This is a genomic window from Bowmanella denitrificans (assembly GCF_002887595.1).
GTDB lineage: Bacteria > Pseudomonadota > Gammaproteobacteria > Enterobacterales > Alteromonadaceae > Bowmanella > Bowmanella denitrificans.
In genome coordinates this window covers 57672-173014 of sequence record NZ_PEBU01000011.1, presented here as the reverse complement: position 1 = coordinate 173014, position 115343 = coordinate 57672, and the positions used below count along the sequence as shown (strand labels likewise).

90 protein-coding genes (2 of these 90 cut by a window edge) are annotated in these 115343 nt (G+C 50.0%); 35 read left to right on the top strand and 55 right to left on the bottom strand.

The window, feature by feature from the left end:
- Together CSR04_RS18835 and CSR04_RS18830 are read left to right on the top strand one after the other, a co-directional pair.
- Nucleotides 1–335 carry the 3' portion of a tetratricopeptide repeat protein gene (locus CSR04_RS18835; RefSeq protein ID WP_102797871.1) on the top strand. Its footprint begins 334 nt before the window's first position, so 335 of the gene's 669 nt are visible here — the last part of the coding sequence; the start codon falls outside the window, past its left edge; it ends in the stop codon at nt 333–335.
- A gap of 112 nt (nt 336–447) precedes the next feature.
- Nucleotides 448–4500, top strand: coding sequence for an Ig-like domain-containing protein (locus tag CSR04_RS18830; RefSeq protein ID WP_102797870.1), 4053 nt, complete (start codon nt 448–450; stop codon nt 4498–4500).
- A gap of 43 nt (nt 4501–4543) precedes the next feature.
- Here CSR04_RS18830 and CSR04_RS18825 read toward each other — a convergent pair whose 3' ends face one another.
- The 3 genes from CSR04_RS18825 to CSR04_RS18815 are packed head-to-tail and all read right to left on the bottom strand — an operon-like array spanning nt 4544 to nt 7197.
- Nucleotides 4544–5650 carry a DegT/DnrJ/EryC1/StrS family aminotransferase gene (locus CSR04_RS18825; protein WP_102797869.1) on the bottom strand — a complete coding sequence of 369 codons (1107 nt, stop codon included), beginning with the start codon at nt 5648–5650 and terminating at the stop codon, nt 4544–4546.
- 2 nt (nt 5651–5652) lie between these two features.
- Nucleotides 5653–6240 (bottom strand): acyltransferase, encoded by a 588-nt coding sequence (locus tag CSR04_RS18820; RefSeq protein WP_102797868.1) that lies wholly within the window; start codon nt 6238–6240, stop codon nt 5653–5655.
- Between the two features lie 3 nt (nt 6241–6243).
- Nucleotides 6244–7197 (bottom strand): Gfo/Idh/MocA family protein, encoded by a 954-nt coding sequence (locus CSR04_RS18815; protein WP_102797867.1) that lies wholly within the window; start codon nt 7195–7197, stop codon nt 6244–6246.
- 227 nt (nt 7198–7424) lie between these two features.
- Between CSR04_RS18815 and CSR04_RS18810 the strand changes: the two genes are divergently transcribed.
- The 3 genes from CSR04_RS18810 to CSR04_RS18800 are packed head-to-tail and all read left to right on the top strand — an operon-like array spanning nt 7425 to nt 12116.
- On the top strand, nt 7425–9419 hold the full coding sequence (locus tag CSR04_RS18810) for an acyltransferase family protein (protein ID WP_102797866.1): 1995 nt from the start codon (nt 7425–7427) through the stop codon (nt 9417–9419).
- A gap of 32 nt (nt 9420–9451) precedes the next feature.
- Nucleotides 9452–10939, top strand: a complete 1488-nt coding sequence (locus CSR04_RS18805; protein ID WP_102797865.1) for a lipopolysaccharide biosynthesis protein — start codon at nt 9452–9454, stop codon at nt 10937–10939.
- Between the two features lie 10 nt (nt 10940–10949).
- Entirely contained in the window at nt 10950–12116 is a 1167-nt protein-coding gene (locus tag CSR04_RS18800) for a glycosyltransferase family protein (RefSeq protein WP_102797864.1), read from the top strand.
- A 5-nt stretch (nt 12117–12121) separates the two neighbouring features.
- On the opposite strand, the gene CSR04_RS18795 is transcribed toward CSR04_RS18800, so the two are convergent.
- From CSR04_RS18795 to CSR04_RS18745, 11 genes are all read right to left on the bottom strand, one after another.
- A complete protein-coding gene (locus CSR04_RS18795) occupies nt 12122–13435 on the bottom strand; it encodes a putative O-glycosylation ligase, exosortase A system-associated (RefSeq protein WP_102797863.1) in 1314 nt (437 codons plus the stop codon).
- Between the two features lie 79 nt (nt 13436–13514).
- On the bottom strand, nt 13515–14867 hold the full coding sequence (locus CSR04_RS18790) for a phenylacetate--CoA ligase family protein (RefSeq protein ID WP_102797862.1): 1353 nt from the start codon (nt 14865–14867) through the stop codon (nt 13515–13517).
- On the bottom strand, nt 14864–16060 hold the full coding sequence (locus CSR04_RS18785) for a glycosyltransferase (protein ID WP_245921740.1): 1197 nt from the start codon (nt 16058–16060) through the stop codon (nt 14864–14866). The genes CSR04_RS18790 and CSR04_RS18785 overlap by 4 nt, the downstream gene beginning before the upstream one ends.
- A 1-nt stretch (nt 16061) precedes the next feature.
- Nucleotides 16062–17267, bottom strand: a complete 1206-nt coding sequence (locus tag CSR04_RS18780; protein ID WP_102797861.1) for a TIGR04063 family PEP-CTERM/XrtA system glycosyltransferase — start codon at nt 17265–17267, stop codon at nt 16062–16064.
- On the bottom strand, nt 17264–19168 hold the full coding sequence (locus CSR04_RS18775) for an XrtA/PEP-CTERM system amidotransferase (RefSeq protein ID WP_102797860.1): 1905 nt from the start codon (nt 19166–19168) through the stop codon (nt 17264–17266). The genes CSR04_RS18780 and CSR04_RS18775 overlap by 4 nt, the downstream gene beginning before the upstream one ends.
- Nucleotides 19169–19180: 12 nt before the next feature.
- Nucleotides 19181–20323, bottom strand: coding sequence for a TIGR03088 family PEP-CTERM/XrtA system glycosyltransferase (locus CSR04_RS18770; RefSeq protein ID WP_102797859.1), 1143 nt, complete (start codon nt 20321–20323; stop codon nt 19181–19183).
- Nucleotides 20313–21752, bottom strand: coding sequence for an exosortase A (gene xrtA, locus CSR04_RS18765; RefSeq protein ID WP_102797858.1), 1440 nt, complete (start codon nt 21750–21752; stop codon nt 20313–20315). Before xrtA ends, CSR04_RS18770 begins: the two co-directional genes overlap by 11 nt.
- Entirely contained in the window at nt 21742–22947 is a 1206-nt protein-coding gene (locus CSR04_RS18760; protein ID WP_102797857.1) for a TIGR03087 family PEP-CTERM/XrtA system glycosyltransferase, read from the bottom strand. The genes xrtA and CSR04_RS18760 overlap by 11 nt, the downstream gene beginning before the upstream one ends.
- A gap of 5 nt (nt 22948–22952) precedes the next feature.
- Nucleotides 22953–23987, bottom strand: a complete 1035-nt coding sequence (locus tag CSR04_RS18755) for a FemAB family XrtA/PEP-CTERM system-associated protein (RefSeq protein WP_102797856.1) — start codon at nt 23985–23987, stop codon at nt 22953–22955.
- Nucleotides 23984–24829, bottom strand: a complete 846-nt coding sequence (locus tag CSR04_RS18750; protein ID WP_102797855.1) for an XrtA system polysaccharide deacetylase — start codon at nt 24827–24829, stop codon at nt 23984–23986. Before CSR04_RS18750 ends, CSR04_RS18755 begins: the two co-directional genes overlap by 4 nt.
- The gene (locus CSR04_RS18745; protein WP_102797854.1) at nt 24830–26242 is read right to left on the bottom strand and encodes a TIGR03013 family XrtA/PEP-CTERM system glycosyltransferase; all 1413 of its coding nucleotides are present in this window, start codon (nt 26240–26242) and stop codon (nt 24830–24832) included.
- Between the two features lie 174 nt (nt 26243–26416).
- Between CSR04_RS18745 and CSR04_RS18740 the strand changes: the two genes are divergently transcribed.
- The 4 genes from CSR04_RS18740 to CSR04_RS18725 are packed head-to-tail and all read left to right on the top strand — an operon-like array spanning nt 26417 to nt 31170.
- Nucleotides 26417–27046: an XrtA/PEP-CTERM system exopolysaccharide export protein gene (locus tag CSR04_RS18740; protein WP_102797853.1), complete on the top strand. Its 630-nt coding sequence runs from the start codon at nt 26417–26419 to the stop codon at nt 27044–27046.
- A 22-nt stretch (nt 27047–27068) separates the two neighbouring features.
- Entirely contained in the window at nt 27069–28679 is a 1611-nt protein-coding gene (locus CSR04_RS18735; RefSeq protein WP_102797852.1) for an XrtA system polysaccharide chain length determinant, read from the top strand.
- Entirely contained in the window at nt 28676–29590 is a 915-nt protein-coding gene (locus tag CSR04_RS18730; RefSeq protein WP_102797851.1) for an XrtA-associated tyrosine autokinase, read from the top strand. Before CSR04_RS18735 ends, CSR04_RS18730 begins: the two co-directional genes overlap by 4 nt.
- Nucleotides 29587–31170 carry a hypothetical protein gene (locus CSR04_RS18725; RefSeq protein ID WP_102797850.1) on the top strand — a complete coding sequence of 528 codons (1584 nt, stop codon included), beginning with the start codon at nt 29587–29589 and terminating at the stop codon, nt 31168–31170. Before CSR04_RS18730 ends, CSR04_RS18725 begins: the two co-directional genes overlap by 4 nt.
- Here the strand turns inward: CSR04_RS18725 and CSR04_RS25020 are convergent.
- From CSR04_RS25020 to hldE, 3 genes are all read right to left on the bottom strand, one after another.
- Nucleotides 31167–31304 (bottom strand): hypothetical protein, encoded by a 138-nt coding sequence (locus tag CSR04_RS25020; protein WP_172449424.1) that lies wholly within the window; start codon nt 31302–31304, stop codon nt 31167–31169. The genes CSR04_RS18725 and CSR04_RS25020 overlap by 4 nt on opposite strands.
- Nucleotides 31305–31457: 153 nt before the next feature.
- Nucleotides 31458–32498, bottom strand: a complete 1041-nt coding sequence (locus CSR04_RS18720) for an XrtA/PEP-CTERM system-associated ATPase (RefSeq protein WP_102797849.1) — start codon at nt 32496–32498, stop codon at nt 31458–31460.
- A gap of 229 nt (nt 32499–32727) precedes the next feature.
- Nucleotides 32728–34158: a bifunctional D-glycero-beta-D-manno-heptose-7-phosphate kinase/D-glycero-beta-D-manno-heptose 1-phosphate adenylyltransferase HldE gene (gene hldE, locus CSR04_RS18715; RefSeq protein ID WP_102797848.1), complete on the bottom strand. Its 1431-nt coding sequence runs from the start codon at nt 34156–34158 to the stop codon at nt 32728–32730.
- A gap of 89 nt (nt 34159–34247) precedes the next feature.
- On the opposite strand from hldE, the gene lpxL reads away from it, so the two are divergent.
- Both lpxL and CSR04_RS18705 read left to right on the top strand, forming a co-directional pair.
- Complete coding sequence (lpxL, locus tag CSR04_RS18710) at nt 34248–35198, top strand: LpxL/LpxP family Kdo(2)-lipid IV(A) lauroyl/palmitoleoyl acyltransferase (RefSeq protein WP_102797847.1); 951 nt, start codon at nt 34248–34250, stop codon at nt 35196–35198.
- A gap of 28 nt (nt 35199–35226) precedes the next feature.
- Complete coding sequence (locus CSR04_RS18705) at nt 35227–35883, top strand: TcpQ domain-containing protein (RefSeq protein ID WP_102797846.1); 657 nt, start codon at nt 35227–35229, stop codon at nt 35881–35883.
- Nucleotides 35884–35910: 27 nt separating this feature from the next.
- On the opposite strand, the gene glnE is transcribed toward CSR04_RS18705, so the two are convergent.
- A complete protein-coding gene (gene glnE / locus CSR04_RS18700) occupies nt 35911–38754 on the bottom strand; it encodes a bifunctional [glutamate--ammonia ligase]-adenylyl-L-tyrosine phosphorylase/[glutamate--ammonia-ligase] adenylyltransferase (protein WP_102797845.1) in 2844 nt (947 codons plus the stop codon).
- Between the two features lie 137 nt (nt 38755–38891).
- Here glnE and CSR04_RS18695 point away from each other — a divergent pair, with 137 nt between their 5' ends.
- Both CSR04_RS18695 and CSR04_RS18690 read left to right on the top strand, forming a co-directional pair.
- Nucleotides 38892–39794 (top strand): DUF350 domain-containing protein, encoded by a 903-nt coding sequence (locus CSR04_RS18695; RefSeq protein ID WP_102797844.1) that lies wholly within the window; start codon nt 38892–38894, stop codon nt 39792–39794.
- A complete protein-coding gene (locus tag CSR04_RS18690; protein WP_102797843.1) occupies nt 39794–40585 on the top strand; it encodes a potassium channel family protein in 792 nt (263 codons plus the stop codon). Before CSR04_RS18695 ends, CSR04_RS18690 begins: the two co-directional genes overlap by 1 nt.
- On the opposite strand, the gene CSR04_RS18685 is transcribed toward CSR04_RS18690, so the two are convergent.
- On the bottom strand, nt 40582–40950 hold the full coding sequence (locus CSR04_RS18685; protein WP_425427708.1) for a GIY-YIG nuclease family protein: 369 nt from the start codon (nt 40948–40950) through the stop codon (nt 40582–40584). The genes CSR04_RS18690 and CSR04_RS18685 overlap by 4 nt on opposite strands.
- A gap of 94 nt (nt 40951–41044) precedes the next feature.
- On the opposite strand from CSR04_RS18685, the gene trhA reads away from it, so the two are divergent.
- The gene (gene trhA / locus CSR04_RS18680) at nt 41045–41680 is read left to right on the top strand and encodes a PAQR family membrane homeostasis protein TrhA (RefSeq protein ID WP_245921738.1); all 636 of its coding nucleotides are present in this window, start codon (nt 41045–41047) and stop codon (nt 41678–41680) included.
- A gap of 12 nt (nt 41681–41692) precedes the next feature.
- Here trhA and CSR04_RS18675 read toward each other — a convergent pair whose 3' ends face one another.
- The gene (locus CSR04_RS18675) at nt 41693–41953 is read right to left on the bottom strand and encodes a DUF3081 domain-containing protein (protein WP_102797841.1); all 261 of its coding nucleotides are present in this window, start codon (nt 41951–41953) and stop codon (nt 41693–41695) included.
- Nucleotides 41954–42015: 62 nt separating this feature from the next.
- Between CSR04_RS18675 and CSR04_RS18670 the strand changes: the two genes are divergently transcribed.
- Entirely contained in the window at nt 42016–43545 is a 1530-nt protein-coding gene (locus CSR04_RS18670) for a cryptochrome/photolyase family protein (protein ID WP_102797840.1), read from the top strand.
- Here CSR04_RS18670 and CSR04_RS18665 read toward each other — a convergent pair.
- Nucleotides 43542–44147 carry an outer membrane beta-barrel protein gene (locus CSR04_RS18665; protein WP_102797839.1) on the bottom strand — a complete coding sequence of 202 codons (606 nt, stop codon included), beginning with the start codon at nt 44145–44147 and terminating at the stop codon, nt 43542–43544. The two genes, CSR04_RS18670 and CSR04_RS18665, sit on opposite strands and share 4 nt — an antisense overlap.
- 210 nt (nt 44148–44357) lie before the next feature.
- Here CSR04_RS18665 and CSR04_RS25015 point away from each other — a divergent pair, with 210 nt between their 5' ends.
- Nucleotides 44358–44534: a hypothetical protein gene (locus CSR04_RS25015; protein ID WP_172449423.1), complete on the top strand. Its 177-nt coding sequence runs from the start codon at nt 44358–44360 to the stop codon at nt 44532–44534.
- A gap of 3 nt (nt 44535–44537) precedes the next feature.
- Here CSR04_RS25015 and CSR04_RS18660 read toward each other — a convergent pair whose 3' ends face one another.
- Nucleotides 44538–46526 carry a tetratricopeptide repeat-containing sulfotransferase family protein gene (locus tag CSR04_RS18660; RefSeq protein WP_102797838.1) on the bottom strand — a complete coding sequence of 663 codons (1989 nt, stop codon included), beginning with the start codon at nt 46524–46526 and terminating at the stop codon, nt 44538–44540.
- A 61-nt stretch (nt 46527–46587) separates the two neighbouring features.
- Nucleotides 46588–49056 (bottom strand): TonB-dependent receptor, encoded by a 2469-nt coding sequence (locus CSR04_RS18655; protein WP_102797837.1) that lies wholly within the window; start codon nt 49054–49056, stop codon nt 46588–46590.
- Nucleotides 49057–49285: 229 nt separating this feature from the next.
- Between CSR04_RS18655 and CSR04_RS18650 the strand changes: the two genes are divergently transcribed.
- Both CSR04_RS18650 and CSR04_RS18645 read left to right on the top strand, forming a co-directional pair.
- The gene (locus CSR04_RS18650) at nt 49286–51259 is read left to right on the top strand and encodes a BCCT family transporter (RefSeq protein ID WP_102797836.1); all 1974 of its coding nucleotides are present in this window, start codon (nt 49286–49288) and stop codon (nt 51257–51259) included.
- A 44-nt stretch (nt 51260–51303) separates the two neighbouring features.
- A complete protein-coding gene (locus CSR04_RS18645; protein ID WP_102797917.1) occupies nt 51304–51783 on the top strand; it encodes a MarR family winged helix-turn-helix transcriptional regulator in 480 nt (159 codons plus the stop codon).
- A gap of 46 nt (nt 51784–51829) precedes the next feature.
- Here CSR04_RS18645 and acnA read toward each other — a convergent pair whose 3' ends face one another.
- The 4 genes from acnA to phoB all read right to left on the bottom strand — a co-directional run bounded on the left by acnA (nt 51830) and on the right by phoB (nt 57635).
- Complete coding sequence (gene acnA, locus CSR04_RS18640; protein WP_102797835.1) at nt 51830–54544, bottom strand: aconitate hydratase AcnA; 2715 nt, start codon at nt 54542–54544, stop codon at nt 51830–51832.
- A gap of 124 nt (nt 54545–54668) precedes the next feature.
- Nucleotides 54669–55622: a PstS family phosphate ABC transporter substrate-binding protein gene (locus CSR04_RS18635; protein WP_102797834.1), complete on the bottom strand. Its 954-nt coding sequence runs from the start codon at nt 55620–55622 to the stop codon at nt 54669–54671.
- Nucleotides 55603–56928, bottom strand: coding sequence for a phosphate regulon sensor histidine kinase PhoR (gene phoR / locus CSR04_RS18630; protein ID WP_102797833.1), 1326 nt, complete (start codon nt 56926–56928; stop codon nt 55603–55605). Before phoR ends, CSR04_RS18635 begins: the two co-directional genes overlap by 20 nt.
- A gap of 17 nt (nt 56929–56945) precedes the next feature.
- Nucleotides 56946–57635, bottom strand: a complete 690-nt coding sequence (phoB, locus tag CSR04_RS18625; RefSeq protein WP_102797916.1) for a phosphate regulon transcriptional regulator PhoB — start codon at nt 57633–57635, stop codon at nt 56946–56948.
- Nucleotides 57636–58019: 384 nt separating this feature from the next.
- Between phoB and CSR04_RS18620 the strand changes: the two genes are divergently transcribed.
- Nucleotides 58020–59750 (top strand): sensor histidine kinase, encoded by a 1731-nt coding sequence (locus CSR04_RS18620; protein ID WP_102797832.1) that lies wholly within the window; start codon nt 58020–58022, stop codon nt 59748–59750.
- Between the two features lie 75 nt (nt 59751–59825).
- A complete protein-coding gene (gene rdgC, locus CSR04_RS18615) occupies nt 59826–60728 on the top strand; it encodes a recombination-associated protein RdgC (RefSeq protein WP_102797831.1) in 903 nt (300 codons plus the stop codon).
- Nucleotides 60729–60767: 39 nt separating this feature from the next.
- Here the strand turns inward: rdgC and CSR04_RS18610 are convergent, their stop codons facing one another.
- Nucleotides 60768–61604, bottom strand: coding sequence for an HDOD domain-containing protein (locus CSR04_RS18610; protein ID WP_102797830.1), 837 nt, complete (start codon nt 61602–61604; stop codon nt 60768–60770).
- A gap of 234 nt (nt 61605–61838) precedes the next feature.
- Between CSR04_RS18610 and CSR04_RS18605 the strand changes: the two genes are divergently transcribed.
- A complete protein-coding gene (locus CSR04_RS18605) occupies nt 61839–63521 on the top strand; it encodes a dipeptidyl-peptidase 3 family protein (RefSeq protein WP_102797829.1) in 1683 nt (560 codons plus the stop codon).
- 35 nt (nt 63522–63556) lie between these two features.
- Here the strand turns inward: CSR04_RS18605 and CSR04_RS18600 are convergent, their stop codons facing one another.
- From CSR04_RS18600 to CSR04_RS18575, 6 genes are all read right to left on the bottom strand, one after another.
- Nucleotides 63557–64066 (bottom strand): arsinothricin resistance N-acetyltransferase ArsN1 family A, encoded by a 510-nt coding sequence (locus CSR04_RS18600; protein ID WP_102797828.1) that lies wholly within the window; start codon nt 64064–64066, stop codon nt 63557–63559.
- A gap of 4 nt (nt 64067–64070) precedes the next feature.
- Nucleotides 64071–65087 carry an ACR3 family arsenite efflux transporter gene (arsB, locus tag CSR04_RS18595; protein WP_102797827.1) on the bottom strand — a complete coding sequence of 339 codons (1017 nt, stop codon included), beginning with the start codon at nt 65085–65087 and terminating at the stop codon, nt 64071–64073.
- A 122-nt stretch (nt 65088–65209) separates the two neighbouring features.
- On the bottom strand, nt 65210–65929 hold the full coding sequence (arsH, locus tag CSR04_RS18590) for an arsenical resistance protein ArsH (RefSeq protein WP_102797826.1): 720 nt from the start codon (nt 65927–65929) through the stop codon (nt 65210–65212).
- A complete protein-coding gene (locus CSR04_RS18585) occupies nt 65929–66393 on the bottom strand; it encodes an arsenate reductase ArsC (protein WP_102797825.1) in 465 nt (154 codons plus the stop codon). Before CSR04_RS18585 ends, arsH begins: the two co-directional genes overlap by 1 nt.
- Before the next feature lies 1 nt (nt 66394).
- On the bottom strand, nt 66395–66724 hold the full coding sequence (locus CSR04_RS18580) for a metalloregulator ArsR/SmtB family transcription factor (RefSeq protein ID WP_102797824.1): 330 nt from the start codon (nt 66722–66724) through the stop codon (nt 66395–66397).
- 142 nt (nt 66725–66866) lie between these two features.
- Nucleotides 66867–67064: a hypothetical protein gene (locus CSR04_RS18575; protein ID WP_102797823.1), complete on the bottom strand. Its 198-nt coding sequence runs from the start codon at nt 67062–67064 to the stop codon at nt 66867–66869.
- Nucleotides 67065–67262: 198 nt separating this feature from the next.
- On the opposite strand from CSR04_RS18575, the gene CSR04_RS18570 reads away from it, so the two are divergent.
- Nucleotides 67263–67469 (top strand): helix-turn-helix domain-containing protein, encoded by a 207-nt coding sequence (locus tag CSR04_RS18570; protein ID WP_102797822.1) that lies wholly within the window; start codon nt 67263–67265, stop codon nt 67467–67469.
- A gap of 67 nt (nt 67470–67536) precedes the next feature.
- Here the strand turns inward: CSR04_RS18570 and CSR04_RS18565 are convergent, their stop codons facing one another.
- Together CSR04_RS18565 and nhaC are read right to left on the bottom strand one after the other, a co-directional pair.
- A complete protein-coding gene (locus CSR04_RS18565) occupies nt 67537–68070 on the bottom strand; it encodes a YaeQ family protein (protein WP_102797821.1) in 534 nt (177 codons plus the stop codon).
- Nucleotides 68071–68145: 75 nt separating this feature from the next.
- Entirely contained in the window at nt 68146–69633 is a 1488-nt protein-coding gene (nhaC, locus tag CSR04_RS18560; protein WP_102797915.1) for a Na+/H+ antiporter NhaC, read from the bottom strand.
- Between the two features lie 242 nt (nt 69634–69875).
- On the opposite strand from nhaC, the gene CSR04_RS18555 reads away from it, so the two are divergent.
- Complete coding sequence (locus CSR04_RS18555; protein WP_102797820.1) at nt 69876–71024, top strand: DUF3103 family protein; 1149 nt, start codon at nt 69876–69878, stop codon at nt 71022–71024.
- Between the two features lie 45 nt (nt 71025–71069).
- On the opposite strand, the gene CSR04_RS18550 is transcribed toward CSR04_RS18555, so the two are convergent.
- Complete coding sequence (locus CSR04_RS18550) at nt 71070–73799, bottom strand: TonB-dependent receptor (RefSeq protein ID WP_102797819.1); 2730 nt, start codon at nt 73797–73799, stop codon at nt 71070–71072.
- 234 nt (nt 73800–74033) lie between these two features.
- Between CSR04_RS18550 and CSR04_RS18545 the strand changes: the two genes are divergently transcribed.
- Nucleotides 74034–74564, top strand: coding sequence for a hypothetical protein (locus CSR04_RS18545; RefSeq protein ID WP_102797818.1), 531 nt, complete (start codon nt 74034–74036; stop codon nt 74562–74564).
- A 65-nt stretch (nt 74565–74629) separates the two neighbouring features.
- On the opposite strand, the gene CSR04_RS18540 is transcribed toward CSR04_RS18545, so the two are convergent.
- On the bottom strand, nt 74630–77350 hold the full coding sequence (locus CSR04_RS18540) for a TonB-dependent receptor (protein WP_102797817.1): 2721 nt from the start codon (nt 77348–77350) through the stop codon (nt 74630–74632).
- Nucleotides 77351–77505: 155 nt separating this feature from the next.
- Here CSR04_RS18540 and ygjK point away from each other — a divergent pair, with 155 nt between their 5' ends.
- Nucleotides 77506–80007 carry an alpha-glucosidase gene (gene ygjK, locus CSR04_RS18535; protein WP_102797816.1) on the top strand — a complete coding sequence of 834 codons (2502 nt, stop codon included), beginning with the start codon at nt 77506–77508 and terminating at the stop codon, nt 80005–80007.
- Here ygjK and galK read toward each other — a convergent pair whose 3' ends face one another.
- Together galK and CSR04_RS18525 are read right to left on the bottom strand one after the other, a co-directional pair.
- Nucleotides 80008–81159 (bottom strand): galactokinase, encoded by a 1152-nt coding sequence (galK, locus tag CSR04_RS18530; RefSeq protein WP_102797815.1) that lies wholly within the window; start codon nt 81157–81159, stop codon nt 80008–80010. It abuts the gene before it with no gap.
- A complete protein-coding gene (locus CSR04_RS18525; RefSeq protein WP_102797814.1) occupies nt 81152–82213 on the bottom strand; it encodes a UDP-glucose--hexose-1-phosphate uridylyltransferase in 1062 nt (353 codons plus the stop codon). The genes galK and CSR04_RS18525 overlap by 8 nt, the downstream gene beginning before the upstream one ends.
- Nucleotides 82214–82653: 440 nt before the next feature.
- Between CSR04_RS18525 and CSR04_RS18520 the strand changes: the two genes are divergently transcribed.
- The 3 genes from CSR04_RS18520 to CSR04_RS18510 all read left to right on the top strand — a co-directional run bounded on the left by CSR04_RS18520 (nt 82654) and on the right by CSR04_RS18510 (nt 88518).
- On the top strand, nt 82654–85446 hold the full coding sequence (locus tag CSR04_RS18520; RefSeq protein ID WP_102797813.1) for a TonB-dependent receptor: 2793 nt from the start codon (nt 82654–82656) through the stop codon (nt 85444–85446).
- 132 nt (nt 85447–85578) lie between these two features.
- Nucleotides 85579–86481 (top strand): helix-turn-helix domain-containing protein, encoded by a 903-nt coding sequence (locus CSR04_RS18515; protein ID WP_102797812.1) that lies wholly within the window; start codon nt 85579–85581, stop codon nt 86479–86481.
- Nucleotides 86482–86514: 33 nt separating this feature from the next.
- Complete coding sequence (locus CSR04_RS18510) at nt 86515–88518, top strand: hypothetical protein (RefSeq protein WP_102797811.1); 2004 nt, start codon at nt 86515–86517, stop codon at nt 88516–88518.
- A gap of 120 nt (nt 88519–88638) precedes the next feature.
- On the opposite strand, the gene CSR04_RS18505 is transcribed toward CSR04_RS18510, so the two are convergent.
- The 4 genes from CSR04_RS18505 to CSR04_RS18485 form a co-directional block, all read right to left on the bottom strand.
- Nucleotides 88639–90579: a glycoside hydrolase family 97 protein gene (locus CSR04_RS18505; RefSeq protein WP_172449421.1), complete on the bottom strand. Its 1941-nt coding sequence runs from the start codon at nt 90577–90579 to the stop codon at nt 88639–88641.
- Between the two features lie 112 nt (nt 90580–90691).
- Nucleotides 90692–91309: a 2-hydroxychromene-2-carboxylate isomerase gene (locus CSR04_RS18500; RefSeq protein ID WP_102797809.1), complete on the bottom strand. Its 618-nt coding sequence runs from the start codon at nt 91307–91309 to the stop codon at nt 90692–90694.
- Complete coding sequence (locus CSR04_RS18495) at nt 91284–91808, bottom strand: GNAT family N-acetyltransferase (RefSeq protein ID WP_102797808.1); 525 nt, start codon at nt 91806–91808, stop codon at nt 91284–91286. The genes CSR04_RS18500 and CSR04_RS18495 overlap by 26 nt, the downstream gene beginning before the upstream one ends.
- Nucleotides 91809–92300: 492 nt before the next feature.
- Nucleotides 92301–94790 carry a S8 family serine peptidase gene (locus CSR04_RS18485; protein WP_102797806.1) on the bottom strand — a complete coding sequence of 830 codons (2490 nt, stop codon included), beginning with the start codon at nt 94788–94790 and terminating at the stop codon, nt 92301–92303.
- A gap of 378 nt (nt 94791–95168) precedes the next feature.
- On the opposite strand from CSR04_RS18485, the gene CSR04_RS18480 reads away from it, so the two are divergent.
- The 6 genes from CSR04_RS18480 (at nt 95169) to CSR04_RS18460 (ending at nt 99557) form a co-directional block, all read left to right on the top strand.
- Nucleotides 95169–95639: a curlin subunit CsgB gene (locus tag CSR04_RS18480; protein ID WP_102797805.1), complete on the top strand. Its 471-nt coding sequence runs from the start codon at nt 95169–95171 to the stop codon at nt 95637–95639.
- 28 nt (nt 95640–95667) lie between these two features.
- On the top strand, nt 95668–97185 hold the full coding sequence (locus CSR04_RS18475) for a curlin (RefSeq protein WP_172449420.1): 1518 nt from the start codon (nt 95668–95670) through the stop codon (nt 97183–97185).
- Between the two features lie 46 nt (nt 97186–97231).
- Nucleotides 97232–97615 carry a CsgE family curli-type amyloid fiber assembly protein gene (locus CSR04_RS25010; RefSeq protein WP_172449419.1) on the top strand — a complete coding sequence of 128 codons (384 nt, stop codon included), beginning with the start codon at nt 97232–97234 and terminating at the stop codon, nt 97613–97615.
- A 3-nt stretch (nt 97616–97618) separates the two neighbouring features.
- On the top strand, nt 97619–98038 hold the full coding sequence (locus CSR04_RS25005; protein ID WP_172449418.1) for a curli assembly protein CsgF: 420 nt from the start codon (nt 97619–97621) through the stop codon (nt 98036–98038).
- Nucleotides 98039–98042: 4 nt separating this feature from the next.
- Complete coding sequence (locus CSR04_RS18465) at nt 98043–98819, top strand: CsgG/HfaB family protein (protein WP_102797803.1); 777 nt, start codon at nt 98043–98045, stop codon at nt 98817–98819.
- Between the two features lie 555 nt (nt 98820–99374).
- Entirely contained in the window at nt 99375–99557 is a 183-nt protein-coding gene (locus CSR04_RS18460; RefSeq protein ID WP_102797802.1) for a hypothetical protein, read from the top strand.
- A gap of 712 nt (nt 99558–100269) precedes the next feature.
- Here the strand turns inward: CSR04_RS18460 and CSR04_RS18450 are convergent.
- Together CSR04_RS18450 and CSR04_RS18445 are read right to left on the bottom strand one after the other, a co-directional pair.
- Complete coding sequence (locus tag CSR04_RS18450) at nt 100270–100962, bottom strand: hypothetical protein (protein WP_102797800.1); 693 nt, start codon at nt 100960–100962, stop codon at nt 100270–100272.
- A 117-nt stretch (nt 100963–101079) separates the two neighbouring features.
- On the bottom strand, nt 101080–101757 hold the full coding sequence (locus CSR04_RS18445) for a helix-turn-helix transcriptional regulator (protein WP_102797799.1): 678 nt from the start codon (nt 101755–101757) through the stop codon (nt 101080–101082).
- Nucleotides 101758–102045: 288 nt separating this feature from the next.
- Here CSR04_RS18445 and CSR04_RS18440 point away from each other — a divergent pair, with 288 nt between their 5' ends.
- The gene (locus CSR04_RS18440) at nt 102046–102468 is read left to right on the top strand and encodes a CBS domain-containing protein (RefSeq protein ID WP_102797798.1); all 423 of its coding nucleotides are present in this window, start codon (nt 102046–102048) and stop codon (nt 102466–102468) included.
- Here CSR04_RS18440 and CSR04_RS18435 read toward each other — a convergent pair whose 3' ends face one another.
- From CSR04_RS18435 to CSR04_RS18395, 9 genes are all read right to left on the bottom strand, one after another.
- Complete coding sequence (locus CSR04_RS18435) at nt 102469–103233, bottom strand: substrate-binding periplasmic protein (RefSeq protein WP_102797797.1); 765 nt, start codon at nt 103231–103233, stop codon at nt 102469–102471.
- 165 nt (nt 103234–103398) lie between these two features.
- Nucleotides 103399–104712: a tetratricopeptide repeat protein gene (locus CSR04_RS18430; RefSeq protein ID WP_172449417.1), complete on the bottom strand. Its 1314-nt coding sequence runs from the start codon at nt 104710–104712 to the stop codon at nt 103399–103401.
- 10 nt (nt 104713–104722) lie between these two features.
- Nucleotides 104723–105337, bottom strand: a complete 615-nt coding sequence (locus CSR04_RS18425) for an energy transducer TonB (RefSeq protein ID WP_172449428.1) — start codon at nt 105335–105337, stop codon at nt 104723–104725.
- Between the two features lie 91 nt (nt 105338–105428).
- On the bottom strand, nt 105429–105833 hold the full coding sequence (locus CSR04_RS18420) for an ExbD/TolR family protein (protein WP_102797796.1): 405 nt from the start codon (nt 105831–105833) through the stop codon (nt 105429–105431).
- Between the two features lie 126 nt (nt 105834–105959).
- The gene (locus tag CSR04_RS18415) at nt 105960–106478 is read right to left on the bottom strand and encodes a MotA/TolQ/ExbB proton channel family protein (RefSeq protein ID WP_102797795.1); all 519 of its coding nucleotides are present in this window, start codon (nt 106476–106478) and stop codon (nt 105960–105962) included.
- A gap of 5 nt (nt 106479–106483) precedes the next feature.
- Complete coding sequence (locus tag CSR04_RS18410) at nt 106484–107854, bottom strand: MotA/TolQ/ExbB proton channel family protein (protein WP_102797794.1); 1371 nt, start codon at nt 107852–107854, stop codon at nt 106484–106486.
- A gap of 13 nt (nt 107855–107867) precedes the next feature.
- Complete coding sequence (locus tag CSR04_RS18405; protein ID WP_102797793.1) at nt 107868–108638, bottom strand: DUF3450 domain-containing protein; 771 nt, start codon at nt 108636–108638, stop codon at nt 107868–107870.
- Nucleotides 108639–108877: 239 nt separating this feature from the next.
- The gene (locus CSR04_RS18400) at nt 108878–111577 is read right to left on the bottom strand and encodes a TonB-dependent receptor domain-containing protein (RefSeq protein ID WP_172449416.1); all 2700 of its coding nucleotides are present in this window, start codon (nt 111575–111577) and stop codon (nt 108878–108880) included.
- 104 nt (nt 111578–111681) lie between these two features.
- Nucleotides 111682–115343 carry the 3' portion of a hypothetical protein gene (locus CSR04_RS18395; protein WP_102797792.1) on the bottom strand. 412 nt of this gene lie beyond the right edge of the window, so 3662 of the gene's 4074 nt are visible here — the last part of the coding sequence; its start codon lies off the right edge, out of view — the gene reads right to left on this strand; its stop codon occupies nt 111682–111684.

Genomic DNA, 115343 nt, shown 5'->3' with positions numbered 1-115343 from the left:
AGGTCATGGATATCTACTACACTGCCGACTGCTACTTCAAGCGGGCGATTTATATGCAGCCAAGGGACGCTGTTAGCCTGATGCTTTATGCCAGCCATTTACAACTGACATCCCGCCTCGACGAAGCAGAAAAATACTATATACAAGCCCTTGAATTGCAACCAGATAACCCTGAAATCCATTACAACCTGGGGCTGCTTTACGTGAAGTCCGGGCAACTGGACAAAGCATCCGAACATGCCGACATTGCGTATAAAAATCACTACCCATTGCAGGGATTACGTAACCTGCTTGAACAAAAAGCAGGCAATAATAGTGGTGTAAAGGAGGACTAGGCGGACCCAGATAGCAGAATGAATCTTTTGTGAATATGCAGTTTTGCGGGGTCCATACTCGTAACCCTGTGTTCTAAACTTTTAAAGTTGAACAGTACCCCGAGAAATTATCATGTTTAAGCGAGTTCAATTTCCTGTTGCCGGATTATTATGTTGTTTACCCCTTGTTGTTCCCAGTGAGGTATATGCCGACTGGCAGAAATTGACAACGACCAATCAATTTAATGATGTGGCGTTTACCAAGCAGGCCCATGACAATATGGTGGCCACGACCAATAGTGCAAATTTCTGGGGCGTTGTCGGGCCCACGGCAGTATTTGACGCCTGGAACAGCAGTGTGTTCGATAAACACAGTAACACCATGTATTTCTTCGGCGGTGGTCACTCAGACTATGGTGGCAACGAAGTTTACCAATTGGATTTGAATGAAAATGTCTGGACCCGACTCACCGATCCAGCCCCACTGATAGTAGCGGAACCACATAGTGAACTGCCAGCGTACACCGTGCATATTCCTGCATCTACTCCGCTGTCTCCTCACACTTACGACGGTATTTTGTGGAACCCAGTCACCAATAGCATCTGGATGGCGAGCAGTGCCGGTTATGGTGGTGTGAATTTACCTTCTCATGCACCACATGAAAACACCGTTTGGGAATTTTCTCCACAATCCAGACAGTGGACTAAATATGTCAGTGAACATACGTTCCATTACCCTAAATCAGCCGTGCGTGCCAATGGCGATATGCTGTTTATTTCCGGCAGCGCTCACAATGCACTGCTAGTAAAACCTGACGGCACGCAGAAAAGCCTTGGACCGATAAGAGATTTAGGCGGAACATCCGTAGTTTCCACACTGTTTGTCAATCCGGAAACGAATGAATTTTATAGCTCAAATGATAAGGGCATCTACAAACTGGACGTACGGGCTAATTCGGTAGCGGCAGAGCAGTTAGTCGCTTATCCCTCGCTTGAAGAACTGAATTACTCCATGGATTTAAGACAGGCCGCCTTTAATTATCGTCCTGTCGATAAAAAATTCTATATCTGGAACGGTGGCCCCGAGCTTATTACCTGGGATCCCAGCACCAATCAGTTTGAAGTTATCTGGAATGAGAACCAGCCTCAAACCCCAAGCCACAGCGGAAAAGGAGCAGGTAAGGTATTCGATAAGTTTATCTATCAGGCGCAGCAGGACATTTTTCTGGGTTTGCAGAACGCCGGCAGCGGTTTAGGCAGTGATGGAGTTTGGGTTTGGACACCGACCCCTAACCCTGCAGATATCAACAAGCTGCAAGCTGGTGAGTTGGTGATGGACGGAGTGACGGCCACATCAGCATCTTTACTATTACCGGTGTTGGGTGGCGATAAAAACTTCAATGCTACTGCGTCACTATGGTTGAAGCAGGCAGACGCAGATCAATGGCAACGGAGCATTGATTTATTTCGTATTCGCCCTGAACTGGCCAGAAACACCAAAAACAGCACAGGCCTTTCACCTTCGTCTTTTGCTGGCATTGTGACTGGTTTACAACCTAGCACTGAATACGACTTTAAAGTGATTCTGCATGACCCGGATGGTTTGCAAGCGGAACAAAGCATCAGTGCCAGCACGGCGCTTTCCGCCGATATAGACCTGCCGCCAACCGGCAGAGTCATTACTGTATCCAACACCGCAACGTTGCTACAGGCCATCAGAAACGTGCAACCAGGCGATACCATTGAGCTGACGCCAGGCACCTATTCTACCACTCTGACAATAAGCGCCAGCGGCACGGCTAGCAAGCCAATCACCTTAAAAGGTAGCGTGGCGCAACTGGCCACCGTGATGTCCAACGGTTCCGGACCTTTGCTAACCATTACAGGTAACCATATCCGGGTGCGGGATCTGTCCTTAACCCATGGCGGTACCGGCGTGGTCATTAGCGGCAATACCGACGATGTGCAGATTAAAGGTTTGCATATCTCAGCGGTCTATTCTGGTATCAGTGCCAAAGGCGGCCATACTAACCTGGTGATTCACAACAATCTGCTTGAGGGACAAGCTGAGCCCGGCGATACCAGCAGCGATACCTGGAATTATGAAGGCATTGTGGTGACCGGGCAAAATATCGAAGTCTCTAATAATACCCTGTCAGGCTTTGGCGATGCCCTGGGCATGAGCTGGCAAACCAGTATTGCCAATAAGAGTATCAATATTCATCACAATCAGGTGCTGTGGACCGGTGACGATGGCGTTGAGTTCGATTTTTCCCTGCGCAATGTATCGGCGCACCATAACCTGCTGGCGAACCTGGCCAATGGCCTGAGCTTCCAACCTGTATGGGGGGGGCCGGTTTATGCTCATCACAACATGGTAGTTAACGCTGGCCGTGGCCCACTTAAAATCAAGCCAGAGCAGGATAGCCCCAATGGCATGCTGATCTATCACAATACCTTTATTCGTAGTGATTCAGATATCACCTATGGCGGCGATTACGCCTGGGTTAACGACAGTGGCTATATTCGCCAGTTAGATATCAGAAATAACCTGTTCGTCAACAGTGGTAATGGTGCAACCGTGTTGCGTAACAGCTCACGCCACTCGTTGACACAGATGGACTACAACGGTTGGACCACAGATGGAAAGTTCGAGTTTAATCTGGCGGCTTACGCCTGGGGGGTTAATGCCGCCAGCTTCAATGAGTGGAAAAGTTCACCGCTGGGCAATCACGACGTACTGATAGACAACGATACCTTATTTGCAAACTATGATGCCCAGTTGGACGAGCTTAGATTCTCAGATATCCGCAGTCTTGAGGGTATTAGCCTGACGTTACACGGCGATTCTGCTGCAAGTGGTGCGGGGGTTATCATTCCGGGTATTTCTGCTGGCACCACCACAACAAATATCGGTGCACTGGAACCAGGCCAAACGATGCCATTAACGGGTTCCAATCTTGCGCAAACCACCTTTTCCGGTTTATACGCCGCCCCCGACTATGTACAGATGGAAATCAATACATCACGAATCTTTTTCCCTTTAGGCAACGATGTCACACCTGAAGACCAGGACATCCAAACAAGGATTGTTGGCACAGCGTCGTCTGCTCTGGGCAGTTTACAGTTACTCAGTGATAACAGCATGAGATTTACGCCTGTTACTGATGCCATGGGGTCTGCGGAGTTTAAATACGAGTTGCGCAGTGGTGATGATATTTCTGCGGCCAGTATCTACGTGCAGGTCGTACCCAGCAATAATCCGCCTAAAGCCAATTCCGATCAGGTTGAGGCTCAGGAAGGCGAAACCACCGTTATCAGCGTCTACGAGCTGCTGGTTAACGATACTGACCCGGACAATGACGACCTGACAGTTGTCTCAATATCCTCGGCCACGGCTGGCAATGCCCTGCTGGCAGACAATGCTATACAATACACGCCACAAGACAGTTCAGCGCTTAGAGACAGCTTTACCTATATGATTGAAGACAGCAAAGGGGCGACATCCTCTGCCACGGTCACGGTGAATATCATTTCTGGTGGTACTTTGGTGGGTACCAGTCAGCGAGACTATTTCGATTTGGCAGGTCGCGATGAATCCTATGTGATTCTGGGTAAAGGCGGTCCGGATGTGATTATAGGCTCGTCGGGCAATGACATTATTGAAGGTGGCGACCACGAAGACCATATGTGGGGCGGCCCTGGTGACGATACTTTTATTTACCACGGGCAGGACAGCAGAAATGACTGGATCCACGGTGATGACGGATTCGATGTGGTGTTGGGTGATGAAGAGGACAATCTGATCCCTATCTATGAAATTACCGGTATTGAAAAGATAGATGGCGGCGATGGCTTTGATGAGATCCGCGGCACCAATTATCGTCAAATCTGGGATTTTTCCAATGTTGAGCTGGTAAGCATCGAGCTTATCAACGGTGACCGACACGGCGATGTGATTATCGGTAGTCGTGGTAATGACACGCTAAAAGGCGGCCACGGCGATGACAACCTTAATGGTGGCCCCGGCACTGACACAGCAGTGTATGATGGCAAAGCCCAAGACTACAGTATTGAAACCTATGGTGATACTGTTTACGTGACCGCACTGCAAAGTGACGAAGGCAAAGATACCTTATTGCATATCGAGAAGCTTAAATTCGCTGATGTGACGATTTCACTTTAAACACAAAAAGGGGCTATTCAGCCCCTTTTCTTATATCAGTCACTCAGGCCGAAATAGCTGCGGTTATCTGCTGCAATTCCTCGTTACTCATATAGCCATGCATTGGCAAACTGAATATCTGCCCGGCCAGTCTCTCTGCCACCGGAAAATGTTCATCTTCGCCAATTCCGGCCTTAAATACACTTTGTTGGTGCATACAGGTTTGATAATAAATGGCGGTGGGAATACCGGCTTGCTTTAGTCTTTCCATCACGGCTGTTCTGTCTTCGCTGAGCAAACAGTACTGAGCCCAGGAACTGGTGAACTGCGGTGCCACCAAGGGCAGACCAAACTTCCCTTCAGCAGCTCGATGATATGCATCAGCCACCTGATTGCGCCTGGTTAATTCTGCAGGAAACGCTGCCAGTTTTTCCAGCAAAATAGCGGCTTGCAAAGTATCCAGACGGCTGTTTAAACCGATACGTACATTATCATACTTGTGCTGCCCTTTACCGTGTAAACGCAGTGAGCGCAGCAATTCTGCCAAATCATCCCGGTCAGTAAATAGCGCCCCACCATCGCCATAACATCCCAAGGGTTTGGCCGGGAAAAAGCTGGTGGTCGCAACATGACCAAAACTACCGGCACGCTTGCCATCTAAACTACCGCCAAAGCCCTGTGCGCTGTCCTCGATTAACAGCAGTCCAAACTCTTCAGCAATCGCAGATAGCTGGGCGTAATCGGCAGGCTGGCCAAAAAGATCCACGGCAATAATGGCCTTGGGGGTTAACTTTCCGGTTTTGATAGTCGCTGCAATTCTGGCGCGTAAATCGGCAGGACAAATATTGTAAGATTGTGGGTCAACATCGACAAACACTGGCGATGCACCCACTAAAGGCACTACTTCAGCGGTGGCAAAAAATGTAAAAGTCGGACAAAAAACCGCGTCGCCAGGCCCTATACCCAGCGCCATTAAGGCCAGTTGCAACGCATCTGTGCCATTGGCGCAAGTGACACAGTGTTTCACACCAACGTATTCGGCCAACTGGTCCTCTAATTCCGCCACTTCCGGCCCAAGAATATAGTGTCCATGGGCCAACACCTTAGCAATCCGACCATCAATACGTGCCTGCAAATGGCGGTACTGCGCTTGCAAATCGATAAACTGCATCGTTATGCCTCTGTTACTTTAACGACCCGCCCCTGACTAAGACGGTATATGTCACCTGAGCGAGGACATTGCGTTTCAGCGTCGCCGGCCAGTGGCAGGTCCAGCTGTTCACCAAATTCACTCATCCAGCCAATATGCCGGGCCGGCACGCCGACCACCAGGGCATAATCGGGCACATCTTTATTGACCAAAGCGCCGGCACCAACAAAGGCGCATTCACCGATGGTCACGCCACAAACGATAGTACAGTTGGCTCCCAAAGTGGCACCGCGTCTGACCCGGGTGTCCCGGTATTCGGCTTTGCGCTCTATCTGCGATCTGGGGTTATAGACATTAGTGAATACCATGCTGGGACCACAAAACACATCGTCTTCCAGATATACATTGTCATATACCGAGACATTGTTCTGAATCTTGCAGTTATCGCCGATTTCCACCCGATTACCCACAAACACATTTTGCCCCAGGGATACGCCTTTGCCTATTTTGGCTTGGCTACACACATGCACAAAATGCCAAATACGCGACCCTTCACCTATTTGTGCGCCCGCATCAACAATAGCGCTTTCATGAACCTGATAATTTGCCATTATCTACTTCCTGAGGTTGTTTAAGAAGGGATGGTAATCCCCCACTAAACCAAGTGGCACGCTGTCACGAATAGCCGACACTGTTTCAATAGCAACACGATTTTCTTCCAGCCCGAAACCCTTGCCAGCCAGAATTTCCTGGTAGCTGACAGTATGCAAATCGGTAAAGCCATCGGAAAATTCGATTTCCTCGCCATCGGCTTTAATCGCCCGGTAAGTGCGTTGTCCTTTGGCGCGGATGGCTTCCGGGACATCGTTAATATCCACTGACAAAAACCAGCTAACCCTGGCTTTTTCATATTCAAGATAGCCTGAAGCACAGGTTTGGGAATGGTAATGCACCAGATTCTGCTGCAGCTTGCCGAACACAAAATGCAGCATGTCATAAAAATGTACACCGATATTGGTCGCTATACCGCCGGACTTGGCTTCTTCGCCTTTCCACGAATTCAGATACCAGTTGCCGCGCGACGTGATATAGGTTAGCTCAACATCATACTTGTGATCTGTTGCTGAGCGGGCCACTTTTTCTTTCAGGGCAATAATGGCCGGATGCAAGCGCAATTGCAGTATGGTATTAATTTTTTTGCCGGTATCCCGTTCTATTTCCTGCAGCCCGTCGATATTCCAGGGGTTCAGCACCAGGGGTTTTTCGCAAATGGCATCGGCACCACTGCGCAGTGCAAAACGCATATGGGAATCATGCAGGTAGTTTGGCGAGCAAATGCTGACATAATCCACTTTGTTCTGATGATTGCTACGACGCAGCTTATCCACATGGCGATCAAAGCGCTCAAACTCGGTAAAAAAGTTCGCTTCGGGAAAATAACTGTCGATAATGCCAACGGAATCATTCTTATCCAGCGCCGCCACCAGGGCATTTTCCGTGTCCCGAATGGCCTTCATATGTCGCGGAGCGATATAACCAGCAGCACCGATTAGTGCAAAATTTTTCATATTATTAAATCCCTAACTCATTAATACATAGCGTCATCAGTTGTTGGATATGATAGAGCCAAATAGGCCTCAGTGGCTACCGACTTAAGAAATAAGATACACCAGGTATCTAATCTCTGTACTTTGCGTTTATCATTGCTCTTTGCAATCAACACAGTGAACTGACTTTCAGATTACAAACACGATCAGCGACTGCGTTATGTTGTTGTAAAACAGAGGGATGAACATTGCTAAGTTACAGAAAAGAAATCGATGGGCTGCGCGCCGTTGCTGTTATGCCAGTACTGTTTTTTCATGCTGGATTCCCCGGTTTTAATGGCGGCTTTATCGGTGTGGATATTTTCTTTGTACTTAGTGGGTACCTGATTACCTCGATTATTCTTGATGATCTGGCTAAGAATCGTTTTTCCATTGTCAATTTCTATGAAAGACGCGCCAGGCGCATTTTACCAGCCCTGTTTTTTATGTTGGCGGTCACGACACTTCTGGCGTATTGCCTATTGAGCGCCAGCGAACTGGAGCATTTTGCCCGCAGCGCTCTGGCGGTTATCGCTTTTGTTTCCAATATTTTTTTCTATTTTGATGCAGGCTACTTTAATACGACAGCAGAAGAGTTTCCCCTGTTACATACCTGGAGCCTGGCAGTAGAAGAGCAATTCTATATTTTTTTCCCATTGTTAATCGCCAGCTTGTGGCAAACAAAAAAGCACTGGATGGGAGGCTGTATTCTGGCGTTAGCGGCACTTTCATTTGCCTGGGCGCTCTGGCTGGCCGCCAGCGAACAAAGTAATGCCAACTTTTACCTGATTTTCAGTCGTAGCTGGGAATTGATGGCGGGTGCGCTGGCCGCCTTGATTAATCGCGACAAACTAAGAGTATCGGTGATACAGCGCGAAGCTATCTGTCTAACGGCATTATTGGTATTACTGGTTTCATTTTATGTATTTAACAGCAGCTATTCCTGGCCAGGGCCGGCCACTCTGTTACCGGTTGCTGCTACTGTCGCACTGATATTGTATTGCACGCCTGCAACCATGGTTGCCAAGCTACTTATTCACCCGTGGATGGTGTTCTTGGGATTGATATCTTATTCACTCTACTTGTGGCACCAACCGATCTTTGCACTGGTCAGAGCAAAATCTCTTAGCCCTCCCACCCCAACCACCTTTGCCCTGTTGATTATGCTGAGTATTACTCTGGCTTATTTTAGCTGGCGTTTTGTCGAAGCCCCCTTTAGGAACAAAGAAAAAGTATCGCGAACGCGAATTTTTGTCCTGTCTGGGGCAGGCATGGCGTTTGTGGCTTTGGTTATGGCCGTGCTTAGCCTACAAAATGGCCTCCCCGAAAGGTTTGAGGTCACAGACTATACCGCTTCGGTTAAATCCAGCCCGTACCGGCAGCAATGTCATACCAGTACGACGCAATACCTAATGCCACAGGAGGCTTGCAGATACTTCACCCCAAATACAACCTGGGCAGTTTTTGGCGACAGCCATGGCGTAGAGCTTGCCTATTCTTTGGGTGAAGAGCTGGACGAGACTGGAGAGGGACTGCTGCACCTGACCTTCAGTTCTTGTCCACCAGCCCAGTACCTGGAGATCATCTCCGCTGGATGTAAGAACTGGTTGGCGGATTCCATAGACGCCCTGACAAGTAATCAACACATTACCAATGTCGTACTTAATTTCAGGTACAACGCTTATTTGAACGGCTTCTATCGCCATCAGCACTGGACCTCGGCAGAATATTTTCTTTCTGGTCCGTCGAAAGCCCTGAGCTTAGAAGAAGTCAGGGAAAAGTACTGGCAGGGATTTGAAGAGATAATCGACAGCCTATTGAAAGCCGGTAAGCATGTTTTTGTTATTTACCCAGTCCCTGAGCTTCGACATCACATACAAAAACTGGTTGTACCTAAAAATATTTTTTCCAACAGTTATCCGCTTAATTTGCAGCAACAGAGTTCTGTGACTGACTACCAGAACGATAATCAATTTATTTTAAAAAAGCTCAATGCATTACCCTTTTCAGACAAACTAACAGCCATACATACCGCAGATCTGTTTTGCCAGAATATGCAATGCGCCGCAGTGAAAAATGGTCATGCCCTTTACTTTGATGATAATCATCCCAGTTTGTATGGGGCAAAACTTATTGCCAGAAAAATAACTCAGCATTGGCAGCGGGCTCAGGTTGACAGCCATGGAATGGCTACCGTTAAATAGGCGGGCTTTTTACTCAACATATTCAAGGTTAAATGGAATCATCCCACGGAAGTAAAGTACTGTCGGGCGCCATGCTGATGGTAGCGTTAAGATTATCGGTTAAATCCCTGGGATTAGTGAGCACTATTGTGCTGGCAAGATTGCTGGCCCCGGAAGACTTTGGCCTGATAGCTCTGGTGATGTCGGCCTTTGCCCTGATTGAGTTAATTAATGCATTTGGTTTTGATCTGGTTCTGATTCAAAAACAACAAGCCGATGAGAGTCATTACAATACCTCCTGGACCATTAAAGCCTTGTTTGGCCTGTTAGCTTGCCTACTTATGTTGTTTGCGGCCGCACCGTTGGCCGATTTTTATCAGGATGGCCGGGTAAGCAGTCTGGTGTATTGTCTGTCAGTGATGTTTGTCATTAATGGCCTGACTAATATTGGCACGGTGAATTTTCGTAAGGAATTAAATTTCAAGCGTGAATTTGCCTTTGAATTTACCACCAAAGTGTTGTCAGTAGTGGTGACCCTGATACTGGCCTTTATCCTGCGAAACTATTGGGCACTAGCCATTGGCATGCTGTTCAATGCACTAATACGGCTGAGCCTTTCTTATATGATGAGCCACTATCGCCCGGCATTTTGTTTGTCTAAATGGAAAGAACTCTATGCCTTTAGCGGCTGGTTGCTGATTAACAATATACTGACCTATATGAACCTGAAGGCGAAAGACCTGATTATCGGCAAGCTGGCTGGTGTGCAATATGTGGGGCACTACAATGTTGGTGATGAATTCGCCAACCTGCCCAGCACGGAATTTGTTGCTTCAGTAAACCGGGCAACCTATCCAGGCTATGCCAAGGTAGCCCATAACAAGTCTGAACTGAAAGCCTTGTATACTAAGGTTTTGTCATCCATTGCCATGGTGGGGATTCCATCCAGTCTGGGACTGGCCCTGATAGCACCGACATTTGTCCCTGTTGTGTTGGGCGAGCAGTGGTTAGAAGTGATACCAATACTGCATATCCTGGCCTTTGCCAGTGCTTTTATCTGCCTTAACACTAATGTGGGTTATGTGTTTATGGCCATGGGAAAACCCAAATACACCACGGCATTGCTGGGCTTAAGGGTCAGCCTGATGTTAGGCCTGATGTTTTATCTTATCACCGCACAAGGATACATCGGTGCCGCTTATGCGGTATTGGCCACCAGCATTATGATGTTCCCCGTTTTCACCGGGGCTATTTGTATCAGTCTGAAGCTTAGTATCTGGCATTATCTTGGCTGTATCTTTCGCCCGCTAGTCAGTGCCGGGGTGATGTACCTGGGCTGTGCAAAGCTGTTTTACCACAGCATTTCGGTGCCTGTTACGCCGCCCGCATCTGCGTCAATAACAGAGCTGTTGCTGTTGCTGATATGCGGCGGTGTTATTTATGTTCTGACAAACCTGGGTTTATGGCTGGTGCAAGGCCGCCCTGACGGCCCGGAACGCCACATCCAAGATATGCTGATACAGAAAATCAGGCACCGGTAAGGAGATATCAATGCAGCACCAAAGTGATAGTTTAAACAAGCTGGCGGCCTTTAGCATGATAGCGTTAGCTCCCAACCCCTGGTTTTCACAATGGATGAACAGGCAGCAATTGCTGTCACGCATGGGGCAATTCGCCGAGGTGCTGTATTCCAATGGTTTACCTTACAGCTGGCAGCTACCTTCTCCTGCAGCCTTATTCAAACAGCCTACAGGTCGCACCCAACATACCGACAATGTGCAACTGTATTTACCGTCCAGTTTGCAGTTCAGAATGCCTAAGCTGCCGGTTGTGGATAGATGGGCAATGCGACATTTTGGTCAGCGTTTAAGCCGTTATACCAACAGACAAAAACAACGAGTACTATATATATTCCACCCTGCCTACAGCCCTTATATGGATGTTATCGACCATGATATTTTGGTCTATCACCCCTATGATAATTTTTCCAAACAAGGCGAGTTCAGTCAGGAATTAAGGCACAATGAAGCCCGTCTGATGAAAAGCGCTAACTTGGTGATTACGCCTTCGGTGGGGGTGAGCTCTGAGCTTGGTCAGACCTATGGCCGAGCCGAAGTGGAAACAGTGCATAATGGCGTCGACTTCGCTCACTTCTCTGCTTATGCGGCTACTGACAACAGGCCCAGAACCGGACAAAAAACCAATATTGCCTATATTGGCAGTATCAATCTTAAGCTGGATATGGATGCCTTGCTATGGATAGCCAAGCATATCAGCCATGCGACTCTTCACCTGGTTGGCCCGGTAGGCCAGATGGGGGCAAAACAAGCAGCATTTGACCAGTTAAAAGCCATGCCCAATGTGCAGTTGCACGGGCCAAAGTCACATATGGAACTGCCAGCTATTGCGGCAACGATGGATTGCTTGTTGATGTGTTATGACACCTCACCCAGCTTATGGGCACAACATGCCTATCCACTTAAGCTGAATGAGTACCTGGCAGTCAAAAAACCTGTGGTCAGTTGCCCTCTGCCGTCGGTGCCTGGTATTGAGCACTACGTGGATATTGCAGCCACGCCATCTGAGTGGCAACAACGAATAGACGGGATTATTGCCGGGAATTATCACAAAACCGAAGCGGGCTTTGAGTATGCGTCTCGGCAGGACTGGATGACAAGAGTCGCGCAAATTGCCGAGCTGCTTGATACCGTAAAATAACGATATCAGCCCAATCGTCTTTGTGCCGCTACCGCATCCGGCTTTCTGGCCAGTGCTGCATTGCTGGCCATCACTGCCACTAGGCCGACAATGGCATAAAGCAAATCAAAATAGGCCAGGCTGACATTCAACCCGGTAATTCCGTAGCCTACCAACGACAAGCTGATTGCCGATGCCAGGGTCATTTTGCTGTCGCCCTTGCTACCCCCCGCATTGTTCCTGAAACTTTGCCACAACACCGACAACAGCATACAGCCGAACAACATTAATCCGACAAAGCCAGCACTACCCAATACCTGAAAATAGATATTATGTGCCGCCTTGGGGGTCAGCTCGGGCGGAATAGGCGGGGTTTCTATCGGACCGAAATGCGGCGTATAAGGGGCATAAGTAGACCATAGAATAGGGTCGGTGGTGGCTTTAAATCCCCCCCCGGTCATGGGGTTGTCCAGGGCAATTAAGGTGGCAATTTTCCATGCCCATAATCTGCCAATAAAGGAGCCGTCTTCCGTCGCAGCAGACTCCACAGTTTGCTGTCGGTCCTTCCACTCAGCCGGGGCAAAGCTGTAGCCAACAGGCAATACAATAAGGGCTAACAACATCAGCACAATCTTTCGCTTGGATTTAAGCCAGAACGCAATGGCCAAAATACACAGACCAATAAAGCCCCCACGTGAATAAGTACCAACGATGGCAACCACATTAAGCAGCGCCAGCCCCAATAATCCCAGCTTCAGTATTTTATGTTGGGTCTGCGACCACAGATAAATAACAAAAGGCAAACACATATTGATGGCCACCGCCAAATCATTACGGTCAATGATGATGCCGGCCCGCCCGATAATACGGTGTCCCCCCCCGGACAGTACAAACTTCAGGGCTTCCATCCCAGCATAGGCGGATATCGATAGGACAATTGCCCATACCAGAGTGTCAATTTCGTGTTTTTTCCGTACCGTCATGGTGATAAATAAAAACAGTGCCACCACTTTGGTAAATTCGATCATTTTGTCCCAGGTGTAGGTATTGTCGAAGCGCAGGCTAAACACACTGGACACCAGCATCCAAAACCAAAAAGCAAACACCCAAAAGTGTAGAGAGGTAAATTGAAACTTGGGTTTTTCCTTGTGGAACATGTATGCCAGCAAGGTCACCAGCACTATGGTAAAGTTGAGCCGGAAGGTCTGGGAAAAGCCAAATGCCCACTCCGCTGGAGCGGTCAGGGCAATCCATATCCAGGCCGCCACTCCGATATAAGGGCGCTTAATAGTGAAATAGATGGCATAAAACAGAAAGGCTACGAAGAAGATATCCCTCATTCGCCTTCTCCTTGCTTGCTGGCCCAGTAAAACAGATAGCAAACCGCCAGAATATCCGCCAGCAAAAACAAACTATCAATCATGGCGCAACCTTACTAACCACATAACGGTATTTACCTGATTTTTCCGGTGCAATCTCATTTACCGGCTCCACCTCAATCTGCACATCATCACCTAGCCGGGCCTTAAAGCCCTGCTGAATCTGCAACACCATATCGTCGGTTAAATTGTCTTTGGCAATTACCTGTACCCGGGTCATGTGCAAGGTCTCCTGGGTAATTTTAAAGGCTTCAATGCCCGCCATATCCCGCAAGATATAGATAAGCGCCAAGCCATGCATAAGCGTACCGTCAGCCGCCACCACAAAATCCGTACTCCTACCCTCGATAGACTCCAACATCGGCAGTCCCCGTCCACAAGCACAGCGTTGGTCTGACAAGCTGGCAATATCGCCGGTACGGTAACGAACAAAAGGGAACTCGCTGGTGCCAAGATGGGTCACAACGATTTCACCACTTTGACCGGCAGGCAGCGGATTCCCTTGTGGGTCGACGATTTCCACCACAATATCCTCATAGGACAAATGCATACCACCAGAAGGACATTCGTGGGCAATAAATCCGGCATCACGACCACCATAACCATTAGCCACCGGGCAGGCAAAAACCCGCGAAATATTGTCACGTTGATAGGGATACAAACGCTCAGAGGTAACAAAGGCAACCTTGATACCCAGATTATCCAGCCGGATGCCCTGCTTTTCCGCGGTTTTGGCGATCAAATCAAATACCGAGGGGTAACCAAACAACATCTTAGGTCTGACCTGGCGAATTTTATTGATAAAGCCCAGCAGTTTATCTTCGGTCATATCAAAAGCAGGAATGAGCTGCGAGCGGAACAGTTTATCTCTGAACAAACGCACTTTGTCCTGAGCTCCCAGCTCAATGGGAGACCCCCATGCGACTATTTCGGGATCGCCAATATCCACATCCCACCAGCGGGTAGCACGCCACTTCTCTGCCACGTCATAAGACACTCGCTCGTTGCCCAGCAGAAAAATCAGCGGCTGGCCGCTGGAGCCACCGGTGTTAAAACGTTGCAAAGGTCCGGCGATATCTGATTTGAGCGCATCGAAATGTTCCCTAATCAGCGCCTTGGTTAAAAACGGCAGCTTCACCAAATCGGTGCAGGACTGAATATCTGCCGGTGTCAGTCCGCGTTCATTCATCACTTCCCGGTAGTAAGGCACATGCTGATATAAAGTCTGTATAAATTTAGCCAGGCGCTGCGACTGGGCTTGTTGCAGTTGCGCAGGCGTCCACCACTGACTGGCTTCCAGATTACGCCGGATTCTGACCGTATCGTGCTTTTTAAGCCTTTCATGCAAAGGAAAAAGACAGCTGGAAACCAGCTTGGTGTAAATCCCGGTCATCTGCGCTCCTGGGTTAGTTGTGCAAAGATAGCGATCAACTGCGTCACCCGTTTATCCCAGTGGTTATCTGCCGCATAGTCGACAATCATTTGTGTTTGCCAGGCATGCGCCAGTGCGCTGCCCAGAGCCCCCGATAACGCCTGATGGTCATCAAAAGGAACAATGGTGCCGGTATCCGGTTGGCGCACCACTTCTGCATTACCGCCTACGTCGGTGGCAACAACAGGGGTACCACAGGCCATCGCCTCCAGTATCACATTGGCCCAGCCTTCATTGGCGGTTGATAACACAAACACATCCGCCGCAGACAGCGGTAAACTGAGTTTGTCAGGTGGCAACGGCCCCATAAACCTGACCTGCTCTTCCAGATCGAGGTTTTGTACCTGTTTACGCAACTGTGGTTCATAATTGCCTTCCGCACTGGCCCCCCCTACCACCAGATAAATCAGTTTGGGGTGGGATTTCAGCAGTGTCGGTATGCAGTCTATTACCCGGTGAAACCCTTTGCGTGGTACTAAGCCGCCAACGGTAACCAACACCCTGGCGTCTTCATCAATACCCAGGCTGTGTCTCGCTTCAGCCTTGTTTAAGGCCTTGAACTTCTCGGTGTCTATGCCATTACCTACCACCACCAGTTTCTCCGCCGGGGCCCCCAGTGAAATGGCCAGTTGACGCAGAGAGTCAGACACACAGATGAGCTTGTCCGCTGCCTGCCAGGCTTTAAGTAACTGCTTACATCTTGACGGGTCGCGGCTATGTGACAGCTCGGTACCTCGCAAGGTAATAGTCACAGGGCAACCCAACATTTTTGCCAGTTGTGTCGCGGCCAGACCATCCGGATAAGTGAAGTGGCTGTCGATCAGGTCAATGGCCTTGTGCCGATGTAATTTTTTTATCAAACGCCGACAGCATCTGGCCATCATCCAGGCATCAAATCTTCGCCCCAGCATGGGCAACGACAAAAATCGGGGGAAATGTACCTTAATACCATTTTGCTCCTCCAGCGCCGCGGGCTGAGGGCGATAGCCGGGTTTAACCAGTCTGAGTAAACCCTGACCGGGAAACCAGGGGACCGGGCTTACGACTTCCAGGTCAGCATGTTTTGCCACCCGGAACATGCGTTCACGCACAAACAACCCGGCCTGGGGCCTGACACTGCTGGGAAACAATGAACTAAGTACAAGAATTCGCATGTCAGGCTTTCAGAATACGCTGGTAAATCGGGGTGTAAGCCTGTACTGAGTTCCCCCAGTTTCGCTGCCCTTCCACATAGGCCCGACCTTGCTGAATAACAGCCGGCCATTGCACCTGGCTGGAAAAAATATCCCGGACTTTATCCGCCAGGGCAGGAATATCGTTGCTGGCAAACAGCCAGCCGGTCTTACCGTTTTCAATCAGTTCGCGGTGTCCACCTACATCTGAAGCCAGCAGTAGTTTTCCCTGCGCCATAGCTTCCAAAGGTTTAAGGGGCGTCACCAGTTCGGTCAGGCGCATGGATTTACGTGGGTATACAAGCAAATCCACCAGACTGTAATAGCGCGATACATCCTGATGCGGCACCCTGCCAGGCATCAGCACATGGGCCTGTAATTTCAGCTCATTGACCAGCTGACGCAGTTGTTGCTCCTGCGGGCCGCCACCTACCAGCAGTAACATGGTGTGGGGATTGCCCGCCAGGATCTGTGGCATGGCTCTGACCAACAGATCCAAGCCTTCATAGGCATAAAAAGAACCAATGAAGCCTAAAACCTGCTGCCCTTGCAGGCCCAGCTCGGCTAGCAGACTGGGGTCTTTGTTTTGAATAAGATTAAATTGCTCGATATTTACAGCATTTGGGATCACAGTGATCTTGTCGCTGGGGATCTGACGTGCCAGCAGATCTTTACGCAACCCCTCGCAGATGGTCGTCACCGCATCGGCCTGACGAACCACGTGAGTCTCCAGTTTACGGGTCAGGCGGTAGCGTAAGTCCCCTTCTTTGCAGGTGCCATGATCTACTGCAGCATCTTCCCAGAATGCCCGTATTTCATACACCATAGGCAATCCGGCTTTACGTGCCGCTTGCAGCGCCGCCACGCCATTTAGCGCCGGTGAATGAGCATGGATAATATCCGGCTTTTCTTCCTCAATGGCCTGCAAAATACGCTTACGCATAGGGCTTATCAGTGCCATCTGATTTAATGCCGGGATTTTACTCAGCAAGCCGTTTGGCACCGGCGTCCGGTAAAACCGCAGCCCGTCGACTTCTTCTACGTCCTGCTCAAAGGCACCATGTTTCGGGCTGGTCACATGGCAGGTCTGCCACCCCAGCGCATGTTGTTGTTTTAAGATCGACCGGGTACGGAAGGTATAGCCGCTATGCAAAGGAATGGAATGATCAAGCACGTGCAGGATTTTCATACGCCAGGTCCTGTTTGTTGACGTAAGAATGACTCAAACATCATCATAGTCCAAAGTGAGGCGCTGTTGTCACGCAGTCCACTGACATGATCATTAATCAACTTTTGCACCTGCGCGGTATTAAAGTAGCCGGATTCACGCATTTGCCGTGATAACAGATTATCCTGCAAGCGTGCCTTCAATGGCCCCCGGAACCAGTCCGCCAGCGGCACCGAAAAACCCATTTTCTTGCGATATAGCACGTCTTGCGGCAAGTGAGGTTCCAGGGCTTTTTTAAAGGAGTACTTACCAATGCCATTATGCAGGTTGTGATCTGACGGAGTTTTAAATGCCCATTCAACAAATTTGTGATCCAGAATTGGCACCCGCACTTCCAATGAATGGGCCATGGAAGCCCGGTCCACCTTGGTCAGAATGTCGCCCACCAGATAGGTTTTCATATCCAGATACTGGGCAATTTTCATTGGGTCTAAGTGCTTGACCTTATCGGCATAACGCTCAAATACAGCCAGGGAACTATAACCGTTTAAACGTTGCTGGAACTCAGAGGAAAACAGTTTAGCCCGCTCGTCGGCGCGCAGGATGGACATGGAGTTGTGGTATCCCTGCACAGTATCCATGGCCATAGACTGAAAGGTGGTTTTAGCGCGCAAGAACTTTGGCGCCCAATCCAGTTTAGGGTAAAGACTGCCCAGCGGCTTAAATAAAGGCCGGCGCAAGCCCAGAGGCAACATGTTGCGCATCCGCTCTTCATGCAAATGCATCTTATAGCGGCGATAGCCGGCAAACAGCTCATCCCCACCGTCACCGGACAGCGCCACCGTTACATGTTTTCTTGCCAGCTCACAGACCCGGTAAGTGGGAATGGCAGAGCTGTCTGCATAGGGCTCATCATACAGGTCGGCCAGTTTATCAATCAGGTCGAAATCGTCCTGACTGACAGTTTCCACTCGGTGATTGGTTTGGTACCTGTCAGCCACCATCTGGGCAAATTCGGTTTCATTGAAGGCCTTAACATCAAAGCCGATGGCACAGGTGTTGACTGGATCGGATTGCAACTGTGACATCAGCGCCACTACGCCACTGGAGTCCACCCCACCGGATAAGAACGCGCCAAGGGGCACATCGGCCACCAGACGGATATCCACCGCTTCTTTTAACCGGTCGATAAGCTGTTCCTGCACTTCGTCTGCGCTTAGTGGTGCTTGCCAGTCGGTAGGTATGTCCCAGTACTGGCGTGGCTCAGGCAGTTCAGTCATACCGCGGCGCACCAGCATACAGTGCCCCGGAGAAAGTTTATAGCTGTGCTCATACACCGTATAAGGTTCTGGCACATAGCCAAAGGTAAAATAATCTTCCAGGGTGGTTTCGCGCAATCTGTTATCGAACAGCGGATGCTGCTTAAGCACTTTTAGTTCAGAGCCAAACACCAGCTCGCCATTGCTCAACAGGCTGTAGTACATGGGCTTGATGCCCAGGCGATCGCGGGCCATAAACAGACACTGCTGCTGCCTGTCCCAGATAGCAAAAGCAAACATACCGCGCAAATGATGCACACAGTCTTCGCCCCATTCCAGCCAGGCATTCAGAATGGTTTCGGTGTCACCATGGGTTTTAAACTGATAGCCCTTGGCTGACAATTCCTTGTGTAACTCACGAAAATTATAGATTTCACCGTTAAACACCACACAGGCGCGCTCGCAAGCACTCAACATGGGTTGCGGACTGCCTTCCAGATCAATGATGGACAAACGTCTGTGCGCCAGCCCCACGCCGGGATCAAAGAAATAATCACCTGCATCGGGGCCCCGATGTTGCTGCCTGTCGTTCATCACAGACAAGATTTGCGGGTCAGGTTGCCCCTGTTCACCAAGCTGAAAAATACCTGCTATTCCGCACATGCCAATCCGTCCTCAGCGCCCTGCTCGTTGATAAAGTTGTTGATATTTTTCCACCATATTAGCCAGACTGAACTGGCGATGGCAGTATTGTTTTGCCTGCAGGCCTTCCTGAGCAGCCAGTGCCGGATGCCGGGCATAGCGCATCATGGCGCTCACCAGAGCATCCACCTGATTGACCGGCACCAGATTAGTTTGCACATGTTCTGGTGGCATCAGGTCTGGATTGCCTCCCACATCAGTGGCGATAACCGGCAAGCCGCTGGCCATGGCCTCCAGAAACGTATTGGAAATACCTTCTGCCAGTGAAGGCAGTACAAATACCTGCATTCTTTGCATCATGGCTGGCACATCGGCCCGGTCGCCAGCAAACCATACTTGTTTGGCCAGTCCAGCCTCCTGAACCTGCCTCTCCAGCTTGGTGCGGGTGCCACCATCCCCCACCAGCATCAGACGCAGCGCATCAGCTTCTTTCCCCAGGTTTTCTACCAATTTGGCAAAGGCCTCAACCAGGTAACGCTGATTTTTCACATCAGCCAGTCTTCCCACTGTGCCAAACACCAGCCCGGTATGGGCAAAAAAGTCCATCGGCACTGCCCCCTGAGGCGTTTGCGCAACGGCAAAACGGTCAAAATCCACCCCATTGCAGATATGACTGACTTTCCCGGCCGGCACACCAATCTTATCAATAAGGTATTGATTGGCTTCACTGGACAGGGCAATAAAGTGGTGAATAAAAGGTTTGAGCAAACGTCTCAAGCGCTGATATTTAGGGTTGGTGCCACCAACATCCGCCATATCCCAGCCATGCTCACCATGAATGCGAAGAGGAATGCCCCGCCACCAGCCCACCAGTTGACTTTCAATGGTGGCCAGGTTGCGAGTATGCAAAAGCGCCGGTTTCAGATCTTTAAGGAGGTGGTTCAGGCGTCGATACAGCCCCCAATCCTGTCCATCCCGCTTGGCAAGATCGTAAAAACGTACATTATCGGTTTTGATTCGCGCCGCAAAATCCGGGTTCATGCCCTTATGGGTAATAATGCTATGCCGATATTTATTCTGGGGCAGTTGGTTAATCAAATTAACCACGCCATTTTCCAGGCCGCCGGTATCAAAGCGGTAAATCACATGGGCAATATGCACAGGTTCAGAGATCATGCAGTTTGTCCCGTGTACCCTGTTCAAACCAAGGTTGTACTGCTTCAGCAAACTCGGCCTGCGTGGGGTAAGCACTGACAGGTGCCGACACTATCAGCGCAATACCAGACTGCACCTGCCCCAAAAATGCCTGCAGTGCCTGGCCCAGCTTTATCTCCAATGTACTGGGTGATTGCTGCCAGGCTGTTATATAGGTATACGCCACCCAACGGCGTTGCCCAATCGAATTGGTAATCTGCAGCAACTGATAACCAGGTTGAGCAGAAGTTGAGACTCTGGACCAAATTCTGGGATAAAGCTGATTCAGACTATTGATTAACTCTACAGACTTGTCATTACGATTGTAAAAAATATAGAACGCTTGCATCTGGCCTTCGTGTTCGACACGAATACTGCTGGGATTATGAAAATCCGGATACCAGCCTTGTGCGTTCTCACTTTGCCAGCCCGGCAATGTCGTGAGGTAAACAGGCTCTTGCGCAGGTGCCAGGTTCTGCGCCGATTGATGATACAAAATAGCTGCCAAGCTCAACACCAGCAGTGCTGGCAAAGGATAAAGGCTATGTTTACCTGCCCCCTGCACAGGACGCTGCTCTGGCATATCTGGCTCGGGGTCTCGCCATAGGTTGCCAATGCTGAACATAATAAAAATAACCAGACCGAAAAATACCCAGCCATAAATAAGATGATCCACACCTGTGGCATATTTCATGTCAGACAAGTAGGCGATTAGCACAATCCCAAAAGCCCGTAACCCATTGGCAAAAATCGGCAATACCAATGAGAATGCGATAAAAATTCCCCTTTTATGCCATTTCTGATAGGTCAAATAGGCAAACAGCGTACCCAATGAAAAGGAGGCGATCAGGTAACGAATGCCAGAACAGGCTACTGCCACTTCAAACAAACCACCAGGAACGGCAATGTAAAGTCCGTCCCGGAACACCGGAATATCCACCAGTCTGAGCGTGGCCACCGTAATATCGGCCGTAATGTCCTGCAACCAGGGGATAAGAAACTCGCCTTCAGGCACGCTGAACATCCAGAACAGCAAGGCAAACAGCATCACACGACAGATTTGGTTGCCCAGCACTAACCAGTAAAAAAGCGGCAGCAAGGCAAACACGGCAAATTGTTCAACAGCCGCAATTTGCGCCAGGCTCCCCAACAACCAAAGCATCAGAAATGCCACAATGACCAACAACGCCCAGTAGTTGCCCTTGACCTGGTGTTCCATCATAGCCGGCCAGTTTCGCCGAATCAGGTAAATACAAATAGGCAGGATAAGAAAGCAGTGAGCAAAGGTCTCCGATCGCTCCCAAATTAACACGGTTTCTTTTATGGTAGGGAAAAAGAGTGCCAGCCACAGGCCAAACACCAACAACATCAACGCCAACAACTGATGGCCAGGTTTCAGACTACGCATCATTTAACTTCTCTATCAGCTTGTCCATCACAGCTTGCCATTGATAATGGGTTCGAATCCAATGCAGATTCTCCAGTGCCGTCTCCTGCGCCTTATCAGGACTATCCAACAGTTGCAGACAACAGTCTGTAAACGCATTAGCTTCGTCATGTATCAGCGGAAGTTGGCCCGATGGAAGCTGTATGCCTTCGGCGGCCATTTGTGTCATCACCACTGTTTTACTCAAGGCCATAGCTTCCAGCACTTTATTCTGAATCCCCCTGGCAATACGCAGCGGTGCCACAGCGAAAAGCGCATGCGTGATATAAGGGCGGATATCTTCGACTCTGCCGGTTACCACAACACCGGCTGTATTTGCCAGTTGTTTAACTTTGTCGGTAGGATTACCCCCGACTATGGCAAACTGCAGTTGCGGATGCTGCTTGTGAATAGCAGGCCATACTTTGCTGGCAAACCAGACAACCGCGTCTACATTAGCCCAGTAATCCATGGCGCCGGTAAACACTAAATAAGGCGAATTGAAGGGGGACGTGGAGACAAGACTTGGATTAAAAAACTCGGTATCCACCCCATTTGGGAATGCAAACACCTTGTTGGCAGACTCAGCGGGCAAGGTCCGGGCAAAAAAAACCGCTTCCTCGCCTGAGACAAAACTCACCGCATCAAACGCCCGGGTGATGCGCCGCTCATAGGCGGCCAGAGCTCTGGCTTCAAATCTATATACTGCTTTCATCAGGGGATTCGTGGCTTTTTCTGCATACTGGCGCCATTTATCGGAATCCACATCGACAAAATCCGCCACCCTGTGCAAGTCTGCCTGACTTTCCACATAGCCGCACATGGCCGAGCTATATAGAAATACTTTACGAATATCTCTGCCAGCAAGCTTGCGGCTTACCCAGGCTTGTAACTGCCTGTCGTGGAAGTAGGTCAATGAAATCGGCTTCCCCAGCAACATACCAAACAGGCCTTTAAGCTTTCCCCACAGAGGCGAGAGTGGCCGCAGAAAAACATCTTTGCAGTACTTGTTCAGAACATCCTGATATTGCCAGTCGTGCGGGTCGTCCACCAAACTCCCCAGGTGAATGTCGTAGTGTTGACTCAATTCTTTGAGAATATTAAAGGAACGAATCTTGTCCCCTTTGTTTGGCGGATAGGGAATACGGTGACACAAAAATAGCAGTGGCTCCTTGCTCATCGGCCTTACCCCAGATATTTAGACAGCATGGGCCCTAAGGCACGACTCAGCCAAAGTGGCAGTTTTTGCCAGGCTTTAATAAAAAATTGATACTTGGGATTGTTAGGGCTCAGATTGGGCAATTCGGCCGCTTTCACCAAATAGAATTGATAGTGCAAAGGCACAGGCTCCATGCCCCAATGCTTCTTATATTGATAAGCCCCTGAATCGTCCTTACTGCGACCAAAATCGTAATACCCATAGCCCCGCTGTTGTGCCGAGCACATCAGTTGGTAATACATAAAGTCGTTACTTTTCAAGTCCCGGGCCTGAGGAAGGCCACCACCGTAATATGGCAAGACCTGATCACGAAAATAAAAATTCAAAACCGAGGAAACCGCTTTGCCCTGATGCTCCACGGTCAATACATCACAGCGTTCAGTAAAGATTGCTTTCAGTGCCTGGAAATACTTGCTGGGGAAAACAGGTGTACCTAAATTTCGCACACTTTCGGAGTATATGTCGTAAGCAGTGCGTGTATCTCCGTCTACACGGAAACTCAAATTGGCATTCAGAGAGTGGCGAATCACAGCTCGTTGCTTTTTCTTTACTCCGGCCAGAATCGCTTCTGGCGTATCGGCTAACGGCCAGGCAAAGAAGGAATGCGCGCACTTTTCCACCAGCTTAGGATGGCTGCTGGCCACTTTGTTGCGGAGTTCCAAATAGCCCACACCAAGTTGCTCAGCTAATGCCATTGCAGCGTCTTCCAAAGCAACCTGAACTTCATTTGTATCGGCCGCCACACCGCCATAAACACAAAAAGGTGTGGAAACCAGTGCGTGGCCAAACAGACGACTTTTTTGTTCAACTAACGGCAGTACGCCAACAATGCGCTGACCATCACTGGCATATAAATAATGCCCTTTGTGGCCGTAAACCTGCTCATTAACCTTAAGCCAACCACTTAAATGGAAAAAGCTGGCAGACTCACAACCCTCAACGTAACTATCCCAGTCAGCAGCAACCCGAGGATCATCTGCAAAACGCTTAACTTCAATCACGCATTGACCCCGTATACGTCCTTCATAGTTGACCAGTTAAAATCCTGCAGCAGCCTTTCCAGCTTAGCTTCGGTATGCTGCAGATTGACATAATGACGAAATCTTGATTTAGCCGATGCCTGTGTCAGCCTCGGCTGCTCAGCATCAATTTCCCAGGGATGGAAATAAAAGGAATAGGGCTGCTTCTCTTTCTCCAGATATTTCCTCACCAAATGGCGCGTCATACCGTATGGATAAAGACGGAAATACCCTCCTCCCCCAATCGGCACCTGACGCCCGAACATCTTCAGCGTCGGGATGGGAATTTCAATAATGTTTTCAGGTCGGTTGTAGGCAAACCTCGGCCAGTCAGGGGTGCCATAGAGGTCATGCTTGACAGGATAAGTGCTTGAACTATAAACAAACCCCAGCTCAACAAGCACTTCAAATGCCCATTCGTTGCTATAACCAATAGAAAAGCTTGGCGCCCGGTAGCCGATCACCGCCTCGCCAAGTAAATCTTCCAAATGCTGTTTGGAACGCACAACATCTTGCTTGAATTCTTCACGGCTCTGTTCACTGGCCCGGCGGTGAGCGTATCCGTGACTGGCGATTTCGTGCCCCTGGGCATGAATCTCTTTAATGAGTTGTGGATAGCGCTCCGCCACCCAGCCCAGCACGAAAAAGGTAGACTTCACGCCATGCCGGGCAAAAATATCCAGCAATCGGCGCGTGTTGTTGTCCACTCTGGGGTTAAAGTTCTCCCAGTCTGCAGGTTTGATAATTTTGTCGAAGGCCGACACGTGGAAGAAGTCTTCCACATCGACGGTCATAGCGTTGAGGCAGGTATGCAGATCCTTCATCTATCGTCCCTTCCCAAACAGCACCACCTCGACCGTGCGTATCAGGATCAAAATGTCCAACAGCAGGCTCTGATGTTTAACGTAATAAAGGTCAAACTTCAGTTTTTCCATGGAGTCTTCGACACTGGCGCCATAGGGATAATTTAACTGCGCCCATCCGGCCAGCCCAGGCTTAACATTGTGACGCTGATTGTAATACGGAATTTGCTTTATCAGTTGCTCAACGAATTCCGGACGTTCAGGGCGAGGCCCAATAAAACTCATTTCACCTTTCAGCACATTCCATAGCTGCGGCAATTCGTCGATTCGATACTTGCGGATAATATTGCCTATCCGTGTGACCCTGCTGTCTCCCTGCGTGGCCCACTTTGCCCCATCCTTTTCGGCATCGGGCCGCATGCTACGGAACTTGATAATTTTGAACATTTTGCCGTTTAAACCAACCCGGTCCTGCTTATAAAACACCGAGGCACCGGTACGAAAGCCGTCTTCAATATAAATTAACAGGGCGGTAAGCAGCATAAAAGGCCAGGTGAACGCCAACACCAGCAAGGCAAAAAACGCATTCATACCGTAATCCAGCATATCGCGAAGATAATTCTGGCTGGAGAAACCGTTGGAATAAATGACCCAACTTGGATAAATCAGGTTAACCACTATCTGGCCTGTTTCCCTTTCCATAAAATCCAGAATGTCCACCACCTCAATACCCCGAATTCGGCAATCAAACAGGACTTCGATGGGGAGTGTTCCTCTGCGCTGGTCACAGGCAATCACCACTTCCTCTATGTCATTTTCCAGCAGAAAATCGCGAAAGTTCTCATCCACTTTGACATGAACCAGTTTTTCAGCCTGGATACCGCTACTGCGATCATCACCGGGAATAGGGATAAAGCCCACTAATTCGAAGCCTATTCTGTCAACTTCCCTGCGCATGCGCTTTTCTATGATGGATGCCCGCTCACCGGCCCCCAGCACAATTAAGCGAACTTTGCCCAACCCCAATAACCCCAATCGGTTTGAAAAATAGCGGAATAGCACCAGCGCAAGAATAACCAAACCAGATGCTGTTGGCAGGTAATAAGGGTGCAACGACAGCTCAATAAGAAAGGTACTGGTAATCAACTCCATGACGAAATAGCTAAGAGCAACACAAACGAAAATACGTCGAATAATGCCACGAAAGGTCTCACGTAGTTTTGGCTCATACAGTCCGACCGATAATGCAGACACCAGAACCAAGAAGGTAAACAACAAAATATTAAACGCCAGCTTATTAGCCGATGGGGCAGGTTGCTGAGAAACCTGCAAAATCAAGGTATTGGCTACATAGGCGAGATAAGCAATCAGCGCTCCTTCCAATAAAACCAGTATATTTGAGCGTTTAGATTGACGCCGGTTGGCTGCCTTCACAGATTGATTCCTTTACTTTTTAATAATATTGAAACAAGAAGTCAGGCTAAAAAAAGGTTTAGGGATAGACTAACTTTTTTTGTCATAGCATTATATGTCTACATGTTAATGCGAAAACAGATAGTTTTGCCAGACTTAAGTCTACGAAGTCCATAAGTAAGGAATATGACTGACATGAACGCAATCAAAGCCACACAGCTAGCGTTGACCTTTTCAATCGCCGCTTTTATTTCAGCCTGTAGCGTACAAAAGCTGCCACCAGCCACCGCACATGCATCCCTGACCACTGCTATTGATAATTACAATTATTTAATTGGCCCGGGAGACAATCTACAAATTTTTGTTTGGCGCAACCCGGAAATATCCGGGTCATTCGTCGTGCGCCCGGACGGTAAGATAACCACATCGTTAGTGGAAGACATTGAAGTATCGGGTAAAACGCCTTCAGTGCTGGCACGGGATATGGAAAAGGTGTTATCCAAATATATTCGTGACCCCATCGTCACTGTCAGCATGACAGGCTTTTCAGGTCCGTTTAGCGAACAGGTACGAGTAATTGGCGAAGCCGCTAATCCTCAAGCCATCAGCTACAAAGAAAATATGACTTTGCTGGATTTAATGATAGCCGTGGGTGGCTTAACTGAGTTTGCAGCCGGTGACAGCGCCAAACTTATTAGGGTGGAAAATGGAAAGCAGGTAGAATATTCGGTTTACTTAGACTCACTTATCAAGTCAGGTGAGATTTCTGAAAACGTAGACCTGCTACCGGGCGATATTCTGATAATCCCCGAAGCTTGGTTTTAGAACCACCTAAGCAGTAGATAATATGATTGGTTTTCAACAGGTTATTGACCAGATCCAGACCTATATCAAAGGTATCTGGATCAAAAAACGTTATGTCATAATTTCATCATGGCTGATTTGTCCGTTAGGCTGGCTGTATGTGGTGTCGCTTCCCGACACCTATGAATCCTCAGCGCGGGTGTATGTCGACACAAACAGTTTGCTGCGTCCTCTGTTGAGGGGCTTGGCTGTTTATAACAACCCGGAACAGCAGGTGACATTGGTCGCTCGGACCTTACTCAGCAGGCCGAATCTGGAAAAGATTGCCCGCGAAGCAGATTTGGATATTTCAGCGAAAACCAACGCAGACTTCGAGGAGATGATCGATAATCTGCGCAAGGATATCGGCCTGAGCAGTACCCGAGACGCAAACATATATACCATCAGCTATACGTCCAATACACCGGCGTTGGCTCAGCGTATTGTGCAGATTACCTTAAATGAATTTATTGAATCTAATCTGGGCAGTTCCAGACAAAGCAGTGATTCGGCCGAAGAATTTATTGACCGGCAAATAAAGGAATATGAACAAAGGCTGCTTGAATCCGAGCAACGACTAGCGGATTTCAAACGCTCCAGGCAACAAGTGCTGCCAGGTGGTAATAACGACTACTACGCGCAACTACAGAGTGAGCGGGCCTTATTAGAACAGGCAAAGTTACGATTAAAGGAACTGGAATCTCAACTGGTCTCGGCTCAGGCACAGTTACACGGTGAAGAACCGGTTTTTGGCCTGGTTACCCCGGAGCTGTCAGATAATCCCAGTCCAGGCATCAGCACCCAGTTTGACGGTAGAATAGCCAACTTAGAGGAAAATTTGGATGATCTGCTGATTCGCTATACCGATGAACATCCAGATGTTGTCAAAACAAAAGCCCTGATAGCCAGGTTGAAAAAAGAGCGCAGGGAGCAGTTGGAAAGCATGAGCGAAACTGCACAGACAACCGGGACCTATAATCAGTTTGGAAATCTGAATCAGAATCCGGTTTATCAGCAGATGAAGATCACTGTGGCTAATTTGGAAAGTGAGATTGCCTCTATTCAGGTCAGGGTGGAAAACTACCAAAACAACGTTAATACGTTAGAAGAGAAAATAAACTTGATTCCAGAGCTGGAAGCTGAGTTAACCGGCCTCAACCGCGACTACGGTATCACTAAAGCCAAATATGAAGAGCTGTTACAGCGTCGGGAGTCTGCGCAGTTATCAAGGAAAGCCGAAGCCACCTCTGATGATGTACAGTTTAGGGTCATAGATCCCCCTCTCCTGCCTACCAAGCCTTCAGGCCCAGCGCGCATTGCACTTTACTCTGCCGTATTGATTGTCGGATTTGGTACTGGCCTGGGTATCGCATTTTTGATCAGCCAGATTAACCCAGTGGTGGTCAATTACCGTCAGTTAGTTGAGCACTTCAAGACGCCGGTATTGGGCCTGGTGTCACATCGAAATGCCGATAAGTTAAATAAACAGAACAGACGGCGTATGTTAATTTTTGCCATGTCCTCATCCGTACTGATGTTTAGTTTTGTGGCATTGGTTTGGATAGAAGCCGTATATGGTGGCTTTCCCAAACAGTTGTTCGGGGGATTGCTATGAGTACCATTGAAAAGGCCTTGCAACGTAAAAAGGCCGAAGAGGCCAGACTAGCCGAATTGGCCAGGGAAAAAGAACAATCAACGCCGCCCCCTGACAGCCCAGTCACGCAGCCTGACACAACTGAGCAAAGCGCTGCGTCACAAGCATCGCAAAAGGTCAGTCAAGATGACGATAAGGTGATTTTTGAGCTGGCGCTGGATGAAAATAATTTTGTCTCGGCTACATCCGCCAGAACAAAGATTAACGAAGAATTTCGTACGATTAAACGTAAAGTGTTGAACAATGCCTTTGGTCCTTTGGCCAAAACGTTGACCAACCCGAATATTCTGATGGTCACGAGTTGCAATCCGCACGAAGGTAAGACATATAACGCGATCAACCTGGCGCTGAGTATTGCCTTGGAACAAGACAAAACGGTTTTGTTAGTGGATGCTGATGTACTGCGTCCCAATGTGATGCGTACCCTGAAGCAGAAAACCCCTAATGGTCTGATGGAGTATTTACTGGGTGAGGTAGAGGATGTGGCCGATGTGATTTACCACACCAACATCGAAACACTGCGCATTATCCCGGCCGGAAAAAGTCACCATTTATCCACTGAGTTACTCGCCAGTGAAAAAATGCAGGAAACCGTGCAAGAGTTTGCCACACGTTATCCAGACCGGGTGGTGATATTTGACACCCCTCCGATGCTCGGCGTTAACGAGACAGCCATACTGGCCAATCTAGCCGGGCAGGCTGTTATCGTGGTAGAAGAAGGGCGCACTAAACTGACCGATATTCAGTCGGCTGTAGAAGCGCTTAATCCGGATATGGCCAAAGGGTTTATCGTCAACAAGGCGCAGCGTTCAAAGCGGGACGATTACGGTTACGGCTATTACTACCATCAACGGCAGGAGGCTGATGAATGAAGCGCATAAGCCTGGCTTGCGCGCTGGCTTTGCACCCTTTAGCCAGTCAGGGCGGCGACCTGGAAGTTAAGCCCATCGTAGGTGCGTCTGTCATCACCTATAAAACTGAGTATCCTGCCAATGGCGAGGATACCAGCAACAATGCATTGATGCTGGAACCCTCCATTCGCACAAACTATACCAGCAAACTGTTAAAGGCTGCCCTGACACTAAAAAACACCAGCGTAATGCAGAGTAAGAACAGTAGCGAGCTGGATAAAAGCTTTACCGACGTCAATTTCAATTCCAACCTGGGATTATGGGATGAGCGAATTCAGTTCAATGCGCAAAGCAGTCGCTCCCATCGCGCTTCTTTCGCGGGTGATGCAGGACTGACAGACCCTATTCTGAATGCTGAAGAATTGAGCACGGTGCAAAGCAACAGTGCCTCGCTCGCTTTTACGCCAAAGCGGCCCGACTATGTGGGCGTCGATTTGTTTGCACAGGCCGGGGAGTCCCGTGCTGATAATAGTCCAAACAGTTTTGGCAGCGATGGAGAACTGAACAGCGATAACCTGAATTTTACCGCACGTATTTATCAGGGACATGAAGTTAAACAAGTCTATTGGAATCTTTCCGGCAGCCATCAGGATACCAAGCGCTCAAACCTGGAAGATTTCACCAGGCGAAGCCTACAAGGAAGAATTGGCGTAGCCATATACAACGACTGGCATCTGATAGCCGTGGGTTCTGATTTTGACAATGAGGGTGTTACCAGCGGCACTGGCTCAAATAACGTTAACTCACAAAGCTATGGTGCAGGATTGGAATGGCGCCGCAATAATGGCCGTTACATTGGTGTCACTTACAACAAATTTAAACAACGAGACAATGAAAGTAATTACATTGGCGTTGATCTGAGTTGGCCATTCAGTAGCAGAACTTCGGTGCAAGCCAGCTATGACAAACGCTTTTTTGGTGATAATTATAACCTTAGCCTCAACCACAACAATCGTACATGGCGAACCCGTTTAGGCTATAACAAGGGGCTCACCAGTTACTCACAACTTCAGTTGGTGCCGGGCGATCCTCTGGTATTGGTTTGCCCGCAGGGTAGCCTGGACGGCAGCGGTTGCTTCTTCCCAGACTCTCCAACTTATGAACCTAAACCAGATGAAGTACAAGTCAATATACCCACCGTTCGTCAGGAACTAACGGATGAGATTATTGTAAGGGAGAATGCTTATTTTAACCTTGGTTACAATCGCAGCAAACTTCTGGTCAATCTGAACTATAGCTATGGCTACATGGACTATCTGGAAAGCAACAGGTTGCAACGCAATCGAACGGTGCAGTTATCTGCCACTTATAAATTGGGGGCAAGAACTGACCTTAAGCTAGCCAGCAGTTATGCACGTACAGATAACATTGCCGGGAGCTATGGCCAGGAAGTACGTAACCACAGTGTGACCCTGGACAGAAAAGTCAGTAAAGAAGCCAATCTGGCTTTAACCTTGCGTTATCTGGAGAGAGAAGCAGAGAGCGCATCACGTAGTCTGGAAGACACGCGCCTGACCTTGCAATACATCTACAAGTTTTAAAGTAATACTGCTAAAGCAATCAATAACAGGCCTATCATCAGTAGTTCACGGTGATATTTACCATGGTAATAGGCCTGTCTTCTTGATGGCTTTCTCAGCTTGAAACCAGGTTCAAGCATATCTGACCCTTTCATGCACTTCCCCTTGAATAACCAGCTAGTTCACTTTTTATTGTTTTCGTGCCATTAATACCCAGCAATAAGCATTAATGTATAAACTTGGATTGTGCAAATTTAAAACAGTTCCATTTAGGGCCTGTTGCACTGATGGGAACAAGGCCGTATAAGTCATTCTTCATCTGACTTCAGGCGAATATAGGTCTTGTATTTCTTTTTTAGCAACTTATCGATATACCGGGTTAATTTAACTTTTTGGTTGATGGCATCATCCAATGCGTCGGTCAGTTCTTTGAGCATATCTTTATAGTATTTAATATCTTTGCTCGCATCACCGACAGCAACTGTGCCGTCTGTTTCCCGAATAGGGCTGTTGTCAGCCACGGGAGCCGGAGGCTGAATAAACATCTCATCCGCCACTTCATTAACTACGGCTTCTACCGCATTCTCATCCAGTTCTTGTAGCTCTTCCAGAAATCCATACAACAGAATACGGTCAGTTAAGGTATTGATTTTGCGCGGTACCCCTTGGGTGAACTCAAAGATCTTTTGATAAGCACCTTCAGTAAAAAGCGAGGCACCACGCCAGCCAGCATGCTGTAAGCGAAATTCAATATAACGGCGAACATCGCTATCAGTTAGCGGAGACAGGTGGCAAGACGCCACGATGCGCTGTCTGAATTGCTCCATATTTGGTGCACGCAAAATAGGTTGCAACTCTTCCTGACCAAGCAAAAAGCTTTGCAGCAAAGGTTTACCTTTGGCCTGGAAATTAGACAGCATACGCAGCTCTTCAATGGTTTCCAGTGGCAGGTTTTGCGCCTCATCCACTAACAATAAGGCACGTTTACCTTGTTGATGCAATTGAAATAAAAATTTCTCTAGGTCCTTAAGAATATCTGCTTTAGATTTACCCTCGACATTCAATTCAAACTTACTGGCCACCATTTTTACCAGTTCATCCGGAGACAATTTGGGCGTTACGATTTGCGCAGCAAAGATATCTCCCTGAATTTCTTCCAGCAGGCTATTGGCAATGGTGGTTTTACCCGTCCCTATGCCCCCCGTAATGACGATAAAGCCTTCCGCCTGGGCCAGACCGTATTCCAAATAGGAAAGGGCTCTTTTGTGCCACTTACTGGCAAAGAAAAAACTAGGATCGGGAGTCAGTTGAAAGGGTTTGGCGCTAAGTCCGTAGAAGCTTTCGTACATGAATAAATCCGCTCAAATAATTACCCATCACGTTCCCGTGACTTGATGCTCTAATGCTAAAGCCTGCTCCAAAAACAAGCAAATACTATACTTGTCACCGCATTGAATAAAAAAGCGGAGCAGATTAGAGCATTACAGAAAGTATTATCAGCTGTTAAAAAGCAGGCTATGCCTGCCACGATTTAGGTCGACTGCATAAGCAATGAACAAAGATAAACACTCCCTACTATTAACCGCCTTTCTGGCTGTCGGTGATTTGGCGAATGATGCCAGTCGTCGACACGCCGTCCTCAAAGTTTAACACCTTGACTTCGCCACCATTGGCAAGTACGTCTTCGGCACCGGCGATCTGTTCAATTGTGTAATCACCACCTTTTACCAACACATCCGGCAAAAGCTCGCTAATCACCCGTTGCGGAGTATCTTCACTGAATGAGAACACCCAATCCACCGCAGCCAGGCCAGCCAGCACTGACATGCGTCTGTCAACCCGGTTTACCGGCCTGCCCTCACCTTTTAAACGGCGCACCGAATCGTCGTCATTGACCGCCACAATTAATCTGTCGCCCAATTTGGCAGCATTTTCCAGATAAGAGACGTGACCGGCGTGCAAAATGTCGAAGCAGCCATTGGTCATTACCACTTTCTCACCCCGAGCTTTGGCTGCCTGCACAGCCAGCAGCATTTGCTGCTGTGTCATCACACCGCGCCCAACGTCCTGTTCCTCAGCCACCGCCATGGCAAGCTCTGAACGACTGACGGTGGATGTACCTAATTTGCCCACCACGATACCTGCCGCAGCATTGGCCAGCATACAAGCCTGGGCCCAGTTGCACCCTGTGGCTACCGAAGCCGCCAGGGTGGCAATCACAGTATCGCCGGCACCGGTAACGTCATACACTTCTTTGGCTTTAGCAGGCAAATGTAGCTCGCTCTTACCGGGGCAGATGAGTGTCATCCCCTGTTCAGAACGTGTCACCAGCAGCGCTTCCAGTTGTAATGTCTCCAGCAATTGCTGAGCTTTATCAACAAGCTGTGTTTCGGTCTGACTGTGCCCAACTATTTGCTGGAATTCATTCATATTGGGGGTCAGTAAGCTGGCGCCCTGATACTTGGCAAAATCACTTCCTTTGGGGTCCACCACAATAGGAATACCCGCTGTTTTGGCCAATGTGATGAGTTCAGCCACTTCACTCAGGCTACCTTTGTCATAATCGGACAACAGCAACAGATCGTGCTGTGGCAGCAGACGCTCAACCCGGGCTGACAATGCCGCTTTGCCTACCTCGGCAAAACTTTGCTCAAAATCCAGTCGAATCAACTGTTGATTGCGGCTCAGTACCCTCAGCTTAGTAATAGTGTCCAACCCGGGCACTGACTCAAACGCACAATCAATTCCCATAGAGGTAAGTTTTTGCGTCAACACGGCGGCGGCATCGTCGCCGCCGGTCATACCCACCAATGTCACAGTAGCGCCAAGTGCCGCCAGATTAAGGGCCACGTTAGCTGCACCACCTGGCCTATCTTCGCTTTGACCAATCCTGACCACAGGCACAGGTGCTTCAGGCGAGATGCGGGCCGTAGAACCAGACCAATATCTGTCCAGCATAATATCGCCTACCACCAACACCCGTGCTTTGGAAAAATCAGGAATATTCATTACTTACAGTCCACTAATATTTCTGCGCGGATTGTACCACAGGGTAAAGCCAGGCGGTCCGATGTCGGACTGGAAAAAATTAGGCTAGAATGCGGCAAACTTTTTCACTTGGTCTTGCAGTGCAGGTTAAAGCTCCCCGTTTCCAATTAAGTTTCTTTCATCCCAGATATTGGCTGACCTGGTTGAGTATTGGCATGCTTTACTTAATTTCCTGGTTGCCTTATCGGCTGCAGCTCACATTAGGTAAAACTATTGGTCGTTTGTTGCACAAAGCGGTGAAATCGCGCAGACGGGTAGCGGAGCGCAATCTTGAACTGGCCTTTCCGCAGATGGACAAACCCGCCAGAGATGCACTGGTTTTACAGAATTTTGAAGCCGCTGGCATGGCTATGTTCGAAGCCAGTATGGGCTGGTGGTGGCCCGACTGGCGGGTGCAAAAACTGGGTAAAGTGGTAGGTTATGAACACATTCAGGCCATTTTAGCCAAAGGTAAAGGCGTACTTGGACTGGCCATTCACAATATGAATCTCGAATTCAACTGCCGGGTAATGGGCAATGTTCACCCTTCGGTGGTGTTTTACCGCCGCCACAATAACCCCTTAATGGAATATATGCAGTACCATGGCCGCGCCCGCTCCAATAAATACATGATACATAAGCGTGGTGTCGGTGAAATGTTAAAAGCACTCAACAGCGGCGAGCTGTGCCTGTACCTGCCGGATCAGGATTACGGCCCAAAACGTTGTGAATATGTGCCTTTTTTTGCCGTGCCTGATGCCGCCACCACCACAGGTACATTGTTGTTTGCCAGCCAATCAAACTGTGAAACGGTGTTTCTGGTGCCCTTACGTACCGCTGAGGGTTATGAAATACGCGTGTTACCCGGCCTTGAGAATTTCCCCTCAGGTGACGATAAAGAAGATGTGGCAAGGGTAAATCGTAAAGTGGAAGAGTTAGTTATGATGGCGCCTGAGCAATATTTGTGGATGCACAAGCGTTACAAAACCCGTCCACCGGAAAATCCAACTTCTCTATACTGAGTAAACAAAGCGTGGCAATATCCAAAACATGAGTAAGAAATCTTTTTCCTCCAGTATGTTCTGGGCCAGGCAGTTAGGCCTGGCGGCCGTGCTTATTGTGATTGCTGTAGTGGTGATTCAACTGCAGAAAAATCAGAAAGATGCGCCTGTACCTCAGGGGCAGACAGTTAAAAAAGATCCAGCCCGTGGTTTGTCTGATTTCTACGCTGAATACCGTACTTCTGCTGGGGTTCCGAATCCAGAGGAAAAGAGTGACTTTGTTATGGAGTTGTCCAATAAAGACACGCCACTAAATGACAGACTGCAAGCCATGGAGAGCATCCAAAAGCCCGTATCGGGTCGATGGGTAGGTGAACATAAATACCGTACCTTTAAGGCCGGTGGCACCTTACGAGAAATCATCACTGACTATGCGCAAAGTGAAGGCATGCAGGTGATATGGGAACTGGACCAGGACTTTGTGGTAAAAAACAACTTTCAGGTGGACGACACCGTCGTCGGCACCCTGAATAAAATTGCCCGCGCGGTGGACAGCAATTTCAGTGGCACAGTGGAAGGCTTTTTCTGCCCTAAACAACGCTCACTGGTGATTACCGATCACCCCACAGATTATCTGCGACAATTTTGCAGCCCGACTGATCCCGCCATCAGCAGTGAAGTTGAAAAAGCCAATTCACTGAAGTAGCGATCGCCATGTCTCGCCGCAGATAAATTATCCCCCCAGGGTTTGTTGCCAGATCTGCCGCACCTGTTCACGCAATGTTTCAAACTGACCACTGTCATCCACGGCACTCCTACCGTCCAGAACATAGCGGTGACCAGCGTTGCGATAAGCCAGGTATGCTTCGGTCAGCGCCTTGGCCCATTCCGGCTTGATGATCTGATGCTGTTGCAGACTTTCAAGGATACGCACATTGTCAGACCAGAAGCACAAGGCCGGTTGCTGATGGCTTTCGCTCAACACCCAGTACTGGGTCAGAAACTCTATATCGGCGATGCCGCCACTGCCCTGTTTAAGATCAAAGCCTTGTCCGGCCTGCAAGTGTTCGCGCATTTTTTCTCGCATCTGCCGTACGTCCTGCGCCAGCTTTTGCTTATCTCTGGGCTGGCAGAGTATGTCCTGGCGAGTTTGTCTGAATGCTTTGGCCAGGGTCTCATCGCCAAACACAAAGCGACTGCGACACAACGCCTGGTGCTCCCAGGTCCAGGCCTCAGCACGCTGATATTCGGCAAAACCGTTAATATGGCAAACCAACAGCCCGGAATTCCCCGATGGACGCAATCGTAAATCGGTTTCGTACAGATCCCCCGAGGCTGTCTTGGTGTTAAACAGGTGCATAATCCGCTGGGCCAACTTCAGATAAAACTGGCGGGATTCAATGGCTTTAGGCCCATCGGTATCTTCACAGCTGTCACAATTGTGCACAAACACCAGATCCAGGTCTGAACCATATCCCAGTTCAATCCCCCCTAACTTGCCATAAGCGATGACACCAAAGCCCAAATCACTGCCTTCTAGCCCGGCCGGACGTCCATAACGTTCCGTCATCTGTTGCCAGGCGTCCAGCACCACCTGTTTAATCATCGCTTCGGCCAGAAAGGTCAGATGATCACTGACCTTCATCAGTGGCAGCACATGAGTGACATCAGCGGCGGCGATCTTCAGTTGTTGCCCCAATTTAAATTGCCGCATGGCTTCCATGCGGGCTTCTAAATCCTGTTCAGGGATACGCAGCATAAACTGGCGTAATTCGTTAAAGTAACCATCCAGCGGCGCCAATTGATACAAATGCTGAGGGTTAAGTAACTCATCCAGCAAGATAGGGAAACGACCAATCTGCTCGGCAATCCAGGGACTGGCGTTACACAGCCTGACCAGTTGCGCCAGGGCTCCAGGATTTTCCAGTAACAAATCCAGATAGGCCGTTCTTCGGCAAACCGCTTTTACCACTCCGGTCAGACGCTGTAATACCAACTGTGGTTGATTTGAGTCTTTGATACAGGCATTAAGCACCCAGGGCATCAGTTTATCCAACGATTCCCTGCCTCTTGGGCCTATGGCGCGCGCGCGCATGTCCTGGGCAAAATCCCTCAGCTCTGCCCAGAAGGCTTCGGCAACAGTCGTTTGCAACAGATTTTGCAGTAAAGTCAGCGCTTCGCCATCTGACAGCGGCAGGTTCCATAAATCCTGCAACTCACTGATCTGTTCATCGGCCCCTTGCTCGTTTTCGTCACCAATCAGTTCCTGAAACTGGCCATGGATAGTCTGCATATGTTGTTCAAGGGCCCGGCAAAAACTCGTATAGTCAGGGTATCCCATGGCCAGGCACAAACGCTGGCGGTCGATGTCGTTATCTGGCAGTGTCTGAGTTTGCGCATCGTTAAACTGTTGCAGGTGATGTTCCGCCTTGCGCAGAAAGCGGTAACTTTCACCCAGGCTGTCTGCATCGTCCTCTGCCAGCCATTGCCGTAATTTGAGTTCTTCAAGCACCTCAAACAAACCCGGTTGCTGCAATGCCGCCTCCCGGCCGCCACGAATTAGTTGAAAGGCCTGAACAATAAATTCCACTTCCCGAATGCCACCAGCCCCCAGCTTTATATTGTCGGTGAGTTGTCGACGGCGCACTTCCTGGCTAATCAGGCGCTTCATATTACGCAGAGCTTCGATGGCGGAGTAATCCATATAGCGACGAAACACAAATGGCCGCAAAATGGCTTTTAGATCATCGGTATGGGGGACGACAGGGTTAATCACCCTGGCTTTGACCATGGCATAACGTTCCCATTCACGCCCTTGCTCCTGATAATAATCCTCCAGTGCTGAAAAATGCATCACCAGCGGACCACTTTCACCAAATGGGCGTAGGCGCATGTCCACACGAAAAACCTGACCATCGGCCGTCACCTGATTCAAAGCACTGATCAGTTTCTGCCCCAGCTTGGTAAAGAACTGCTGATTTTCCAGGATTTTACGTCCCCCTAGGGTTTCGCCTTGCTCGGGGTAGCAAAATATCAGGTCAATATCAGAGGAAAAATTCAGCTCTTCTCCCCCCAGTTTTCCCATACCAATTACCAGCATGGGTTGTGCTGTCCGCTGATACATGGGGGTGCCATAACGCGCCTGCAAATGGCGATAGCACCAGTCACAGGCATTCTGAATAAGGGCGTTGGCAAGTTTGGAAACCTGCTTCAGCGACGTATCAATACTTTGCCTCGATGTCAGATCCAACCAAGCGATTCGTACCATCTGATGACGCCGGAAGCGACGCAGCACTTTATGCAGGCCCGCCTCATCATTAACATCAGCAGGCAACTGCGCCCTTAGTAAGTTGTCGTAGTCAGGAACGCCCTCTACTAATCCCTGGCCTTGCAGCAGATCCTGCAAAATATCAATGTCCTGCCAGCAGCTTCTGGCAATAAAGTCACTAAGGCCGAACAGTGGCAAGACCTGTGTTTTATATTCAACCAACCACGGATGCTGCGGGTATTTTTCCAGCAGCAGCGCCCAGTGCTTCTCACTAATGTCCAATAGAGCCGCCGGCATGGTTGATTGCATCAAAATTCCTTACTGATAAAAGTACAATGAAGTTATGGCTAATAATGCCAGTTCCACTCAATCCTACCAATAGACTTGCGATTGATAGCTAACCTACTGAATAATTGAGGTCTTGGTGAATAAAGAATAAAGGTCAAATGAATTCAGACCTGATAGCGTTAACTTTTTCTCCGCAGGCATTACTGTACCAGGGATTGGATATAGTGATTGCACTGTTGTTACTGGTATTGATGCGCTGGGTATTTGGTGTCTGGACAAGGGTGGACGGCAATGACCAGCTTTCCGGCAAAGACAATTTTGCCTTTGGTATCAGTATTGCCTCCAGTTTGCTGGCACTGTCCATCATCTTATGGAGCGCAGCGGAAAAAGCCTCTTCCGAAGACTATCTTGCCCAGTCCATTCAAATGTTGGTTTATGGCGTTGTCGGCATACTGCTGATTAAAATCGGGCGCTTTGTTCATGACAGACTGGTGTTGGACAGACTGGATAAGCGTGAGCAGATCCTTGGCCGCAATGTCAGTATCGCCCTGGTTGACGGCGCCAGCTCTATTGCCATCGCCATTATGATCAGAAGTGTCCTGCTGTGGACAGAAGGTTTTGATATACACAGCGGTATCGCGGTTCTCAGTGGTTTTATTGTCACCCTGGCCGTTATGTTGGTCACAACCCGTTTAATGGAAAGACGCTTTGCCGAGGACAATCAGAACGACTCTATGCAGGACGTGTTGGTACGTGGTCAGGTGGCCCTGGCCATTCAGCATGGCGGCTTATTATTGGGTACCGCCTTTGCGGTGAGTGCCGCCAGTCAGTTGCTCGAATATCATCCCGCTGCTTATGTGAGTAACCTGCTGAACTGGCTGTTCCTGGCCATGCTGTTTACCTTGCTGACGTTCGCACTGGCCTGGGCGGCCAAACGATTGGTTTTACCCGGTATTAATCTGGTACGGGAAGTGGATCATCAACATAATGTCGGACTGGCCAGCGTTGAAATGGCCCTGACTATAGGTATGGCGTTATTGTTACTTGGGTTGGTGTCCTGATGGCTCGCGGACATAAACTCGGTGCCTTTGATATCGGCATGATGGTGCTGTCGCTGGTGGCGGTCATCAATATTTGCGTGCTGGTACTGATGGATCTGCCCAGAGATGTACACAGTTATCTGGTGTTTATGGACACCCTGATTTGCATGCTGTTTTTGTTGAACTTCACCTACAACCTGTTGGTGGCCAAAAACAGAACCACGTATTTTAAGGAACACTGGATAGATTTTGTCGCCAGTATTCCCATGATAGAGCCCTTCCGCTTTGCCCGCTTCCTGCAGGTACTGCGGGTGATTCGCCTGCTTAAGCAAACCCGCCATCTGGCTTTACCTTCGCTGAAAGACCGCATTCAGACCACCCTGGCCACTATGATGGTTACCCTGGTACTGCTTATTGGCGCAGCCGGACTCTCTATTTATCTGATTGAGCACGATTTACCCGGAGCCAACATCACCACCGCAGAAGATGCTATCTGGTGGAGCCTGGTTACCATCTCCACCGTTGGGTATGGTGACTACTATCCGGTTTCCACCGCTGGCAGAATCGTCAGCGTGCTATTGATTATCAGTGGTGTCAGTTTGTTTGGGGTTATCTCTGGTTATATTGCATCGTTTTTTATTACCCCGGCAGAAAAAGATCAGCTCGCCGTACAAAACCGCCGTATTCATGAAATCCACGATCAGGTGGAAAATCTGCAAAGCCAGATAAGTGACATACAACGTATGCTGATGGACATGCATCAGCAAAACACTGCACAGAAAAGTGAACCGCCCCCAAAGGATATGCCTTAGGTTTCCAGCAGTTCAGCCAGGCTTAACAGCCCTTCGATCAGCCTGCGTTTTTGTACTTTTGGCAGTTGTTTGACCCGATATTCTGCTCGACTGGCCTGGCTGCGATCCCCTACTTGTTGACAGAATTTCAGTTTTAATGGCCCCTTGCCTCTGAGGGCTTTAGCGCCTTTACCCAAATCTGACTGATGCTCTTCAAAACGCCTTGCAGGCTCGGTACTGATCCCTGTGTACCAATGCCCCAGACGATTCTCCACAATATACAGATACCAGCAAACTGCATCTGGTTGCTGTACTTCACCGTTGCACGGTGGTTTATCACCAGCAACCGGCTCCGATAACCTTGGGTCTAATTCCTCACTCCTCACTCCTCACTCCTCACTCCTCACACAATATTTTCAGTGTACAGTTGTTCGCTGAAATTCTATACTTACCGCCATTATCAGCTTTCAGGAAACCGTTTTGTCCACGCAACGCCCTTATTCCATTGCAGAAGAGTGGCTCAATGCCCTGAGCCATGGTATCGGCTTTATTGTCGCCATCATTGGATTGGTATTACTGTTGTTGCGTAGCGAATCCGGCCTGGCGATAACTGCTTCCAGTATATATGGCAGTTCATTATTGCTGATGTTTCTCAGCTCTACCATATATCACGCCGTCACTCATCAAAAACTCAAAGGCTGGCTGAAGTTGTTCGACCACAGTGCTATTTATTTATTGATAGCAGGGACTTACACACCATTTATGCTGGTCAGTGTGGGGGGATGGGTTGGCACCTTGGGCACTGTACTTATTTGGAGTATTGCCCTGGCCGGTGTTGCCTTCAAATGGCTGGCCAGACACCGCTTTCCCCGTTTGTCCCTGACCTTGTATTTGTTTATGGGTTGGCTGTCCCTGGCTTTTATCTATCCTTTGTACCAGGCCCTGCCCGGTGCCGGCATGTGGTTGCTGGTTGCCGGCGGACTCTGTTTCAGTATCGGCGTGTTATTTTACGTGGCCAAACGTTACCAGTTTACCCACGCCGTCTGGCATCTGTTTGTGGTCGCTGGCTGCACTTGTCATTATCTGTCTATTTATTATTTCGTTATGCCAGCTTAGGGTGATACACCACTATGCATAGCTGGCATCAATATACCGCAATTTTTTCTCAAACTGTTCCATTTGCTCGACTTTTTCATAATCAAAGTGGTATTGGTTATGAAAGCCGAAACTCAGCTTTACCGACGCATCTTCAATAAACAGGGTGTACCCGTCAAAATCCGTATAGGCCTTAACCCCTTCCAATGTATACGCATCATCCTGATGTTTGCCATGACTGCGAATCTTCTCGAACACCGCAAGCACGAAATGACTGTCGAATTCATTTTTCATAAGTGATCCCTTTCTCCGTTTGCTACGAATTAACTCAAAACCTACACAACCGTCGTCTGTTAATGAAATTACTGCTATTGCTGGGGGACCAACTGTGTTTAAAGCACCCCGTACTGCAACATCTTAACCCTGCCACCGACCATATTCTGATGGCAGAACTGCCGGACGAAGCCAGTTATGTGCCGCACAACAAGTTAAAGATTGCACTGGTCTTTTCTGCCATGCGTCATTTTGCCGCGGCCTTAATGCAACAGGGCTTCAGCGTGCATTACTACCAATACACTGACACAAAAGACCGTTGGCAAAGCTTTGATGCCTTACTTCAGTATCAGCTTAGTTGTTTCGCCTATCAAGCCCTTTACCTGGTTGAACCGGGTGAGCACAGGCTACAAAGCCAGTTTAACCAATGGGCGGATAGCCTGCCTGTGCCGGTCAGACAGTTCGACAGTCACCACTTTATCTTCTCTCGCCAGCAGATGCTTGACTGGTTTGCTGGTAAACAGCAGCCCAGAATGGAACACTTTTATCAGTGGGCAAGACGGCAGACCGGTCTGCTGATGTCAGGCTCGAATCCAGAGGGCGGAAAATTTAATTTTGATAAACACAATCGTCGGGCCTGGCCGGCCAACCTTACCCCCCCAAAAGCACAGCGATTTGATACAGATGATATAACCACCAAGGTGCTGGCTCTGGTGGAAAAGGAATTTGCACAAAACCCTGGCAGATTGGAACACTTTCACTTTGCCGTCACAGCTTGTCAGGCAGAGCAAGCGCTTGACGACTTTATCCAGACCCGTCTGGCCAATTTCGGCGACTATCAGGATGCCCTGGCAGATGATGAACCAGGGGTATTTCATAGCCTGTTGTCGGCTTATATCAATCTGGGATTATTAGCCCCCATAACTGTCTGTCGTCGGGCTGAAGCGGCCTATTATCAGGGACAAGCTCCCATTAATGCGGTGGAGGGCTTTATCCGACAAGTACTGGGGTGGCGTGAATACGTGCGTGGCCTTTATTGGCATTGCGGCGAGGACTACGCCAACAACAATCACTTTAATGCCACACATCCGTTACCCAAATGGTTCTGGCAGGGCACAGTGCGAATGCGCTGTGTACAGCAGGCAGTGGGCAACTCGCTGCATCTGGCCTATGCACATCATATACAAAGACTGATGGTGATCGGAAATTTTGCCCTGTTGGCTGGCCTGGACGTAAAACAGGTTTGCCAGTGGTATTTAGCTGTCTATATCGACGCGTTTGAGTGGGTGGAGCTACCAAATACCCTGGGGATGGCGCTGTATGCCGATGGTGGCTTGTTAGCCAGCAAACCTTATGCCGCCAGCGGCAATTATCTAAATAAAATGGGTAGTCACTGTCAGCATTGCCCCTACTCGCCGAAGTTGCTGACCGGCAACAAGGCGTGCCCATACAATTCGCTGTACTGGCGTTTTATTGATATTCACCAGCAGGAATTTGCCGCCAACCCAAGAATGGCGCTGATGGTCAGCCAATGGCACAAGAAAAGTCATGAACAGCGTTCTGCCATCCGCCACTGGGCGGATGGCTTAATCAGGCGTATTGACAGTCTTTAGAAATTATAACGGATGCCGATCTGGCCGATATTGGCTTCAAAATCCTCGGCACCTCTGACATGTTGGGCTTCAATACGCAGATCAAGAGAATCCGACAAGCGGAAATCAAAGCCTAAGCCGACCACACCGGCAACAATGGTTTTGTCCAGCTCACAGGACAGAGCTGCAGTGCCTTCAACGCTCAGCGCAATAGCATCACCGCGTTCACAACTTTGATTAGCCGCAATCACAGCCTGCGACTCCAGTTTGACGCTCATGACACCAACCCGGTAAAACAGCGTACCGGCTTGCGAAGACGCCTTACCGAGCAAAGCCAGATAAAGGGCATCGGCCTTGATACTGCTGCTATCTTCTGAACCCAGATTGGTCAGGCTCGGCGCATCCCCCTGTTCATCCAAAAGCTGCTGAAAGCCGCCTTCCAGCACCCACTGACGATGTAATTCATAGCCCATACCAAAGCTATAGCCCACGCCCTTACCACCCGCCTGCCCCTGCTTGGCATCCGCATAACCGGCCGAAAGCAATCCATACATATTGTTAGCCACAGCCGTTGTACTGGTAAACAGACCCATTAAAAGTGCAGGAATTAAGGTTTTCTTCATTTTTCCATTTCCAAGTTAATTTGCCATCGGCCATGCCTGGCCGCCAACAAACAAAAGCGCAGATTTAAACCGCTATAGTCTAGCCGCTCAAGCCTCTGAGTTCACAAAAATTTTATCGTAGCGCAGCACACAGTGCAGCATGTAACAAAATTGACATAAAAGCCCAGCAGGGTAAAATTCCCGCACCATTCCCCGCCAACTCGTGCCGCGATGCCCAGCAAAGACAAAAAGAAAAAAAAGAAGGACAGTCAATTACTTATCCGTATCGATAAAGAGATGCGTAACACTTTTATTGAATTGTGCGAGCAGCAAGACAGTAACGCGGCAAAAGAACTGCGCAGCTTTATACAGTCCTATATCGAGCAACATAGTCATACCGAAGGCTAATGCCTAGTGGCCAACGTCTGCCAACACATCGCTACCCAGCCCTTGTTGTAGTTCGCCTAACCAGGGCGAAAAATGTCGCCACTGTTCAAGCCCTGATTGATAAAGCGGCTGACGAACCTGCTCTGAGCTGGCGGTCTTGATTGCCCGGCGGGTTTGATGAAAGTCCAAACAAGCTCGTTCAAATGGCAAGCCAAGAAAATCCAGCAGTTGCCGGACCTGTGATTCAAAATCTGCCACCAGTTGCTCATATTGGAGCCGATACACTTTCCCGGGTAAAACCTTGTCCCAATGCGCCATCAAGCGTAAATAGTCCCTGTAGTAAGCGGCGATATCAGACAGGGCATACGAAAATTCCTGTCCTTCGGCAAACAACTGTTTAAAGCCACTAAAGCAGCAGGCCATGGGATGGCGTCTGGCATCAATAATTCTGGCGTTAGGCAGAATCAGCTGAATCAAACCAATGTGGCGGAAGTTATTAGGCATTTTATCGATAAAATAACGCCCCTGCCCGCGATGAATGCGGGTATCACGAATATAGGCCTCGCCCAGTTCCAGCAGTTGTTCAGCACTTAGTTCATGCAGGTTGGCCGGATAAGCTGGAGCACTGGCTCTTCGCCCCTTAAGCCGATGCACAGTAGCGAGAATATTAGGCAGTTCCATAGTGCCATCCACCATGGAATGAGAGGCCAAAATTTGTTCCAGTAAGGTGGACCCGGCCCTTGGCAAACCAACAATAAAAATGGGCGCATCATCCGCACAGCCCATGCCTTGCCTGCTGCTGAACAGACTTGTATCACAGTGTTGGATCTGCCCATTCACTTCCTGGCTGAACTTCTCTGCGCTGTAATGCAGCGCGGCTTTTTTTAAGCTATTGCCCTGCTTGTAGTGAATAAAGGCATTTTCATATTCTTCACTGTCTTCAAAGGCCTTACCCAAGGCAAAGTGCAGGTGAATTTTATCCTCAGGCAACACTGTCTGCTGCTCGGCCAGGCTTTGCATATCAGCCATCTGAGCAGGAGTGAAACGGTAGGTCTTCAGATTGGCCAGGCTCCAGTAGGCATCGCCAAAATCTTGCCTGGCTTCGATAGCCTGTTGATAGGCCTGCACTGCTTGCTGATGTTGCCCCAAAGTCTTTAGCGCATGACCTTGCAACAAGGGAATATGGGCGTTGCCTGGCATCAACTGCCAGGCTTGCTGATACAGGCTCAAAGCCTGCTCAAATTGCCCCACCGCGACCAATTGATTGGCAAGCAGAATTTGATAATGGCCATTGTCAGGATCGGCATCCAGCAAAGTCCTTGCTTGTTGCAGGGCCTGCTGATATTTCTGTCTTTTGTGCAAAACCAGCACATAGTCCTGCCTCGCTCCCAAATGCGCCGGTTCAAACGCCAGACAGCTCTCAAGCAGAAATTCAGCGTCATCCAATACATAGTGTTTCAAGCCAATCTGCGCCAACAAGCGCATGGCATTGACATGTCGGGGATGGTGCTGCAGGTAATGGCGACAAAGTTGTTCGGCTTTAAGTAACTTGCCTTCATGCAACATACTGGTGGCGCTTTGTATCTCAATTGGTAGCGCCTTAAGTTCGCGGACATTGGCCACCATCAGCTGGTGGCCAGGATCAGACTCAGGTAATAGCTCTGCGAGCCGCTGCCAACTGGCCAGCAGTGCCGGGTTAAATTGCACAGCCTGACGATACGCCATAATTGCCCGGGCGGTTTCCTTACCAGCAAGCAGACAATGGCCCATTTCCTGGTAAAGTCGGCCGTAACCTGGGTCCAGCAAACGTAAGGTCTGTAAACTGCTCAGCGCGTCGTCCAGTTCCCCCAGATAGCGCTGCGAAACAGCGAGCAGGTACCAGGCTTCCTGATCATTGCCATCGGCCTTAAGCAAGTCTGTAAGCTGCGCTTTAGCCTGGGAAAAGCGCCCCTGATTGACGTCCTGGCGAATCAGGGCCAATTGCCTGTGTCTGGCTTCATTATGTTGTTTCAATTGTACTTCACACCTAAAAAGTCAGGGCGGTCGCCACCGCCCTGAAAATTAAACGCACTAATCAGAAATAATCATAAGTCAGACGCAAGCCTATGGTTCTGGGTCTGTTGGTGGTAATGCGGGTAATATCATCCTGGTCATTGATAAACAGATCGGCCCGCTCATCAGTGAGATTCTGGATATACAATTCCACGCCCCAGGCATCTTTGCGCACGCCCAGGCTGGCATCCACCGTGGTGTAACTGTCCTGACGTTTTCTGTCGGCCGCCACAATAGAACTCCAGGATGCATCAGCATATTGTGCGGCCACCTGCCAATAGGCGTCATAAGCACCGGCATACCAGGCATATCTGGCCCTTAGGGTACCCTGAAATTTGGGTGTCAGTGGTAACTCACTACCAACCGGCGCCATTTCAATCACCTGGGCATTAACCGCCGTTAACTCGGTATCATTGTAAGAAAACGCGCCATAGAGAGTCAGATTATCGCTGGCATTCCAGACTAAATCGGCTTCCAATCCGCGGATTTCCGAATCTGCGGCGTTTTCGATAAAGGTCAGGATGGACACATTTTGCGGGTCAAAACGCGACACCTGCATATCCGACCATTCCACATAGTAAAGATTACCGTTAAACCGCAAAGTACGGTCAAACAGCAGGGATTTCCAGCCAAACTCGTAGTTAGTCACATCATCGGTCTGATAGGTTACGGCCACTGTGGGGAAGTCAGGATTAGCAGAGGGAATGCCACCACCACGGTTAAAGCCCCCTGGTCTGAAGCCTTCTGAGTAGGTGGCGTAAAACAATATGTCGTCACTGGCCTGATAGCTTAAGTTGAACTTCGGGATCCAGTCATCGGCTTTAAGAGGCTCGGTGCTATGCCCCCCAGAGGCATCATAGTCACGCCCACGATCGGTATTCTCTGAGCCCTGAAAAATACCATCGGCAAAGTTGGACGAGCCAGTATAGTCCGATTCCATATCATAGTATCTCAGGCCCAGTGTGGCGCTCAGGCTGTCGGTGAACTTATAGGTAAACTCCCCAAACAGCGCGATTTGTTCTTCGCTGCGGGTAATGTCATTGAAAAACGCTACGCCGGCAGGACGGGTATCGGGATTGATATTATTCGCCGCAGCAATGGGCGCATTAGGTGCAAAACCCAGATGCTGGGTGGCGGTATAGACAAAATCATCCTGGGTTTCAATATCGACCTTATCCAGAAATACCCCGGCCACTGCGCGCCATTTAGCATAATCCGGTGTGGAGACCCTGAACTCATGGGTCTGGCGGCTATGTTCCTGAAAGCCCTTAAAGCCTTTGGTGGGGTCCAGGCATTGACGGTTTTCGGTGATCAGACTGGGATCAATACCGTAATTAACGATGTAATCCGGATTGGTATAAGTACAAGTGTAGTAAGCAATAAAGCCACCGGAGTTGTTATAGCCGGTGTAATCAATGGACTGCTCCACTTCGCGATCCAGATAGGCACCGGTATACACCATATCCAGCGCGCCAAGACGCCCCTTAAGAGTCCAGGACGTTTGCCCAAAGGTATCTTCCAGTTCATCCGGGAAGTAACGTTCCACCTGCAAATCCCCTACCTCGGGATCATAGTCAAATACCCCATCAGCCCCCAGCTGTTGCTGGGTATGCTGTACCAACAACTCCCAGTTCTCGGTAATCCAGTAGCGGGCCCCCAGACGAAACCCCTGGTAATAACTGTCGTTAAAATCCTCTTCAGCCAGATGCACGTTACTGACCGAGGTATAAGTGGTATCAGGTGGCACCACACCGGCAACGGCGGAATCCGGGTTAATGGCGGGGTCGAGAGTGAATTCCCCAGCCACATTGTCAATATAGCCGCCACGCTGCACTGTATAAAAAGCGCCGCGTACTGCGAGATCGTTAGTTAGCGGCAAGTTGACGTAGGTTTCTACCGCATTGCTCATCTCACCGTCTTTTGTGCTTTCCAGAGACGCTTTGAAGCCCGCTTCAAAGCCGTCCAGTCTCGGCTTTTTAGTTATCAGTCGCACGGTACCGGCCTGGCTGCTGGCACCAAACAAAGTACCCTGAGGCCCTGGCAACACCTCAACCCGTTCAATATCCGTTACATAGACATCCAGATTTCTACCGGGAGCCGTCACTGGCTGCTCATCCAGATACAAGGCCACATTCGGCATGGTGCCCTGGGCACCCGATAGCATCACAGTGATAGGCTGAATTGACATACCGCGGATATACACACTGGACTGCCCAGGTCCACGGCCGCCTGACGTCACATTTGGCATATAGCGCACATAATCATCAAAGTTGCCGACCCCCAGCGCTTTAAGCGTACGCTCCCCCAACGCCTGGACCGCGACAGGGGTTTCCTGAATATTCTGCGTTCGCTTGGTGGCCGTGACGGTGATGGTTTCTACCTCTTTTTTGCCAGACTTTTCACCGTCATTTTGTTGCTGCTGAGCAAGCAATGGGCTGCTGACAGATAAGGCAGAGAGTATAGCTATACTGAGTTTTCGCTGAATAAGCATGGGTGTTTGATGTTCCTTTTTGTCACATTATTAATTTGTGTGCGAATTAATATTTTAAAGGGAAAACCATCAGGATCAAATGCACCAGCACAATACTTTGTCACGCGATGCCAATGAATTGCTGAAAAACAGCCTTTAGCGCTGACAAGAAGAGCAAAGAATGCAGACTATCTAATTCACCAAATTAAAAATATAATTCGTCATCAAATTAATTATCAAAGTGGTTGCCGTGAGCCAAGAATTGTCCCCCGCTAAACTCAATCCGCCGGTGTTTTATTCCGCGACCTTGCTGATCTTCGTGCTTATGGGTTATGCCGCCCTGGCACCGGATCAGGCAGATAGTGTTTTTCAGGGGTTACAGACGCTGATTGTCAACAATGCCAGTTGGTTTTATGTGTTAGTGGTCGCCATTATTCTGGTTACCGTGGTGTATCTGGGTGCATCCAGATATGGTGAGATAAGATTGGGGCCTGATCACGCCAAGCCGGATTACACCAGACTCACCTGGTTCTCAATGCTGTTTTCTGCCGGTATGGGAATAGGGCTAATGTTCTTTGGTGTCGCCGAACCCGTAATGCATTATTTGTCCCCCCCGGTAGCCGAGCCTGGCACCGTCGTCGCAGTGAGGGAGGCGATGAAACTGACGTTCTTTCACTGGGGACTGCATGCCTGGGCCATCTACGCCATAGTGGCCCTGATTATGGCCTTTTTCAGTTATCGCCATGGCCTGCCACTCACCCTGCGCTCTGCGTTATATCCGCTTATCGGCGAGCGTATATACGGCCCACTGGGTCATGCTGTGGATATTTTTGCCGTTATTGGTACCGTGTTTGGCGTGGCCACTTCGTTAGGGTTTGGCGTATTGCAGGTCAATACCGGTTTGAACTATTTGTTCGGTGTACCTGTTGGCACCACCACCCAGGTGATACTGATTATCGCGGTGACACTGCTGGCGGTGATATCGGTAGTCACCGGGTTAGATAAAGGAATACGGCGTTTGTCAGAACTCAATATGTTGCTGGCAGCCGGTTTATTGCTGTTTGTACTGATTCTCGGGCCCACGGTGTTTTTGCTACAGGCCTTTGTGCAAAATACCGGCGCTTATCTGTCGGATATTGTGCGCAATACTTTTAACCTTTTTGCTTATGAAAAAACCGACTGGCTGGGCGGCTGGACAATCTTCTATTGGGGCTGGTGGATAGCCTGGGCACCTTTTGTCGGCTTGTTTATTGCCCGTATCTCCCGCGGCCGCACTATTCGAGAGTTTGTACTGGGTGTGTTGCTGATCCCATCGGGCTTTACCCTGATGTGGATGACTTTTTTCGGCAATTCTGCGATTGAAATGATCTTTGTTCAGGGCGTCACAGAACTTGGCCAGATGGTTAATGACGACGTATCCATTGCCCTGTTTGCCTTTTTGTCACATTTCCCCTTTTCTTCTGTTTTATCGGTGATTGCCACAATAATGGTGATTGTGTTTTTTGTCACCTCGGCCGACTCCGGCTCATTGGTCGTGGATATGTTGTGTTCCCATGGCCGCAACGACACACCGCTTTGGCAACGTGTATATTGGGCTGGCGGTGAAGGCTTGGTGGCCATTGTGCTGTTATTGGTTGGCGGCCTTGGGGCGTTACAAACAATGACCATTGTCAGCGCCCTACCCTTTGCGGTGGTGTTACTGCTCGCCATGTTAGGACTACTGAAAGCGTTAAGGGTTGATGTATACAAGAGAGAGAGTTTGACACTATCGGTTGCGCCAACCTTTGCCGCCGCACCTACCAGCAGTTGGCAGGAGCGTTTGCACAATATCGTTGATTATCCCAGCCGCGAGGTTGTTAGCCGCTTTATTCAAAAGGTGGTGCGGCCAGCCTGTGAAGATGTGGCCAGGGAGTTAAACCGCCAGCATATCCAGGCTGAGGTGGAAGACAGTGAGCAGCAGAGTATCAGGCTGAGAGTCAGCCACGGCGATGAGATGGATTTTACTTATTCTGTCCTGCCAAGGGGGCATATACAACCAAAGTTTGTCCGCCAGGAAGTGGACCAACAGCAAATGGACGAAGACATGAAATACTACCGGGCCGAAGTACATTTGTCAGAAGGGGGACAGGATTATTGCATTATGGGTTGGTCCAAACAGGCGGTGATTGGCGATATTATCGACCAATATCAGAAACATATGCATTTTTTACATATGCTGAGATAATGTCTGATTAAAGACGGTCTATGATTTCTGACAGTGGCGGTAAGATGGAAAAACATGACGAGTTGCTGGTAGCCCTGCGCAAAGTAATCCGCGCCATTGATTTGCATTCCAAGCAACTTGAGCGTCAGGTGGGGCTGACCGGACCACAGTTGCTGGTGATGCGTGCCATCACCAGGTTTAACGGTGCCATGGTCAAAGAAATCGCCGATCATACCAACCTCAGCCCCGCTACCATTACCAGTATTCTGGACAGATTACAGAGCCGCGAATTAGTGCTCCGGCAACGCTGTACTGAAGACAAACGTAAGGTCGGAGTATATCTGACCGATGCTGGCATCAAGGCACTGCAAGCGGCACCACAAATGTTGCAGGAGCATTTTATCCGCCGCTTTGACGACCTGAAAGACTGGGAACAAAGCCTGTTGGTGTCATCCATGCAACGTCTTGCAGCGATGATGAATGCAGAACAACTGGATGCCTCGCCGCTATTAGAAATTGGCCAGGTGGATAAGCCTAAACTATAACGCCAGTACCGCCATCTGGCGGCACTGGCTTCCTGACAAATGAGGTCTACTTAACTGCCAGGTTTCTCAGCACATAAGGCAGGATCCCGCCATGCAGGTAGTACTGAAACTCGTTGGGGGTATCAATACGTACTTTGGCGACAAAACTTTGCGATTGTCCATCTTTGCTGCGCACACTCACATTCACCTCACGCGTATCAGGGCCAATCTCATCCACGGCGAAGTACTCCTCACCAGTCAGCCCCAGAGAGTCAGCACTTTGCCCCGGCATAAACTGCAAGGGTAAAATCCCCATCCCCACCAGGTTGGAACGGTGGATACGCTCATAACTTTGCGCAATTACCAGCTTAACCCCTAGTAACATCGGCCCTTTGGCGGCCCAGTCACGAGAAGAACCTGTACCATATTCCTGGCCTGCCAGCACCATCAATGGCGTACCCGCAGCCTGATAAGCCATGGCAGCATCGTAAATGGACATTTGCTTGTTGTCAGGAAAGTAGCAAGTAACACTGCCCTCGCTGCCCGGTGCCAACTGGTTTTTTAACCGCACGTTGGCAAAAGTACCGCGCATCATCACTTCGTGATTACCACGACGGGAACCATAAGAATTAAAGTCCACCGGCTTGATCCCCTGCTCTTGCAGGTATTTCCCAGCTGGGCTGTCGGGTTTGATGGAACCGGCCGGCGAAATATGATCGGTAGTAATACTGTCGCCTACCTTGACCAGGCACCTGGCGTCTTTAATGGGTTCGATGGCAGAGGGCTTATGGGTCAGCCCGGCAAAAAAACTGGGCTTACGTACATAGCTTGAATCCGGCCAGGCATAGCGATCGCTTTGGGGCACCGGCAAACTGCGCCAATTGGCATCGCCCTTAAACACATCTGCATACTTGCTTTTAAAGTTCTCTGCTTTGACATTGGCATGAATCGCCTGCTGGATCTCCTCACTGCTGGGCCAGATATCGGCCAGATACACATCCCGACCCTGACGATCCTGACCTATGGGCTCTTTGAGCAAATCAATATTCATACTGCCGGCAATAGCATACGCCACGACCAGCGGTGGTGAGGCCAGATAATTGGCCTGCACATCCGGGTGAATACGGCCTTCAAAATTGCGGTTCCCCGACAACACTGAACAAACCAGCAGTTTTGCCTGTTTAACTGCATCCCCAATGGGCTGTGGCAATGGTCCGGCATTGCCGATACAGGTGGTACAGCCATACCCCACCAGATAAAAACCCAGAGCCTGTAAATCATCCAGCAACCCGGCCCGTTCAAGATAATCAGTGACCACCTGCGATCCCGGTGCCAGGCTGGTTTTCACCCAGGGTTTACTGTTAAGGCCTAATTCCCTGGCATTGCGGGCCAGTAACCCTGCAGCAATTAGTACAGCCGGGTTGGAGGTATTAGTACAGCTTGTAATAGCCGCTATCACCACATCGCCATGCTTAAGATCAAACTGCTGATCCTTGTAGCTAACCCTGGCCTGGCCTTGTTCAGCCAGCGACGACTGCCCCGAAGCGGCACCACCGCCCTCGGCGTCAAAGGTAGCAATACGCTGGGCCAGTTCCTCACTATGCTCGGCCATCATCGCAGTAAAAGCCGACTTAGCATCACCCAGGGCTAATCTGTCCTGAGGACGTTTGGGACCAGCAATAGAAGGCTCAAGACTGGATAAATCCAGTTCCAATAAGTCGGAGTACTCGGCTTCAGCGGCGTTAGCGTCATGCCATAACCCCATCGCCTGCATATAGGCTTTAATCAGCCCAATCTGATGCTCGCTGCGCCCGGTCAGGCGTGAATATGACAAGGTCTCCTCGTCCACCGGAAACAATCCGCAGGTTGCGCCGTATTCTGGGGCCATATTGGCGATAGTCGCTCTGTCTGCCAGACTCAACTGGCTCAATCCCGGCCCAAAAAATTCAACAAACTTGCCCACCACGCCCAGCTTGCGCAATTGTTCTGTCACGGTCAGTACCAAATCTGTGGCGGTAATACCCTGGGGCATTTCACCGCTAAGTTTTACTCCGACCACCTGAGGGATCAGCATACTGACCGGCTGGCCTAACATAGCGGCTTCGGCTTCAATGCCCCCGACTCCCCAGCCAAGCACACCAAGACCATTGATCATGGTTGTATGGGAGTCTGTACCCACCAAAGTGTCGGGATACAGGGTATCATCCTGCTCAAACACCACTCTGGCCAGATATTCCAGATTAACCTGATGAACAATACCGGTGCCAGGCGGCACCACGCGGAAATTATTAAACGCCTGCTGACCCCAGCGCAGAAACTGATAACGCTCCTTGTTGCGTTGCATCTCGATTTCAGTATTACGTACAAAGGCATCCTGGTTGCCATACTCGTCCACCATCACGGAGTGGTCGATCACCAATTCTACCGGTGAAAGTGGATTGATACGCGACGCATCTTGCCCCAGCTCCTGCATGGCATCACGCATGGCGGCAAGATCGACAATAGCTGGTACGCCTGTGAAATCCTGTAACAACACTCTGGCCGGTACAAACGCGATTTCTTTGTCTGGCTCCTGCTTTGGCTGCCAGTTTACCAGCGCCAGAATATCCTCATCGCTGACAAAATCCTGGTCAGCATGGCGTAACAGGTTTTCCAGCAGGATTTTCAGACTGAAAGGCAATCGGGATATTGAATGCTGCTCAGCCAGCCTGGTGAAGGGATAGTAACGATACTCTTGGCCCTCAAATTCCAACCTGACGGCCTGGGCGTAGCGTGATGGCATACAGCCTCCTTTTCCATGTTTAGCACGACACTTTCTAAGCTCTGGTGCTTAAAAGAACTTTTTCAAGGTCACAATACCTAAAAAGCAAGCTTAGAAGATGCCAAACAGATTGACAGGAAAAAGGTTACTCGATGTCTACTCCAATAAGGCGTAACTGCTGACGAATGACATTGTCAGGCACAGGAATAAAGCCGTCCCTTCGCACCAAATCCTGGCCGACAGGAGACAAAATAAAGCGGATAAATTCTCTTTCCAGCAAAGGCAAAGGCTGTTCTGGCGCTTTGTTTACCACCAGATACAAAAAGCGCGACAAGGGGTACTGTCCCGAGGCGATGTTTTCCATACTGGGCGAGATATACTGGTTTCCTTGCCTGGCAATCGACAAAGCTCTCACCCCGGCAGTCTTGTAACCAAAACCCGCATACCCCAATGCACCATCTGAGTACGCCACAGATTGCACCACAGACGCGGAGCCGGGCTGTTCATTCACAGTGGCCAGAAAATCGCCCTGACACAAGGCTTCAGCCTTAAACAAGCCGTAGGTACCAGACACCGAATTTCGTCCAAACAAACGAATTCGTTTGTTCTTCCAGCTACCCTGTAAACCCAGCTGATGCCAGTATGCTATAGATTCCGGGCCACCACAGTAGCGAGTCACTGAGAAGATAGCATCCACCTCCTGCAGATTCAGCCCCGCCACCGGGTTGTGCAGGTCGACAAACAAGGCGATAGCATCTATGGCGACTTTCAGCACCGTTGGCTGATAACCATGCACTTTGCTGAAATAGGCAATTTCACTTTCTTTCAAGTCCCGGCTCATGGGGCCAACGTTGGCAGTGCCTTCGGTCAGTGCCGCCGGGGCGGTAGAGGAGCCCGAGGCCTGAATCTGAAACGCCACATGGGGATAGTAGCGTTTAAATTCCTCTGCCCAGAAGGTCATCAGATTACCCAGAGTGTCAGAGCCCACCGAGGTGATGGTACCCGACACACCAGGCTGTTTTTGATACTCGTCGGCCGAAACGGGCAACACGCATAAAGCCAGCGACAGCAGCGCGGCACTAATTCTGATTACTGGCATGACTGTGCACCACGGTAAGCTCGGTTGAAAAACGAAAAGAAAAACGACTGCCTTTGCCGACTTCGCTGTCAATTTCCAGTTTAGAGTTATGGTGAGTCAGCACATGTTTAACAATCGCCAGCCCCAATCCCGACCCACCTGTTTTGCGTGAGCGGGCCTTATCCACCCGGTAAAAACGTTCTGTCAGTCTCGTCAGGTGCTTTTCGGCGATACCGTCACCATTATCCTGCACATAAAACTCCGCGGTTTTGTTGTGCAGACGCCAGCCAACCCGAATGCTGCCCTTGCCTGGTGTGTAATGAATGGCATTGAAGATTAGGTTGGAAAACGCACTGCGCAGCTCAGTTTCAATGCCGAATACACGCAGTTGTGGATCAACCTCAAACTGAATGTCATGGCCTTTGTCCTGATTCAGTGCACCAGCCTCACTCTGAATCGCCGCCAGCACTTGCGGGACATCAACAATTTTTTCATACACCCGTTCAGCGCTGGCTTCTATCCGCGACAGGATCAGTAATTGTTCTATCAGGCTCTGCATGCGACGGGTTTGTGAGGTCATCTCAGCAAACGCCTTTTGCATAAAAGCAGGGGGATAGGCCTGAGGATCGGCATTAAACATTTCCAGATAGCCATTCAGCACGGTTAATGGTGTGCGCAACTCATGGGACACATTGGCAACGAAATCCTTGCGCATTTCCTCAAGCTGAGTCACTCGGGTCACGTCCCTTGCCACCAGTAACAGGTGCTTTTCCCCATAAGGCATAATGCGGTATTCAAGGATCTTGTCGATATTGGTAGGAGAAGTGACTTCGATGGGGTAATCAAAATTACCCTCGTGAAAAAACTCGATAAACTGTGGGTGGCGAATCAGATTGTCCACCCGCCTGCCAGCATCCTCCGGCCAACGCAGTCCCAGTTCGATTCTGGCCAGCCGGTTACACCAGGAAATACAGGCATTGGCATCCACCACCACGGCGGCATCAGGCAAGGCTTCCGCCCCTTCACGGAAACGTTTAACCAGAGCCCCCAATTCCTTGCGTTTATTACGATTTCGTCGCTGAAGGTAATAAATCCCCTCATAAACATGTTCCCAAACCCCAGTGGTTTTAGGCGGCGTCATCTTTTTGCTGTGCCATAGCCAGCGATTTAGCCGATAAAGATTCCAGTAGTGCTGAGCAAGCAGTAACAATGCGGCCAGGGCAAACGCCACGGCCAGACTGTCAAAGTAAAGACCAATCAATAGCGCCAGCAAAAAGTAGCCGACTAATCGACCGATAATTTTCCACCAGGAGAAGGGGTAATACATGTCCTTGTCTAACCCGTTCAGACCTTAGCCGAGAAGCGATACCCTGCCCCCCTGACGGTCTGAATCATCGCATCATGGTTGTGCCTGGAAATGGCTTTACGCAAGCGACGGATATGTACGTCCACGGTACGGTCTTCTACATACACATTGGTACCCCAGACATTGTCGAGTAACTGCTCACGACTATAGACCCGCTCGCTATGGGTCATAAAAAAGTGCAACAGTTTAAACTCGGTCGGGCCCATATCCAGTGGATCTTCCTTGGCCGTTACTCGGTGAGAAATGGGGTCCAACACCAGACCATTGAACTCGATTGGTTCATCGCCAGAAGTGGGGGTTACCCGGCGAATCACCGCTTTCATCCTGGCCACCAGCTCTTTGGGTGAAAAAGGCTTAGTCACATAATCGTCCGCACCGGCGTCCAGGCCGCGCACCTTATCATCTTCTTCCCCCCTGGCGGTCAACATAATAATGGGGATGTCACGGGTATGTTCGTGTTGCTTCAGCTTCTTAGCCAACTGCACACCACTGCCACCCGGCAGCATCCAATCCAGCAGGATCAGGTCAGGATAGGGTTCCTTAACCATTTCCAACGCCACATCATAATCTTCCGCTTCCATGGTTTCGAAACCGGATTGCTCCAGTACGAATTTTACCATTTCACGAATGGGCGATTCGTCTTCCACCAGCAACACTCTTTTTGACATGGTTTTAACCTTCTTCATGAAAACGCCCGCAATTATTGGTTGAATCTGTGACAGTTTTATTAAAGCTTGTTGACAAGCCAATGCAAAATTCGCCTGAGCTTGTCAGGGAATGGGGGTATGATAATTTTTGCGCTTGGCAATTGCCAGTCCAGCAGCAAAAGCCATACGGATGGCTGCAGACAGGCCAGGCTTCAGATTAAAACTAAATTATCTGAAGCCTGGTGTTGAGTAATGTTAAAAAGCCACATTCAGCGCCACATGCCATTTCGCCAGTGCAGGGTATCTTACATGCTTGCAGCTAAGCGATTCTAAACGCTTGTCTAATATTGCCTTTACGCATATTCTTGGTCTAACAGGAGTGGGCTGATGAGCGGGTCAAATTCAATGTCGAAAGTAAAAACAGGGCTGTCAAAGAAGCTGTTGACCCGTGTACTTTCGGTTTATTTTATCCTCACCCTGATCGTCACCCTTGGTCAGATCTTCACTGAATACCTTAACGCCAAAAACCATATTGAAGGCGAACTGCAAACCCTTAAGAATACCTTCAGCACCAGTCTGACCCGTGCCATTTGGGAACTTAATACTCCTCAGGCCGTGTCCATCGCAGAGGGACTGATGGAACTTCCCATCGTCGATGGTGTGCAGATACGCGATGAAAATGCCAATTACATTGCGGATTTGGGCCGCACTAACAAACAGCCGATGGAACCCGTCACAACAGGGGTTATGCGCGACCATGCCGGTGGCACCTTCGGCTACAGTTTTCCGCTGATTTTCGAATTTTCCGGGCGTACTTCACAGGTGGGTGACGTTACCCTGTACTCCAGTTTTGAAATTATTTTCGGGCGCATCGAAGTTGGTATTTTCTTTTTAATCGGCAACGCCTTTATTAAAACCGCCTTTCTTATCTTCCTGTTTCTGAATGCCTTCCGGCGTATGCTCACCGACCCTTTGGCCGAACTCACGGAGCAAATCAGCAAATTTGATATCAATCGTCTGGAGCAGTCCAAGCTGCACGTACGATTAACCGAAGAAAATGAACTAAAGGTGTTACAGGACTCCTACAATCAATTGGTTGATGATTTGATTCGCTTCCAGAATAAGCTGAATCAGGCGCAGGACGAACTGCGTACTGCCAATCTGAAACTGGATGAACACAACCTGTCTCTGGAGCAGGAAGTGGCGCGCAAGACCGCCTCGTTAAGTAAAATAATGCTGGATCTGGAGCAGCAGAAAGACGAGTTGATGGTGCATCAGAAAGAATTGAAGCAGGAAAATGAAAATCGCCGCAAAGTCGAAGAAGAATTACTGAAAAAGAATGCCGAACTGGCCGAATCAATGAAAACCCTGCAAATGGCAAAAGATCAGTTGGTTGAGTCAGAACGTATGGCATCGCTAGGTGGTCTGGTTGCTGGCATAGCCCACGATGTAAACACGCCATTGGGAGTGGGCGTCACTGCTGCCAGTTTCCTGCAGGAACGCCTGAAGGGTCTGCAGCATGCCTTTGATGAAAAGAGCCTGACCGCCAAAACCATGGCAACCTTCCTGAATGAGGGCCAGCAAACGGCCACCTTGCTGCTGACCAATTTGAACCGTGCCTCGGAACTCATTGCCAGCTTTAAACAAGTAGCAGTTGACCAAACCAGTGAGGCCGAGCGTGACTTTGACCTGGGTGAATACTTGCAGGAAATCATTCAGTCACTGGCACCCAATTTTAAAAAGACCCAGCATAAAATCGAAGTGGATTGCCCGGCGCATCTGCAGGTACGCTGCGCCCCAGGTATTATCGCGCAGATATTTACCAATATGATTATGAACTCCCTGATCCATGGCTTTGAGAACAAGAAAGCCGGTACCATTCAAATTAAGGTCAGCCGTCAGGATGACAATATTCATATCCAATACAAAGATGACGGCAAGGGCTTGTCGCAACAGCTTCTTAATAAACTGTTCGAAGCATTCTTCACTACCCGACGTGGGCGAGGCGGTAGCGGTTTAGGCACCCATATTATGTACAACCTGGTCACCCAGGCCTTACATGGTCAGATTGACGCCCAATCTGAGGAAGGCAAAGGTTTATGTTACAACATTCACTTCCCGGTAAAGCGTGATTAATCTCCTTTATCCTTAGCCTGACATCCTGACCAATCCCTGCTACTCTGCGCCCTCTTTTAAGCAGCGGAATGTCCCATGTGGTTTAAGAATCTTAAAATTTATCACCTTTCCCAGCCTCTGGATTTAGCACCTGAAGACCTGCAGGACAAGCTGAGCCAGGCGGCTTTTCGCCCCTGTGGCAACCAGGACATCGCCAGTATGGGTTGGACGTCACCTCTGAAGCAGGGAGACAGCCTGGTACATGCTGCCGACGGCCGCATCTTGTTAAGCCTGAAGAAGCAGGAGCGCTTATTACCTGGTGCCGTAGTAGCCGCAGAGCTTGAGCAACGAGTTGAAAAGATTGAGCGTGAAACCGGTGCACCAGTTGGCAAAAAGGCCAAGCAGGAGCTCAAGCAGGAAATAACCCATCAATTGCTGCCCAAGGCTTTTACCCGCGACAGTTATACCTTTGGCTTTATCTCCACAAAAGACAATCTGGTTGTTGTTGACGCATCAGCCGATGGCAAAGCGGAAACCTTCCTGGCTCATTTGCGTAAAACCATAGGCTCCTTACCCGTGGTGCCACTGTGTCGACGCAGTTTAGCCGCTGATCTGACCGCCTGGTTAAAAGGTGACAGCATTCCCCAGGGGTTCGACCTGCTGGAGGAAGCCGAGCTTAAATCACCAGATGAGGACGGCGCGATAATCCGTTGTAAAAACCAGCCACTGGATGCCGAAGAAATTCAGCTTCACCTGCAAAATGGTAAGCTGGTACAAAAAATCGCACTGGACTGGGACGAGACCCTCACTGCACTATTGCAGGAAGACCTGACGGTGAAGCGCCTGAAATTCAGTGATGTACTGCGTGAGCAAAACGACGATATTCCCAAAGACCAGCAACTGGCCAGAATGGATGCAGACTTTTGCCTGATGGCCGCCGAAGTCATCCGGCTGATTAAAGCCCTTGACCAGGCCTTTGCCTTGTCTGAACAAGACTGATAAATATCGGCCCGGCGCCTGCAGACGCCGGGCTGTATCTCACTGAAAAATGGCTTTGGCGTTGTCCCGCATAGTTTTGAATTCGTCTGCTTCCAGTACACTCAAATCCTTAAACAGGCCCTTTTGCTGACTGATATTCATCACCGCATCTTTCTGACTGCCCATATGGCCACAAAGTGCCGCCCCTAAACGGACAAAATCCAGGTAAGTAACCTGTTCTGGCAAATAGGTCATATTTCGCCAATTTTCTGCCACCGTCACCAGCTCTTCATGGAAACCCCATTCTTTGAGGATAACACCACCGATACGACCGGATAATTTCTGCACTGCGACAGCCAGAAAAGTTGGATTGGCAAACACATCGTCGTGACGCTCAGCCTCGGTAAAAATTGGTAGCACGCCAATATTGTGTACCAAAGCAGCCAGGGTCATGATGTCCAGATTTAAGCGCTTTTGTTTGGTTTGCTCGGTATGCACTTGCAAGGCAGCCATAGCATTGGCCACCACATCAATGGTCTGCTCCCAAACCTGATTTATATGCTCATGCACAATTTGATTCTTGGAAACAAACAGCTGTTCCATGGCCAGGGCGGTGGCAATGTTTTTAACCTGTCTCAAGCCAATACGAGTCACCGCCTGATGAATGGTTTCCACCTTAACGGTACGTCCCATATACGCACTATTGGAAATTTTGATAATCCTGGCACTAAGAGCCGGATCCTGGCCAATCACATCAGCCATTTTATTTAAATTCACTTCGGGATCATCGGCTGTGCGACGGACCTTCAGGGCAATAGCTGGTAAGGTGGGAAGCACTAGTGTGTCGTTATTAATTTTCTCTACCAGTATTGTCAGTAAGGCGTTTTCTGTGGACATATTCCAACCTTTATTAGCGGCGTTATGATTATTTCCCTTGAAGGGGCCCGGCAAAAACCCATTAGCCCCGCAAACGCCCTAAGTATCATCTAATTTATGGAAAAGTAAAAGGAATGTAACGGCTAAACCGTTATGGTGCATGCGTTGGGCTCCGCATTAAAAGTACAGTAAGATAGAGCAGTGGCAATCAATTCCACCGTTTCATCACCCAATAAAAAAAGCGACAGGACTACTATGAAATTTGCAAAGATCACCCTTTGTATGGCGATGGCCTCCGGGCTACTGATAGGTTGTTCCCAACCTGCTAAGCAAACAGAACAAACAACGACCCAACCACAAGCAACTGCATCGGCACCAGAGTTATTACAAGGACTGGGATCCAGACTGGATATCTATTATCCGGTAGACCTGTCCAGCGACTTGTCACATCTTTCTCAGCGACAGAAGCAGATGCTGTCACTGCTTATAGATGCGGCAAAAGTCATGGACGATCTATTCTGGAAGCAAGCCTTTGGACAGGATAAAGCACAGTTTTTGCAATCCATCCAGGATGATAAAGTTCGTCAGTTCGCCGATATAAACTACGGCCCCTGGGATCGCCTTAATGGTGACAAGCCCTTTCTAAGTGGCTTCGCAGAAAAACCACTAGGGGCTGAATTTTACCCCGAGGATATGAACAAAGCAGAATTTGAAGCCAGCGATTTTGCTGACAAACAAGGCCTTTATTCCATGGTGGTGCGGGATGATAAAGGTTCACTCAAGGCGATTCCCTACTCCCAGTATTTCAAGGCGGAACTGACACAGGCAGCAGATCTGCTGCGCCAGGCCGCTGAGCTGGCTGACAATGCCGCCTTTGGTCAATACCTGAGTATGCGTGCTGATGCCCTGCTGAGCGATGATTATCAGCCATCTGATATGGCCTGGATGGACATGAAAACCAATCCCATCGAATTAGTACTGGGCCCAATCGAGACTTATGAAGATCAACTCTACGGCTATCGGGCCGCCTTTGAAGCCTATGTTTTAATTAAAGATCTGGCCTGGAGTGACAAGCTGGCCAAATACGCCGCCTTCCTGCCCGAGCTGCAAAAAGGTTTACCGGTAGACGCGGCTTACAAGCAGGAAATGCCAGGCTCAGACGCCGACCTGAATGCGTATGACGTAATTTATTACGCGGGTCATTCCAATGCCGGCAGTAAAACCATTGCCATCAATCTGCCCAATGACGAACAGGTGCAATTGGAAAAAGGCACCCGTCGCCTGCAGTTGAAAAACGCCATGCGGGCCAAGTTTGACCATATTCTTGTGCCGATTGCCGAGCAGTTAATCGTGCCTGAGCAGCGCCAGCATATTACCTTTGACGCTTTCTTTGCCAACACCATGTTCCATGAAGTGGCACATGGACTGGGAATTAAAAATACCCTGGATGGCAGCGCAACGGTGCGCCAGGCGTTAAAAGAACATGCATCAGCGCTGGAAGAAGGTAAGGCCGATATTCTTGGCCTGTACATGGTGCAGCAGTTGCTGGAAAAAGGCGAAATCACCGAGGGCACACTGGAAGACTACTACGTAACCTTTATGGCGGGTATCTTCCGCAGCGTACGTTTTGGTGCATCCAGCGCCCATGGTAAAGCCAATATGATCCGCTTTAATTTCTTTGCCGAGCACGGCGCATTCAGTCGTGACGAGCAGGGTTTATATAAGGTGGATATGGCAAAAATGGGGCAAGCCATTGATGCACTATCTAACCTGATACTGACGTTGCAGGGAGATGGTGACTATCAAGGCGTGGACAGCCTGGTCGCCGACAAAGGGGTTATTAAGACACAACTGGCTGAAGATTTAGCTAAGTTGACCCGTGCCAACATCCCCGTAGATATTACCTTTAAACAAGGTAAAGCGGTGCTGGGCCTGTAAATACTTGCCGGGAGAGTGCAGAAGCACTCTCCTTGTTACTCTGAGGTATCAGGTACCAGGTACTCCACTATCACCACATCCAGCCACTCCCCATTTAGCTGCCCATGGCGCTCATAAACCCCCACTTCCCGAAAACCGAGTTTGCGGCATAAGGCGCGGCTGGCCTGATTAAAGGTGAAAATGCGCGATAGCACTTTGTAAAAGCCCCAGGCGTTAGCGGCTACCAATAGCTCGGCTAACAGCTTAGTGCCTATGCCCAGCCCTTTGGCTTCATCGGCCAGATAGATAGAAAACTCGGCAATGCCCTTATAGCAGTCCCGCGGCCGGTATTCAGACAAGCGGGCAACCCCCAGTACCTGGCCATACTGCTCGGCTACCAACACAGGGTATAGAGTGTCGGTTTTTAGCCAGTTGGCGATATCGCGGTTGGTTCTGGGCTGGGTTTCAAAGGTGCCCAGGCCTGAAGCAATGCCCTGATTGTAGATAGCGCAGATGGACGGAATATCATCCCGTCCGGCATAACGAATCTGTACTTCCTGTGACATAAGCTTATCCAAACCAATGGCGGGTGCGGTTGGCAAACCAGACCAGCGATAACATCACCGGCACTTCGACCAGCACCCCCACCACAGTGGCCAGTGCCGCGCCGGAATGCAGACCAAATAAGGAAATTGCCACGGCTACCGCCAATTCAAAAAAGTTGGAGGTGCCAATCATACAGGCCGGGGCGGCAACATTGTGCGGCAGCTTCATCTGTTTGGCCGCGAAGTAGGCAATGGCAAAGATGCCGTAGGTCTGGATCAGCAGCGGTATGGCAATCATGCCAATCACCAATGGCTTGTCCAAAATGGTTTCGGCCTGAAAACCAAATAGCAGCACCACGGTCGCCAGCAGCCCGATAATCGACCAGGGTTTAAGGTTGGCGACAAAAGCATTTAAGCGGCTGTGATCATTGGCCTTATCCAGTTTTTTGCGGGTAATGGCACCGGCAATCAGCGGTAGCACCACATACAGCACAACCGACAACAGTAGGGTTTGCCAGGGCACCTGGATATCGCTGATACCCAGCAAAAAAGCGGTGATAGGAGCAAAGGCGAAAATCATAATAATGTCGTTGATAGACACTTGTACCAGGGTGTAGTTGGGGTCGCCCTTGGTTAGCTGGCTCCATACAAACACCATGGCAGTACAAGGGGCCACGCCCAGCAGAATCATCCCGGCGATATACTCACCGGCGCTTTGCGGGTCGACCCAGTCGGCAAACAGGCCTTTAAAGAACAGCCAGCCCAGTAGTGCCATGGTAAAAGGCTTAATCAGCCAGTTTACCACTAAGGTTAGCGCCAGCCCCTTGGGCTTTTTACCTACATCTTTGATGGCGGCAAAATCAATCTGGATCATCATCGGGTAAATCATCAGCCAGATCAGCACCGCCACCACCAGATTAACATGGGCATATTCCAGTGCCGCCACCTGGGCAAACAGCCCTGGCGCCGCATTACCCAACAACACTCCGGCGGCAATACACAGCGCCACCCACAACGACAGATAACGTTCAAATAATCCCATCTCGGTCTACCTTATTGAGTTTATATATCACCACAGAGGCACAGAGAACACAGAGGGGGAAGGGATAACGCCCTTCTCCAGACAGGTCTGAAATACAATCTGCGTCTCAGCGAGAAAGCCTTCTAAATCTGCCGTTGATTGACGCGCTGCATCAGTTGTTCGGCGCTTTCCACCCGCTCGGAATAACGGTCCACCAGATAGGCACTGTTATCCCGGGTTAGCAGGGTGAATTTCATCAGCTCTTCCATCACATCCACAATACGGTTGTAGTAGCTGGAAGGCTTCATGCGATTGTTGTCGTCAAACTCTAAGAAGGCCTTAGCCACCGATGACTGGTTGGGGATAGTCAGCATCCGCATCCAGCGCCCTAATACCCGCAGTTGATTGACCACGTTAAAGGACTGCGAGCCACCTTCCACCTGCATTACTGCCAATGTTTTGCCCTGCGTGGGCCTTACCGCCCCCATGGATAACGGGATCCAGTCAATTTGCGCTTTCATAATACCGGTCATGGCACCATGGCGCTCTGGTGAACACCAAACCTGCCCTTCTGACCAGATCACCAATTCACGCAGCTCCTGTACTTTAGGATGGCTATCCTCAGCATCATCCGGCAGGGGCAAACCGCTTGGGTCAAATATCCGCACTTCGCCGCCCATTCGGGTCAGCAGGCGCGCACACTCTTCAATCACCAGGCGGCTGAATGAGCGTTCTCGTAGCGAACCGTAAAGCAGCAAGAAACGCGGCTTATGGCTGGACAAGGGTGCTTGTAATTGCTGTGCGTCCGGCACCTGAAACTGGGTTTCATCTAAATTTGGCAGTGATATATCCTGTAGGCTCATTAACGGGCTCCCAGTGGTTGCAGGGCTTTGGCCCAGGTTGATTGATCCTGGCCAGCCAGTTCTTTTAGCGCCAACACCCGCGCTTTAATCAGGTCGATGCAGTGCCTGAAGGCATTGGCAACTTGTTCATCACTGCCGCTGAGTTTGGAAGGGTCTTCCAGCCCCCAATGCAGTTTCAAGCTTTTACCAAACCACACAGGGCAGCTTTCACCGGCCGCCGAGTCGCACACCGTAATCACCAAATCCGGGGCAAAATCCTCAAATCCATCCCAGGACTGGCTTTGCAGTCCATCTGTGGCAATACCGGCTTCGGACAGGTATTTAAGTGACAGGGGGTGTACCTGACCGGCTGGCTGGCTGCCGGCACTTCTGGCTTCAATCAGGCCATCCGCCAGATGATTGGTTATGGCTTCAGATAAAATGCTGCGACAGCGGTTATGGGTGCAGATATACAGAATTTTCATATTAGGACTCACAGGATGAACAGGCCGTCAGTTGTTGCTGGCAGTCGGCTAAAAATTCGCTGTTATGGCGGGCGGCGGTGGCAATAACCTCTTGCGCCCAGGCTGGCAATTCGGGATGCAAACGGTAATACACCCATTTGCCGCGGCGCTCATCGCTAAGCAGATTGCATTTGCGCAGATCCGCCAGATGCCGCGATACCTTAGGCTGACTAAGCTGCAATGCCGATTGCAGATCGCAAACGCACAGCTCCTTATGAAGGCTGATTAGCAGCAGGGATTTAAGCCGGGTATCCTCGGCCAGGCATTTGAAAAAAACCAGGGGTGATAGCATAAGCCCTCCTTTCACATGCGAAATATCATATATATGAAATTTCAGATGTCAATGGAGTTCTTGCCAACTAAGTTAGTCTTCAGCCGGTAATCAAGGCGGTGGGTGGCAGATTCAGTCACCCCCGCAATGTACAGCGCTTGCGCTAGACAATGGCGACATCATCCTTAAACAGCAGGATAGCCAGATAGATCAGTGCCAGCGGCGGCAAAAATGCCACCAGCAAACCAATCAACGCCGCCAGTCTTGGGTTTTCCGTTTTTGTTTTGCCTAACTTATAACTGCACATTGTCACAACAACAATAAAGCCAGCAAACAGCAGAGCCAGTAGCAATGCAAACACAGCGTTCTCCTTTTGAGGGTTGCAAACTGAAAACAAAGCCGTTCATTAAACAGCCAAGCTCTATACAAGTTAGCGTGCTGACTGGTTATAATCAACAATTATTTATCGATTAACGATAAATAATTATCTTATATTGATAAACTCATGACTTTGGGGCAAGCTAAGCGACATTATCATTCAAAGACAGGACAAGGCCTGATGGCCAGGCAATTAAGGATTAATCTGGATTTGTTGTTGGTGCAACGCAAGATGAGCTTGTCGGAATTGGCACAACGGGTGGATATTACCCTGGCCAATCTATCCAAGCTTAAATGCGGCCGTGCCAAGGCGATACGTTTCACAACTTTGCTGGCTATATGCGAGGCGCTGGATTGCAAGCCGGGTGATTTATTGGATCTTGAATGACCAGCTCAGGATATAGGCGATTCACCGCACTTTAATGCGATAGTGGCCCAGGCCATTGCCGGAAATATCATTCCTGCAGTTCAATACAAGGGATCTCAGCCTCGCCCAGTTTGGCGGCCATATATAGGGTAGCGTCACTAATGCTCAATGAGCAGACCATTGAGCGCTCCACCAAACTGGCCAGATGTTGGATGGCTGGCCAGGGGAATCTCGCTACTTTTACCGGCAGACGTCTGAATTGGGACCGCTCCTGCTGCCACCACACCTCAGACTTTTGGTTAAAGCTGTAAATCTTCACTTCACGGGCCTGACGCGAGGCCTTTTTGATACGGTCAAAGGCCGGCTCGCCTACATCTATCCAACTCAGCAATTGATCATCCAGACCACGCTGCCATATATCCGGCTCATTGGGTGTACTCAGACCTGTGGTAAATACCAGCCCTTCACGAGCATTTAAGCAATAAGCCAATACCCGCGCCATCATCCTTTCCAGCGACTCCGATGGATGCTGAGCCACGGTCAGATGCAAAGTGTCGTAATAATCCCGATCCAGGTCGGACAAGGAAATAATAAATTTATAGATGGTAGGTTTAAGGGCCAAAATCGTGCCTGCAAACAAAGAATTGCCGAACCTGGTGTTCGGTAGCGCAAGACTAGCAGTTGCACTCTGGCAACACTAGTGAAGTTCGTTAACCAAAGATTTGCCCGGTGGCGCCTCGACACCAACCTGAATAGTTGGCCGAAACCGCTTCACCCCAAGTAATGCCAACAGAATGCCCATCAGCGGCGTCAACCAATTGAAAAAGGCATACAGGGCATAATCCAGCGGATTCACCAGTAGCACCGACTGCATATAAGCGCCACAGGTGTTCCAGGGGATCAACGCGGAGGTACAAGTGCCGCCGTCTTCCACCGCTCGTGATAAGTTTTCCGGGGCCAGATTACGCTTGTCATATTCGGGTTTGAACATCCGTCCTGGCATCACAATGGCAATATACTGGTCGGCTGCCACCAGATTCGTGCCAAAGGCCGTACCGATAGTGGTGATAATTAACCCGGCCACGGAATTGGCCATTTTTAGCAGGGCCTGCACCACCCGTTGCAGCAGGCCTGTGGCCTCCATTACCGAACCAAAAGTCATGGCCGAAATAATCAGCCAGATGGTATTCAGCATCGAGCCCATACCGCCACCACTGAGTAAATCCTTCAGTAGCGGGTCAGGCGTATCCAGACTGACTCCGGCATACATGGCTTGCCAGACTACGGTAACAGTGCCGCCAATCTCCCCCAAAGTCGGATCGGCCTGGGCCTGAATGAAATCCTGTTGAAACAGTACCGCCATCAGGGCACCAAACAGCGCGCCGATACCTATGGCAGGAAACGCCGGTACCTTGCGAAAGGCCAGAAATAAGGTCATGCCCAAAGGCAACAACAGATACCAGGCAATATGAAACTGCCCGGAAAGGCTTAACAGCAGATTGTCCAGCTCAACCGGTTTGGCGCTGTGCTGTGACTGAAAACCCAGAATAAGAAACAACACCAACGTCAGCGCAAAGCTGGGGAGCGTACTGTAGAGCATAAAACGAATATGGGTGAACAAATCCGTACCGGCCACGGCCGGGGCAAGATTAGTCGTGTCTGACAATGGGGAGAGTTTATCGCCAAAATAGGCACCGCTGACAATAGCGCCGGCACAGATCACCTCAGACAGTCCCAGACCACTGGCTACGCCCATCAACGCCACGCCTATGGTGGCCGCCACGGTCCAACTGCTGCCGATACTTAACGCGACGATTGCGCAGATAATACAGCAGCTCAGGTAGAAATAATCTGGGTTCAACAGCGTCAAGCCGTAGTAGATCATAGTGGGCACGGTACCAGACAGCAGCCAAGTGCCAATTAATGAACCAACTGCCAGCAGGATCAGGATAGCGCCCAGGGTCAGGCTGATACCTTTGACAATCGCCTGCTCTATCTGCTCACGACCATAGCCATTGAAACGCCCAATCAGGGTAGCGATGCCCGCACAAAGCAGCAAGGCAATCTGATTTGGACCAGAAGATGAATTGTCACCAAAGTAATAGACCGCCAGAAACAATAGCAACAGCAGACAGAAAATAGGGAACAAAGCCTGTAATAAACCGGGCTGACGAGGTTGTGACATAAACAACATCTCCTCCTGAGTCGGCCTTCATTTATATTACAAGCCATTAACAATGGCAACATTTATAGTATAAATAGCATCAATATAACTAAAGATTTCTACCTGCAATCTATGCATATTCATACCCTGATAACAGTTTGCATATCCAAATCCGCCTTTCTTAACTGGACAGACCAGAAGACATTCACTTAAGGTCTGACCAGTTGAAGTTACCCAGCCCCGAATAGATAAAAGGAGAAAATATGCAGTTATGGCAAAAATTCACTGTGCTAATGCTTTGCGCTTTTTGTTGCCAGCAGATGGCACATGCCGCCAGTACCAGTCATCAGATTAGTCAGCAAAAGCGTGAGCTGGCATACCGGCTCGCCACCCAGTATACAGATTGGCAAACAGCACTTGAGCAAGGCATGCAGAATAGCCAACTCAGTGTTTCACTGGCCATGCTGGCGAAGCGTTATCCGGATAAAGCGCTATCTGCACAGCTTTATCGATCTGAGCGGGCAATCAAACAAGCCAAGGGTTTGAAAAGTGCAACCAACAACCTGCTGGAGATACGACTGGCCAATAGACAGTCCCTACCAAACTGGCAAGCGGGGCAGTCCCCCTTATTCGCCTTTGCCCCGGCTGGTAACGAAGCCAGTTGGGACTATATCGAAGCCTTTGATACGCAGGGTAAATTGCACTTGCTGGATGTGTATCAGGTGCCTGAGCGCCCGGTTTTGGTGATAGACACTAACGGTCGCACTGAGATGCAGGCTGCTATACACAGCATGCGTGCGACCTGGCAGACAAGCAAGCAAACCATGTCAGCCAAAGAAAAATCAGTGCAGTCAGTGGCAAAGGCAAACCTTGCACTGCAGGTAACCCTGATAGATAAAATCAGCCTGCAGGATGACAAAGAGCCCTGGATCTCTGGTGATGCGGAAATTTACGCCATCGTCAGTGGGGTGAATGCCAGCCGTGATGAACCCGAACTGGATATTGTTGACCTGCCCTACCTAAACCAGCAGCAACAGGTTTATCAGCCACATCAAATCCTGATCTATTGGCAGCGTTATCGCTGGGGAGCGGCCGATGTATTGTTTATGGAGCAGGATGACAATACCAATTACAAGCAACTGGCCCGGCAATTGTTTGAACTGGCCGGTGAAGTGATGGCAGCCATCCCCTCGGCAGAGCTGCAACCTTACCGGGCCATTCCGGCGCTAAGCAACAAGTTATTAAGTGCCATGCCGGATCGCTGGTTTATCAATGACGATGATCAGGTGGATCAGCTGTATACCGTGCAACAAGGTCAGCACTATACGGATCGCATCGGTGCGGCCGGCAATCTGACCATCAGCCTGAGCCCGTTAACTATTCAGCCGACCACCCCAGCCGGACAACAATAGCTCAGGACAGAAACTGAGGCCGGGCGAAGGCCCGGCGTTTGATTCTCAGAACTTGGCTCTTAATCCAAGGGCATAACGGGGGCCGGTTTCAATGACCTGCAAGGTCTGATTGGCATACTCAGCACTTTTCACCGTCAGTTCATTGGTCAGGTTGATGCCTTCAAAGAACACCGTCCAGGTTTCGTCAATGTCATAGCTGCCGCTGACATCCAACTGCTTATAATCGTCCACATAATGGCCATCACGCTGACGGCTGCCGCTGGTAACCGGTTTAGTCTGCAGGAAGCGCGCCCGGTTGTTATAGGCTAAACGTAACTGAAAGCCGTCTTTCTCATAGAACAGGATCAGGTTTTGCGAATCGCCCAGGCCGATCAGCGGCAGATTGTCTTCGCTGGACTGACTGTCTACTTTGGTCAGGTTAAATATCACACCAAGGCCGTCAAAGGGCTCTGGCAAGCTGCTGAACATGTGCTGCACGGCAAACTCGTAGCCATCCACCTCGGTGTTATTTTCATTCACCGGCCGGGAAATCTCGTAGTTGTAGCTGCCACTGGGTAATACCAGGGTTTCCGGTACCACACTGGTGCCCAGGTAGCCGTCAATGTCTTTGTTAAAGTAAGCCAGCGCCACATAACTGCCTTCGTCGTAATACCACTCCAGCGACAAGTCGAGGTTTTTCGAGGTATATGGTGCCAATAATGGGTTGCTGCCAGAACCACTCAGGCCGTCAATCTGACCATCGCCATAGCTGGTGAGCGGGCTCATCTCATTCAGCTCTGGCCGGGTAATCGACTTTGACCAGGCCAGGCGCCCAATCAAGTCATCGGTGAAGTTCATGTTGGCGTTCAGGCTGGGCAACCAGTCCTGATAGCTGTTGCTGATCTCCACCGGCACATAGTCGTCGGAATACACCGCAAAGACTTTGTTGGGTTCATTCTGTGACGGCTGCAGATCCAACAGGGCGATCTGCTTGCCACTGGAGGTACTGGTGGTATCCACATAGCGCAGCCCCGCTACCATGTTCCAGAACATCCCGTTTAGCTCGCCTTCAAAGTTAAAATCGGTATAAAAAGCCGTGACTTCTTCGTTCACTTCATAGGCGGACTGGTCCAGTACCCGACCAAAGCCGTTACGGCTCATTACCGCTCTGGCCGCCTCTGGATCATCCAACATGGCAATGACTTCGTCCCGGCTCAGGTACGCCATAATTTCATCGGTATTAAAAGTAGGCCACTGGTTAACCGGGGTACCGGATGCGCCGGACAGGAAGCCGTCAGCATCAAACAGTCTGAACAATGTTTCCGGCAGGGGAATTCGCGTACTGTTGTCAGCAAAAATCCAGGACAGCGGCCCTTCGGTTTCGCCATACACCTTACCTAAGGTGCGATCCGTGTACTGGGCGCCAAAGTTAACTTCCACCAAAGGGCCCAGTTCCACCACCAGGCTGTTGTCGAACTTAACCGCGAAGACCTCATCATCCAGTTCAGTACCTTGTAGTGACGTCCAGCCTGCGGTCAGCGAATCACCCGCCTTCAGGGGGTCAAAGGTCATGGTGGGAACCTGCTGGCCCTGGCGCCGATCATAAGAAAACTCGCCAGGACGTCCTACCACCACATCAGACCAACCTTTACCAGGGTCTGACTCGGCTTTGGAGCCACTGACATCCAACTCACTATGCCAATACTCGTTGACCTGCCAATCAATATTCACACCATAGGCATCCAGGGTACTGGAGGCATCGGACTGACGGGCCATGGATTCCACATACACATCAACAAAGTCGGCATACACCAGGGTGTTGTTGGCATCCAGTTCCGGATTTCTGACGTTGTCCGGGGTAAACCAGGATGGGTAAATATCCTGACGTCCACTCACATCATAGTTGGAATGCATATAGTCAGCGGTGATGGTCAAATCATCATGGGGGGCAAATTGCACCACCAGAGTGCCGCTGGTACGTTCTCTGTCTTCGTTCTGAACAATTTGGTCATAATTACGCGGAAAATAGACCTGACCATAATCCTGACCATCCAGCGGATCGGTTATCTTAAAGTAGTAAGCCGTATTGGCTTCTTCATAACGGCTTTCACGCTGATAACTGGCAAAGGACAACAACACACCCAACTTGTCATCATTAAAGGTGTTGCTCACCACCCCAGACAACTGCGGTTTGGTTTTACCTGTCATATCGTCATACATGGCCTTCACACTGGCCACGGCCTGGAAGCCTTTGTTATCGAAAGGACGCATGGTGGTGATATTAATGGTGGCACCAATGGCGCCTTCCTGCACTGCGGCGGATTGCGTCTTGTGCACTTCAGCACCATTAATCAGCTCTGTCGGCAAAATATCAAAGCTAAAGGCACGTCCGCCCGGTGTGCCATCCCAGTTCATGGAAGACGGATCACCCACAGTGGCCAGCATACGCCCATTCAGCAACACCGAGTTAAACTCTGGCCCCATGCCCCGTACGGTGACCAGTTGGCCTTCCCCACCCTCGCGGTCGATAGATACGCCGGTAATACGCTGTAAGGATTCTGCGACGTTCTGGTCGGGGAATTTACCAATATCTTCGGCCGAGATGGCGTCTACCACATTGGTGCTTTCACGCTTGATATCCATTGCGCGGATCAGGCTGCTTTTAATGCCTTTAACGCTGATGACTTCCACATCCTGTCCAGCGGATTGCTCCTGCCCCGCGACCGGCATGGCCAGGCCCAAGTTACAGGCCACCAAGAGTGACAGGTACGCGAGTTTAGGTGTTCCAGCTTGCATGGTTATACCTCTTGCTTTGGTTTGAGTGCTCAAGTGTTGTGGTTCAGTTTCATATGGATGCAGGACAACAATGCATCAGCATTAACACAACCATCACATTAAAACTATTTATAGTATAAATACCTCAATTTTATTTTACAAACATTTAACAGTGTTTTTTTATTGTTCTAAATGTGTCAACTACACTGAGCTGTCGCAGCACCCCCAGATGGATGTCATAACAAGGAGACAAACATGCCGATAAAGACCGTCACGTCAAAAGCAGGTAAGATTGAAAACAAGGAGAAGATGGCTGAAGCAGCCTACCAGCGCAGCATTGAGGCACTAAAAAAGATTATCAAGACCCTTGAAGAAGGTGAGCTCGATCAAGAGACATTAAACAATCTCAACTACTACTTTATATTGGGAGATAATCCGCAAAAACAGATACCTGGCGAAATACTGGCGCATTTAAAAAACACCTTAAAAGGCTTAACCGAGATCCCATTTACCGTGGAAATTACTTTCTTTAACTTCGCAAATCCTGGCAAAGGTGACAAGTTCAGCATTGCCAATGCGCAGTTTAAATCGGCTAATCAATGCATCAGGTATATGATCCATGAAGCATCACATGCTTTTTCCGGGACTCAGGATTTCTCGGAACGCGGTTATACCGATAATCTAGGAAAGTTTCGGCAGCCAGGCCTGACTCGAGAGGAAGCCGTGAATAATGCCGATGGACTGGCGGTGTTTACCGTGCTGCACAGTCAGATTGCATTGGTCTGATAAAAAAGGGCGCTAACGCGCCCAACACAGGGAAAAAGATGGAACTGGCCCCATCACATGGGAGATTAAAATGTGGCTCTAACACCCAGCGCATAACGGGGGCCGGTTTCAATCACATTAAGGATGTGATTTTCATACAGGCCGCGCTTGCGGGTCAGCTCATTAGTGATATTGATGCCTTCAAAAAATACCGTCAGATCATCGTTAATATCATAACTGCCGCTGATATCCACCTGGGCATAATCATCCACATAAATCGGCGCGCCGCCGTAACCATTTTCCTTGGACTGCATAAACTCGTTACGGTTGTTATACGCCACACGGAACTGGAACGGACCTTGCTCATAGAACAGGATCAGGTTTTGTGAATCCCCCAGCCCCACTAAGGGCAAAGGATTGGCCGGATCATCCGAGCTGGATTCACTGTCAACGAAGGTCATATTGGCAATCACCCCCAGGCCATCGAAAGGCGCAGGCAGATTGCTGAATAAGTGTTGTACCGCCAGCTCGTAACCGTCAATCCTTGCGCTGTTAAGGTTTACCGGTCGACCAACCTTATACTGATAGGTGCCACTTGGCACTGTGACCGTTTCGTCGGTTATGCCCCAGTCCACATAATTGTCGATGTCCTTGCGGAACATCGCCACAGCAGCGTAACTTCCTTCGCTGTAGTACCACTCCAAGGTCAAATCCAGATTATCGGACTCAAAAGGCTTCAGTTTAGGGTTACCGCCACTGGCATTCAGCGCATCTACTTTTCCACCACCATAGTTGGTAACCGGTGACATCTCTCCCAGCTCAGGGCGGGTAATACTCTGCGAGTAGGAGAAACGGGCAATCAGATCATCACGAATTTCCAGGCTGGCGTTCAGGCTGGGCAGCAGATTGTTATATTCATGCTCCACCTCTATGGGCAGATAATCTTCCGAACGCTTGGGCTGCACTTCATTCTGGCCGTTATTCAGCGGCAACAGGTCCAGCAGGAAAAGCTGCTGACCACGGCTGGCATTGTCGGTTTGCACATAGCGCAGACCGGCATTCAGTGACCAGAACATCTCCCCCAACTCGCCTTCAAAGAAGAAATCGGTATAGAAAGACAGGCCGCTTTCATTGATTTCATAGGCAGAATTAGAAGGATGCGCGGTATAACCGCCAAATTCTTCAATTAATTGGCGTCCGGCCGCCGGATCATCCAACTGCGCAATCGCGGCATCAGACAACAGGTAGTTAAAGAAATCTTCAGAATTGAAGGTTAGCCATTCCTGCGGCGGATTACCGGTGGCACCACTTAAAAAGCCCCCATCAAACTTGCTGAACATACTGGACGGCAGCAAAACCGGCGTCGGGTTATCACCATATAATACCGACACTTGCCAGGCCGATTCGGCATAGCGCGAACTTAATGTGCGGTCATAATAGGTGGTACCAAATTTCACCTTCGCCAGCACGCCCATGTCCGCAGCCCATTCGCCCTGCAATTTAGCTTCAGTGATTTCATCAGCGATATCTGAACCAAAGCGGCTTCCCCAGCCAGCTTTTACGCCATCTGTGGACAGGTTCTTATCAAACTGAATGCTTGGCAGCTCAGCCCCGGCACTGTTATCAAAGGTATAGTTATTCTGATAAGACGCCACCGTGTCCGTGGTGCGGCCACCGCCATTAGACTCGGCTTCAGATCTGAAGATATCGCCAGTCAACTCCAAACTGTCGTTCACCTGCCATTTGGCATTAAAGCCAAAGGCTTTGGTTTCAGTCGGACGCTGGGAAAGACGGTTCAGATAATCGGTATTACTGCCACGGCCCATAGATAATTTGACCAGGGTGCGGTTACTGTCCAGCTCTGCATCGGTGATCTGACTGTTATCAAACCAGTGGGCCAGAATGTCCTGGCGATAATCCACATCATACTTGGAATATAGGGCATCGGCGGTCAGTACCAGGTTGTCGCTGGCGCGATACTGCAGTACCAAGGTACCGCCGGTGCGGTCACGGGTCTCGGTCTGGGAAATCTGATCGTAGTTACGTGGCATCAGCACCCCGGCTTCGGCACTGCCATCATCCAGCGTGATATCCCGGGTCAGGTAACCAAAGGTTTGTGCTGAATCATAACGACTTTTACGCTCATTATGGGAAAACGACAGCAGTACCCCCAGAGTGTCATCGGCAAAAGTATTACTAATAAGGCCGGACAACTGAGGCTTAGTGCTGCCGGTCATATCATCGTACACCCCTTTGATACTGCCGCTGGCTTTAAAGCCGTCAATATCAAAGGGGCGCAAGGTGGTCACATTGACTAATGCGCCAATGGAGCCTTCCTGATGGGATGCGTAAGAGGTTTTATGCACTTCGGCACCACTGATAAGCTCTGAGGCCAGGGTATCGAAACTAAATGCACGGCCACCACTGATAGACGCCATTGTGCGACCGTTAACCAATACAGAGTTGAACTCCGGCCCCAGACCGCGGACACTAACCAACTGCCCTTCACCGCCTTCGCGATCAATGGCCACACCGGTAATGCGTTGCAGTGACTCGGCGACGTTCTGGTCGGGGAATTTGCCGATATCCTCAGCGGTAATAGCGTCCACCACATTGCCACTTTCGCGCTTGATATCCATAGAGCGGATCAAACTGCCTTTAATCCCTCTTACGCTAATCACCTCAACAGGCTCGTCTTCAGCCACCTGCACACTGTTCTGCGCCTGAGCTGTCATAGACGTTATCACGCCCATGTTAATCATTACCATCATGGGCAGGTAGCCCAATTTGCTCTGTTTACCTGTCATGCGACGACTCCCTTGAGCGTTCCAACTTGTTGTTTCAAATATGTTTTATCGTTTTGATTGATTGCCTTTAGCAGCAATCTTGTGATGGATACTACTACTGGCTTTTTACAGTTGCAATATTTATAGTATAAATACTTTTAATCAGAGTTTTACATATGGTTAACGGCATAAACAGGCTAAGTTGTGCGAAAATGTGCCGTGCCCAAAGCAAAAGAGGTAAGTTGATGTTGCGGTTATCTACAGTTGGTCGGCTTGGTTTGCTGTGCAGCGCACTTTGGTTGTCTGCCTGCGCATCGCAGCAAACAAAGATGGAACAGACTCCCACATTGGACAGACAGGGCAGCCCCACCGCCATGCGCATGCTCGACAAATTTGGTAACCAGGCATTTAACCCGCTGTTCGACCTTGGTGCCTGGCATGGCTTTTTACAACCTGGCCAGGTCGAAGAATACGGTGCCTTCAATGGCCCAATGATTATTGCCGAAGAATATGGCCTGTATCTGGCCAATCAGTTGGAAAAACTAAACATCAGTGTCAACGGCAAAGATCTTGATTATGCCGAAGCACAGGTCAGTTTTGAAAACCAGGCCGGTCAGTTGCAACAGCGTTACCACTGGCCACAATTGGAGCTACAATTGAGTCTGCACTTTGTCACGCCGCGCAGTGCAATTGTTAGCACCAGTTTGATAAATAAAACCGACAAACCGCTGCCACTGACGCTGCGCTGGCAAGGCCAGTTGCTGCAAGATTGGCAGGATGAACTGCCCCTGACAAAGCAATATCCCGATTGGCAGCGCAGCATCATAACCCAACCGCAGGGCGTTGAGATCCAGCTTGGTAATGTGCGCAGCACCTGGAATATGCTGCTTTCCGGCGACAGTCGCTATCAGATTCGCCGCTCCGTCCCAAGTCAAAGTGAACAGACCGGAACATTGGCCTATCAGGCCAGCCATCAGTTGAATCTGGACAGCAAACAACGCCAGGTCATCTATACCAGCCATAGTTATGTGCATAGTCAGCAGGAATGGCAACAGGAAAGCCGCCGACTTGATGAGGTATTTAACAACCCGGCCAAAGCCATTGAAGCAAGCCAGCAGCGCTGGCAGCAATACCAGGAAAAAGGCCTGATGCAACAAGCCGTGCTGCCCGATGCGTTGGCAGAAAAAGCCATGCAAACGCTGCTGGGCAATTGGCGGGGCAGCGCCGGTGCACTTAAACATGATGTCGTCACCCCGTCGGTCACCGCGCGCTGGTTTAATGGTGCTTGGGCCTGGGATAGCTGGAAACATGCCGCTGCCATGGCGCATTTTGCCCCCAACGTGGCCAAAGACAATATTCTGGCCATGTTTGATTATCAGATTCAAGCTGATGACCCGCTACGTCCGCAGGATGCCGGCATGGTGATCGATGCAATTTTCTATAATAAGGATGCCCAGCGTGGCGGAGATGGCGGCAACTGGAATGAGCGCAACACCAAACCGCCACTGGCCAGTTGGGCAGTATGGGAGCTGTATCAGGCCAGTCAGGATAAAGCCTTGCTTCAACAGCTCTACCCTAAACTGGTGGCCTATCACCAGTGGTGGTACAAAAATCGCGATCACAACCAGAACGGCCTGGCCGAATACGGTGCCACTGCGCATCCGCTGCACAATGATCAACAAGGCCATATTCTGTTTGATATCAACCCCCTGGAGCAAGGTGACATCAGCCAGCAGGTTAAAACCCACTGCCAGCACAAGTCACAGGACTGGTACCAGTGTGCAGGTGCAACACTCTATGAACAGGTGCTTAGCTCAGGCCAGTACCATGAACTGGATATTGGTGCGCAGCATGGTGCCGGCTGGGAGTCGGGTATGGATAACGCGGCGCGTTTTGGCTTTATCAATACCGAACAGTTACAGACTTATGCAGAGCAGCACTACGCCGGTAATCTGCAGCAGGCCAGATTGGACTGGCAGGTGCGCTTCTTTGAAAATCACAGCAAGGACGGCACATTATTAGGTTTCTCTATCGATCAGGAGTCGGTAGAGCTAAATGCCTACCTGGCGATGGAAAAACACCTGCTGGCTGAAATGGCTAAGGTTTTGGGGTTAGCGGAACAATCCCGGCGCTGGCAAAGCCAAAGTGAGACATTGGCTGCACGGGTCAACCAGTGCTTTTTTGACCAGGACAGTGGCTTCTATTACGACCGCCAGATTGGCCGCGAAAAAGCCGACACATCTGGTTGTAGTGGCAAGCTGCTTACCGCCAGAGGCCGTGGTCCAGAGGGTTGGGCCCCTTTATGGGCAGGCATTGCAGGGCAAAAGGAGGCAGATGCCGTGGCCAGTGTGATGCTGTCCAGTGACGAATTTAACACCTATGTTCCGCTGGGTACCGCAGCGCAAAGCAACCCGGCTTATCATCCGGACATTTATTGGCGCGGCCGGGTATGGCTGGATCAATGGTACTTCGGTGTAATGGCACTGGATAAATACGGCTATCACCAGCAGGCCGCTGAGCTGGCGCTGCGCTTACTGAATAATTCACAAGGCTTGTTGCAAGACGGTGCCATCAGGGAAAACTACCACCCCTTGAACGGCGCTGTACAAGGCGCAACCAATTTCAGTTGGAGCGCCGCCCACCTATACCTGATGTATCGCCAGCTAAATCCAAACTGATTAGATAAGCCGCTGTGCCCCTTGCGCGGCGGTACAATGTAAAACCCTGGGGCGCAGTCCAGTTTGCTGCGCATAGTGCCCCATCACCCGGGCCTCTGCGTCAGCAAGCAGTGCCTGGGGCATCAGGGCTACCACCGAACCGCCGAAACCGCCGCCGGTCATTCTGGCCCCGCCATGCTCACCAATTATCTCCTGTAGCAAAGCTACCAGAAAATCTATGGGTGGCACGCTAATTTCAAAATCCTCGGCCATGGAGCGATGTGATGCAGCCATTAACTGGCTTAGAGCGGATATATTCTGTTCGGCCAGCGCCTTTGCCGCTGACAGAGTCCGGTCATTTTCACTGACAACATGGGCGGCTCGCTTAGCCAGCAGCGCAGGTAATCTGTGCCTATGCTCGACAAGTTGCACGGCATCTACATCACGCAACCAGGCCTTACCCAAATGTGCGGCAGCCGCCTCACATTGACGGCGTCGCAGATTGTACTCGCTGCCGGTCAGTTTACGCTTGACGCCGGATTCAATGATCATCAGCGCCAGATTGTCAGGGATCGGTACCGGCTGGTAAGTCAGACTGCGGCAATCCAACAACAGCGCATGCTCAGCGACCCCAGCGGCGCAAATCAGTTGGTCCATGATGCCACATTGGCACCCGGCAAACTGATTTTCGGCCTGCTGACCAATACCCGCATTATCTTGAGGTGTCAGGGCTTGTCCGGCCATGGCGGCAAATGCCATGGCCAACGCCACTTCCAGTGAAGCCGATGAACTCAGTCCAACACCCTGGGGCAGCGTACCTGCAATTAACAGTTCACAGCCCGGCAACACAACGCCGCGCTGACGCATCACTGCTGCCACCCCACGCACATAGTTGCCCCAATGGCCTTGCTCGCGTGGCAGAATTGGCTGGTCCAGATTAAATTCATCCGGCTGTGTCGGCATGGCCAAAGCCCGGCAGGTAATTATCGGTCCAGGTCGGGGACGACAGATCACATAAGTGTATAAATTCAGCGCGCAGGGCAATACAAATCCCTGGTTGTAGTCGGTATGCTCACCAATCAGATTAACCCGACCTGGGGCGCGAAACAGCATTGCTGCTGGGTGAGAAAAATGCTGATGAAAGGCATCAAGCAAGGGTTGCATCTCACGCATATTGCACATCCAATTTGGCTTGCCTGTAATGTCGCCCCAGATGGCGACGTAATTGTTCTGCCGCCAACTCCGGCGTCATATCCCGTTGAATTTCGGCCAGCAGTTCATAACCAACCATATGCTTACGCACCTGTGCCGAACGCAGAAGTGGTGGATAAAAGTGACCATGCAATTGCCAGTAGCTGGTCGTGCCTTCCAAATAAGGAGCCCCGTGCCAGCCCATGGAATAGGGAAAGTCACATTGAAACAGGTTGTCATAGCAGGTAGTAAGCCGTTTTAATACCTCGGCCAGGTGCTGCTGCTGCCGATCATTCAGGCTTTCCATTCGTGCTACATGGCATTTAGGCAAAACCAGCGTTTCAAATGGCCACGCGGCCCAGTAAGGAACCACCACCAGCCAGTCTGCATTTTCTATCACCACACGCTCTTGGCGCTGCCTTTCACTGTCACAATAGTGCAGCAGCAGATTGCGGCCATGTTGTTGATGATAGCGACGCTGCGCCGCGTCAACTCTGGCCGGTAAGCTGGGCACAGCGCTGCTGGCCCATATCTGTCCATGCGGATGCGGATTCGAGCAACCATTAATACTGCCTTTATTTTCAAATACCTGTACCCACTGGTGGGTTGCGGACAGTTGCTGATACTGCAAAATCCAGGTGTTGATGATCGCCCGGATCTGGCTGACCTCAAGTTGTGCCAGGGTGCGGCTGTGATCGGGGGAGTAGCAAATTACCCGACAGGTGCCACGCTGGGATTGCACTACAAATAATTCATCCTGCCCGCCCTGAAACAATGGAGTATCGGCGGTCATGGCGGCAAAATCGTTGGTGAATACAAATGGCTCGGTGTAGGTTGGATTGCGCAGCCCCGTGGCTCTGGCATTACCGGGACATAGATAGCATCCGGCGTCATAGCTGGCAGTATTGTCCTCAACCAGCGCTTCGGTCTGGCCTTGCCAGGGACGACGGTTGCGATGCGGCGATACCAATACCCAGTCGCCGGTTAAGGGATTGAGGCGGCGATGAGCATGTTCCGCCATATTGAAAGTTGTCATTGAGCTGTTACATCCTGCGCCAAAGCTTGTCGACATGACCGACGCCGACACCTGTCTGTGAGATGGCGTTAACTTAGCGATGGCCCCTGGGTGGGTCAATGCTGCAGCCACCAAAGCACACAAACCGGGAATAATCCCTGAAAAAACGCGACATCTCTGGTGTCGACAACCCAGCAAATGCCCATTTATCAATGCCAATGCGCTCAACAGACTAACAACACGCCCCGGTGCTAACGCCAAATGTAATTAGCCAACAACACAGCCTGGATGCATTGTTAGTTTTCGAGAATCAGCCCTTGCCTTAAAGGAAGAGAAATATTGTCACCTGGCGATCAATAGAGTGATACCCGCCGGTTCAGCAGCTCACAACAGGTGCTGACCGGACATTCACGGCCGCGCAGGGAAGACAGGCCAGACACTTACTGATAAGGCAGAACATAATGAAAAAAACCTCTCTGGCCCTGTTAATCGGCGCACTTCTGGGCAGCAACAGTTGGGCACAAACGGTGAAGGCCACCTCGGAGATCTCAAGCGAGCAAAATAGCACCACACAGGTGGCAGATGATCAGGATACCGAAGTGATCCAGGTCCGAGGGTTTCGCAGCAGTCTCAAAGAAGCCCAGCAATTAAAAAAACAGGCCAACAACCTGATTGAGGCCATCGTTGCCGAGGATATTGGCAAATTTCCTGATGAGAACGTTGCAGAATCACTGCAACGTATTCCCGGTGTCAGCGTCACCCGGGTAAATGGTGAAGGGCAAACCGTAACCGTGCGCGGACTGACCGGCAATTACAACATCACCACCTTAAACGGGCGCAAACTGGCCTCAGATAACGCCAGCCGCGATTTCAATTATGATGTCATTGCCTCAGAGCTGATCAGCGGTATCGAGGTGCATAAAACCCCTCAGGCTCAGTTGCCAGAAGGCGGCATCGGCGCAGTGATTGACGTTAAAACCGCCCGTCCGCTGGACCTGGATGAGTTTGTACTGGCCGGCTCAGTAAACAGCGCTTATAACGAACGCGCCGAAAGCTTCGACCCTCGGGCGTCCTTTATTGTCAGTAAGCAGTTCGACGAGGGTAAATGGGGCATGCTGGCCTCCATCAGCCATTCCAACTACACCAACCGTCACGATAGTTACCAAGCTTGGTCCTTCCATGCCAGAGAGGTTGATGTTAGCCGCGACGGTGAGGTGGAATATCCGGCACTAAGATTCCCAGGCTACGCACAGTTGACCACTTATGAGGACGAACGGGTTCGCACCGGCGGCACGGTGGCGTTGCAATGGCGGCCTGCTGACAACTGGGATGTCAATGTGGATGCCCTGTACAGTCAGTATGATATCGACTCCCATGGTCGACAGTTATCTGTGGTGACCTACTCCGAGAGCTGGTTGCCAGCCTTAAATGGTGTCTATACCAGTGCCGAAGCTGATGAACAGGGCTGGGCCAAACAGCTTGCCTGGCAGGGACCGGCGCTGATGGATATTGTGGATACCCTGAACCCCAGGCGTAACACCACTTATCAATTAGGACTGAATCTGCATTGGTTCTCGGATGCCTGGGATCTGTCACTGGATGCTGCCCACTCCGAGGCCAAAAACGCCAATAACGGCGATAACAAGTACGTGGTTGCCCGCTCCGGAGTAGAATCGGCCAGCATCAACTGGGCCAACGGCAGTTCGGTACCAGACATTATTCTGTCTGAAGAAGTAACACCACAAAGTACCTTTGGTGCCTGGTACACCAATACCGACGGCACCGGTGTTGAAGATCAAACCTCCCGCCTGGCATTGGACGGCACCTGGCAAGGCGGCCATGATTGGCTGACATCGGTGCAATTTGGAGCGGGCTACGACAGCCAGGAAAAGCAGCGTACCACCCACCGTTCGCGCAATCCCTCAATATTTGCCGGCGAAAATCTCGACAAGGTCAATGCCCCGGATTCGGCATTGGTGGATTTTTATGGCCACCAATGGTGGCAGTTGCCGAGCTCGGTGCTGATTGCGGGTGACGTGAATAATTTTATGGGCGATAGCAGCGCCAATATCCCGGCGAACTGGGCCGCTATTGACATGCAAGGTTTGTATGCCTTCTTGCAGCAGTTGGATCCAAGCTCTGCCGATCTGTTAAACACCGACATCTATCTGGCCGAGTCCTTCAGTATCAAGGAGCAAATTCTCAGTGCCTATGTACAGGCCAATATCGAAAACCGCTTGTTCGACATGCCCTACCTGCTGAATATCGGCTTGCGTTACAGCCGCACTGAGGTCACCTCATCCGGCCATACTCAGAACATCCACAAGCTGAGATTTGATGCACAAGGGAAGCCAGTAGATGACAGCTGGCAGGAGGTACAACCGGTTGCCGAGCAGTCAAGCTACCACAACCTCTTGCCCAGCTTGAACTTCAAGCTAAGCATCAATGATGAACTGGTGTTCCGTACGGCCCTGTCGCAGTCGATTTCGCGGCCGTCATTGTGGGAGTTGTCACCTTATACCTCCATCAATATACAGCCCAATGATCAGGGAGTACGCAGCTATTCCATGTCAGTGCCCGGCCTGAAACCATACAGTGCTGACCAGTTAGATAGTGCATTGGAGTGGTACTATTCCAAGGACGGCACCCTGACCCTGGCCAGCTTTTACAAAGAAGTGGCCAGCTTTATCAAATGGGACAAAACCACCGAAGAGATTGACGGTCAGCCCTTTGAAGTGAACAAGCCTTACAATAACGACGATGTGAAGGCCAGAATCCGCGGCTATGAGCTGGCCTGGCTGCAAACCTTTGATGGGCTGCTGCCAGACTATCTGGCCGGTTTCGGGGTCCAGGCCAACTACACCTACAACAACAGTTTGTCGGGCGAAAAAGACGAACAAGGAAAGGATAAGCCGTTTTTGGGCTTGTCCAAGCATCAATATAACCTGGTGTTGTTTTATGAACAGGATAAGTTCCAGGCCCGAATTGCCTATAACGCCCGCTCCAAATATCAGGCTTGGGATCAATCTTCCTGGACGCCGGATGGCTATGTTGTTGAGCCGGTGATGGCCGCCAGCACCAGTTGGATGGATATCAGTACCAGCTATGAAATAAGCCAACATATTAGCTTGCAGGCCAGTGTCAGCAATGTTCAGGACAAGGTCGACAGTCGCTATGTGGGCGATCCTGCGCATATCCAATACGCTGCTACTTACGGACGGCGTTATTCACTCGGCGTGCGCGCCACCTTCTGATAAAGCCCGGCGCCCACAAGGGCGCCGTATTCCTGAAAACTAACCAGTTACTCTCAGATTGCCACAATACCTTGCCACATTTTGTATGATATATATGCTTAATTAACAAAATACACAAAACACTAACAAACCATGCAAGATTGGATCGAAAAAATCGTGTTTGACCATACCAGCCCGCTCACCGCGCAGGGCAACGAATGTAAATTCGGGTTTCATGTGCATCCGCCGGAAGTCATGCCCCATAGTCATTGGCATGGCCATATTGAGATTAACTTCCTGTTTGATTGCAGTGCCGAGTATTTGATTAACGGTAGAAAAATCCGGGTGCCGGAGGGCAAGATGATCCTGTTTTGGGCATCCATTCCTCATCAGATGACGGCCTCCCAGGGGGATGGGCATATGGTCAACATTTATATCCCGTTACAGTCATTTCAAACCTGGAAGCTACCCAGCGATTTCAGCAGCCTGTTGTTACAAGGTGAAGTATTGGTGGCCAGCCATCCAAATAAGGCCGATCTGGCCCTGACCCAGCAATGGCAGTACGATCTGCAAAAAAAACAGGATGCCCTGACCGCCCAGGTGGTCAGCGAAATCCGTAGCCGGGTCAGGCGCATGTCGGTGGAAGGCTATCATCATTTTGGTTTGTTTAATCTGGACCTGCATGTGGTGCAAAAAAGCCCGGTGTCAGGGTTGTCACACATCGAAACCATGCTGCGCTACATTGCCCAGCAATATGACCAGAAAATTACCATTGCCAAGGTGGCTGCGGCCACGGGGCTACATCCCAATTACGCCATGAAGTTGTTCCAGCGGGTGATGAAGGTCTCCATCAAGCAATATATCAATCAGCTCAGGCTGCAACATGCCCAGGCCCTGTTGGTGGATACCGAACAGGGGGTGCTGAATATCGCCATTGAGGCCGGATTTGGCTCCATCAGCCGTTTTTACGACATTTTCCAGCGTGAGCTGAATATGACGCCACAAGAGTTTCGTAACAAGACCCTGAAGATACGCACCGATTCATATCATCACTAGCAACGCATTTACCCTAGGAGTAGCAACATTATTATGCGTAAAACTATCCTCGCACTTTCACTGTCTGTCGCACTGTCATCCTGTGCCAGTGTCCCTGCCCAGGTTGATTTAAATCACCTGGCCGATACTCTGCAGAACCGCTGGCAATTGTTACCTGGTGCCATTCAGTGGCAAGTCACTGACTCCCATCAGGATCATATCGAATTCAGCGGTGAGCAGATGTCAGCCATTATTCATTATGGCAGCGACGAGCAAGGGAAACTTAGCCTGAACCGAAGGTTGGTCTGGCCTATGTTAAGAACGCTTCCCAATGACACCCACGCCAGCCTGATACACGACTTTCCACTGAGCTTGTCACCTCAAATCAAGGTTGGGGGCGAACCATTAACCACGGAGCAGCCGCAACAGATTCGCTTTGACGGCATCCTGACAATTCGCAGTCAACTGACACCGGACTTGTCACTTGTTCGTACCTTGTCTCCCAGCCCTACCGAACCAATGTTAGTAGAACAACAAACCCTGACCAACAATAGCCAGCTAGCCATACAGGTAGATATAACACCGCTGAACTATCAAGTACTGACCCCGGCCGAACAAGGGGTGGACGGCAGCTACAAAATCCTGGCATCCAGCAGTTTAAGCGGTAGCCATTGGTTGCAACCAGGTAAGTCACTGAGCAACATCCTGACATTCAGCGCCAGCCAAGCGGATGAAAAGCCGCAACTGCAGCCTGAAAAGACCCTGGCTGCACGCCAAGCCTATATCGCTTCACTGGCTGACAAACTGCAATTGGTAACCCCGGATCCGGTTATTAACCAAATGTTCGAATTTGCCAAATTACGCGCGGCGGAAAGTATTTTCCGCACGGCTGGCGGCTTGATGCATGGCCCCGGCGGAGGTCGTTACTATGCCGCTATCTGGGCAAATGACCAGGCTGAGTACGTCAACCCGTTTTTTCCATTCCTTGGTGATAGAAACGGCAATGAATCTGCACTCAACAGCTTTCGTCATTTTGCTCGATATATGAATGATGCCTATCATCCTATCCCCTCTTCCATTATTGCCGAAGGCAAGGATATCTGGAACGGCGCAGGGGACCGTGGCGACTGCGCCATGATTGCCTACGGAGCAGCGCGGTATGCCCTGGCTCTGGGTTCAACAGAAACCGCCAGACAACTCAGTCCATTGATAGATTGGTGCATTGACTACAACAACACCAAGAAAACTGCCGATGGTGTTATAGCTTCTGACAGTGACGAACTAGAAGGCCGATTTGAAGCCGGCGAGGTCAATCTCAGCACTAACACTCTGGCGTATGGCGCTCTGATATCCGCCAGCCATATGCACAGAGCACTGGGAAATCAGCATAAGTCCTCAGAGTACGCTCAAGCCGCACAGCAGCTTCGGCAAGCTATAAACAGTTACTTTTCCGCCCGGGTAGAAGGTTTTGACACCTACCGATACTATGACGGCAATACCAAGCTGCGCGCCTGGATCGCCCTGCCGCTGACCATGGGAATGACCGAGCGCAAGCAAGGCACCTTGGATGCCTTGCTCTCACCATTGCTGTGGAGTGAAAATGGTATCTACACCGAATCTGGCGACACTACCTTTTGGGATCGCGCCACCTTATACGCCTTTCGCGGTATCTTCGCAGCCGGCGAGACAGACATCGCGATGAGCTATTTTAAATACTACAGCCGCAAACGTCTGTTGAATGATCATGTGCCCTATGCGGTCGAAGCCTGGCCAGAGGGTGGACAACGACATCTGTCTGCTGAAAGCGGTCTGTATGCCAGAGTGATTACCGAAGGCTTGTTCGGCATCGAGCCCACAGGTTTTGATCGTTTTACCCTAGCTCCCCATTTGCCCAGCGGTTGGGACAACATGTGTCTGAATAACATCCAGGCTTTCAATCGCCAGTTTGACCTGTGCGCGCACAGGGACGGCGAGCAGACGCGTGTGCAGCTAAGGTATAACGGCCAAAGTCGTGACTACGCATGGCTTGGACAGGTACCACTGGAAATTACCCTATAGCGACTCAACAATACAGCCGGGCCTGCCCGGCTGTATTGTTCATTTCCCTGGCAGAGCTTTGGACATAAAAAATCCGACGAAAAGATCGCCGGATGTTAAAATGACCAAAGCAATAACGGCTCAATCCGGGGTTAATATCCCTGTCCAGCCACCACCTCCCGCCAGTTCAATCTTGATCCGCTGACCTTTCTCTACTAACTGACTATCCAGACGAAAGTCTTCTGCATGTTTATCGGCATTTATACCGTCTGCCAGGCTATTCATTTGATACCGCCCGCTATCCACGAAATCTAATTCCAAAACAAAGCTTCTGGGTTGTTCATTGGTCATGGCACCGATATACCATTTATCGCCCTTGCGTCTGGCCATTACCAAATATTCACCGATGCTGGCATGTAACACCCGGTAGTCATCCCATACCGTTGGAATGGCGGCGACAAATTCCGGAATAGCAGGTTCAGCCTGATAGCTGCTGGGCGTATCGGCCAGCATCTGCAGCGGGCTTTCATACAACACGAACATGGCCACCTGATGGGCACGGGTCCCCAGGCTCATAGGACGGGAAAACACTGCATTAAAGTTCTTACGATGGGCATTAGCCATCGCACCGGGCGTGTAGTCCATAGGACCGGCAATCATACGGATAAAGGGTAAATGCAGATTATGAGTAGGCGTAATAGCATCTGACCATTTATGGTTTTCCAAACCTTTGACGCCCTCGCGGGTCAATACATTGGGATAGGTCCGGTGCAAGCCGGCCGGTTTGTAGGAACCATGGAAATTGATCATCAGCTCGTGCTTTGCAGCCATTTCAGCAGTACGCCAGTAAAAGTTCACCATGCTTTGGCTGTCGCTGTTCATAAAGTCCACCTTAAGTCCGGTGATCCCCCAACGTTTATACAAGGCCATAGCCTGATCCATCTGCTTATCCAATCCTGACCAGGGCACCCATAACTGCACACTCACCCCTTTGCTTTTGGCATAGTCCACAATGTCTGGCACATCAATACCCGGCAGCAAGGTCATTACGTCTTCATGCGTAGACCATCCATCGTCGATCAATATGCTCTCGATACCAAACTGCGCGGCAAAGTCGGCATAGTATTTATAGGTTGCCGTATTGATACCAGCGCGAAAATCCACGCCTTTGAGGTTGTTTTCGTTGTACCAGTCCCAGGCAATCTTACCTGGCTTAATCCAACTGCTGTCTTTGAGCCTGGAGGGTTCGGCCAGTAGATAAGGCAATTGGATATCCAACAGTTCAGCATCGTTGCGGGCAACGCCGATAATACGCCAGGGATAGCTTCTTTTACGCGTTATTGTGGCAATTTCCTCAGTCAATTGGCCTGCCTCATTGAGATTCCTGGGATGCACACCATAAAGGCTTCCATCACCACGGCCTTTTAACCACATACCAGGATAATCCTGAAGATCCGACTCAGTGATTAGCAGGTTGATCCCCTGCGCCACAAATAATGCCGGCAAGCTCCCCAATTCATCACCGTCAATGCTCTTACTTGGCAAGGGCGTGAAGGTGGGCTGAGTGGCGGTGCGGAAATTTTTCTCAAACGGAAAAAAGGCAAAGGTGCCTGCGGCAAAGTTAAAATTGCTGTCCTCATTAAGCAAAGTGGCATTGTCACTCAGATGTCCTTCAAAGCGGTAGGCTATACCTTGGTTGTACGCCCGGAAGGTCAGGCTGAAGCCAGGTTTAAAACTTAGTGTCAGTTGATTGTACTGCTCAGGGATCTTGCTGCTGCGTACTGCTACCTCCGGTGTAACAACAGCTTTGTAACTGGTCCTGCGGCTGTCCACCAGCACCGCCCGACCGTCAAAACGTACGCCATCGGTGAATACCATGGCAATAGCAGAAGGCTTTACCACCAACTGATTGTCCACCGTCAATTGATAGGTCAGATCTTGTTGTTGATTGATTTGCAGTTTCACTCTGCCGTCGGGTGACGATAGTTCGTGGCTTAGCGCCCAGGTGGATTGCGCCACCAGCAACAACAGACCTGCAAGTAGCCCGGTTTGGCGGGCGCGATTAACGCGTAACATCGGCATTATAGACTCTCCGTTAAAATGCAACGGCATTAATCTACCTAATGCTTACCCCCCAGGCTCATGCTTTGCCGACAGTTAGTTCCTGAAAAATAACCTCATGGCTACCTTACTGTTAACCAAACGAGCTGAGGTTGGCTTCATTGTGCAGGCACCAATCCAGGGCCAGTTCCAACTGGTCCTGGCCCCAGAAAGGCTCTTGCCCGGCGATAAAAAATGGTGCACCAAAAATGCCCAGGCGCACCGCCTGCTGGTTCGCCGCCTGCAATCTGGCTTTAGATTCTGCACTCTGGGCCTGGGTTAAAATCGCCTCGGCGTCTAATTGCAGGTCATTTAATATTTGTTCCAACACCGCGGGATCGGCAATATTTAAGTCTTTAACAAAATTGGCCTGAAAAACCGCCTTAACAAAAGCACTTAACCATTTTGCATCCTGATACCAGCAGGCAATGCGGGCGGCCTGTAGCCCATTGAGAGGAAAACGCGAGGGTTTCATAAAAGGCAGATTATAGCGTTGGCAAATCCGCTGCATATCGTGCCACATATAGTTGCCCTTGGCCGGAAACAAATTAAACGGTGAATCACGCCACCCTTGCGCCTTAAAAATTGGCCCCAGCAGGAAGGCATGCCAGCGCACTTTTACGCCACGTTCGGCTGCCAATTTTTCAATGCGCATAGCAGCTGGGTAGCTGTAGGTGCTGGCAAATTCAAACCAGAAATCCAGATGTTTCATTCCCTTTACTCGGCTGGGAGATGGTGTCTGAAATATGGTCTGCTGCTGCGACCATGTAAAGGCAGTTATCAATACCCATGGATGGTCCTGGATACTGAATTTCGACAAATCCCATCGCCAAATAACAGCGATGTGCTACCTGGTTATGAGCCAGCACAAATAACGATACTTCGCAGGTTTGAAGTTCCTGACTGCCCAGACGGCTTAGCTGTTGTATCAGCACTTTCGCCAGTCCTCTGCCCCGCTGCTCTGGGGCAATCACCAGTCGCCCCAAATGGCAACGCCCTTCGCGCAGATAGTACTGGCCAAATCCCAGTAACTGATTGTTTTCCATCAGCAGCCAACTCGGTAACTCATCAATACGGGTATCGCGGCGCAGGCTCTGCAGGTCGAAAGGATACTGCATGGCAGGTCCTCCCCAGATTTTCAGACTGTCTTCACTGTCGAACCATTGGCTTATTTCAGCCAGACAGTCAGGCGTCGCTTTACTTAATTGCATTATTAGATCCCGGGTGCGTGAGAGATACACAGTTATACCAACTGTCAGGCATGAAAAGCACCGGCTTTTTCGCGGTATTGCTGTTTAAGGTGGTCTTGCTAAGCATTAATGCCAGGGGTTGTTTGTCATTCGAGTATCGTCGGACTGAAGTCCGACCCACTGTGGGTTGGGCTTTAAGCCCAACAAAACATCGCCGCTCCTTCGCATCCATGCGACCAAGGAATACGACCACCAAGGATGGTGGAAGTGACGAAAACGCAGGAGCAGGCTTTCGTCCCGTCCATCCTTGGACATCGCCGTTCCTTCGCATCCATGCGACCACGGCATACCGTCCATCCTTGGACATCGCCGTTCCTTCGCGTCCATGCGACCACGGCATACCGTCCATCCTTGGACATCGCCGTTCCTTCGCGTCCATGCGACCACGGCATACCGTCCATCCTTGGACATAAAAAAGGCCGCCCTATGGCGGCCTGGTGTCAGTTCGTCAGTTTAAAAACTGACCGTCACTTCGTCCGAACATGCCGTACTGGCATCACAGACTTTATACACGAACACATTGCCCTGGGCGCGGCGTTCGCGATCCCGATACACGCCGGTGTTATCCACCGTTGCAATCTTTTCACCGTTTCGGTAGATATCCACTTGTGCTGCAGGGGAACCGCCATAGGCCAGATCCACTCGCAGGTAACCTAATCCGGTCAGATAAGCACGTTCCACTTCCAGGCTGATTTGCGTATCAGATACCGTCACATCCATAGTGTGGCTGTCGGTATTGCCCTCACTGTCGGTAACCATCAGTGTAACGGCATAAGTGCCTGAGGCCCCGTACATATGCACAGGGTTTTGCTCAGTGCTGGTGTTGCCATCTCCGAAGTCCCAACTCCAGGAAACAATATCACCATTCACATCAGTACTGGCATCCGTGAAACTGGCCTGCAGACCTTCACTGTCCACGTTAAAGGCTGCATCAGGCGGAGCTGGCAGAACTTCGCCAATGCCAGTGATAGTCAGTGACCAGCGATTCAGCGTACCGGTATCCTGAGCGGCATTGTCAGACACACTTAAAGTCCAGTCCCCTGTAGCCACTTCACCGTTGAAGGCATCGACCAGGAAGCTACGATCAATATCATCCTCACTGCCACCAGTCAGGTTATGCAACACCGCTTCTGTGCCGGCAGGTGAGGTTAATTTCACCAGCAAATCACCAGACCAGGTGTGGGTAATATTCACATAGGCATCGGTGCCAAACACGGTAATATCATCCGGAATAGTGATGACAGAGGTAATGCCTCCGGCATTATTATCAGGAATTGGCTGACTCTCCTCATTACTGTATGTAAAGTCGGTCAGTCCTTGAGGATTCACTGTCAAACCCACACTTTGGGTCTTAACCAGCTCAGCGCTGGTGCCGGTTACGGTGAACTCGTATTCCCCCCACTGAGTGTCTTCCGTAGTTGGCACAGTCAGAGTAAAGGTTTCACCGGGCGAAACGTTACTGGCAGATAAGCTGGCACCAGGTAATGGCGCATCCAGTGTCAGTGCAACGCTGCCATCCCAGTCCGCGATAGAACTGACGGCAAACTCGTAGCTGGCTGACTCACCGGCCTCAATCGTCGTGCGCAGCGGCGACACGCTGAAACGGAAGCTGGGGGCAGGGTCCGCCCCTTCCAGTGCGCCCAGCAGATTCAAACGTTTACCAGACACCGTTTTACCTTGCATATCAGCATTGTCATCGCCGCTATCCATCAGCAGTTGCTTGACTTCCAGCGCGCTAAGACCTGGATTCACGGCCATCACTAAGGCTGCTGCACCAGCAGCATGTGGGGATGCCATAGACGTACCGGAGCTGTTGCCATAGCCTCCACCGGGAATGGTAGACAGTATGTCTGAGCCTGGAGCTGCCATATCCACACTGGTTAGTCCCCAGTTGGAGAACCAGGAAATTTCGTCATTATGATCGGTACTGGCAATGGACAGAATGGAGTCATGCTCGTAGTTGGAGGGATAGTGCGGACTGACATCGTTGTCGGCCGTGTCATTACCTGCCGCCGCGACAAACAGAATATCGGCCTGTTCGGATGCCGTAATCGCATCACGTAGCGCCTGTTCTTCCGGCCCGCCGCCCCAACTGTTGTTCAGCACCCTGACATTGTGCCCGGCATTCTTCAGGGCCACAAAATAGTCGATACATTGTATGGCATCGGCCGTACTGCCAAATCCATCTGCGGCCAGAAACTTACAACCCACCAGCGAGACCTGATGGTTTACTCCCACCACTCCGATACTATTGTTACCTTCGGCGCCAATACTACCAGACACATGCGTACCATGGCCGTGATCATCCATCGGATCACCACTGTCCACAATACTGTTGATACCATGCATATCGTCAATGTAGCCATTGCCATCGTTATCTATACCATCACCGGCAATTTCACCTGGATTACTCCACATATTGGCGACCAGATCAGGGTGGGTATAGTCGACGCCGGTGTCGATGACCCCGACAATCACATCGCGACTACCAGTGGAAATATCCCAGGCCTCTACTGCATCAATATCGGCATCAGGCGTACCACCGGTTTGACCACTGTTATGCATTCCCCACAAGTCATCAAAACGCGCATCATCGGGTACACCAAGCGCCCTGACTTTGTAATTGGGCTGGGCATAACTGACGGCAGGGTGTTTCTGTAATTTTTCCAGTGCCGTTTTTACCGACAGACCTTTAAGCTCATACTTAGCCATACGGCCAGCCAGCAAGTGTTTAAATCTGTCGTCCACTTCATCCAGGTTACTATCACTGATGGTGGCAGTAACCAGACCTCTGACAGCACGGCGGTCTGCCAGGCTGGCTTGTTCTTTGTAAACCACAATCAAAGAGTCCGGTACATAACCGGATATCTGTTGAATCTCTACTGAGGCGCTAGCCAACATTGGCAGCATTGCCACAGTTAAAGCAGAAAGTTTATATTTCATGGTTGGAATCCATCTTAGCTGTTCCTTAAAACCGGCTTGCACCGGCGCCTGAAGGATTCTCCATGTCACTATCGGGAATTTTCGCAACGCAACCAGAATTAGCAGAGTCCATCAGCAGGCGCCAGTTTAATCCATGAAAATACGCCCTTAGCATGAGTTTTATCCCCACAGGCCAACCTTTCTGCGACTTTTGCATGAGCAAACATCTGGTACTTTTGTATGAGGCGCCCGGTTTAAACCGATAAAAAAGTCCAGGCAATGGCAGGCAAACGACGTCAATTGGCGGTCAGCGCAAGTTAAGCGTTTTTGGCGATATTCATCCCAGCGCAAACCCCCTAGAGTGAAATGGCGAACGTATCTAGTCAGTAGCGCCAAAATATGAAAACCAATAAAAACAACAATGCATTCAGGGAATTAAGCAGGCAAACAGGCCTGACCTTCGGGGCATTATTGCTGGCTTTCGGCACATCTGTGCAGGCACAAGACCTACTCTCTGGTACAGATTTGCAGGACTCTCCTCTGTCAATCAGCCTATCGGCATCGGTTCAAAACCAGACAAATACGCTGGTCATTGGCCAATATGGAATTTTCAACAAAGCAACAATCAGCCAGAGCACAAGCAACGGTAATCATATTGCCCTGTTGCAACAGGGTGACGGTAATGTCGCCAATATCTTGCAGCAAGGCATAGGGAATACTGCCAATGTGCAGCAATGGGGGCAGGACAACCTGGTGGATGTCATTCAACAGGGCGACGCCAACACGGCGAATATCTGGCAAAGCGGTGACCAGCAGTTCAGGGTTCACCAGATAGGAAGCAACATGGTGGTCAATGTGTATCAACGTTGATCCCATCAAAAACAATTTGGAGAACAAGGTGAAAATCCAAAAATCCCTACTAACTTGCGCCATCCTCTGTGCCCTGGGGGCCAGTCAGGCAGTGATGGCCGATGAAACCAAGAGTACCGATGTGGTGCTGAAAACCGACATTATGGCGGATGCCGTCGGTAATGTGATTCAGCTTACGCAAATTTCAACCGGCGGTGCCACTCAAGGCAATAACGTCAGTCTATTTCAGGAAGGGGACACCAACGGTATCAGCCTGACCGTGGAAGGCGATGCCAACGATGCCTCAGTCACACAGTCAGGCACAGGTAATATCAGCGTCAGTACCCTGACAGGTGAAGCCAACGACCTCAATCTGAATCAGCAGGGTAATGACAGTCAGGCCGAAGTGTCGGTAACGGGTAATGGTAACGAGCTGAATATCACCCAAACTGAAGATATTGGTTATCTGGGTCTGACCAATGAAGCCCAAGCCATTGTGGTGGGAGATGACAACCATATCAGCATTGACCAAAGCGAAGGCGGCCAATGGGGCTATGTGAAAAATCTGCAAGGTTCAGGTAATGACATTGGAATCTTGCAAAGTGGCGAATGGAACGAAACCCATCTGGATGTCGTTTCAGGCAACAGCAATAGCTTTGATATAGAGCAGGATGGCTATTGGAACGTTAGCCGCGTACGCGACCTGCAAGGCGATGGCAACGACCTGGAAACCGTGCAGGACGGACGGCGCAACCAGTTCACACTGAGCCTGCTTCAGGGCGAAGACAACAATATCGAGATCGATCAGGATGGCGAGTATAACGCCGCCAATCTGGATGAAATTCTCGGCAGTGGCAACGACATCAGCATCGATCAAAATGGTGATTACAACAGTGCAGCTTCGGCATTGTTCACCGGCGACAACAATGATGTGATGGTCAGCCAGACGGGTAACGACAACATTGCCAGTTTCGAGCTTGTTGGTGAAGACAATGACTTTAATCTGATGCAGATGGGCGACGGCAACGATGCCTATATGGGTGCCATTGGTTCAGGTAACGACTTTACCACCATGCAAAATGGTAACCTGAACCAAAGCCATTTGGTCAACTTCAACGGTACCGACAATAACGTCACTATCAATCAAAGTGGTGATGAGAACGTCGCGGTGGTTCAAGCCTCCTACCCTGATTTCAGTCTGACTACAGATGACAATGACATCAGCCTGATGCAGGACGGCAACATGAATGACGCCGTGGTGAATATCAGCACCCTGCTGGACAGTAACAGCAATCAGGTGGATATCGCCCAAAATGGTGATCTTAACGCCTTGGACCTGCTCATTGAAGGCAGCAACCATCTCATTGACATCCTACAGGAAGGCAATGAAAACATGGTTGTGGGTGAAGGGGGTGCAGCCATGTTGATTGGCGGCGATTCCGTGCAACTGTCTATTAGCCAGGTGGGTAACGGTAACATCGTGGAAGGTGCTGTTATCAGTAACGGCGGCAGTATCAGCATCGCTCAGGTGGGCGACTGGAACACTGCCACCATAGTTCAACAATAGCGCGTGGAGGGGCGGGCCAAAGTACTATCTGCGGTCCGCCATTTTTATGTCTGTTACCAGAAACCTGCTATACGCCCTACTGCTTAGTCTGGCAACGCCCAGTATGGCTGAAGTGGAGCTAGGAGGCTTGCTGCTGGACAACACTTTCAGCCGCTTCGGACGGGAGTTTTATCAACGCCTTAGCCGACTATGGCAAGACGTACCACAAACCCAGAATTTCAATGTAGTTGTTAAGGAACAAGTGGTCCCCAGGGCGGGCACCAAATTGACCATACAACTGAATAATCAGGTTATCTACATGACTTATATGGGAAGGAGACAGTCGCCCATGGAAGATAAAGTGGAAGAAGCAATGCTGGCTTTATTGCAAGCCATGGCGAATGCCAGGTTTGACAGCAGCAGCGCAGATATGGCCGAAAACGGATGGTAGAAAATGAATAAGATTAATTTAACGCTGGTTGCACTCACCCTGATAACGGGCAAGACCGTAGCAACTGAGCTGGTTTATACCCCAATCAACCCCAGCTTTGGCGGCAACCCACTTAACGGTAGCCTGCTGATGGGCAAAGCCCAGGCACAAAACAAACACAAGGAACATCTAGAAGAACGCACCTACGCGGAGAAATTTCAAGAATCTCTGGAGCGTGCCTATATCAACAAAATGGTACGCGAGATTACCGACCTGGCCTTTGGTGAGGATGTGGATGACAGCGTATTTAATCAGGATTCGGTGTTTGTCAGCGGCGATTATGAAATTCAGATCCTGACCAGTAACACTGACAGCATCACAGTTCAGATCACCCACTTGCTCAATGGCGAAGTCACGGTGATTGAGGTACCTAAGTTTGGATAAGCCCATGTTGCGTTCAGTTAGTTTATTGCTGTTTCTGTTACTGAGCGGTTGTAGCAGCATGGGGCCTCTCTTCCCCCCGGGGCAGCAGCCCGCCGTGACCTTAAGCCCCACCGATAACTATCAGGATCTACTGGCGCTACCCCCGCCCAAAGGCATGATTCCGGTGTCGGTATACGCCTTTCGCGATCAGACCGGGCAGTATAAGCCACAGGCCAATGTCAGTTCTTTTTCCACTGCGGTCACTCAGGGTGCCACCTCAATTCTGATGCAGGCCCTGGCAGATTCTAATTGGTTTCTACCGGTGGAACGTGAGGGCTTGCAGAACATTCTGACCGAACGCAAAATCATCCGCGCCGGCCTGCAGGCCGACGGCAAAGAAGAAAAAGATGAGTTACCACCGCTCACCACTGCCAAGCTGCTGTTGGAAGGCGGCATCATCAGCTACGACTCCAATATTCGTACCGGTGGTTTTGGCGCTGAGTATTTTGGTATCGGCGCCTCTGAGCTGTACCGGGAGGATCAAATCTCTGTTTACCTGCGCGCCATAGATGTACGTACCGGTCAGGTATTGCTGTCGGTATCCACCAGCAAAACTGTGCTGAGTCAGGAAATGCGCGGCGGCTTCTTCCGCTATGTGAGCTTTAAACGCCTGGCCGAAGCGGAAGGCGGTTTCACTACTAATGAGCCTATGCATATCTGCGTAAAGCAGGCCATTGAAAAAGCCCTGACCGATCTGGTGCACAAAGGCATTGAAAAACGGGTGTGGGCCGCCCAAAGCTAGCTGCTAACTTTTGCCAGCACAGCATCTCAGCGCAGAGCCGCCGAGATCAAGGAGAAAGACAGGAGAACCCATATTTTACTCCTAAAGACTCCGTGTTCTCTGTGCCTCTGTGGTTATTAATATTTTGGTTGAATAAGTTTCACCACAGAGGCACAGAGGGCACGAAGAAAAACAGAAGGGTTTTGATGCATACCATTGAAAAATCAGAGCTTTTGGCACCTGGACGGTGAATAATATCGGCTTCTCGCAAAGCCGCTACGTACACAAAGAAAAGCGCGCAGTGGCAATACCTTCACCCCCTCCGTGTTCTCTGTGCCTCCGTGGTTATTAACGCTTTTTCGCGGATAGAATGTAACCACAGAGGCACGAAGAGCACAGAGACTTGGAACTCACCAGATTATGATCTTGGTCCACTATTGGAATCTTGTTCGTCGTATCAACTGTTCGCGTCTACGAACGTGGAGTGTCAGTTAATCGAATCATTTCTGCGCGCAGAGCTAACACCAAAGAAATATATCAATACGAGTCACGTACATTTTCCCAAGGTGTATCAAAATGACAGAAAAAACAACCAGGTTGACAATAACTCAAATCCGGAAGCTCAAGAGTCTTTCCGATGCTAAAAAATTTGAAAACACATCAGAACAAGATATCGCCAGGCAAATCGCATTGGACCCGGATTTATATGAATTAACGGACGAAGAACTGGCTCAATTTGAACTTGTGAGGAAAAAATGATGAAAAAGCGAATAGGAAAGACACGTGCCACTCTCTCACAAATCAGGAAGATGAAGGGACACTCGGACTTTGCCAAGCTAATTGAAGAACAGAAACAAGAGCGATCAAAGTCCGATTCAAATAAGCCTTAACAAGCTCACCTTTTCTCAGCTAATCGACATGATTTCCGGCATTACCTCGCCCCCTCCGTGTTCTCTGTGTCTCTGTGGTTATTTACGCTTTCGCGCTGATAGAACGTCACCACAGAGGCACGAAGAGCACAGAGACTTGTGAACCTGGTTAAGATCTTGGTTCGCTTTGTGCCTCTGCGAGAACGTATTGAGTATTTGTTGGCCTTTAGCTGATATTGAATACCTCTCGCAAAGCCGCTGAGTGCGCCAAGAAAAGTGCGCACTGACAATTCCTTCACCCCCTCCGTGTTCTTTGTGCCTCCGTGGTTATTAACGCTTTTTCGCGGATAGAATGTAACCACAGAGGCACGAAGAGCACAGAGACTTGTGAACCTGGTTAAGATCTTGGTCCGCTTTGCGCCTCTGCGAGAATGTATTTTGTATTTGTTGGCCTTTAGCTGGTATTGAAGACCTCTCGCAAAGCCGCTGAGTGCGCAAAGAAAAGCTCGCAGTGACAATTCCTTCCCCCTCCGTGTTCTCTGTGCCTCTGTGGTTATTTACGCTTTCGCACAAATTTATTGTCACCACAGAGATTGCAGCACTTAACTACGCACACCATATTCAAAGCTGCATTTACCGAACATCAGATAGGTGCGCATTGGTGTTAAGCGGATCACTTCGGCCTGACCCAGTTGATCGGTTTCGGTACTGCGCTGCAGTTCAAGATAGTAAGACCAGGTGGGGTCGGCTTTAGGCGTCAGCTCCAGATAGGCTGATTCCTTTAGCCTCCATGTTCCCTGATGCCAGTCGGCGTCAAAGGGTACTTCCGCTACCGGCTGAATACGAAAAGTATGATCGTCGGACAATTGCAATCCGGGAGATTGTTCACAGCCACTGCTTTGATAGTTAAAACTCATATTTTCTGCGGCACTTGGATCAGATGGGTCTACCCCTTCAGGCAACAAAAACAACCCCATACTGTCTTTGGTATACCAATGATTGCCTTTGACCATAGCGGTAACATTGTGCACATACCAGCCCTGACTTGCCGAAGCCGCCATCACCCTGTCCAGCTTGCTGACATCTTTGAGCATTAATGAATAGACCAGGGAGGACTGATGAATATCAGCCGGAAAGGCCAGACGATTGACCTGCACCTGATAGCCCTCAGTTTCGAGGGCCTGGGTCACCTGTTGTATTTGCTCGGGTTGCAGATAGCGCCCATACAGATGCACTTGTGTTTTGGCACAACCAACCATAGTCAAGGTCAACAAGACCAGCAAGCATCCTTTCATATCTTATCCTTCAAACCGCGGACTAGCCGCCACAGCAACATCTATCTGGATAAGTTACTTATAAATCAGATGGTTGTCTAGATTAAATGGCGTTCGGCTCAAGACTGGCAAAACGAGTTACATCACCATTTGCATAGGCAGATGTTGTTGCACCCAACTTAATAATTCCAGCCGGTTACGACAGTGGGTTTTTCTGAACACGCTGTACAGATGGGTTTTAACCGTATTGGTGCTGATATGCAGTTGATTGGCAATCTCTTTGTTTTGCGCACCACTGGATAACATGCGGACTATCGTCATTTCGCGCTTGGTGAGAGCATCGAATTCTTCATCTTGCTTTTGCCGGTTCTGGCCGGCCACTGGTGCACACTTAAGCAAAGTCTGCAATGCTCTGTCCATGGCGTCACGTCTGAACCAGCGCTGCTTATCCAGCAAATGGCCAATGCCTTTGAGAATCAAATCGGGGGGATCCTGCCGATAAAAAACCCCATCGATACCAGCCAGTAATACTAATGTTTCGCAAATACTATCCTGGCTGGCGTTAAACAGCGCAATGCGATGTTCGACAGCCAGATCAAGCAAGTAACCCGGTAGCATTTCGCCCCAATAAGCACCCTGAATATTAAAAAACAATAAATCGAACTGGCTGGGGTTATGAATTTTGGATGGACAATCCACTTCCTGAATACGTGCCGGACGGGTTTTCAATAAACGCAGAAAAATATCAGCTTCCTGACTTTGGTGAGCAGCCTCACCAATATGAACAATCAGCACTGAACATGTATTAATATCCATACACTATCTCTTCCCTGATGGATGTTTTCCAACTCCTTGAATTGATACTGGTATAGGGATCACAACTTGTCAAGAAAGCACATAACTAAGTGTTGGGTAGCGCAGAAAAGGTATTAAAAATTAAAACAAAACAACCATTAACCTTATGTTACTTGTTGTTAGATATACCTAACAGGCTGAGATTCCATCACTGCGACTTTGGGCTGACGTAAAAACTTGATATGTATCATAACGGTAGTCCATGCTTAACTTTATTCTCTGCAACAGAGCCATTAGTGAGGACGTCCAATGCAAGTAAAAGATATTATGACCAGCAATCTGCATACCCTGACTCAGTCGGCGACCCTGCACGATGCACATAATATGAGCCGCGAATACGGTATCCGACATATTCCTATTGTCGATATGCTAACTGGCAAATACATGGCCATTGTGACACAAAAGGCACTGGTCGCCAGGGTTATGAAGCTGGCCAATCTATATGGTCAGGACAATCTCAGCGAGCAGGAGAAACGGGTGCCGATTATGGATGTGGCAATCAAGGATGGGGACAGTGCCACAGCAGATCAGTCTTTGCTTGAAGTGGCTGAATACTTTGTTAATTACAAGCATGGCTGCCTGCCCGTGGTGACGGCAGAAGGGCAGTTGCAAGGTATTCTCACCTCGTCTGACTTCGTTAAACTGGCCATAACACTGCTTAAGCAGCAATAGCTAATCAGGCTGAACCCTGTACTCCTGCATATTATATTTGTCCAGTATTGCCAGGTAGTCAGGGCTGTGCAGAAGTTGCCGTAAGCTCAGACTAAACTGCTGCCGGGTGTCTTTGTCCACATGGCTTTGTCTGCCAAAAGCAAAGTAAATCCCAGCTCGGTCAATGGCCGGGCTTAACACCATAATACGCGCATCGTTACTGGCTTTTACTGACCAGTCAAACCGTATTTCAGATGCAATGGCATAACGCAATTTGCCCAGCCCCAGCAGTTTAAACAACAGCTCCTCATTTTCCACTTCCTGCCTGGCGATGCCCGGCTGACTGTCAAACACCTCACCGTAGGAGTTATTGCGTATTGTGCCAATATACATGCCAGACAGGCTGTCCAAGCTGCCATCAAAAGCAGAAGCACAAGGTTTGAAGCATAGCAGGGCAATTTTGTCTGACAGGTAGGCAGGCGTCACATAGTCAAACTGTTGTAAGCGTTCCGGCGTTTTATACAACACCATAATCAAGTCCTGTCTGCCAAGCGACGTTTCGCTCAGCAGCCTTGTCCAGGGTCTGCGCACAAACTCAGGACTCATGCCAATATCGCTCAGCACCCGATGAAGAATATCCACCGATACGCCATGTAGCTGGCCATCCTGGTAGAAATAATACGGGGCATAATCCACTTCAGCCAGCGAGACTTTAATCACTGTGCCGTCAGAGGCTAATGGGTAAGAGCAAAAAAGCAGTGAAAACAGCAACAAAAACAGCCTCATGCAAGCTACCTTAGTTTGACCTAGCCTGCATCCAGTTCCGTGGCGATGGGTTAATTTCGCTTATCGTTATTCTAGTTCAATAAGGCGGAGCATGCCCGTAGCGCAAGCCAAAAAGAAAAAGCCGCCATTGCTGGCGGCTCATACAGATGACATATCTTTTGCATATCAGGAAGAAAGCTCGGCTTTGAGCCTTTCGTAGCTGACCTTCTCGGCTTCCACGTATTTACCCCATTGCTGGGCCATACGTTTGGCACTGTCAAACTTCTCTGCCTTGGCCAATTCATTTAGCGCATCGTTAAAGCGCTGCTTGTTGAAATACGCCATTCCCAATACCAGATGAGACATACCCTGGTTGCGCAAGCCACCTTTTTGCAAGGCTGCCAGTGTTGCTTCAATGGCTTTATCGTAGGCTTCCATGTTCAGGTACATCTGACCAAGTTGCGCATCCAGCTCGCCATCTTCCGACAAATTCGCCGCAGCGGTCAGCACCGGAATGGCCTTATCGTCATTCTTCGCCAGCGCCCAGCAATTAGCGGTAAATTTGAGGTTGCGCAGGTTGCGTTCCAGTACCCCTTCTTGCATGGCCTGTTCCATCAAACGTGCACCTTTAACCGGTACCTGATGGTAGTAATACAACTGGGCCAGGTTGAATACATCTGAACCTGTGGTGATATAGCCTTGCTGATATGCCGCTTCCAGCACAGCAAGCTGTTTTTTCTCTTCACCCAACTCACCGTACATGCCAGCCAGTTGTACCCAATACTTACCGTCGTTGTAGTGCCTGACCATCTTCACCAGCACATCCCTGACCTTCTCAGGCTGCTTCAGCTCGTAAAAGATAGCGCGCTGCAATACAAACCAGTTTTCCTCAGGAACCTTACCTTCCTTTTCAACCATGGCTACCGCCTGATTGATAAAACGGGAGGCGCGCTCGTAATCCTTCATCTGGTACATGGCCTGGGCCTTGATCAGATAGTTCTTGGCCGGGATATCCCCCACATTCAAGGCTTCCCAGCGCTCAAGAAAGACCAGGGTTTTGTCGTAGTTGCCTTGCATCATATGCAACTGGGCCAGACTGAACAGCGTGGTCAGCTCAAAGGACTCAGGAATAGGCTGTTGTTCCACCACCTGCTCAAACGCGGCGATAGCCTTGTCGTACTGCTCGGCATTGTAGTGAATAAAGCCATAAAAGTTATACAGCATGGCCAGCTCATAGCTGTTCATGGAACTGGACTTATCTTTGACATTATCCAGTGCTTCCAGCGCCTCGCCGATTTTATCTTCATCAGCCAGCGCCTGAGCACGGGCCAACTGCTCATATACTTTAGCACGCAAGGCCGGAGTACGACGGGTTTTGCGCTCTTCCTGCTGCTCCTGAGCCTTTGCCATCCCCACGGGAGTGACAGTTGGCAGCACATAGCCGGTCGTCGTCAGCAGCGCCAGAGCGACCAGTTGACTGATTGTTTTTTTCGCAAACATCGGTTCCACCTTAACCATCAATCTGGAAGGTTATACGGTTTTGTACGCCAGCCACTTCGGCAGCTTCACCGTTAACAACTCTGGGCTTGTATTTAAACTTCATGGCAGCGTCCATGGCAGCCTGCTCAAATATGCCTTCAGGATTGGCTTCCACCACGATAGGGTCTCGCACCGTACCGGCTTTGGTCACTGTGAATTCCACTATCACGTAGCCTTCAATGCCACGTTGCAATGCACGTCTTGGATAGACAGGTGACACCTTAACGATGGGCAGATACTCTCCGTCTCCGCCTTCCAACGCCAGTCCACCCGCCAGGGCCATATCACCACCGATATCGGCCGAGAAGTCCATGCCTGCCCCACCCTCAGCATTTGGCGTGGGTGAGTCCATCTGCGGTTGCTGCATCTGTGGCGGCGGCTCTTCCGGCTTAGGTGGCTTTTTGGGCTTACGATCTTTTTTCTCGACCTGTTCTTCCTGTTTCACCCGCACAAAGTCGAGTACCGACCCGACTGGAGGATCGGTCAATGCACTGCCACCGCTTTTAATCAGTGACTGCATCAGGAAAAACAAACCCAGGGTGACAACTGCCGAGAGGACCAGGGCAATCATCATTCTGCCGAACATAGAACTGCTGCCCGGCGCTGTAACTGTTGCATTAGCCATGCTTCACTCCTGACTGAGAGATAACGGCTCGCCTGAAAAATTGCACGCCCACTTACTCCTGGGCCGCAATGGATACATCGAATACGCCGGCGGCCCTGGAGGCATCCATTACCTTAATCAAGGTTTCAGTGGTGGCCTTCTTATCCGCCTGGATAACCACACTCCCCTGCGGGTTTTCGGCATACAGACGTTCAATGTTGGCCTGAACCGCACGCTCGTCGATGCGACGCTTGTTGATCCAGATCTCATTCTTATCACTGATCGCAATCAGGATGTTGGCGCGGTCTTTCTTCACTGCAGTGGCAGCTTCAGGACGGTTGACATCGATGCCCGCTTCCTTCACGAAAGAAGCCGTTACGATGAAGAAGATCAGCATGATAAACACCACGTCCAGCATCGGGGTCAGGTCGATGGTGGCTTCTTCTTCGTCTACCAGATTCTGAAAATGCTGTTTCATAAAATTCTCTTATAGTAGGTCGGGATGTATCCCGACTAATAGTTAACCCCTGGGGTCGGGCTTTATCCCGACTGAAGGTCGGTTAGCTGTCGGACTGAAGTCCGACCCGCACCGACCATCTACACACTAGTGATCCAGGTTCATGGCATCTTCAATATGCATTTTTTCGGTTTTGGTGATGCGCATCAGCCAGGTGGAGGCAAATACCCCGGACAGTGCGCCAACCATACCGGCCATGGTCGGGATAGTCGCCTTAGACACCCCGGAAGCCATGGAACGGGCGTTACCCGAGCCGGAAATGGCCATCACATCAAACACCTCAATCATGCCGGTTACTGTGCCCATCAGGCCCAACAGCGGGCACAGGGCTACCAGGGCCTGAATGACCGGGATTGAGCCTTTCAGTTTCAGGCTAACCCTGGAGATCATGGCCTGGCGAATCTGCTCGGCATACCAGGATGAACGGTCGCTTCTGGCTTCCCAGGCTGCAATGGTCTGGCCCTTAAACTGTTTGTGCCAGATAAACACATACAGGGCACGTTCCAGAATCAGCAACCACATGATGAATATCAGCAGACCGATGACCAACAGAACCTGGCCCCCTGTCTCGGTAAAATCACGTATTGCCTCGAATATCTCGAACATGGCGATTAGCTCCGTTCAGCGCGTTCTGCAATCACACCTGAGGCTTGTTCCTGAAGGATGAACACGATGTTCTTGCTGCGCGTATTCAACATGGCGTACAGCAGTGTCATCGGAATCGCCACTACCAGACCCAGTACCGTGGTCATCAACGCCGTAGAAATACCACCGGCCATCAGTTTCGGGTCACCAGTACCAAACAGGGTAATGGCCTGGAAGGTGTTGATCATACCGGTTACGGTACCCAGCAGCCCCATCAGCGGTGCGACCACGGAGATGATCTTAATCATGGTCAGGTTGCGGCCCAGCTTAGGAACTTCACCCAGAATGGCTTCCGTCAGTTTCAGCTCAAGGGTCTCGGTATCGACGTTAGGGAATTCCTCACGAACATGCAGAATACGGCCCAGCGGGTTATCTTTGCTTGGCTGTTGGTTTTTCAACTGGCGGTCAACCTTGGCTTTAATCAGAGTCAGGCTGATCAGACGCTCCAATGCCAGCAGTAAGCCCACAGCGCCCACGGCCAGAATGATGTAGCCAACCAAACCGCCCTGTTCAATACGTTCCTGGAAGTTAGGTGCTTGCACCAGCAGCCCCAGGATTGAACCACCGGTAGGATCCAAACCGAATTCTACCAGCTCACCATTGGAAGCTTGCAGGTTAGCAGCGCTCTCGCCATAACGACCAGCGGGTTGACGGGTCAGTTCAGCGACGGTGCCGGTGGATGGGTTCATATCCAGATATTTACCATCAGACACCAGAGCAAAGGCGCCCACACGTACCACTTCCTTGCTGACTTTGTTACCACCGGCTTCCACCACATCGGTAGTGAACTTGGTTACTTTGCCGGACTCGGTCATTTCACGTTGAATTTCAAACCATACGCGCTCGATTTCATCAATGGAGGCCAGTTTGGAGCTAGACCCCATAGACTGTGCCAAACCATCAAGAAACTCAGCACGGCCAGGAATCTGTGCAGAAATAACCGAGTTCTGGAATTTACCTTTGGTATCGCCTGAGACTTGCTGTAACACACCAAACAGCTCTTTCAGCGAGCCCAGGCGATTGGTCAGAGCATCATTCAGGTCAGCCAGCTTAAATTCGTTTTCCTGGAACTGACGCTCCAGGCTTTCACTGGTATTCAACTCAGCGTTACGCTTATTGGTGGCCTCTTTAAGCATTTGATCCTGCTCGGCGACCTTGGCGGCGAATTCTTGCTCGCGGCGCTGGTTGTCTTTATTTTGGGCAATCTGGCCTTGCTCCAATTGCTTCAGCAATTGGTCCAGATCCAGGGCTTTATCATTCGCGCTCTGTGCCATGGCGCCAGTGGCGACTAAGGAGGCAAACAGGCCAGTGGTCAGAACTTTCACTATGGATTTCATGATTTCTACTCTCTTAGTCGGTCAGGGCTACTGGCAGGGACAGCAAATCAGGGGCAAGTTGCTTCTTGGCCATACGCAGACCTTTGGTCACCTGAGTGCGATAACTGGAAGGCAGTTCTTCCCATTGACGGGTTTGCTTGTTCCAGATGCCTTGCTGGCTGGCATCGCGGGTCTGATAAATCAGCGCGGTACGTCCAACGCGCAGGAAGTCCACATTACGTTCCTGGCCACCGACAGTGTGCAAGCCACTGTAGGCTTCCAGGGTGCGGCCGTAATCCATCTCAATCTGATAGGCTTCCATCACGCGGCGGAATTTTTCGGACGGTGCCACATCGGCACGTTCCATCAAACCAGCCAGATCGGCCAGACGCTTGCTGCGCTCTTCAGGCAGGAAAGGCACATCCAGTTCAACAAATTGTTTCAGGCCTTCAATCATGCGTAACATCAAAGGGGTGATCTGGCGTTCGATGACACTGACTTCATCGATGGCTTTGTTCAGGTCGTCTACTTCTTTAAGCTGATTATCGATTTGCTTACGCAGTTGCGCGTTGTATACCAGCAAACCGTCAATTTCTTTATTAATGGTCTTAAACTGCTGCAGTTTATTGTCAATCTGGTCCGTCATCTTGTTGATTTTTTCCTGCGAACCGGCTGCAGATGTATTGATCTTGCCAGCCTCTTTCACCACAGGTTCAAGATACTTGTCTTCTTGTGCCATTGACGGGGCGGTGACTGCCAGGGAGGTGGCAAGCACGGCCAGCGGAAGTAGTTTCAAAAGCCTCATACTGTCAAACCCTAATTAAAAAAGACCAGCGGGATACTGATCTTTGGAATTCGCGCACAGGATAGGGGTTAAGCGTGACAGTTTTATTACAGACTGATGACTAACTGGTGACCCTTTTCGGCTGGTATCAGACTACAAACTTTTGTAACACGGGGATTAAAGACTGAGGAAAAGACAGGCAATTGTGACAAAAAAACGGTAAAGAAAGGGCCGCAAGCCGCGGCCCTTTAAACAGCAAGTTAGAACTCGTAAGAGAAGCTGGCGCTGACTTTGGTACCCACTTCCTTGTACCACATTGTCAGGTTTTCCTGCATGATCTCCTTGTCTTCACCCAACAAGTTCTGCACTTTGAACTTCACTGTGGTATTAAAGTTAGGATAGTAACTATACACAAAGTCCAGCGAGTTGAATGGTTGCTCCTGCGCGTCTTCATTGCCACTCACACCCGGCACAATGATCCTCTCACCAAAGGCGTTGTACACCAATGAAGTAGAGTGATTACCATCATCTGAATCCCAACCAAACTGAAGGTTAGCAACCCATTTTGAGTGGCCGACCAAGCGGCGCTCATCATTAGTAATAGATGTTGTTACCGTGCTGGCGTTTAAGGCATCACGTAACTGCTGGTTATACAGCGAGTCCGGGTTATCACGACCAATCTTCACATTGGAATCAGACAAGGTGATGTTGCCAGACAGGAAGAAGCCAGCCATGTCATTAGACAGGAAGCTCAGATCCTGCAGGAATTCAACTTCCAGTCCATACAGCTCTCCTTCTTCAGCGTTGGCGGTCAACAGCTGAGGAGTACCTTCACCACCACTGAGTTCAACCATCTCAATCGGGTTAGTCATGTCTTTGTAGAACAGAGCAACCGATAGGTTGTTGCCGGACTCTTTATACCACTCCCAGCGCAAGTCGGCATTTTTCAACTCGGCACTGCGCAGCAGCGGTGAACCGCGCACCAGGAACTCGGTCAGAGGGTCAATAAAGAAGCTTGAACTGATATCGCGCATATCAGGACGAATGGCCGTTTCACTTACGTTAAAACGAATCTGCATCTCGTCATCAAGAATGTAAGTCAAGGCCAGGGACGGGAATAACTCATCTTTGTTGAAAACGGTATCCGCAATGTCATCACCACTTACCGCAAACAGATCTGTGTGCGCCTGATAAGGAATAGACACCTGCTGGAACTGCTCCCAACGCAAACCGCCACTGATCCGCCAGGTCTTGTTAATAAAAGCATCACCCATCAGGTAATAGGCTTCCAACTTAGCTGCAGCGGAATACTTATCACCGTCGGCCGTGCCGTCCTGGAACAGCCCTCGACCTGTCGCACTGGTATAAAAGTCAGGATTAGCAATATTATCAGGGGAGAAGATTTGATCCAGTCTGACACCCTGTTTGTATTCATCACGAATACTGAAGTGTCTAATCCCCAGATCGATACTCTGCGCTTCGCGGGTTTTCTCCCAATAATCGCCACCTATCTTCCATTCCACTTCCCAGTTTTCACCGGACATGGGGTAGGCAAAGTTCCAGCCCACTGTGTCTGAGTCATCTTCCAACTGCTGATACTGTCTGTTCAGGTTGGTGGCCGCCAGATCTTGCAGACCTTCGTAAACCACGGCGCCATTGTCCATTTCTTTTTCAAAGGTGGCTTCCAGAATATCCGGCGCATCGCGGGTCGCACGGCTGGTGCCGACATACCAATCCAGGTAGGCGAAATTCAGCCAGGGGAAATTATGCGTGCCTTTAAGTTGGCTGGTGATCATCTCCCGTTCTTCAAAGATGATATCCAGACGACGCAGCTCGGTTTCCCCTTCCTCTGACTCGTTGGCGTCAAAGTAATCTCTGTTTCTTACTCTGTCTCGCATATCGTGCAGGATCATATTGGTCAGCTCAACCTTGTGGTTATTGTTAAATTCATAACCGACGTTGAACATGCCACTCCAGCGAACACTCTGCTCTGTGGACAAGCCATCAAGATACTTGGTGAAACATCTTTCACCACTGTTATCACAACCACCGCCCAAATCTGAGCCGTTCTTCTCATTGGCGACAGTCCACTCCTGGTCGTACGCCATAGTCGCCAAAAACCCTAGCGTTCCTTCGCTACCCACCTGGAATTGGTTACCTACTGTCGCACCCAGGTTGTAGTTGGGATCAACGCTTTTTTCATCGGGTCCGATATCCCAGTTGAAAGCAGAAAGCATGGCCTGCGTGGTCTGTAGATTCGTTATGCCTTCCACACCTGTTGAGCCACTATTACGCAAGGCATCAGCTATGATACCGGGCAGTTCGCGGGTGCCATCGTCTTTCCCCATCCAGTCATCATCGCCACCGGTATAAAAGTAGCCATCTTCATTATTGGACGTGTTGTAACCAGCACCGCCACTAATATTAAAGACAAACTCAGATGGAATGGACTTAGTACGAATGTTAACGTTACCACCGCCAAAGTGGCCTGGCATGTTGGGAGAATAAGACTTCTGAACGTTCAGGCTTTCGATAATATCAGAAGGGAACAAGTCCAAAGGCACAACAGAGCGGGTTGGATCCGGGCTCGGCACCATCATGCCATTCAATTGTGTACTGGAATAGCGTTCACCTAATCCGCGCACGTAGATAAACTTGCCATCCACCAAGGTCAAACCGGTAATACGGCGAAGCGCTGAAGCGGCGTCTCCATCCCCCGTTCTGGATATTTGCTCAGCACCCATGATATCTGCGACAAATGCCTGATTCTGACGCTCTTGCAGCACAGCAGAAGCAGTACCTTTTAAGCGACTTGCCGTGGCAATCACTTCTTCCATGGCCTGGTTTTGATCGTCCGACTGTGCCATAGCCACCGGGGCAGACACAAAAGTGCTCAGTGCTGACATCACGGCCAAACTGAGCGCTGTTTTTCTAGACACAAAATGTAATGTCTGTTTCATGAATTCACTCCTAAGTAACTGGTAAAGATGCTTGCCGCAAGTAACAGCTAAGGCGCATCAACGCGCCTTAGCTTTTCCTTGCATTACGTTTTTAAAACGCCGGCTTAGTCATCCAGACCCACAGTTACCCAACCAGAAGTCCAGTCGTTGTCGCTACTCATGGCACCAATATAATCGGTGGCATCAAAGAAGCTGTTCAGGCTGGAAGCGTCAAAACCGTTACCCAGCAGAACCGAACCTGCAGCAGGTTGATAACCAGTCAGTCCCAGCTCGCTGACAGTGAGAGTACTGTTACCTTGCTGACCTTCAAACCAGGCTTGGGTGGTGCCACCACTGATGGTGTCAGAACCGAAAGTATCTGCACCATCCGCACAGGCAACGATGGAATGCGTCATGCTCAGTTCACCAGAACCGGCATTGGCAATGGCTTCAGCACCGTTAACTCGCAGACAGTTGTCGTAACCAGCAGGACCCGTTACTACCAGGTTTTTAATTACACCAGCAGTACCGTTACGCAGACGTACACCGTTCACACCATTGGCACCAATAATGGTGACATTAGAAATTGACGGCTTAGTCAAAGGTAACCAGGCTGGGTGATCTTCGTTGTTGTCGGCTTCAATAGCATTGTCACCGCCTTCTTCACTCTGTTTGATCAACACGTACTGGGCATTGCCCGTCCAGCCGAAAGACCAGTCCAGAGAGTCATCACCAATGGCAGTCAGAACCACGTGCTTAACGTTAACGGTACCACCAAAGAACTCGATACCATCGTCCAGATTCTGGTGAACCTGAATATAATCAACATCAGTACCTGAACCCACACCGGCAAAGCTGATACCGTTGAGTTCATCACCGGCGGCCAGGGCCTTACCAGCATGTTTCACCACAACATATTTCAGCGTTCCAGAGTTGTCTTCAGGGTTATTACCACCAAACAGACCAGCATCCCCTTCGGCTGGCACGCCACATGACGTCAGCTCTGCTTCAGAAGTGTTGCTGTCATCACCGGTGTTACACAGGTTAGATGGGGCATTACCCATAATAACCACCCCCCCCCACTGACCGATGGAAGTTTCCTGACCAGTCATGTCCTGTACTGAGGTCATGATGATTGGCGCTGAGGCAGAACCTACCGCTTCAATTTTTGAACCACGACGTACAACCAGGAAGTCATCGCCCACTTCACCGAACAGAGTGGTACCACGCTCAATGTACAAGGTAGCGCTACTGGCATTGTCTTCACCCACACCAATGCGGCCTTTCAGCAACCAGTGTGCGTCATTGCTCAACACCACGTCCTGAGTGAAGGTGTGGTCAGCCGTCAACTGGTAAACAGGCTTGTCAGTGATATCAGGGAATTGAGCAGACACATCAGTTGCCAGACCTTGAGCCATGGCATTGCTGATATCAGATGGGATGTCTGAGTTTACTGCAACAGTCCAGCCTTCCATCCAGTTAAACTGGCCATCAAATGCACCTATATGTTTGGTCGCAGCAAAGAAGCTGTCATCCTTAGACATATCGTAACCGGCATTCAGCAGCGGAGAGCTGGATTTAGGTGTAAAGCCGTCAGTGGCAAGCAGCAACTCATCAGCTGTTTTCACACTGTTGCCTTCCTGACCGGTAAACCACTGTTCAGTCGTCTGGCCACCAAAGCTATCGCTACCGAAGTTATTGGCGCTCTGACATGCGACCACTGAATGGGTCACACTCAGGTCACCACTCACAGCATTGGCTTGAGCTTCTGCACCATTGACACGCAGACAGTTTTTGTAGCCCTCACCTGCTGTAACCACCAGGTTCTTAATGGTTCCGGCTGTACCGTTACGCAAACGTACACCGTTTGTTCCGCTGGCACCCACAATAGTCACGTTGGACAGTTTAGGTGTCGTCAGAGGCAGCCAATCCGGGTTGTCTTCGTTGTTGTCAGCTTCAATACCATTGTCGCCACCCGCTGCGCTTTGCTGGATGTAGACATTCTGTGCTTTACCTGTCCAACCGAAAGACCAGTCCAGAGAATCGTCACCGATGTCAGTTAACACAACGTTGCGAACATTCACTGTACCGCCGAAGAATTCAATACCGTCATCCAGATTCTGGTGAACCTGAATGTAGCTTACGTTGGTTTTAGAACCGATACCGGCAAAACTGATACCGTTCAGTTCATCACCTGCTGCCAGTGCTTTACCAGCGTGCTTGATCACAACGTAGCGCAATGTCCCTGAATTGTCTTCTGGGTTGTTACCACCATACAGACCAGCGTCACCTTCAGCTGGGACACCACAGGATGTCAGCTCAGCCTCAGATGTCTGATTGTCATCACCGGTATTACAAAGGTTGGTTGGGGCATTACCCAGCATGACCAGACCACCCCATTGACCGATAGATGTTTCGTCACCCATCAGATCCTGTACAGAGGTCATGATGATAGGTGCAGAAGCTGTACCCACTGCTTCAATCTTTGAACCACGGCGCACAACCAGGAAGTCGTCACCCACTTCACCGAACACAGTCGTACCTTGTTCTATGTACAAGGTGGCATTGTCTTCATTGTCATTACCAACAGCTACACGACCTTTGAACAACCAGTAGGCATCATTGGTCAGAGTGACGTCAGCGGTGAACGTTGCATCTTGCTGAAGTTCGTAAACCGGCTTGTCCAAGCCGGGGAAGCGACTAGAAACATCCGTCGCTAAACCTTGAGCGAAGGCGTTCTGAATATTCGTGGGGAAACCACCTTTAACGGCAACAGTCCAACCACTCATCCAGTTGGTACCATTTGGATTGAAGGCACCGATGTAATCATTGCCGCCCAACTTCACTGGTGAATCAGCAGTCGGGAAATAGCCGTTATCTTCAAGCTTCAGTTCGGCTGCAGCCATAGTGTGGTTACCAGACTGAGATTCAAACCACTCTTGAGTTGTCTGACCACCGAAGCTATCAGAACCGAAGTTGTTAGCAGGGGTTTCACAAGCCACAATAGAATTGGTGATGGTCAGTTCACCAGCAACGGCATTAGCCTGAGCTTCTGCACCGTTCACACGCAAACAGTTTTTGTAAGTTGCTGAACCTGTTACCAACACATTAGACAAAACACCGGCTGTACCATTGCGCAGACGTACGCCATTTGTACCATCAGCACCCACGATAGTGACATGAGATACAGTGGGTTTAGTCAGCGGCAACCAGCTTGGATGGTCTTCATTGTTATCCGCTTCGATGCCATTGTCGCCACCGGCAGCGCTTTGCTGGATGTAAACGTTTTTGGCACTACCGGTCCAGCCGAAAGACCAATCCAGAGAGTCATCACCGTTATCGGTTAACACCACGTGGCTGACATTGACTGTACCACCAAAGAATTCAATACCGTCATCCAGGTTCTGGTGAACCTGAATGTGGTCTACAGTCGTACCGGCACCAACACCAGCAAAACTGATACCGTTCAGTTCATCACCAGCGGCCAGAGCCTTACCAGCATGTTTGATCACAACGTATTGAATAGTACCGGAGTTATCTTGTGGATCATTACCACCAAACAGGCCGGCGTCGCCTTCTGCCGGCACACCACAGGAGGCTAATTCAGCATCAGACGTTTGCTCATCATCACCTGTGTTACACAGGTTAGTGGGTGCTTTACCAAGCAGAACCAAACCACCCCACTGACCAATAGATGTCTCTTCGCCAGTAACATCCTGAACAGACGTCATAGTGATAGGAGCAGAGGCCGTACCTTTAGCTTCAATTTTTGAGCCACGACGTACCA

Excerpts from the sequence above, each read along its gene's own strand:
- CSR04_RS18830 (WP_102797870.1), top strand. The coding sequence starts at position 448 with ATGTTTAAGCGAGTTCAATTTCCTGTTGCCGGATTATTATGTTGTTTA.
- CSR04_RS18825 (WP_102797869.1), bottom strand. The coding sequence starts at position 5,650 with ATGCAGTTTATCGATTTGCAAGCGCAGTACCGCCATTTGCAGGCACGT.
- CSR04_RS18820 (WP_102797868.1), bottom strand. The coding sequence starts at position 6,240 with ATGGCAAATTATCAGGTTCATGAAAGCGCTATTGTTGATGCGGGCGCA.
- CSR04_RS18815 (WP_102797867.1), bottom strand. The coding sequence starts at position 7,197 with ATGAAAAATTTTGCACTAATCGGTGCTGCTGGTTATATCGCTCCGCGA.
- CSR04_RS18805 (WP_102797865.1), top strand. The coding sequence starts at position 9,452 with ATGGAATCATCCCACGGAAGTAAAGTACTGTCGGGCGCCATGCTGATG.
- CSR04_RS18800 (WP_102797864.1), top strand. The coding sequence starts at position 10,950 with ATGCAGCACCAAAGTGATAGTTTAAACAAGCTGGCGGCCTTTAGCATG.
- CSR04_RS18795 (WP_102797863.1), bottom strand. The coding sequence starts at position 13,435 with ATGAGGGATATCTTCTTCGTAGCCTTTCTGTTTTATGCCATCTATTTC.
- CSR04_RS18790 (WP_102797862.1), bottom strand. The coding sequence starts at position 14,867 with ATGACCGGGATTTACACCAAGCTGGTTTCCAGCTGTCTTTTTCCTTTG.
- CSR04_RS18785 (WP_245921740.1), bottom strand. The coding sequence starts at position 16,060 with ATGCGAATTCTTGTACTTAGTTCATTGTTTCCCAGCAGTGTCAGGCCC.
- CSR04_RS18780 (WP_102797861.1), bottom strand. The coding sequence starts at position 17,267 with ATGAAAATCCTGCACGTGCTTGATCATTCCATTCCTTTGCATAGCGGC.
- CSR04_RS18775 (WP_102797860.1), bottom strand. The coding sequence starts at position 19,168 with ATGTGCGGAATAGCAGGTATTTTTCAGCTTGGTGAACAGGGGCAACCT.
- CSR04_RS18770 (WP_102797859.1), bottom strand. The coding sequence starts at position 20,323 with ATGATCTCTGAACCTGTGCATATTGCCCATGTGATTTACCGCTTTGAT.
- xrtA (WP_102797858.1), bottom strand. The coding sequence starts at position 21,752 with ATGATGCGTAGTCTGAAACCTGGCCATCAGTTGTTGGCGTTGATGTTG.
- CSR04_RS18760 (WP_102797857.1), bottom strand. The coding sequence starts at position 22,947 with ATGAGCAAGGAGCCACTGCTATTTTTGTGTCACCGTATTCCCTATCCG.
- CSR04_RS18750 (WP_102797855.1), bottom strand. The coding sequence starts at position 24,829 with ATGAAGGATCTGCATACCTGCCTCAACGCTATGACCGTCGATGTGGAA.
- CSR04_RS18740 (WP_102797853.1), top strand. The coding sequence starts at position 26,417 with ATGAACGCAATCAAAGCCACACAGCTAGCGTTGACCTTTTCAATCGCC.
- CSR04_RS18735 (WP_102797852.1), top strand. The coding sequence starts at position 27,069 with ATGATTGGTTTTCAACAGGTTATTGACCAGATCCAGACCTATATCAAA.
- CSR04_RS18730 (WP_102797851.1), top strand. The coding sequence starts at position 28,676 with ATGAGTACCATTGAAAAGGCCTTGCAACGTAAAAAGGCCGAAGAGGCC.
- CSR04_RS18725 (WP_102797850.1), top strand. The coding sequence starts at position 29,587 with ATGAAGCGCATAAGCCTGGCTTGCGCGCTGGCTTTGCACCCTTTAGCC.
- CSR04_RS25020 (WP_172449424.1), bottom strand. The coding sequence starts at position 31,304 with ATGAAAGGGTCAGATATGCTTGAACCTGGTTTCAAGCTGAGAAAGCCA.
- CSR04_RS18720 (WP_102797849.1), bottom strand. The coding sequence starts at position 32,498 with ATGTACGAAAGCTTCTACGGACTTAGCGCCAAACCCTTTCAACTGACT.
- hldE (WP_102797848.1), bottom strand. The coding sequence starts at position 34,158 with ATGAATATTCCTGATTTTTCCAAAGCACGGGTGTTGGTGGTAGGCGAT.
- lpxL (WP_102797847.1), top strand. The coding sequence starts at position 34,248 with ATGCGGCAAACTTTTTCACTTGGTCTTGCAGTGCAGGTTAAAGCTCCC.
- CSR04_RS18705 (WP_102797846.1), top strand. The coding sequence starts at position 35,227 with ATGAGTAAGAAATCTTTTTCCTCCAGTATGTTCTGGGCCAGGCAGTTA.
- glnE (WP_102797845.1), bottom strand. The coding sequence starts at position 38,754 with ATGCAATCAACCATGCCGGCGGCTCTATTGGACATTAGTGAGAAGCAC.
- CSR04_RS18695 (WP_102797844.1), top strand. The coding sequence starts at position 38,892 with ATGAATTCAGACCTGATAGCGTTAACTTTTTCTCCGCAGGCATTACTG.
- CSR04_RS18690 (WP_102797843.1), top strand. The coding sequence starts at position 39,794 with ATGGCTCGCGGACATAAACTCGGTGCCTTTGATATCGGCATGATGGTG.
- CSR04_RS18675 (WP_102797841.1), bottom strand. The coding sequence starts at position 41,953 with ATGAAAAATGAATTCGACAGTCATTTCGTGCTTGCGGTGTTCGAGAAG.
- CSR04_RS18670 (WP_102797840.1), top strand. The coding sequence starts at position 42,016 with ATGAAATTACTGCTATTGCTGGGGGACCAACTGTGTTTAAAGCACCCC.
- CSR04_RS18665 (WP_102797839.1), bottom strand. The coding sequence starts at position 44,147 with ATGAAGAAAACCTTAATTCCTGCACTTTTAATGGGTCTGTTTACCAGT.
- CSR04_RS25015 (WP_172449423.1), top strand. The coding sequence starts at position 44,358 with ATGCCCAGCAAAGACAAAAAGAAAAAAAAGAAGGACAGTCAATTACTT.
- CSR04_RS18655 (WP_102797837.1), bottom strand. The coding sequence starts at position 49,056 with ATGCTTATTCAGCGAAAACTCAGTATAGCTATACTCTCTGCCTTATCT.
- CSR04_RS18645 (WP_102797917.1), top strand. The coding sequence starts at position 51,304 with ATGGAAAAACATGACGAGTTGCTGGTAGCCCTGCGCAAAGTAATCCGC.
- acnA (WP_102797835.1), bottom strand. The coding sequence starts at position 54,544 with ATGCCATCACGCTACGCCCAGGCCGTCAGGTTGGAATTTGAGGGCCAA.
- CSR04_RS18635 (WP_102797834.1), bottom strand. The coding sequence starts at position 55,622 with ATGCCAGTAATCAGAATTAGTGCCGCGCTGCTGTCGCTGGCTTTATGC.
- phoR (WP_102797833.1), bottom strand. The coding sequence starts at position 56,928 with ATGTATTACCCCTTCTCCTGGTGGAAAATTATCGGTCGATTAGTCGGC.
- phoB (WP_102797916.1), bottom strand. The coding sequence starts at position 57,635 with ATGTCAAAAAGAGTGTTGCTGGTGGAAGACGAATCGCCCATTCGTGAA.
- CSR04_RS18620 (WP_102797832.1), top strand. The coding sequence starts at position 58,020 with ATGTCGAAAGTAAAAACAGGGCTGTCAAAGAAGCTGTTGACCCGTGTA.
- rdgC (WP_102797831.1), top strand. The coding sequence starts at position 59,826 with ATGTGGTTTAAGAATCTTAAAATTTATCACCTTTCCCAGCCTCTGGAT.
- CSR04_RS18610 (WP_102797830.1), bottom strand. The coding sequence starts at position 61,604 with ATGTCCACAGAAAACGCCTTACTGACAATACTGGTAGAGAAAATTAAT.
- CSR04_RS18605 (WP_102797829.1), top strand. The coding sequence starts at position 61,839 with ATGAAATTTGCAAAGATCACCCTTTGTATGGCGATGGCCTCCGGGCTA.
- CSR04_RS18600 (WP_102797828.1), bottom strand. The coding sequence starts at position 64,066 with ATGTCACAGGAAGTACAGATTCGTTATGCCGGACGGGATGATATTCCG.
- arsB (WP_102797827.1), bottom strand. The coding sequence starts at position 65,087 with ATGGGATTATTTGAACGTTATCTGTCGTTGTGGGTGGCGCTGTGTATT.
- arsH (WP_102797826.1), bottom strand. The coding sequence starts at position 65,929 with ATGAGCCTACAGGATATATCACTGCCAAATTTAGATGAAACCCAGTTT.
- CSR04_RS18585 (WP_102797825.1), bottom strand. The coding sequence starts at position 66,393 with ATGAAAATTCTGTATATCTGCACCCATAACCGCTGTCGCAGCATTTTA.
- CSR04_RS18580 (WP_102797824.1), bottom strand. The coding sequence starts at position 66,724 with ATGCTATCACCCCTGGTTTTTTTCAAATGCCTGGCCGAGGATACCCGG.
- CSR04_RS18570 (WP_102797822.1), top strand. The coding sequence starts at position 67,263 with ATGGCCAGGCAATTAAGGATTAATCTGGATTTGTTGTTGGTGCAACGC.
- nhaC (WP_102797915.1), bottom strand. The coding sequence starts at position 69,633 with ATGTCACAACCTCGTCAGCCCGGTTTATTACAGGCTTTGTTCCCTATT.
- CSR04_RS18555 (WP_102797820.1), top strand. The coding sequence starts at position 69,876 with ATGCAGTTATGGCAAAAATTCACTGTGCTAATGCTTTGCGCTTTTTGT.
- CSR04_RS18550 (WP_102797819.1), bottom strand. The coding sequence starts at position 73,799 with ATGCAAGCTGGAACACCTAAACTCGCGTACCTGTCACTCTTGGTGGCC.
- CSR04_RS18545 (WP_102797818.1), top strand. The coding sequence starts at position 74,034 with ATGCCGATAAAGACCGTCACGTCAAAAGCAGGTAAGATTGAAAACAAG.
- CSR04_RS18540 (WP_102797817.1), bottom strand. The coding sequence starts at position 77,350 with ATGACAGGTAAACAGAGCAAATTGGGCTACCTGCCCATGATGGTAATG.
- ygjK (WP_102797816.1), top strand. The coding sequence starts at position 77,506 with ATGGTTAACGGCATAAACAGGCTAAGTTGTGCGAAAATGTGCCGTGCC.
- galK (WP_102797815.1), bottom strand. The coding sequence starts at position 81,159 with ATGCGTGAGATGCAACCCTTGCTTGATGCCTTTCATCAGCATTTTTCT.
- CSR04_RS18525 (WP_102797814.1), bottom strand. The coding sequence starts at position 82,213 with ATGACAACTTTCAATATGGCGGAACATGCTCATCGCCGCCTCAATCCC.
- CSR04_RS18520 (WP_102797813.1), top strand. The coding sequence starts at position 82,654 with ATGAAAAAAACCTCTCTGGCCCTGTTAATCGGCGCACTTCTGGGCAGC.
- CSR04_RS18515 (WP_102797812.1), top strand. The coding sequence starts at position 85,579 with ATGCAAGATTGGATCGAAAAAATCGTGTTTGACCATACCAGCCCGCTC.
- CSR04_RS18510 (WP_102797811.1), top strand. The coding sequence starts at position 86,515 with ATGCGTAAAACTATCCTCGCACTTTCACTGTCTGTCGCACTGTCATCC.
- CSR04_RS18505 (WP_172449421.1), bottom strand. The coding sequence starts at position 90,579 with ATGCCGATGTTACGCGTTAATCGCGCCCGCCAAACCGGGCTACTTGCA.
- CSR04_RS18500 (WP_102797809.1), bottom strand. The coding sequence starts at position 91,309 with ATGAAACATCTGGATTTCTGGTTTGAATTTGCCAGCACCTACAGCTAC.
- CSR04_RS18495 (WP_102797808.1), bottom strand. The coding sequence starts at position 91,808 with ATGCAATTAAGTAAAGCGACGCCTGACTGTCTGGCTGAAATAAGCCAA.
- CSR04_RS18485 (WP_102797806.1), bottom strand. The coding sequence starts at position 94,790 with ATGAAATATAAACTTTCTGCTTTAACTGTGGCAATGCTGCCAATGTTG.
- CSR04_RS18480 (WP_102797805.1), top strand. The coding sequence starts at position 95,169 with ATGAAAACCAATAAAAACAACAATGCATTCAGGGAATTAAGCAGGCAA.
- CSR04_RS25010 (WP_172449419.1), top strand. The coding sequence starts at position 97,232 with ATGTCTGTTACCAGAAACCTGCTATACGCCCTACTGCTTAGTCTGGCA.
- CSR04_RS25005 (WP_172449418.1), top strand. The coding sequence starts at position 97,619 with ATGAATAAGATTAATTTAACGCTGGTTGCACTCACCCTGATAACGGGC.
- CSR04_RS18465 (WP_102797803.1), top strand. The coding sequence starts at position 98,043 with ATGTTGCGTTCAGTTAGTTTATTGCTGTTTCTGTTACTGAGCGGTTGT.
- CSR04_RS18460 (WP_102797802.1), top strand. The coding sequence starts at position 99,375 with ATGACAGAAAAAACAACCAGGTTGACAATAACTCAAATCCGGAAGCTC.
- CSR04_RS18450 (WP_102797800.1), bottom strand. The coding sequence starts at position 100,962 with ATGAAAGGATGCTTGCTGGTCTTGTTGACCTTGACTATGGTTGGTTGT.
- CSR04_RS18445 (WP_102797799.1), bottom strand. The coding sequence starts at position 101,757 with ATGGATATTAATACATGTTCAGTGCTGATTGTTCATATTGGTGAGGCT.
- CSR04_RS18440 (WP_102797798.1), top strand. The coding sequence starts at position 102,046 with ATGCAAGTAAAAGATATTATGACCAGCAATCTGCATACCCTGACTCAG.
- CSR04_RS18435 (WP_102797797.1), bottom strand. The coding sequence starts at position 103,233 with ATGAGGCTGTTTTTGTTGCTGTTTTCACTGCTTTTTTGCTCTTACCCA.
- CSR04_RS18430 (WP_172449417.1), bottom strand. The coding sequence starts at position 104,712 with ATGTTTGCGAAAAAAACAATCAGTCAACTGGTCGCTCTGGCGCTGCTG.
- CSR04_RS18425 (WP_172449428.1), bottom strand. The coding sequence starts at position 105,337 with ATGTTCGGCAGAATGATGATTGCCCTGGTCCTCTCGGCAGTTGTCACC.
- CSR04_RS18420 (WP_102797796.1), bottom strand. The coding sequence starts at position 105,833 with ATGAAACAGCATTTTCAGAATCTGGTAGACGAAGAAGAAGCCACCATC.
- CSR04_RS18415 (WP_102797795.1), bottom strand. The coding sequence starts at position 106,478 with ATGTTCGAGATATTCGAGGCAATACGTGATTTTACCGAGACAGGGGGC.
- CSR04_RS18410 (WP_102797794.1), bottom strand. The coding sequence starts at position 107,854 with ATGAAATCCATAGTGAAAGTTCTGACCACTGGCCTGTTTGCCTCCTTA.
- CSR04_RS18405 (WP_102797793.1), bottom strand. The coding sequence starts at position 108,638 with ATGAGGCTTTTGAAACTACTTCCGCTGGCCGTGCTTGCCACCTCCCTG.
- CSR04_RS18400 (WP_172449416.1), bottom strand. The coding sequence starts at position 111,577 with ATGAAACAGACATTACATTTTGTGTCTAGAAAAACAGCGCTCAGTTTG.